Source organism: Burkholderia mycopellens, from assembly GCF_964265025.1.
Lineage (GTDB): Bacteria > Pseudomonadota > Gammaproteobacteria > Burkholderiales > Burkholderiaceae > Burkholderia.
Genome location: NZ_OZ183804.1, coordinates 798,546 through 911,304, shown reverse-complemented (window position 1 = coordinate 911,304; position 112,759 = coordinate 798,546). Strand labels below are relative to the sequence as shown.

101 protein-coding genes, 4 pseudogenes and 1 other annotated feature (2 of these 106 only partly in view) are annotated in these 112,759 nt (G+C 64.0%); of the genes and pseudogenes, 49 read left to right on the top strand and 56 right to left on the bottom strand.

The genetic code is table 11. From position 1 onward, the window contains the following. From ACPTTC_RS38070 to ACPTTC_RS38060, 3 genes are all read right to left on the bottom strand, one after another. On the bottom strand, nucleotides 1-507 hold the 5' portion of the coding sequence (locus tag ACPTTC_RS38070) for a flavin reductase family protein (RefSeq protein WP_423396408.1). 21 nt of this gene lie to the left of the window's left edge; 507 of the gene's 528 nt are visible here — the first part of the coding sequence; its start codon is at nucleotides 505-507; the stop codon falls past the left edge of the window. A 65-nt stretch (nucleotides 508-572) separates the two neighbouring features. After that, a complete protein-coding gene (locus tag ACPTTC_RS38065; protein ID WP_423396407.1) occupies nucleotides 573-1,799 on the bottom strand; it encodes an FAD-dependent monooxygenase in 1,227 nt (408 codons plus the stop codon). A gap of 40 nt (nucleotides 1,800-1,839) precedes the next feature. After that, nucleotides 1,840-2,886, bottom strand: a complete 1,047-nt coding sequence (locus tag ACPTTC_RS38060; protein WP_423396406.1) for an LLM class flavin-dependent oxidoreductase — start codon at nucleotides 2,884-2,886, stop codon at nucleotides 1,840-1,842. Nucleotides 2,887-3,170: 284 nt separating this feature from the next. Between ACPTTC_RS38060 and ACPTTC_RS38055 the strand changes: the two genes are divergently transcribed. The 4 genes from ACPTTC_RS38055 (at nucleotide 3,171) to ACPTTC_RS38040 (ending at nucleotide 7,339) form a co-directional block, all read left to right on the top strand. Beyond that, nucleotides 3,171-3,971 carry a 2-amino-3,7-dideoxy-D-threo-hept-6-ulosonate synthase gene (locus ACPTTC_RS38055; protein ID WP_226200383.1) on the top strand — a complete coding sequence of 267 codons (801 nt, stop codon included), beginning with the start codon at nucleotides 3,171-3,173 and terminating at the stop codon, nucleotides 3,969-3,971. Nucleotides 3,972-4,023: 52 nt separating this feature from the next. Next, on the top strand, nucleotides 4,024-5,088 hold the full coding sequence (locus tag ACPTTC_RS38050; protein WP_423396405.1) for a 3-dehydroquinate synthase II family protein: 1,065 nt from the start codon (nucleotides 4,024-4,026) through the stop codon (nucleotides 5,086-5,088). A 50-nt stretch (nucleotides 5,089-5,138) separates the two neighbouring features. After that, on the top strand, nucleotides 5,139-6,239 hold the full coding sequence (locus ACPTTC_RS38045; RefSeq protein ID WP_423396404.1) for a 3-dehydroquinate synthase II family protein: 1,101 nt from the start codon (nucleotides 5,139-5,141) through the stop codon (nucleotides 6,237-6,239). Between the two features lie 77 nt (nucleotides 6,240-6,316). Beyond that, the gene (locus ACPTTC_RS38040) at nucleotides 6,317-7,339 is read left to right on the top strand and encodes an acetylserotonin O-methyltransferase (protein WP_226200389.1); all 1,023 of its coding nucleotides are present in this window, start codon (nucleotides 6,317-6,319) and stop codon (nucleotides 7,337-7,339) included. A gap of 15 nt (nucleotides 7,340-7,354) precedes the next feature. On the opposite strand, the gene ACPTTC_RS38035 is transcribed toward ACPTTC_RS38040, so the two are convergent. Continuing rightward, nucleotides 7,355-8,062: a FadR/GntR family transcriptional regulator gene (locus ACPTTC_RS38035; RefSeq protein WP_423396403.1), complete on the bottom strand. Its 708-nt coding sequence runs from the start codon at nucleotides 8,060-8,062 to the stop codon at nucleotides 7,355-7,357. A gap of 302 nt (nucleotides 8,063-8,364) precedes the next feature. On the opposite strand from ACPTTC_RS38035, the gene ACPTTC_RS38030 reads away from it, so the two are divergent. Beyond that, nucleotides 8,365-10,590 (top strand): TonB-dependent siderophore receptor, encoded by a 2,226-nt coding sequence (locus tag ACPTTC_RS38030; RefSeq protein WP_423396402.1) that lies wholly within the window; start codon nucleotides 8,365-8,367, stop codon nucleotides 10,588-10,590. 151 nt (nucleotides 10,591-10,741) lie between these two features. Then, a complete protein-coding gene (locus ACPTTC_RS38025) occupies nucleotides 10,742-11,656 on the top strand; it encodes an alpha/beta hydrolase family protein (protein ID WP_423396401.1) in 915 nt (304 codons plus the stop codon). Nucleotides 11,657-11,777: 121 nt separating this feature from the next. On the opposite strand, the pseudogene ACPTTC_RS38020 reads toward ACPTTC_RS38025, so the two are convergent. Further along, nucleotides 11,778-12,154 (bottom strand): annotated as a pseudogene (locus ACPTTC_RS38020) (IS30 family transposase); the annotation flags it as partial. Between ACPTTC_RS38020 and ACPTTC_RS38015 the strand changes: the two are divergent. Next, the gene (locus tag ACPTTC_RS38015; RefSeq protein ID WP_423396400.1) at nucleotides 12,142-12,411 is read left to right on the top strand and encodes a DUF746 domain-containing protein; all 270 of its coding nucleotides are present in this window, start codon (nucleotides 12,142-12,144) and stop codon (nucleotides 12,409-12,411) included. The pseudogene ACPTTC_RS38020 and the gene ACPTTC_RS38015 overlap by 13 nt on opposite strands. Before the next feature lie 24 nt (nucleotides 12,412-12,435). On the opposite strand, the gene ACPTTC_RS38010 is transcribed toward ACPTTC_RS38015, so the two are convergent. The 5 genes from ACPTTC_RS38010 to tssC are packed head-to-tail and all read right to left on the bottom strand — an operon-like array spanning nucleotide 12,436 to nucleotide 16,630. Further along, nucleotides 12,436-12,702, bottom strand: coding sequence for a PAAR domain-containing protein (locus tag ACPTTC_RS38010; RefSeq protein WP_423396399.1), 267 nt, complete (start codon nucleotides 12,700-12,702; stop codon nucleotides 12,436-12,438). Between the two features lie 29 nt (nucleotides 12,703-12,731). Continuing rightward, a complete protein-coding gene (tssE, locus tag ACPTTC_RS38005; RefSeq protein WP_423396398.1) occupies nucleotides 12,732-13,163 on the bottom strand; it encodes a type VI secretion system baseplate subunit TssE in 432 nt (143 codons plus the stop codon). Nucleotides 13,164-13,175: 12 nt separating this feature from the next. Beyond that, nucleotides 13,176-13,838 carry a DotU/TssL family secretion system protein gene (locus ACPTTC_RS38000; RefSeq protein WP_423396397.1) on the bottom strand — a complete coding sequence of 221 codons (663 nt, stop codon included), beginning with the start codon at nucleotides 13,836-13,838 and terminating at the stop codon, nucleotides 13,176-13,178. Then, on the bottom strand, nucleotides 13,835-15,181 hold the full coding sequence (gene tssK / locus ACPTTC_RS37995) for a type VI secretion system baseplate subunit TssK (RefSeq protein ID WP_423396396.1): 1,347 nt from the start codon (nucleotides 15,179-15,181) through the stop codon (nucleotides 13,835-13,837). Before tssK ends, ACPTTC_RS38000 begins: the two co-directional genes overlap by 4 nt. A gap of 60 nt (nucleotides 15,182-15,241) precedes the next feature. Further along, nucleotides 15,242-16,630, bottom strand: coding sequence for a type VI secretion system contractile sheath large subunit (tssC, locus tag ACPTTC_RS37990; protein ID WP_423396395.1), 1,389 nt, complete (start codon nucleotides 16,628-16,630; stop codon nucleotides 15,242-15,244). A gap of 237 nt (nucleotides 16,631-16,867) precedes the next feature. Here tssC and ACPTTC_RS37985 point away from each other — a divergent pair, with 237 nt between their 5' ends. The 19 genes from ACPTTC_RS37985 to ACPTTC_RS37895 all read left to right on the top strand — a co-directional run bounded on the left by ACPTTC_RS37985 (nucleotide 16,868) and on the right by ACPTTC_RS37895 (nucleotide 42,018). Beyond that, complete coding sequence (locus tag ACPTTC_RS37985; RefSeq protein ID WP_423396394.1) at nucleotides 16,868-19,351, top strand: type VI secretion system Vgr family protein; 2,484 nt, start codon at nucleotides 16,868-16,870, stop codon at nucleotides 19,349-19,351. Between the two features lie 50 nt (nucleotides 19,352-19,401). After that, on the top strand, nucleotides 19,402-20,076 hold the full coding sequence (locus tag ACPTTC_RS37980) for a T6SS immunity protein Tli3 family protein (RefSeq protein WP_423396393.1): 675 nt from the start codon (nucleotides 19,402-19,404) through the stop codon (nucleotides 20,074-20,076). Between the two features lie 13 nt (nucleotides 20,077-20,089). After that, nucleotides 20,090-20,314: a hypothetical protein gene (locus ACPTTC_RS37975; RefSeq protein ID WP_423396392.1), complete on the top strand. Its 225-nt coding sequence runs from the start codon at nucleotides 20,090-20,092 to the stop codon at nucleotides 20,312-20,314. Continuing rightward, a complete protein-coding gene (locus ACPTTC_RS37970; protein WP_423396391.1) occupies nucleotides 20,311-21,033 on the top strand; it encodes a T6SS immunity protein Tli3 family protein in 723 nt (240 codons plus the stop codon). The genes ACPTTC_RS37975 and ACPTTC_RS37970 overlap by 4 nt, the downstream gene beginning before the upstream one ends. A 13-nt stretch (nucleotides 21,034-21,046) precedes the next feature. After that, nucleotides 21,047-21,271 carry a hypothetical protein gene (locus tag ACPTTC_RS37965; protein WP_423396390.1) on the top strand — a complete coding sequence of 75 codons (225 nt, stop codon included), beginning with the start codon at nucleotides 21,047-21,049 and terminating at the stop codon, nucleotides 21,269-21,271. After that, a complete protein-coding gene (locus ACPTTC_RS37960; RefSeq protein ID WP_423396389.1) occupies nucleotides 21,268-22,008 on the top strand; it encodes a T6SS immunity protein Tli3 family protein in 741 nt (246 codons plus the stop codon). Before ACPTTC_RS37965 ends, ACPTTC_RS37960 begins: the two co-directional genes overlap by 4 nt. Next, nucleotides 22,001-23,992 (top strand): T6SS effector phospholipase Tle3 domain-containing protein, encoded by a 1,992-nt coding sequence (locus tag ACPTTC_RS37955; RefSeq protein WP_423396388.1) that lies wholly within the window; start codon nucleotides 22,001-22,003, stop codon nucleotides 23,990-23,992. The genes ACPTTC_RS37960 and ACPTTC_RS37955 overlap by 8 nt, the downstream gene beginning before the upstream one ends. After that, complete coding sequence (locus ACPTTC_RS37950) at nucleotides 23,989-25,302, top strand: hypothetical protein (RefSeq protein ID WP_423396387.1); 1,314 nt, start codon at nucleotides 23,989-23,991, stop codon at nucleotides 25,300-25,302. The genes ACPTTC_RS37955 and ACPTTC_RS37950 overlap by 4 nt, the downstream gene beginning before the upstream one ends. Further along, nucleotides 25,302-28,838 (top strand): ImcF-related family protein, encoded by a 3,537-nt coding sequence (locus ACPTTC_RS37945; RefSeq protein ID WP_423396386.1) that lies wholly within the window; start codon nucleotides 25,302-25,304, stop codon nucleotides 28,836-28,838. Before ACPTTC_RS37950 ends, ACPTTC_RS37945 begins: the two co-directional genes overlap by 1 nt. Nucleotides 28,839-28,854: 16 nt before the next feature. Further along, nucleotides 28,855-30,669 (top strand): type VI secretion system baseplate subunit TssF, encoded by a 1,815-nt coding sequence (tssF, locus tag ACPTTC_RS37940; RefSeq protein ID WP_423396580.1) that lies wholly within the window; start codon nucleotides 28,855-28,857, stop codon nucleotides 30,667-30,669. A gap of 98 nt (nucleotides 30,670-30,767) precedes the next feature. Next, the gene (gene tssG, locus ACPTTC_RS37935) at nucleotides 30,768-31,748 is read left to right on the top strand and encodes a type VI secretion system baseplate subunit TssG (RefSeq protein WP_423396579.1); all 981 of its coding nucleotides are present in this window, start codon (nucleotides 30,768-30,770) and stop codon (nucleotides 31,746-31,748) included. Nucleotides 31,749-31,794: 46 nt separating this feature from the next. Next, entirely contained in the window at nucleotides 31,795-32,445 is a 651-nt protein-coding gene (gene tssJ / locus ACPTTC_RS37930; RefSeq protein ID WP_423396385.1) for a type VI secretion system lipoprotein TssJ, read from the top strand. A gap of 80 nt (nucleotides 32,446-32,525) precedes the next feature. Next, entirely contained in the window at nucleotides 32,526-33,224 is a 699-nt protein-coding gene (locus tag ACPTTC_RS37925) for a hypothetical protein (protein ID WP_423396384.1), read from the top strand. A 144-nt stretch (nucleotides 33,225-33,368) separates the two neighbouring features. Beyond that, nucleotides 33,369-33,647 carry a PAAR domain-containing protein gene (locus tag ACPTTC_RS37920; protein ID WP_175951966.1) on the top strand — a complete coding sequence of 93 codons (279 nt, stop codon included), beginning with the start codon at nucleotides 33,369-33,371 and terminating at the stop codon, nucleotides 33,645-33,647. A gap of 437 nt (nucleotides 33,648-34,084) precedes the next feature. Continuing rightward, nucleotides 34,085-35,875: an acyl-CoA dehydrogenase gene (locus ACPTTC_RS37915; RefSeq protein ID WP_423396383.1), complete on the top strand. Its 1,791-nt coding sequence runs from the start codon at nucleotides 34,085-34,087 to the stop codon at nucleotides 35,873-35,875. Nucleotides 35,876-35,911: 36 nt separating this feature from the next. Beyond that, entirely contained in the window at nucleotides 35,912-37,585 is a 1,674-nt protein-coding gene (locus tag ACPTTC_RS37910) for an electron transfer flavoprotein-ubiquinone oxidoreductase (protein ID WP_423396382.1), read from the top strand. Nucleotides 37,586-37,633: 48 nt separating this feature from the next. Then, nucleotides 37,634-38,827 carry a beta-ketothiolase BktB gene (bktB, locus tag ACPTTC_RS37905; RefSeq protein ID WP_175970644.1) on the top strand — a complete coding sequence of 398 codons (1,194 nt, stop codon included), beginning with the start codon at nucleotides 37,634-37,636 and terminating at the stop codon, nucleotides 38,825-38,827. Between the two features lie 38 nt (nucleotides 38,828-38,865). Next, complete coding sequence (locus ACPTTC_RS37900; RefSeq protein ID WP_089429495.1) at nucleotides 38,866-39,720, top strand: 3-hydroxybutyryl-CoA dehydrogenase; 855 nt, start codon at nucleotides 38,866-38,868, stop codon at nucleotides 39,718-39,720. Between the two features lie 360 nt (nucleotides 39,721-40,080). Continuing rightward, a complete protein-coding gene (locus ACPTTC_RS37895) occupies nucleotides 40,081-42,018 on the top strand; it encodes a collagenase (RefSeq protein ID WP_423396381.1) in 1,938 nt (645 codons plus the stop codon). Nucleotides 42,019-42,129: 111 nt separating this feature from the next. Here ACPTTC_RS37895 and ACPTTC_RS37890 read toward each other — a convergent pair whose 3' ends face one another. The 8 genes from ACPTTC_RS37890 to ACPTTC_RS37855 form a co-directional block, all read right to left on the bottom strand. Then, nucleotides 42,130-44,262, bottom strand: coding sequence for a class I SAM-dependent methyltransferase (locus ACPTTC_RS37890; protein ID WP_423396380.1), 2,133 nt, complete (start codon nucleotides 44,260-44,262; stop codon nucleotides 42,130-42,132). Between the two features lie 11 nt (nucleotides 44,263-44,273). Next, on the bottom strand, nucleotides 44,274-48,101 hold the full coding sequence (locus tag ACPTTC_RS37885) for an AMP-binding protein (RefSeq protein ID WP_423396379.1): 3,828 nt from the start codon (nucleotides 48,099-48,101) through the stop codon (nucleotides 44,274-44,276). A gap of 88 nt (nucleotides 48,102-48,189) precedes the next feature. Continuing rightward, a complete protein-coding gene (locus ACPTTC_RS37880; protein ID WP_423396378.1) occupies nucleotides 48,190-49,086 on the bottom strand; it encodes an MBL fold metallo-hydrolase in 897 nt (298 codons plus the stop codon). Between the two features lie 5 nt (nucleotides 49,087-49,091). Continuing rightward, nucleotides 49,092-50,090, bottom strand: a complete 999-nt coding sequence (locus ACPTTC_RS37875) for a ketoacyl-ACP synthase III (protein ID WP_423396377.1) — start codon at nucleotides 50,088-50,090, stop codon at nucleotides 49,092-49,094. After that, nucleotides 50,087-51,217, bottom strand: coding sequence for a 3-oxoacyl-ACP synthase III family protein (locus ACPTTC_RS37870; RefSeq protein ID WP_423396578.1), 1,131 nt, complete (start codon nucleotides 51,215-51,217; stop codon nucleotides 50,087-50,089). Before ACPTTC_RS37870 ends, ACPTTC_RS37875 begins: the two co-directional genes overlap by 4 nt. Beyond that, a complete protein-coding gene (locus ACPTTC_RS37865; RefSeq protein WP_423396376.1) occupies nucleotides 51,196-52,083 on the bottom strand; it encodes a hypothetical protein in 888 nt (295 codons plus the stop codon). The genes ACPTTC_RS37870 and ACPTTC_RS37865 overlap by 22 nt, the downstream gene beginning before the upstream one ends. Beyond that, a complete protein-coding gene (locus ACPTTC_RS37860) occupies nucleotides 52,080-53,735 on the bottom strand; it encodes an AMP-binding protein (protein ID WP_423396375.1) in 1,656 nt (551 codons plus the stop codon). The genes ACPTTC_RS37865 and ACPTTC_RS37860 overlap by 4 nt, the downstream gene beginning before the upstream one ends. A gap of 670 nt (nucleotides 53,736-54,405) precedes the next feature. Then, on the bottom strand, nucleotides 54,406-55,128 hold the full coding sequence (locus ACPTTC_RS37855) for a TetR family transcriptional regulator (protein ID WP_423396374.1): 723 nt from the start codon (nucleotides 55,126-55,128) through the stop codon (nucleotides 54,406-54,408). Between the two features lie 93 nt (nucleotides 55,129-55,221). Between ACPTTC_RS37855 and ACPTTC_RS37850 the strand changes: the two genes are divergently transcribed. Beyond that, a complete protein-coding gene (locus ACPTTC_RS37850; protein ID WP_423396373.1) occupies nucleotides 55,222-56,052 on the top strand; it encodes an NmrA family transcriptional regulator in 831 nt (276 codons plus the stop codon). Continuing rightward, nucleotides 56,049-56,534 (top strand): DUF1772 domain-containing protein, encoded by a 486-nt coding sequence (locus ACPTTC_RS37845; RefSeq protein ID WP_423396372.1) that lies wholly within the window; start codon nucleotides 56,049-56,051, stop codon nucleotides 56,532-56,534. Before ACPTTC_RS37850 ends, ACPTTC_RS37845 begins: the two co-directional genes overlap by 4 nt. A 9-nt stretch (nucleotides 56,535-56,543) precedes the next feature. On the opposite strand, the gene ACPTTC_RS37840 is transcribed toward ACPTTC_RS37845, so the two are convergent. Together ACPTTC_RS37840 and ACPTTC_RS37835 are read right to left on the bottom strand one after the other, a co-directional pair. Beyond that, nucleotides 56,544-57,605, bottom strand: a complete 1,062-nt coding sequence (locus ACPTTC_RS37840; protein ID WP_423396371.1) for a hypothetical protein — start codon at nucleotides 57,603-57,605, stop codon at nucleotides 56,544-56,546. Nucleotides 57,606-57,707: 102 nt separating this feature from the next. Continuing rightward, the gene (locus ACPTTC_RS37835) at nucleotides 57,708-58,508 is read right to left on the bottom strand and encodes an AraC family transcriptional regulator (protein WP_423396370.1); all 801 of its coding nucleotides are present in this window, start codon (nucleotides 58,506-58,508) and stop codon (nucleotides 57,708-57,710) included. Nucleotides 58,509-58,598: 90 nt separating this feature from the next. Here ACPTTC_RS37835 and ACPTTC_RS37830 point away from each other — a divergent pair, with 90 nt between their 5' ends. Together ACPTTC_RS37830 and ACPTTC_RS37825 are read left to right on the top strand one after the other, a co-directional pair. Next, complete coding sequence (locus ACPTTC_RS37830; RefSeq protein WP_423396369.1) at nucleotides 58,599-59,507, top strand: DMT family transporter; 909 nt, start codon at nucleotides 58,599-58,601, stop codon at nucleotides 59,505-59,507. Beyond that, nucleotides 59,504-60,481 carry an ATP-binding protein gene (locus ACPTTC_RS37825; protein ID WP_423396368.1) on the top strand — a complete coding sequence of 326 codons (978 nt, stop codon included), beginning with the start codon at nucleotides 59,504-59,506 and terminating at the stop codon, nucleotides 60,479-60,481. Before ACPTTC_RS37830 ends, ACPTTC_RS37825 begins: the two co-directional genes overlap by 4 nt. Before the next feature lie 8 nt (nucleotides 60,482-60,489). On the opposite strand, the gene ACPTTC_RS37820 is transcribed toward ACPTTC_RS37825, so the two are convergent. Beyond that, on the bottom strand, nucleotides 60,490-61,356 hold the full coding sequence (locus tag ACPTTC_RS37820) for a DUF2071 domain-containing protein (protein WP_423396367.1): 867 nt from the start codon (nucleotides 61,354-61,356) through the stop codon (nucleotides 60,490-60,492). Nucleotides 61,357-61,547: 191 nt separating this feature from the next. On the opposite strand from ACPTTC_RS37820, the gene ACPTTC_RS37815 reads away from it, so the two are divergent. Further along, entirely contained in the window at nucleotides 61,548-62,000 is a 453-nt protein-coding gene (locus ACPTTC_RS37815; RefSeq protein ID WP_423396366.1) for a hypothetical protein, read from the top strand. Between the two features lie 142 nt (nucleotides 62,001-62,142). On the opposite strand, the gene deoC is transcribed toward ACPTTC_RS37815, so the two are convergent. Then, on the bottom strand, nucleotides 62,143-62,823 hold the full coding sequence (gene deoC, locus ACPTTC_RS37810; protein ID WP_423396365.1) for a deoxyribose-phosphate aldolase: 681 nt from the start codon (nucleotides 62,821-62,823) through the stop codon (nucleotides 62,143-62,145). 146 nt (nucleotides 62,824-62,969) lie between these two features. Between deoC and deoR the strand changes: the two genes are divergently transcribed. Then, nucleotides 62,970-63,740 carry a DNA-binding transcriptional repressor DeoR gene (gene deoR / locus ACPTTC_RS37805; protein ID WP_175951984.1) on the top strand — a complete coding sequence of 257 codons (771 nt, stop codon included), beginning with the start codon at nucleotides 62,970-62,972 and terminating at the stop codon, nucleotides 63,738-63,740. A gap of 22 nt (nucleotides 63,741-63,762) precedes the next feature. On the opposite strand, the gene ACPTTC_RS37800 is transcribed toward deoR, so the two are convergent. From ACPTTC_RS37800 to ACPTTC_RS37770, 7 genes and pseudogenes are all read right to left on the bottom strand, one after another. Continuing rightward, nucleotides 63,763-64,815 (bottom strand): aldose 1-epimerase family protein, encoded by a 1,053-nt coding sequence (locus ACPTTC_RS37800; RefSeq protein ID WP_423396364.1) that lies wholly within the window; start codon nucleotides 64,813-64,815, stop codon nucleotides 63,763-63,765. A 2-nt stretch (nucleotides 64,816-64,817) separates the two neighbouring features. Beyond that, nucleotides 64,818-66,191: an L-fucose:H+ symporter permease gene (gene fucP / locus ACPTTC_RS37795; RefSeq protein WP_423396363.1), complete on the bottom strand. Its 1,374-nt coding sequence runs from the start codon at nucleotides 66,189-66,191 to the stop codon at nucleotides 64,818-64,820. Nucleotides 66,192-66,232: 41 nt separating this feature from the next. Continuing rightward, on the bottom strand, nucleotides 66,233-67,159 hold the full coding sequence (rbsK, locus tag ACPTTC_RS37790; protein ID WP_423396362.1) for a ribokinase: 927 nt from the start codon (nucleotides 67,157-67,159) through the stop codon (nucleotides 66,233-66,235). A gap of 405 nt (nucleotides 67,160-67,564) precedes the next feature. Next, nucleotides 67,565-67,822 carry a PAAR domain-containing protein gene (locus tag ACPTTC_RS37785; RefSeq protein WP_423396361.1) on the bottom strand — a complete coding sequence of 86 codons (258 nt, stop codon included), beginning with the start codon at nucleotides 67,820-67,822 and terminating at the stop codon, nucleotides 67,565-67,567. 100 nt (nucleotides 67,823-67,922) lie between these two features. Next, nucleotides 67,923-68,240, bottom strand: coding sequence for a hypothetical protein (locus ACPTTC_RS37780; protein WP_423396360.1), 318 nt, complete (start codon nucleotides 68,238-68,240; stop codon nucleotides 67,923-67,925). A 20-nt stretch (nucleotides 68,241-68,260) separates the two neighbouring features. Continuing rightward, the gene (locus ACPTTC_RS37775) at nucleotides 68,261-69,622 is read right to left on the bottom strand and encodes a virulence factor (protein WP_423396359.1); all 1,362 of its coding nucleotides are present in this window, start codon (nucleotides 69,620-69,622) and stop codon (nucleotides 68,261-68,263) included. Between the two features lie 50 nt (nucleotides 69,623-69,672). Next, nucleotides 69,673-70,527 (bottom strand): annotated as a pseudogene (locus ACPTTC_RS37770) (transposase). Beyond that, nucleotides 70,147-70,263, bottom strand: a sequence feature (AL1L pseudoknot). It overlaps the preceding pseudogene by 117 nt. Nucleotides 70,528-71,082: 555 nt before the next feature. On the opposite strand from ACPTTC_RS37770, the gene ACPTTC_RS37765 reads away from it, so the two are divergent. The 4 genes from ACPTTC_RS37765 (at nucleotide 71,083) to ACPTTC_RS37750 (ending at nucleotide 75,488) form a co-directional block, all read left to right on the top strand. Next, entirely contained in the window at nucleotides 71,083-71,508 is a 426-nt protein-coding gene (locus tag ACPTTC_RS37765) for a MarR family winged helix-turn-helix transcriptional regulator (protein ID WP_423396358.1), read from the top strand. Nucleotides 71,509-71,637: 129 nt separating this feature from the next. Then, nucleotides 71,638-73,239 (top strand): APC family permease, encoded by a 1,602-nt coding sequence (locus ACPTTC_RS37760; RefSeq protein WP_423396357.1) that lies wholly within the window; start codon nucleotides 71,638-71,640, stop codon nucleotides 73,237-73,239. Between the two features lie 31 nt (nucleotides 73,240-73,270). Further along, nucleotides 73,271-75,250, top strand: a complete 1,980-nt coding sequence (locus ACPTTC_RS37755; protein WP_423396356.1) for a chloride channel protein — start codon at nucleotides 73,271-73,273, stop codon at nucleotides 75,248-75,250. Beyond that, nucleotides 75,234-75,488, top strand: a complete 255-nt coding sequence (locus ACPTTC_RS37750; RefSeq protein WP_423396355.1) for a hypothetical protein — start codon at nucleotides 75,234-75,236, stop codon at nucleotides 75,486-75,488. Before ACPTTC_RS37755 ends, ACPTTC_RS37750 begins: the two co-directional genes overlap by 17 nt. A 72-nt stretch (nucleotides 75,489-75,560) precedes the next feature. Here ACPTTC_RS37750 and pal read toward each other — a convergent pair whose 3' ends face one another. Beyond that, complete coding sequence (pal, locus tag ACPTTC_RS37745; RefSeq protein WP_226200454.1) at nucleotides 75,561-76,064, bottom strand: peptidoglycan-associated lipoprotein Pal; 504 nt, start codon at nucleotides 76,062-76,064, stop codon at nucleotides 75,561-75,563. Nucleotides 76,065-76,535: 471 nt separating this feature from the next. Here pal and ACPTTC_RS37740 point away from each other — a divergent pair. Together ACPTTC_RS37740 and ACPTTC_RS37735 are read left to right on the top strand one after the other, a co-directional pair. Further along, nucleotides 76,536-76,712, top strand: a pseudogene (locus tag ACPTTC_RS37740) (MFS transporter); the annotation flags it as partial. A gap of 57 nt (nucleotides 76,713-76,769) precedes the next feature. Then, nucleotides 76,770-78,089: a chloride channel protein gene (locus ACPTTC_RS37735; protein ID WP_423396354.1), complete on the top strand. Its 1,320-nt coding sequence runs from the start codon at nucleotides 76,770-76,772 to the stop codon at nucleotides 78,087-78,089. Nucleotides 78,090-78,189: 100 nt separating this feature from the next. Here ACPTTC_RS37735 and petA read toward each other — a convergent pair whose 3' ends face one another. The 3 genes from petA to ACPTTC_RS37720 form a co-directional block, all read right to left on the bottom strand. Then, nucleotides 78,190-78,816, bottom strand: coding sequence for a ubiquinol-cytochrome c reductase iron-sulfur subunit (gene petA, locus ACPTTC_RS37730; RefSeq protein WP_423396353.1), 627 nt, complete (start codon nucleotides 78,814-78,816; stop codon nucleotides 78,190-78,192). Nucleotides 78,817-78,912: 96 nt separating this feature from the next. After that, entirely contained in the window at nucleotides 78,913-79,347 is a 435-nt protein-coding gene (locus ACPTTC_RS37725; RefSeq protein ID WP_423396352.1) for a carboxypeptidase regulatory-like domain-containing protein, read from the bottom strand. Nucleotides 79,348-79,397: 50 nt separating this feature from the next. Beyond that, nucleotides 79,398-80,864: a PDZ domain-containing protein gene (locus ACPTTC_RS37720; RefSeq protein ID WP_423396351.1), complete on the bottom strand. Its 1,467-nt coding sequence runs from the start codon at nucleotides 80,862-80,864 to the stop codon at nucleotides 79,398-79,400. Between the two features lie 382 nt (nucleotides 80,865-81,246). Between ACPTTC_RS37720 and ACPTTC_RS37715 the strand changes: the two genes are divergently transcribed. Beyond that, nucleotides 81,247-82,515 carry a cation:proton antiporter gene (locus ACPTTC_RS37715; protein ID WP_423396350.1) on the top strand — a complete coding sequence of 423 codons (1,269 nt, stop codon included), beginning with the start codon at nucleotides 81,247-81,249 and terminating at the stop codon, nucleotides 82,513-82,515. Here ACPTTC_RS37715 and ACPTTC_RS37710 read toward each other — a convergent pair. From ACPTTC_RS37710 to ACPTTC_RS37650, 13 genes and pseudogenes are all read right to left on the bottom strand, one after another. After that, complete coding sequence (locus tag ACPTTC_RS37710; protein ID WP_423396349.1) at nucleotides 82,510-83,367, bottom strand: F0F1 ATP synthase subunit gamma; 858 nt, start codon at nucleotides 83,365-83,367, stop codon at nucleotides 82,510-82,512. The genes ACPTTC_RS37715 and ACPTTC_RS37710 overlap by 6 nt on opposite strands. A 17-nt stretch (nucleotides 83,368-83,384) precedes the next feature. Further along, nucleotides 83,385-84,911: pseudogene (locus tag ACPTTC_RS37705) on the bottom strand (F0F1 ATP synthase subunit alpha); the annotation flags it as partial. Next, a complete protein-coding gene (locus ACPTTC_RS37700; protein ID WP_423396348.1) occupies nucleotides 84,889-85,641 on the bottom strand; it encodes a F0F1 ATP synthase subunit B in 753 nt (250 codons plus the stop codon). The gene ACPTTC_RS37700 and the pseudogene ACPTTC_RS37705, both read right to left, overlap by 23 nt. Before the next feature lie 9 nt (nucleotides 85,642-85,650). Further along, nucleotides 85,651-85,899 (bottom strand): F0F1 ATP synthase subunit C, encoded by a 249-nt coding sequence (locus ACPTTC_RS37695; protein WP_124496478.1) that lies wholly within the window; start codon nucleotides 85,897-85,899, stop codon nucleotides 85,651-85,653. Then, nucleotides 85,896-86,594: a F0F1 ATP synthase subunit A gene (locus ACPTTC_RS37690; protein WP_423396347.1), complete on the bottom strand. Its 699-nt coding sequence runs from the start codon at nucleotides 86,592-86,594 to the stop codon at nucleotides 85,896-85,898. The genes ACPTTC_RS37695 and ACPTTC_RS37690 overlap by 4 nt, the downstream gene beginning before the upstream one ends. Further along, entirely contained in the window at nucleotides 86,591-86,875 is a 285-nt protein-coding gene (locus ACPTTC_RS37685) for an ATP synthase subunit I (protein ID WP_423396346.1), read from the bottom strand. Before ACPTTC_RS37685 ends, ACPTTC_RS37690 begins: the two co-directional genes overlap by 4 nt. 3 nt (nucleotides 86,876-86,878) lie before the next feature. Beyond that, on the bottom strand, nucleotides 86,879-87,223 hold the full coding sequence (locus ACPTTC_RS37680; RefSeq protein WP_423396345.1) for an AtpZ/AtpI family protein: 345 nt from the start codon (nucleotides 87,221-87,223) through the stop codon (nucleotides 86,879-86,881). After that, nucleotides 87,213-87,677, bottom strand: a complete 465-nt coding sequence (locus ACPTTC_RS37675) for a F0F1 ATP synthase subunit epsilon (protein ID WP_423396344.1) — start codon at nucleotides 87,675-87,677, stop codon at nucleotides 87,213-87,215. Before ACPTTC_RS37675 ends, ACPTTC_RS37680 begins: the two co-directional genes overlap by 11 nt. Further along, nucleotides 87,674-89,104 (bottom strand): F0F1 ATP synthase subunit beta, encoded by a 1,431-nt coding sequence (gene atpD, locus ACPTTC_RS37670; RefSeq protein WP_423396343.1) that lies wholly within the window; start codon nucleotides 89,102-89,104, stop codon nucleotides 87,674-87,676. The genes ACPTTC_RS37675 and atpD overlap by 4 nt, the downstream gene beginning before the upstream one ends. Nucleotides 89,105-89,626: 522 nt before the next feature. After that, nucleotides 89,627-90,358, bottom strand: a complete 732-nt coding sequence (locus ACPTTC_RS37665; RefSeq protein WP_423396342.1) for an energy transducer TonB — start codon at nucleotides 90,356-90,358, stop codon at nucleotides 89,627-89,629. Then, nucleotides 90,351-90,749 carry an ExbD/TolR family protein gene (locus tag ACPTTC_RS37660; protein ID WP_423396341.1) on the bottom strand — a complete coding sequence of 133 codons (399 nt, stop codon included), beginning with the start codon at nucleotides 90,747-90,749 and terminating at the stop codon, nucleotides 90,351-90,353. The genes ACPTTC_RS37665 and ACPTTC_RS37660 overlap by 8 nt, the downstream gene beginning before the upstream one ends. Continuing rightward, the gene (locus ACPTTC_RS37655) at nucleotides 90,746-91,336 is read right to left on the bottom strand and encodes a MotA/TolQ/ExbB proton channel family protein (RefSeq protein WP_423396340.1); all 591 of its coding nucleotides are present in this window, start codon (nucleotides 91,334-91,336) and stop codon (nucleotides 90,746-90,748) included. The genes ACPTTC_RS37660 and ACPTTC_RS37655 overlap by 4 nt, the downstream gene beginning before the upstream one ends. A 27-nt stretch (nucleotides 91,337-91,363) precedes the next feature. Beyond that, complete coding sequence (locus ACPTTC_RS37650; RefSeq protein ID WP_423396339.1) at nucleotides 91,364-93,724, bottom strand: TonB-dependent receptor; 2,361 nt, start codon at nucleotides 93,722-93,724, stop codon at nucleotides 91,364-91,366. Nucleotides 93,725-94,144: 420 nt separating this feature from the next. Here ACPTTC_RS37650 and ACPTTC_RS37645 point away from each other — a divergent pair, with 420 nt between their 5' ends. The 3 genes from ACPTTC_RS37645 to ACPTTC_RS37635 all read left to right on the top strand — a co-directional run bounded on the left by ACPTTC_RS37645 (nucleotide 94,145) and on the right by ACPTTC_RS37635 (nucleotide 95,643). Next, on the top strand, nucleotides 94,145-94,492 hold the full coding sequence (locus ACPTTC_RS37645) for a hypothetical protein (protein WP_175952468.1): 348 nt from the start codon (nucleotides 94,145-94,147) through the stop codon (nucleotides 94,490-94,492). 211 nt (nucleotides 94,493-94,703) lie between these two features. Next, nucleotides 94,704-95,108 carry a CopD family protein gene (locus ACPTTC_RS37640; RefSeq protein ID WP_423396338.1) on the top strand — a complete coding sequence of 135 codons (405 nt, stop codon included), beginning with the start codon at nucleotides 94,704-94,706 and terminating at the stop codon, nucleotides 95,106-95,108. A 76-nt stretch (nucleotides 95,109-95,184) separates the two neighbouring features. Next, a complete protein-coding gene (locus tag ACPTTC_RS37635) occupies nucleotides 95,185-95,643 on the top strand; it encodes a copper chaperone PCu(A)C (protein ID WP_423396337.1) in 459 nt (152 codons plus the stop codon). A gap of 45 nt (nucleotides 95,644-95,688) precedes the next feature. Here ACPTTC_RS37635 and ACPTTC_RS37630 read toward each other — a convergent pair whose 3' ends face one another. The 5 genes from ACPTTC_RS37630 to ACPTTC_RS37610 form a co-directional block, all read right to left on the bottom strand. After that, nucleotides 95,689-96,084 carry a hypothetical protein gene (locus tag ACPTTC_RS37630; protein WP_423396336.1) on the bottom strand — a complete coding sequence of 132 codons (396 nt, stop codon included), beginning with the start codon at nucleotides 96,082-96,084 and terminating at the stop codon, nucleotides 95,689-95,691. 95 nt (nucleotides 96,085-96,179) lie between these two features. Then, nucleotides 96,180-98,348 carry a TonB-dependent receptor gene (locus tag ACPTTC_RS37625; protein WP_423396335.1) on the bottom strand — a complete coding sequence of 723 codons (2,169 nt, stop codon included), beginning with the start codon at nucleotides 98,346-98,348 and terminating at the stop codon, nucleotides 96,180-96,182. Between the two features lie 77 nt (nucleotides 98,349-98,425). Next, nucleotides 98,426-98,668, bottom strand: a complete 243-nt coding sequence (locus ACPTTC_RS37620; protein WP_423396334.1) for a copper uptake system-associated protein — start codon at nucleotides 98,666-98,668, stop codon at nucleotides 98,426-98,428. Continuing rightward, on the bottom strand, nucleotides 98,638-99,006 hold the full coding sequence (locus ACPTTC_RS37615; RefSeq protein WP_423396333.1) for a hypothetical protein: 369 nt from the start codon (nucleotides 99,004-99,006) through the stop codon (nucleotides 98,638-98,640). Before ACPTTC_RS37615 ends, ACPTTC_RS37620 begins: the two co-directional genes overlap by 31 nt. A gap of 249 nt (nucleotides 99,007-99,255) precedes the next feature. Then, the gene (locus ACPTTC_RS37610; protein WP_423396332.1) at nucleotides 99,256-99,741 is read right to left on the bottom strand and encodes a DUF2946 family protein; all 486 of its coding nucleotides are present in this window, start codon (nucleotides 99,739-99,741) and stop codon (nucleotides 99,256-99,258) included. A gap of 873 nt (nucleotides 99,742-100,614) precedes the next feature. Here ACPTTC_RS37610 and ACPTTC_RS37605 point away from each other — a divergent pair. Continuing rightward, nucleotides 100,615-101,199, top strand: coding sequence for a hypothetical protein (locus ACPTTC_RS37605; RefSeq protein WP_423396331.1), 585 nt, complete (start codon nucleotides 100,615-100,617; stop codon nucleotides 101,197-101,199). Nucleotides 101,200-101,360: 161 nt separating this feature from the next. Beyond that, the gene (locus ACPTTC_RS37600; protein ID WP_423396330.1) at nucleotides 101,361-103,406 is read left to right on the top strand and encodes a trypsin-like serine peptidase; all 2,046 of its coding nucleotides are present in this window, start codon (nucleotides 101,361-101,363) and stop codon (nucleotides 103,404-103,406) included. Nucleotides 103,407-103,774: 368 nt separating this feature from the next. On the opposite strand, the gene ACPTTC_RS37595 is transcribed toward ACPTTC_RS37600, so the two are convergent. From ACPTTC_RS37595 to ACPTTC_RS37585, 3 genes are all read right to left on the bottom strand, one after another. After that, the gene (locus ACPTTC_RS37595; RefSeq protein WP_423396329.1) at nucleotides 103,775-104,452 is read right to left on the bottom strand and encodes a hypothetical protein; all 678 of its coding nucleotides are present in this window, start codon (nucleotides 104,450-104,452) and stop codon (nucleotides 103,775-103,777) included. 52 nt (nucleotides 104,453-104,504) lie between these two features. Beyond that, the gene (locus ACPTTC_RS37590; RefSeq protein ID WP_423396328.1) at nucleotides 104,505-105,362 is read right to left on the bottom strand and encodes a PhzF family phenazine biosynthesis protein; all 858 of its coding nucleotides are present in this window, start codon (nucleotides 105,360-105,362) and stop codon (nucleotides 104,505-104,507) included. Between the two features lie 70 nt (nucleotides 105,363-105,432). Continuing rightward, nucleotides 105,433-106,251: a TrmB family transcriptional regulator gene (locus ACPTTC_RS37585; RefSeq protein ID WP_174957458.1), complete on the bottom strand. Its 819-nt coding sequence runs from the start codon at nucleotides 106,249-106,251 to the stop codon at nucleotides 105,433-105,435. 130 nt (nucleotides 106,252-106,381) lie between these two features. On the opposite strand from ACPTTC_RS37585, the gene ACPTTC_RS37580 reads away from it, so the two are divergent. From ACPTTC_RS37580 to ACPTTC_RS37570, 3 genes are all read left to right on the top strand, one after another. Further along, on the top strand, nucleotides 106,382-106,747 hold the full coding sequence (locus tag ACPTTC_RS37580) for a RidA family protein (protein ID WP_175034245.1): 366 nt from the start codon (nucleotides 106,382-106,384) through the stop codon (nucleotides 106,745-106,747). Then, on the top strand, nucleotides 106,744-107,949 hold the full coding sequence (locus ACPTTC_RS37575; RefSeq protein WP_423396327.1) for an MFS transporter: 1,206 nt from the start codon (nucleotides 106,744-106,746) through the stop codon (nucleotides 107,947-107,949). The genes ACPTTC_RS37580 and ACPTTC_RS37575 overlap by 4 nt, the downstream gene beginning before the upstream one ends. A 286-nt stretch (nucleotides 107,950-108,235) precedes the next feature. After that, the gene (locus ACPTTC_RS37570; protein WP_423396326.1) at nucleotides 108,236-108,904 is read left to right on the top strand and encodes an NUDIX hydrolase; all 669 of its coding nucleotides are present in this window, start codon (nucleotides 108,236-108,238) and stop codon (nucleotides 108,902-108,904) included. 43 nt (nucleotides 108,905-108,947) lie between these two features. On the opposite strand, the gene ACPTTC_RS37565 is transcribed toward ACPTTC_RS37570, so the two are convergent. Further along, entirely contained in the window at nucleotides 108,948-109,919 is a 972-nt protein-coding gene (locus tag ACPTTC_RS37565; protein ID WP_423396325.1) for an AraC family transcriptional regulator N-terminal domain-containing protein, read from the bottom strand. A 94-nt stretch (nucleotides 109,920-110,013) separates the two neighbouring features. Between ACPTTC_RS37565 and ACPTTC_RS37560 the strand changes: the two genes are divergently transcribed. Then, nucleotides 110,014-110,844: an oxidoreductase gene (locus ACPTTC_RS37560; protein ID WP_423396324.1), complete on the top strand. Its 831-nt coding sequence runs from the start codon at nucleotides 110,014-110,016 to the stop codon at nucleotides 110,842-110,844. A 159-nt stretch (nucleotides 110,845-111,003) separates the two neighbouring features. Beyond that, on the top strand, nucleotides 111,004-111,840 hold the full coding sequence (locus tag ACPTTC_RS37555; protein ID WP_175970620.1) for an alpha/beta fold hydrolase: 837 nt from the start codon (nucleotides 111,004-111,006) through the stop codon (nucleotides 111,838-111,840). 112 nt (nucleotides 111,841-111,952) lie between these two features. On the opposite strand, the gene ACPTTC_RS37550 is transcribed toward ACPTTC_RS37555, so the two are convergent. Continuing rightward, nucleotides 111,953-112,759 carry the 3' portion of a LysR substrate-binding domain-containing protein gene (locus ACPTTC_RS37550; RefSeq protein WP_423396323.1) on the bottom strand. Its footprint extends 114 nt past the window's final position, so only the last 807 of its 921 coding nucleotides appear in the window; the start codon falls outside the window, past its right edge; its stop codon occupies nucleotides 111,953-111,955.

Here is a 112,759-nt window from a genome sequence, read left to right as displayed (position 1 = left end):
GGGCGACAGCGAGCGGACGGCGGCGAATGCGCCGTTCACGTACATCAGCGGGTTCACGTCGTCGCACATCGCGACGCGCGTGACCCGTCCGACCAGGATCGAATGCGAGCCGACCTCGACCTGTTCGAGCGTGTCGCAGAAGAACGACGTCTGCGCGTTCTGGAGGTAGGGCAGGCCGGTCGCCGCGTCGGTGCGCCACGCGTCGTGCGCGAAACGCGCGTCGGAGCCCGTCGTGCTGCATGCGAGCGCGAGCGGCACGTGGCAGCTTCGCAGCGCGTTCACGCAGAAGCGCCGGTGGCCGGTGATCGACGCGTGAATGCTGGCGCGCCGGTTGATGCACACCAGCACGGTCGGCGGATCGAGCGCGACCGACGTGAACGAGCTGGCGGTCAGCGCGCACGGTGCGGCCGCGGCGCCGTCGCCACCGGTCGTGACGATCGTGACGGTGGCGGCTACGCCGCGCATCGCCTGTTTCAGTTGCTGCGCAATGTCCACGGTGTTCATCATGATGCGGTCCTGTCACGAGGGCCCCGGCGCCGCGCGGCGCGCGCCACACGGCGCCGGGGCGGGCGTCAAAGCTGGTACGCGTCGGCCCAGGTCCAGTGGTAGGACTTGAAGTCGGCGCGGCGCGACTTGAGCTCGGCGTCGCGCGCCTGTTGCTCGGGGCCGTCGGGCAGGTGGAACACGCCGCCGTTGCCGGCCGACGCAAGCTGGATCCGTGCGCTGCGGTCGATCCGCAAGCGCTGGTACTCGACCAGCGCGGCGCCGAGCGCCTCCTTCGCCGCGAGCCCCGTCACGCACCGGCCGAGCACGACCGCGTCCTCGAGCGCCTGCGCGGCGCCCTGCGACTGGTAGGGCAGCATCGGATGGCACGCGTCGCCGAGCAGGCACACGCTGTCCCACACCCAGCGCGTGAGCGGCTGGCGGTCGTGCAGCGACCAGCGGCTCAGGTCCGACGCGCAGCGGATCAGCCCGACGAGGCGCGGATCCCAGCCGTCGAGCTCGGCCTCGAGCGTCGCGCGGTCGCCCTTGCTGCTCCACGATTCGCGCGTGCTGCCGTCGCCCGGCACGATCACGACGAGGTTCAGCAGCCGGCGGTCGCGCACCCAGTAATGGATCGCGTGCCGACCGGGCCCGAGCCAGATCGTCACCTGCGGTTCCTTGACGATCTCGAACACGGGCGAGCGCGGATCGATCGCATCGACGTCGATCAGCGCGCGATACGCGTCGTCGCCGCTGTAGTGCGGCGCGTCGTCGCCGAGCAGCGCGTGGCGCAGCGTCGAATGAATGCCGTCGGCCGCGACGACGAGATCCGCGCGCCAGCGCGTGCCCGCCGCATCGACGAGCGTCGCGCCGTCCGGCCCGCACGCGTCGAGCCCGCGCACCGCGATGCCGCCGAGCACGGCGACGGGCGGGCCGGCTGTATACGGGTCGCGCACGGCGTCGAGCAGCGCGGCATGCAGGTCGGCGCGATGCGCGTTCCAGTAAGGCGCGTTGAAGGCGGCCTCGACGTCGTCGCCGAGCGGGAAGGCGCCGAGCAGGCTGCCGTCCTGCCAGCGGCGGCGGATCGTCGCGGTCGGCGCGACGGCGGCCAGCCGCTGCCGGTCGAGCACGCCGAGCGCGCGCAGCGCGCGCGTGGCGTTCGGCACGACCTGCAGCCCCGCGCCGACTTCACGGAACGCCCGGCTCTGCTCGAGGACGGTGACCCGATGGCCGGCACGGCGCAGCGCGAGCGCGGCGGCCAGGCCGCCGATGCCGGCGCCGACGACGATCGTGTCGAGTGACAGGGAGGGTGTCATGGGCGAGTTCGCGGTGGGTCCGGAAGGGATCGGCATGGCGTCATAGTCCCGGCAGCACGTCGCGGGCGAACACCTCCAGGTTGTTGCTCATCAGCTCGTACGGCTGCGCGCCATAGTCGATGTGCCACAGGATCGCGTCGAGCCCGAGATCGGCTTCCAGCGCGCGAATGCGCTGGCGCACGGTGTCGGGCGTGCCGAGCACGGCGGTCGCGTCGAGGTCGGCCGTGTCCATCCCGCCCATCTTGTTCTTCATCGCCTCGTTGTAGCCCTGGTAGGCAGACGACTGCACCTGGTCCCACGATTTCGCGGCTTCCGCGAAATGGCGCCAGTGATGGCGCAGGCGCGGCTCCGCGAGCGCCAGCGCGTGCGCGTCCGACGTGCCGATCATCAGCGGGATGCTGATCGCGACCTGCGGCCGGCGGCCGGTGTGGCCGTGATGGCGCTCGAACGTCTCGCGATAGAGCGCCACCATCTCCTGCGTCTTCGCGAGCGCGGCCTTGCGCGGCGGCGCAGCCATCAGCAGGTTGAAGCCGCGTTCGCCGATCCACTCGAAGCTGGACGGCGTGAGCAGCGCGGCGACCCAGACGGGCGGCCGCGGCTGCTGCGTCGGGCGCGGCAGCGACTGCGCATCGCGATAGCGGAAAAACGGCGTGTCCTCGCTGACCGATTCCTCGCCGAGCAGGCGCACCGTCGCGTCGATCGTCTGCTGGAAACGTGCCTTGCTCGAATCGAGATCGATGCCGAACGCATCGAATTCGTACGGCAGGAACGCGCGCGCGAAGCCCAGCTCGAGCCGCCCGTTCGAGATCGCGTCGAGCTGCGCGGCCTCGGCCGCGAGCTGGATCGGATGATGGAACGACGCCTGGATGCCGCCCGTCATCAGGCGGATCGACTTCGTCTGCGCGGCCGCGGCCGCGAGGAACATCAGCGGCGACGGGCTGTAGCCGCCGTACGGCTTCAGGTAGTGCTCGGTCATCTTCACGTACGTGTAGCCGAGCCGGTCCGCCAGCGCGCTGAGCTTCAGCGCGTGCGCATAGTAGTCGGCCGCCGGGCGGTCGGCCGGGCCGGTATCGGGCAAAAAGGACACGCCGAACTTCATAGACACCTCACAGGTTGATGTGCTGCCGTTGTCTGCAAAGGGGACCCGATGCCGCGTCGAATGCGTCCCCCGGTCGGGAAGCGGGATCGCTCGCAATGTACTTGCAAGGATGATCCAATCATAGGATGATTGGGTCTATGCAAGTCTTACACGATGCAAGATTTGCTGCAAGCGTTGCTCGGTTGTTGCTCCAGTTCCGCCCGCAAGCGGGCACTCCGGGGGCAGGCTGAAGTGCACGGGCCGGCCTCTCCATTTCCGGCGAGGAATCAAGGATGGACGCTCTTCTATCGGTTTCTGGCAAGGCGCTCAGGATGCGGCGGGTGGTGCGCGCCGCGTCGGGCAAGTGTCTGATGGTGCCGCTCGACCATTCGCTCGCGGACGGGCCGATCGCCCATCCGCAGCAGTTGCGGCAACTGGTCGGCGATATCGCCGCGCACGGCGGCGACGCGATCGTCGTGCATCGCGGCCGCGCGCGCTTCCTGTCGCCCGACGTGCTGAGCGATCTCGCGCTCGTCGTGCACCTGAACGGCTGCACGCGCTACGCGGAGGATGCGAACGCGAAGACGCTGTTCGCGAGCGTCGAGGATGCGCTGGCGAGCGGCGCGGACGCGGTCAGCGTGCACGTGAATCTCGGCTCGAAAACGGAAAGCCAGCAACTGCTCGACCTGAGCCGCATCGCGACCGAGTGCGCGCGCTGGTCGCTGCCGCTGCTCGCGATGATCTATCCGCGCGGCCCGGGCCTCGGCGATCGTCCGCAGACCGAACTGATTGCCCACGCGGCGAACGTCGCGGCGGATCTCGGCGCCGACATCGTCAAGCTGCCGTACAGCGGCGACGCCGCGAGCATGGCCGACATCATCGCCGGCTCGTCGCTGCCGGTGCTGGTCGCGGGCGGCGCGAAGCTGCCGGAAGACGAGTTCGTCGCGTTCACGTCGCGCGTGATGCACGCGGGGGCGCTCGGCATTGCAGCCGGCCGCAACGTGTTCGCCGCGCCGAAAGCCGCACCGCTGATCCGCCGCCTGTCCGATGCCGTGCACGGCGTCGAGCGCCGCGCCGCGCACCTGGCCGCCTGAGCCGGTGCGCCGGGCCGTCGCGCCCGGTTTCTTTCGATCATCGAGGGTTTCCATGTATCGCTATCCGTGGATCGACCTGCGCGCGTTCGGCGCGCAGGCAGGCGCCGTCGCGGCCGACGCAGCGAGGGCCGGCGCGTGCCGCTTCGTAGTGGCCGAGGCCGAGCGCGACACGTGCGCGCCCGGCGCGGTCGCGCAACTGGCCGTTTCGACGGCGGGCGTCGCGACGCTGGTCGACGACGCGCATGCGCCGCTCGCGGGCGTTCGCGTGAGGATCGACGGCGCGGCCGATTTCGACGCCGCGCGCATCGCGATCGCGCGGCACGCGCTCGTGCTGCTCGACTACGCGCTCGCGACCACCGTGCCGCTCGAGCGCCTGCTCGCGAGTGTCCGCGATGCCGCGTGCCGCATCGTCGTGTCGCTGGCCGATCCGCACGGCGCCGCCTACCTCGCGCGCAAGCATGCGCAGTCGCCGGTCGACATCGCGTTCGCGCCGCGCGATGCGGCCGCATTGCGCGGCGTGCTGGCTGCCTGCGGCGAGCTGCGCCCGCGCGAGCCGCTGAAGCTGAAAGCGTTCGAGGTGCAGCGTGTCGAGCCGCTCGGCGCCGGGCTGCATGCGGTGATCGACGGCTGTTCGCAGCTGGACGGCGAAGAGTGCGTGCTGGCCGGCGCGAGCGCGACCAGCATGCTGCTCGTCGTCGCGGCCGGCGCCGCGCACCCGCCTGGCCAGCCGCTCACGTTCGGCATCGACGCGGGCTCGGCCGAATCGTTCGTGTTCTGTGGCGGCGACCGCGCGCGCCAGCTTTCGCTGCTGCGTTCCGGCGAGCGGATCCTGACGGTCGGCGCGGCAGGCGACACGCGCGCGATCGTGGTCGGCCGCGTGCGGATCGAATCCGCGCCGCTCGTCGCGCTGCACACGCGCAGCGCATCCGGCGCGAACACGCGCGTCGTGATGCGCGGCGACCGTGCGGTGCAGTTCCGGACCGACGACGGCGCGCGCGTCGGTCTCGCCGATGTCGCGCCCGGTGTCCGGCTTGCCGGCTTCGAACCGGGCGCCGGCTGGGTGGATTGCCGGATGAGGGCCGCCGCGTCGCGTTTGGCCGTTTCCGTCAGCCGCTAGTTTCATCCTGTCATTCAACCTGCGTTATCCCCTTTCGAAGGAGATTGGCCTTGAAGAAGCTTTCCTGGATTGACCTGCGCAACATCGGCGAGCTCGCGGACGAGATCACCGAGGAAGCGCTGCATGTCGGCGTGTCCGCATTCGTCGTGAAGGATGCGCAGCAGGCTGGCCGGCTGCCGCCGAGCGCGCGCAAGGTCGCGGTCGTCGATCGGCAGCCGGCCGATGCCGCGCTGCTCGAGCAGGTGCAGATCGTCCTCGTGAAGGATGGCCTGCCGGTCGATTTCGCGGTGCCGGACGGCGTCGAGATCGGCGTGTTCATCGAGGTGACGGGCGAGGCGACGCTCACCCGTGCGTGCGAGCTGTCGACGTCCACGCCGTGGCTGCTCGTCGAGTTCCTGCAGGACCCGAGCAAGATCCCGCTCGAGATCCTGCTGGCGGCCGCCGATCAAGCGACGGGCGAGCTGATCACCGTCGTCGCCGACCTCGAGGATGCGGAGGTCACGCTGAACGTGCTGCAGCGCGGCCCCGAAGGCGTGCTGCTCACGCCGACGCAGGTCGGGCAGGCCACGCAACTCGTGTCGATCTGCAGCGACACGGTTGAGGATCTGCAGCTCGAGGAAATCGAGATCGTCGGGCTCACGCACCTGGGGCCGGGCGAACGCGTGTGCGTCGATACCTGCTCGCGCTTCGAGCAGGACGAGGGCATCCTCGTCGGCTCGTATTCGACCGGCATGATCCTCATCAGCAGCGAGACGCACCCGCTGCCGTACATGCCGACGCGCCCGTTCCGCGTGAACGCGGCCGCGCTTCATTCGTACGTCGTCGCGCCGGACAACCGCACGCGCTATCTCGCCGAGCTCGAATCGGGCGCGGAGATCCTCGCCGTCAACGTGCAGGGCAAGGCGCGCCGCGTCGTGGTCGGGCGCGCGAAGGTCGAGACGCGTCCGCTGCTGCTGATCGAGGCGAAGAATGCCGCCAATCGCGCGATCAACATCATCGCGCAGGACGACTGGCACGTGCGCGTGCTCGGGCCGAAGGGCAGCGTGCACAACATCACGGAGCTCAAACGCGGCGACCGCATCCTCGGCTACACGCTCGATGCGCAGCGCCACGTCGGCTACCCGATCCGGGAGTTCCTGCACGAGCAGTGATCCGCATGCTTCATTGACGATGCGATCGCCCGGTGCGTCACGCGCCGGCGCGGTCGATTAATGTTCAGGAGTACTTTATGGAAAATGCGGCAAAACAGGTGCTGGACACGCTGTTCGGACGCTGGCGCAGCCGGATCCTGTATGCGGGCACGCGGCTCGGCGTGTTCGATGCGGTCACGACGGACGCGCCGGTGTCGTCGGCCGCGCTCGCAGCGAAGCTCGACGTCGACGAGCCGCTGCTGTATCGGTTGCTGCGCGCGCTTGCGTCGCTTGGCCTGCTCGACGAGGACACGCGGCGCGGCTTCCGGGCCACCGCGTCGGGGGCGCTGCTGCATGCGGACGCCCCGAGCACGCTGCGCGATTTCGTGCTGCTGCAGGAAGGCCCCGAGCACTACGCGATCTGGGCGCACCTGCCCGACATGGTGCGCGAGGGACAGCAGAATGGCTTCATTCGCGAGTTCGGCGCGATGGCGTTCGACTATGCGAAGGACCACGAACGTTACCGCACCGATTTCAAGCGCGCGATGTCGAGCTTCTCGACCGTGCAGTCGGAACAGGTCGTCGATGCGCTGCGCGACGTCACCTTCGCGCCGGGCACGCATGCGTGCGACATCGGCGGCGGCCAGGGGCACATGCTGTGCAGCCTGCTGCGGCGTTTTCCGTCACTGACCGGCGTCGTGTTCGACCTGCCCGAAGTGATCGACGGCGATGCGGATGACTGGGCGCAGCGGATGGGCGTGAGCACACGCTGCAGCAAGGCGGGCGGCAACATGTTCGATGCGGTGCCGGCGGCCGACGTCTATCTGCTGAAGCTGATCCTGCATGACTGGAACGACGACGAGTGCGTGGCGATCCTCAAGCGGGCGCGCGAAAGCGCCCGGGACGGCGCGCGCGTGTTCGTGATCGAACGGGTCGTGCCGGCGCCGGGCGTCGCGCATTTCTCGAAGCTCTACGACATCCACATGATGTGCTGGGGCAGTGGCCGCGAGCGCACGCGCGACGAATACGACGCGTTGCTCGGCGCCGCCGGCTGGCGGCCCGCCGGGGTGCGCGCCGCGCCGGACGGGCAGATCGACGTGATCGAGGCCGTCGCGGCGTAGCGCGGGCCGGGCGCGTCAGGCGGCGGGCGGCTCGCGGGTCTCGAGCCAGGTCATCTGGGGTTTGAGGATCGCGAGCGTCGCGCGCACCGCCTTGTTCTCGTCGCGTTGTTCGATCGCGTCGAGCACCGCCTGGTGCGCCCGCATGTCCGGCTCGGGAATCTCGGCCTCGTCGAGTTCGACGAGGATGTCTTCGACGTTCGCGAGGATCGAGCCCGAGAAGTAGCGATACAGCGCTTCCAGCGCGTGATTGTGCGATGCGGCGGCCACGGCGATGTGAAACGCGCGGTCGCGCTCGACGAACTTCTTCACGTCGCGCGTCGCTTCGCGCTCGCCGCGTGCCTTCAGCAGCTTGCGCAGCGTCGCGAGATCCTCTTCGGTGCGCCGGCGCGCCGCGTAGCGCGCGCATTCCGTTTCGAGCATGCACTGCAGCTCGAGATGGTCGCTGCGCGCGGCGCGATCGACGTCGCGCATCGTCTCCGCCGGATCGACGTTGCGGCGCACATAGGTGCCGTCGCCCTGGCGCACTTCGAGCACGCCGGAATACGCGAGCGTGCGGACTGCCTCGCGCACCGTGTTGCGCCCGACCTCGAGCTGCTTCGCGAGATCGAGCTCGGTCGGAATGCGCTGACCGACGCGCCAGATGCCGGAAGTGATATTGGATTTGAGGATCTCGATCGCCGAATCGACGAGCGAGTGTCGGGTGGCCGGGGGCAGGCTTGACATTGCGTGTTTCGCTTGAAACTTGAGGGTGTCGCTATCCTATCATCCGATCATTCGTTTGGTCGTTCAGGATAACGATATTCAAACGTGACATTTTGTTAACGTCAGACGAATAAATCTTCGGCCGATCGATGCGCGCCGCACATTCGTCGATTGCGTCCACCGGCATTTACCCGCGCCGCGCCGGCGTAAATGATTCCCATTCGCTGTTCAGTCGAGGTCGCCGTTGCAAGAGCGGCCCGTCTTCCTACCCGAGGGCGCGGTGTATCCGCCGACGTCCGTCTCCGCTTTCCGGATAACCCGAGATGAATCGATCACACACCGGCCGCCGTGCGCGGCCAGGATTTCCGTTGCCGCGCGCGGCGTTGCGGCGCGTGCCGGGCTGGGCGGCCGCACTGGCCTGCACGGCCGCGGCGCAGGATGCGCCGGATGCGGGCGAGCCCGCGAATGCGCCGATGCTCGCGCCGATCGTCGTCGACGGGCGGCGCGAGACGGGCGTCGGCCCCGTGCAGGGCATCGCGGCCGACGTGTCGCGCGCGGGCACCAAGACCGACACGGCGATCGTCGAGGTGCCGCAGGGCCTGTCGGTCGTCACGCGCGAGCAGATGGACCGTCAGGACGTGCACAGCGTCGGCGACAGCCTGCGCTATACGCCGGGCGCCTATGCGGACTCGCGCCCCGGCGGCGTGCTCGAAAGCGTGTTCCTGCGCGGCTTCGGCGGGTTCGCGGCGGCGGCGATCAATCCACAGATGCTCGACGGCCTGCCGCTGCCCAAAGGCGTGAACTGGGCCGCGAGCGTCGTCGATCCGTGGACGCTCGAACGCATCGACGTGTTGCGCGGCCCGGCGTCGGTGCTGTACGGACAGGCGAGCCCCGGCGGCATCGTCGACATGGTCAGCAAGCGGCCGACGCGCGATGCGCAGCGCCTGCTTGCCGTGCAGACCGGCAACCGCGATCGCGGGCAGCTTGCATTCGATTTCAGCGGACCCGTGACGCAGGACGGCACGTGGCGCTACCGGATCGACGGCCTCGCACGCCGGGCCGACGAGCAGATCGATTATTCGCGACAGCAGCGGATCGTCGTCGCGCCGTCGCTGACGTGGCAGCCGAACGCCGATACGCGTTTCACGCTGCTGGGGTCGTTCCAGCGCGATCCGCATAACAAATTCGCGGGCTGGCTGCCGGCCCTCGGCACGCTTTGGCCGGATGCGGGAAGGCGGATTCCGACGCACTTTTTTCCGGGGCTGCCCGGTTTCGACACGTATGACCGCACGCAGGCGATGATCGGTTATGCGTTCGAGCATCGTTTCGATTCGACGTGGAAGGTCCGGCAGAACGTGCGCTATACGCATCTCGATGTCGACTTCGCGGGTGCGGCCGTCAACTTCATTGCGCCGTATCTGGCGCCGGGCGTGCTGAATCGTTCGCTGTCGTGGTCGCGCGAGCACGTGAACCATCTCGCGCTCGACAACCAGGCCGAGATGCGCGTGATGACGGGGCCGCTCGAGCATACGGTGCTGGCCGGGCTGTCGTATGAGCATGCGGTGGCGAACCTCGTCGGGTCGGGTTTCGGTGCGGCGCCGCCGCTCGATACGCGCGCGCCCGATTACGGGCAGCCGTATGCGGTGCCGCCGGTCGCGCAGCAGACGCGCCAGACGCCTGACCGGATCGGCGTCTATCTGCAGGATCAGGTGCGCTGGGATCGGTGGGTCTTTACGCTCGGCGGGCGCGAGGAGTGGTCGCGCACGACGACCGATGACCTGCTGCGATCCGCGAGCGTGCGGCAAAGCACGCGGGCGTTCACCGGGCGTGCGGGCGCGGTCTATCTGTTCGATAGCGGCTTCGCGCCGTACATGAGCTATTCGACGTCGTTTGAGCCGGCACTCGGCACGCGCCTCGATGGCCAGCCGTTCACGCCGACGAAGGCGAAGCAGTTCGAGGTCGGGCTGCGTTATCAGTCGCCGGATCGGCGGCAGAACGCGTCGATCGCGGCGTTCGATATTCGCCAGCGCAATGTGCTGACTGCGGATCCCGAGCATCCGTTCTTCAGTGTGCAGACGGGGGAGGTGCGATCGCGCGGGATCGAGCTGGAAGGGCGTGCGCGCGTGTGGAAGCAACTGGATGTGATTGCCGCGTATACGTATCTCGACACGACGGTGCAGGCCGATACGGATCCGACCGTCGTCGGCAAGCGCGTGGCGGCGGTGCCGCGGCATCTCGCGTCGCTGTGGCTGGATTATGCGGTGGAGCGGCCCGGGTTGCGCGGGTTGAGGGTGGGTGGAGGTATGCGTTATGTCGGGCGCAGCGCGGGCGACAACGTCAATACGTTCGATGTGCCGGCTGTCGTGCTGTTCGATCTCGGGCTGTCGTATGACCTTGGCGTTGAACGGCCCGCGTGGAAGGGGTGGCGCGTTGCAGCGCACGTGAACAACCTGTTCGACCGGACTTATGTGTCGTCGTGTTTTTCGGCGGGCGGGTGTTTCTATGGCTCGCGGTTGATGGTGACGGGGGAGGTGAGTTACCGGTGGTGATGGCGGGTGACGATCGCGATGCCGGTGCGGCGGGCTGTGCGCGTGCGACTGGCCCGGCCGCGCCGCCGCCCGGATACACTGATGCCTTCGCCGTATGTGTCGCGGCAGCGTGGGCCGTCGCGTCGGCTGCGGATTCGTGGAGAGATCACCCATGAGCATCGTCGTTCGTCGAAACCGGATCGCCATCCGCCTGTGTCGCGTGCTGATCTCGGGCGCGTTGGTCGCTTCCGTCGTCGGCTGCGCGGCGACGGCGGTCGAAGACACGTCCATCGCGCCGGATCTGCATGAAACCGTCGTCAAGATCCCGGTCGACGAAGGGGCGGGCACACGCGACATCGTTGCCACCACCTACATGCCGGACGGCCCGGGGCCTTTTCCGCTGATCGTGCTGAGCCACGGCAGCCCGCCCGATCCGCGCGACCGGCCGAAGGTGGGCCGCTACCGCGCGTTGCCGCAGATCCGGACGTTCGTGCAACTCGGTTTCGCGGTCATCGTGCCGATCCGCCGCGGGTACGGGGCGACGGGCGGGGTCGATGAAGAGGATGCGGGTTCGTGCAGGCATCCCGATTATCTTGGTGCCGGCCAGCAGGCCGCGCGCGATGTGTTGGCGGCGGTGCGGTATGGGCAGACGTTGCCGCAGGTGGATCGAAACCGCGTCGTGCTGGTTGGGCAATCGGCGGGCGGTTTTGCTTCGCTGGCGGCGGCCAGCTACGCGCCGCAGGGGGTAGTCGCGGTGGTGAACTTCTCGGGCGGGCGTGGGGGGAACCCGACGACTCATCCCGGGATGCCGTGCGATCCGAAGCAGATGGCGGACACGATCGGGCATTTTGCGAGTACGACGCGCGTGCCGGTGCTCTGGCATTACGTACAGAACGACAAGTATTTCGCGCCGGAGGTTGTGGCGACCTGGTTTGCCGCGTTTCAAGGGGCAGGTGGGCGCGGGCAGATGATTGTCGAGCCGCCGTTTGGCAAGAACGGGCACGGGATGTTTTCGGTCAAGGAGGCGATACCCATTTGGTTGCCGCACTTCGAGGCGTTTGTCGGGCCGCTGGTGGCGATGAAGTAGGAGGCGAATCGGGTCGAAGGGGGCACCGCCGGCCTTTTGCAACGCTCGTTGCCGATCCACGCGAGCCCCTCCGACTTTCCGGAAAACGGGCCACGCGTGTGCAGGGCGAATTCAACCGGCTAGATTGTTGAATAAACCTGAGATACTCGTCCAGAGCTTCGGCAGGTGTTTTCCAGCCGAGTGTTTTCCGGGGCCTGGTGTTCAGCGTATTAGCAACGGCTTGAATTTCTCGAGCGCTCCACCGGGACAGATCCGTGCCCTTCGGGAAGTATTGTCGTAGAAGACCGTTCGTGTTTTCGTTCGTGCCACGTTGCCATGGGCTGTTCGGGGGGCGAAGAAGACCTTCACACCAGACTCGATTGTGAAGCGAGCATGATCGGGCAGTTCCTTTCCCCGATCCCAGGTCAATGATCGCCACAACTGGGCAGGCATGCCCGTCACGGTTTTCTTGAGCGCGTTGGCCATCGTGACAGCCCCATACGCGAATGCCAGGCACGGGGCTCAATCGAGCAATGGAGCGTGAGGCCATGACCGCTGTGTTTCAGTGGCTCGCCGGTGACTGTTCGATAGCACATGCTGCGCGGCAAGTTGGCATGACGCCAGCTGCACTGACAGCTGGGATTCGGAGATTCCGTCAATGGCTGTTACTGCTCGATTCGTCCGGGAAGATGGAGCAGAAAGTGAGGTTGGGCAGATCCAAAGATCACTTGGCCGATCGGAATAGGGCCGCATGTGTGGAGCAGATCGTCGACTAGACAAGGTCGAATGTAGAGCGTCGCTTACTCGTCGTAGATGGACGAGCGGGCGATAACGCGATTCGTCCCGGGAGGACACTGACACATCACGACATCGTTGTTGCGTACGCCGCGTGTACTCGTTAGCCCCCAGCTCAACGCTGTACCGAATATCTGTCCGTTATGACCGCAGCGGGCGCATGAGGCGAGGCCCAAATGCGTTGCGAGCGGCACGCCGTCTTCGAGCATGGCCCCATCGCCGTCCAGAACGACGCCGCCCGTTGTGGTCATATTGCCCTTCAGGGCCATCATGATCCAGCTCATATAATCCTCACTGTCGTTCAGTATCGATCGAGTGCTGCCTGTAGCATGCGCAGCCGGGTTTTGCCGTCCGGCATGAAGTTCGTGCCGAAGCGTACGAGCCCTTCCCGATGCAAATGACAGGCCATTGTGAAGCTGATCAACATACCGGGCTCGGGGGCATGAATTTCGATTTCCACCCGCTTCAGACGCGGTTCGTAGGTGAGCAGGGTGGCCTCGATCGCGCGCTGAAGTTTGTGTGCCGAAGACGGCAGGTGCCGATAGATCTCCGACAGGTCGTCGAGCCCGTAGTCAGGAAGATGCGCGAGCGATCCGCGCCGGCTGTTCAGGATGCGCTCGATGTTGTCGCGAACGGAGAGGAAGACCTGCACCGCTGCGGCAAAGTCGTCCACTGCCGAACCGTCCGCGAAGTGCCCCGTGATCCGCTCGAATAAGCCAGGACCCACCCACATCGTCTGTCTCCCTTATCGCGCGAGCTGGGCAATCGAGGCAATGAACCATCGATCGACCGCAAACCAGACGACGCCGACCGCGACGCATGCGATCGCCACCCAGGCCAGTGGAGAAATGCGCAGCGGCCGAGTACTGCCACGATTCACCACGATCGGAGCAGGCACTACGCGGTTGTCTTCCGCGGCACTTGTGCGCCCCAGTCGTGCGTTGAGTTTGCGAATAAGCGATGCACGCGCGGTACTCCCGTCGACCGCAAACCGCCCGACGAATCCAAGCGATAGCACCGCGGCGAATATCGCGAGCAGCACCCCTGTCGGTTGAGGCTCGCGCAAACGGCCTTCGATACGCCGGATCAACTCGTCACCGGCATCGTTTCTCGAAAAATGCTCCTCCTGGAGCGGCCGCTTCTCCCAATTTTCGCGTGCAACTCCCGTGAGGTGCGTCAATGCCGCCTCGTCGAGCAGCGCGCACTGCGCATAGACGGCATCGCTGATTGCGTGATCCGCGATGCCGCGTGAACTCAGTTCCGAGCGCATGTGGGTGATCTGTGCGTTGCATTGATCGCGCAGCGCCTCGAACGATAGTTGCCCGCTGGCCAACGCGGTAACCGTGCGCGCCGTGTCGCGTAGCGCGACGGGAAGCAGCAGGGAATCGGCGAGGATCATCGTATTCATGACGGCAGCACTGCGTACAGTTCGAGCGATGCCTCGGGAATCGATGCCGGGACATAGATCTGGCACGCGTGCGCGTCGATCATCCGCTTGAACGCGGCGTCATTGCTGTCCAGCGCGAAATACTGGTTTTCGATCCGCACGGGAATCGCTGCCGGCAGTCGCGACATCGGCCGCAACACGATGCCCGGCAACGCGGAATTGACGATCTGTTCGACCTCGTCCGGGGCGCCTACCTTGCAGAGGCGTGGCAGATGCTCGATGAGGGCGTGAGCCGGCATCGCCGCCTGAACCGACAGATAGTATTCCGCGCCTTCGGTCAGCCGCTCGTCGTTGATTCGACCCAACCACGTGGTGGCGCGCACGCGCTCCAGCGTGATCGGCACGACTCGAGAAGGAATAACGGCATCGACCAGCGTGCGAATCAACGATTCGAGCTCGGCAAACATCGGCTCCGGTGCGTGGTGATCGTACAGCGGGATCGCCTGGAGCGACTCGGTTGTGGAGAACGTCAGCAACGAGCCGGCCAGACGGGCGAGTACTGCGTAGAGCCGTTCCGGATGCTGGTCCGGCGCCTGAACGAGGCGCGCGAGTTCGGGCCAGGTGCTGTTGACGCTGTGGAGCAGCCAGAACAGCGCCACGTCGGACACGGCGAAGTCGGCGATCTGGTCCGAACGCTCTTTGCGACGCACCGCAAGGCTGGCGCTCTTGGCAGACAGAATTTCAGAGATGCGCTGCGCACGATGCACGAGGCGATCGCTCGCCGACAGGAACAGGCATGGCGGGACGAATGTCGTGTCGGGTTCGAAGCGACCCTGCGGCGTGCGTACGAGTCGCGCGATCGGGCACGTCACGTAGTCTCCGGCCTGCTCGAAGTCGAACAGCAGCGCGACCATATTGCGCTCGACGCTGATTTCTTCCTGCCCGTCGCCGTTCAGATCGGCGACGGGCTTGTATTCGCGGGTCACGCGACGCGGGCGGGCAGGCTTTTCGCCGGGTTCGACACAGTTTCCGCCCTGGGCATCCATCAGCACCACGCCGGCGAGCACGGTCACGGTGTCGACCGTGGTGGGTACGTCGTCGAGACTGCGGGCCGCCGGCAGCCAGTCGGCCGTTTCGCTGTCGATCAGTGTCCCGTCCGGGAGGCGCAGCGCGAGTGCCGTGCACTGCAGGCGGTTGACGCTCAGCGCCTGATCGTCGAGTGCCACATCGACCGTGCCCCAGGCGTCGGGGCTCGCAATCCGCGCGACCCGGTCGTGAGCGTACTGTTCCCATAGCGCCTGCTGCTGGAAGTGCTGCGGCGTCATGAAAATCCCCTTGGCCCACAGCGGTCTGGTTATCTTCATCTTTTTCTAGATTGGTCTGGTATGAAAGTAGCGGTGTGGTTGTGCGCATCGAAATGCATGTCACTGCTTCGCTTTGGGCATCTGCGAAACCAGCGAGAGGTTGATATCGACACCTTCGATCTGAAAATGCGGGACGATGAACAGCTTGATGCGAAAGAAACCAGGGTTGTCTTCGATGTCCTCGACCGTCACCTTGGCCTCGCGCAGTGGGTGCGCGGCCTGAAGATCGTCGCCTGGGTCGGTCATTTCCGTGACAAGCGATTTGATCCAGGTGTTCAGCTCAAGCTCGAGCAATCGACTGTCCCGTGTCGTGCCGATGTTTTCGCGCTGGATCAGCTTCAGGTAATGCGCGATGCGCGACAGCAGGAAAATATACGGCAGACGCGCGTTGATCCGGCTATTCGCCGATGCGTCGCGTGCATCGTACGTTCGTGGTCGCTGGGCTGAATGTGCCGAGAAAAAACAAGTCTGGTCGTGATTGCCGGTGTAGGAGAGTGGGACTAATCCAATATCGGCAAATTCATTCTCGCGTGTTTCTGAAATCAACGCTTCGGTCGAAATTTTGCCGAGTTGTCCGGTGCCGAGATCGTATTGATGCACGGGGATATCGTCGATCAGGCCCCCCGCTTGCGGGCCGCGAATCTGCACGCACCACCCATTGCGCACGAAGCTGCGTACGATATTGACCGCGAAGGCGAATGCCGCGCTCGTCCATAGATAAGCGTTTCGGCCAGCTTCCCGCACGTTCTCTGTGTAATTGAAAGTGCGTACCGGTATCGTGTCGAACCCGTAGGGCAATCGGGCGAGGAACCGCGGCATGGTCAGTGCGACGTAGCGCGCATCCTCGGTCTCGCGAAAACCTTTCCATTTCAGGTATTCGGCCCGTTCGAACCAAATTGGGAGATCGCGGATGCCTGCAACAGCTTCCATCGAAGGTTTATCGAAGAAGGCTGGCGAGGCCGCGCCGATGAAGGGCATATGGGCGGCTGCGGCGACTTTTGAGATATTGCGCAACAGTGCGATATCCGGGGCGCGGTGGTCGAATTCGAATGCGGAGATAATCGCGGCGATAGGCTGACCGCCTGGCATATCGTACTCGCCGACGTATGTCAGCCGGAACAATCCGCTCTGGATGATATCGGGCGTGTCTTCGAAATCGTGATGGAGTGCTTCCTTTGACACGTCCAGCACTTCGATTTTGACGTTTTGACGAAAATCGGTGCGATCGACCAGGAATTGCAGACCCCGCCAGACCGATTCGAGCGCCTGAAAAGCTGAGTGGTGCAGGATGGCGTCGAGCTGGCGGCCAAGCTGTTCGTCCAGGTCTGCCAGACACCAATCAAGCAAATCCGGATCCACGCAAATAATCGCGTTCGACTGAGCGGCTGCAAGCGTATCTGAAGCTACGGCAGTGTCGGTGGATTGATTGTTTTGAAATCCTGCACTCATTGCGCATCGCATTTAGTCTGGCCGGACATCAGCGGATTGCGACATATAGCACGGAAAACATCTCAAAAACAGCGGTATACGTCAACAATCGCCTGGCTTCAACCAAATACAACAATTCACCTGAATAATGGAAGTGAGCTCTTCCGGAGTCAGGGTGTGTGTGGTTATTGTTTTTGATTCGGCTCTGCGCGCGATGGTGGTACATAGCAGTGCTATCTTGATATGGGGCTACAAGAAATGGCAGACCTGTTTGACGGTGCGAAACGATTCGTATCGAATCTGACTGCAATTCCGGGGCGTCAAGCGTATTACTTTGAGGTGCCGGGCACCGCTTCTGCGGCTGCGCTGTCTATCGTCTCCGTGCACGCCACCGAACGGATGGGGGAGCCCACCGAGGTGCGCGTGGTGCTCACGCATCCGCTGCCGCTCGTGCGCACCGACTACCTGAATCGCGACGCGGCCTGCACGATCGTTCCCGACGATGGCATGCTCCGGAAGTTCTCGGGCTTCATCGCGCGTTTCTCGACGCTGCAGACGACTGCGGACTTTACCAAGTACGAGATTGTGCTCAAGTCGCACTTTGCTCGTCTTGAGGCGGTGACTACCAATCGCATCTACCAACACCAGACCACCCCGCAGATCATCGAGGCAGTGCTGCGCAGCCACGGCCTGGAAGGTCATCAGTTCGCGTTCTGCCTGCGCCGCGAGTATCCGAAGCACCTGTTTCGCTTCCAGTACAAACTCGACGACCTGGCCTACGTGCAGATGCTGATGCAGAAGGCTGGGATCTACAGCTATATCGCCGAGACTGAACACGGTGATCAGGTGGTGTTTGCCGACGACGTCGACCATTACCTGTGGGACCCGCACCTGACGGTCCCGTATCGCGAAGTGGCCGGCCTTGAGGCGAGTGGCACCGAATCCGTGACAGCGCTCAGGACGCATGCCACTACGGTTCCGCAGTCGTTCCTGGTGGCGGACTATAACCCCGAGCAGGCGTGGGAGCGATTCAAGGACGAGGCGAACGTCGCGCCGCAAGATCCGACCACCTACGGCCAGCCGTATGTATACGGTACACACCATCTTGACCAGGACGGCGCGAAGTGGGAGGCGCAACTGCGCCACGAAGCAGCGATTGCGTGGCAGGTTGTCTATGAAGGCGAAAGCAATGTGCGGGCGCTTCAGCCGGGGCGTGTGCTGAACCTGGATACCGTACTGCCCGACGCACCGGATGGGCAGGTGATCGTCGAAGTGATCCATACGGGCGCACGGGACCGGGCCTATACGAATTCCTATCAAGCTATCCCGGCGAACCGGCGTTTCCGCCTGAAGCTCGACGAGGCAAAGTGGCCGAAGATCGCCGGGACGTTGAGTGCGCGGGTGACGTCACCAGACCAGTACAAATATGCGTATTTGAACGCGGCTGGCTATTACACCGTGCGATTTGACGTGGATTTCGCCGAATGGCCGGCGGGCGGAGAGAGCGTGCCATTGCGACTCGCTAAACCTTTCGCGGGCAAGCTGCAGACCGGTTTTCACTTTCCGGCGCTGGACAACGACGAGGCCGTGATCGCGTTTCGCGATGCAGATCCGGACAAGCCGGAGATCATCGGCTTCCACCACCACAGCCAGGCTCGGGACTTAGTGACGAGCGATCGCCGTTGGCAGTCCCGCAACATGATCCGGACGCAAGCGAACAACAAACTGCGGATGGAGGATTGGGCGGGGCAGGAGGGAGTCAAGCTTAGCACCGAGCATTCAGGGACGAGTCATCTCGATCTCGGCTATCTGGTTAATCAGAAGCTCGATTATAGAGGCGAAGGCTTCGAACTCCGTACTTCTGGTTACGGCGCAATCCGCGGGGGCAAAGGTTTGCTGATTTCCGCAGATGATCAGCCCAATGCGGAAGGCAAGCAACTCGATATGCAGGCGGCGTCGACGCAGTTGAAAGAGGCCTTGCAATTGATGCGAAGCCTCGAGAAAGCCGCGCAAGCTGCCCAGACGCAGGTCAACGCAGTCGAGCAACAGCGTCAGTTACTTTCTGAAAGATTGGACCGCCTCCAACGTGCCGTCCTGTTGGCGACGGCGCCGGCTGGCGTGGCTGTTACCAGTGGCGATCACCTGCAGTTGTCGGCGAAGACGAGTCTCACGGCAACTGCGCTCGAGAATGTCGATATGGGTGCAGGAAAGAACATTTCACTGTCTGCCGCAAACGCGGCATCGATCTTTGCGCAGAATGAAGGGGTCAAGGTCATCGCCGCGAAAAGCGACATTCAGGCCGTCGCACATTCCGGCCAAGTGCTGATGACGTCGGCTAAGGACATGAAACTCGTCAGCGTCGATGGGGAACTTCATGCGTTCTCGCGAAACGCGGTCGTCATCTCCTCCGGCGGCGCTTATATCAAGCTGTCGGGGGGCAATATCGAATTGGGGTGCCCGGGGTCGATTATTTTCAAACGCTCTGGCACCTCTGCTCAAGGACCTGCGAGCCTACATGAGTTGTATCCGCCGCTTTCCAATGCGGGACCTAATTCGCGCAAATTCATGCTCCACTATGACGGCCATCCGGAAGACGTTATCAGGGGGCAACGCTACCGCATCCATAAGGAAAACGGCGCGGTGATCGAAGGGGTGAGCAACGAGAAGGGGGAAACGAGCCTTGCGCAAAGCGAGATTGCCGAAGTCGTCCGAATTGAACTGCTTGGCAAGGGTAAATTGTGATCCAATTCATTAAAAGTCGTGCGCGAGACGGAAGCACAATCGCTGGAAGAATGCGATTTTCCCTGGCCGCGCTTGCGTTGTTGTTCTTTTTTGCCGCGTGCGCCAATACTGCCCAACCGGTCGCGGGGGCGTCTTCCAAGGCCGACTTCCATGAATATGAAGTCTATCGGATCGATGATAGCCGTTACATTACGATCCGTAGCAAGCATCCTTGCATCGGCGGGCAAATGGATGGGCAAATTTTTTACTATGACGCCCGTCAAAATGTTCGAACAATGGTTTCGTTCACGGGTGGGATGAATAATGGACTCTACCGTGGATATTACGCAATTCAATCCACCCCGAATTTTATTGCCATACCATCGTTTGCTTTCTCTGAAAGACGAGGCATGTTGTTGCGCATAAATTACTCTCATGACGGGGGGCGTACGTTTAAGTGGTTTTTGGCGGGATATGATGATCGGCCCGATTACTCGATTATTCAGAAAGGAAATTATCTATATTTGACGGTGTTTGATCAAAAATCCTCGAGTAATTACTCTGATCGACCTGGTGCCGTTTTGGATATTGACCAGGACATGGATCCGGAGACTTCGCACTATGACAACACGTCGGTGCCGATCGAAATATATGGCAAAACCGTCGTTCGTCATCAAATACCGCTAAGTATGAAGTCGCCGTCTGGGGCGACTCATTGGACGTGTCCGACAACGTCTAAAGATTAAATTTCGCCAAAAAATGAGGTATCCGCCGCTTGCCAACGCAGAACCTAATTCGCGCAAATTTGTACTTCACTGCGATGGCCATCCGGATGATGTTACAAAGGGCCAGCGCTACCGCATCCATGAGGAGAGCGGCACAGTGATTGAAGGCGGGAGCAATGACAAGGGTGAAACGGGCATTGCACAAAGTGAGATCGCAGAGGTGGTCAGAATTGAACTGCTTGGAAAGGAGAAGTCGTGATAAAACTCATTAAAGATCGTGTACGTTTCGGAGACTTAGTCATTGGGAAAATACGGACCATCCTGGCTGCGTTGGCGATGCCGTTTCTTTTGGTGGCATGTGCCAACTCCGTGCAGTCGACCGCGAGCGCACCGTCCAAGGCTGATTGGCACGAATATGTGGTTTATCGAATTGATGGAGATCGCTACATTAGTATTCTCAGCCCACAAAAATGTGATGGCTATCTAGATGGTGATGTCTACTATAACGACGTGCGGCGTGGCGTCCATACTTTCGTCTCATCCACCGGATCTATGGGAAATGGTCTATATGGTGGATATTATGCCGTTCGTTCAAGCCCAAAATACATTGCCATTCCTTCAAGATCGGAGTCGGAGAGGAGGGGAGGGTTGTTGCATATCAACTATTCCCATGATGGAGGGCGAACGTTTCAGTGGTTTTTACTGGGAAGCGATAGCAAAGATTATGCGTTGATTCAGGCTGAAAATTATTTGTATTTTACGCAATTTGATCGAAATAATCCGAGTGATTATTCGGATAGATCTGGTTTCGTTCTTGATATTAATCGAGAAATGGATCCTGAAATTTCGCACTATGATAATACGGCCATGCCTTTTTCGAGATACGGAAAGCCTATTGCCCGTCGCCAAATTCCGTTAAACATGAAGTCGCCGTCTGGGGCGACTCATTGGACGTGCCCGACAACGTCTAAAGATTAAATTTCGCCCAAAAATGAGGTATCCGCCGCTTGCCAACACAGAACCTAATTCGCGCAAATTTGTACTTCACTGCGATGGCCATCCGGATGATGTTACAAAGGGCCAGCGCTACCGCATCCATGAGGAGAGCGGCACAGTGATTGAAGGCGGGAGCAATGACAAGGGTGAAACGGGCATTGCACAAAGCGAGATGGCCGAGGTGGTCGGAATTGAACTGCTTGGAAAGGAGAAGCCGTGATAAAACTCATTAAAGATCGTGTGAATTTCGGAGGCTTAGTCATTGGGAAAATACGAGCCATCCTGGCTGCGTTGGCGATGCCGTTTCTTTTGGTGGCATGTGCCAACTCCGCGCAGTCGACCGCGAGCGCACCGTCCAAGGCTGATTGGCACGAATATGTGGTTTATCGAATTGATGGAGATCGCTACATTAGTATTCGCAGCCCACAAAAATGTGATGGCTACCTAGATGGAGATGTCTACTATAACGACATAGGGCGAGGCGTCCATACTTTCGTCTCATCCACTGGATCTATGGGGAATGGGCTATATGGTGGATATTATGCCGTTCGTTCAAGTGCAAAATACATTGCCATTCCATCTCTTTCATTTTCCGGGGTGAGGGGGGAGTTGATGCGTATTAATTATTCCCATGATGGGGGGCGAACGTTTCAGTGGTTTTTGGTGGGTAACGATGATCGTGATTATGCGGTAATTCAAAGTGAAAATGATCTTTATGTTACGAAAATTAATCACGATGATCCGAATAGCTACTCCGATCGATCTGATTTTGTTTTGAATATTAATCAGGATATGAATCCGGTTATTTCGCATTATAGTGATGCAGTTCCGGCCATGTACCATTATGGAAAGCCTGTTTCGCGCCGCCAAATTCCGTTAAACATGAAGTCACCGTCTGGGGCTACTCATTGGACGTGTCCGGTAACGCCTAAAGATCTAATTTCGCCCAATGAATAACTTTATTGTGAAAGAAATGAAACCCAGATTTGTGGCTGAGTCGGTATGTGTCCCGGGCGATGCTAATACGACATTGGTTCCAGCTCCGCGTCCAATGCCGTGTATTGTCATCTTTGTTCATGGTGTCAACTCAGAGGGTGAGTGGTTTGATGTGGCTGAGGCTGGTGTTGTGGCTGGTCTCAATGAGCGTCTCGGGCGAGTGGATTTAAGAAAAAATGAATCCTCCAGTGATGACTCGCGCCCTATGAAATCTTTGGATTTAAAAAACAGTCCAATTATTAGATTTTACTGGGGGTATCGAGCGCCTAAAGAGAAAACTGATGAAGGAACGTTCCCGTGGCGGATTCCGCTCAAAACTCGGGTTGCTGTGCCTTCAGCTAATAACAAACTTCCATACGCGTACCCGGCTTATTCATACCGGCCCGACTCGTATCATCCGCCGAAGCCCAATGTCAGGGGCAACACGTACTATTGGGGCGGTGGCCCTTTCCAGAACGGCACAACAGCGTTGAGCATGTCGTGGTATGACGGCTTTGATCCGAAGCTCTGGGGTGTCAACATCGGCAGTCCGGTCATTAATCCCGAACGCGATCGTCCGCTCAATGCCTGTCCTCCGCGCACCTACTACGTGAACGCGTCGAAACGGCTTGCGAAGCTGATCGATACCATTTACGCAAAACATCCTCACGATACGATCGCTGTTGTCAGCCACAGCCAAGGCACTATGATTGCCTCGCTTGCGATGTTTTACGTTAAAAAGGTCCCGGACACACTGCTCCTGTGCAACTCGCCATATCGTCTCAATGAGACTGCTATGGATGATGTCCAGATGGGTAGCAAGGCTCCTACGACGAAGGCGCGCGTCAAGACGTTCTTCAACATGCTCGATCGCTTTCAGCAATCCCAGGCTGATGCGAATGCCAAGGTAACCGCCGAGCAGCTCGAAGGTGTTGGCGGTTGGCTCAATACGGCCGAGGTTATGAAGTACTCCGATACTGGCACGACGTCAACGAACCCGCAACAGAACGGTCCAGCTAGCGATGCCCCGTTGGTGCTCGAAGATCCGGCTGATAGCAAGATCAAATGGAATCCGTCCATCCCGACCGAGGAACCTGTCCAGGGAGACAAGATTTCGAGCCATCACAACCATGGGCGCGTGTTCATTTACTTCTCGCCACATGATCGGGTGATGGGCTCGACACCGCTTCAAAGCATCGGCTGGAAAGGCATGGACAAGAACCTGCCTGATCCGGATCAGCCTCACTCGTTCGCAAAGGTTGACCCTTTCGCCAAGTACAAGGGCGTGCTCTATCAGCGCCAATTCATGCGCTCGTCTGAAGTGGGCGGTACACCCAACGCGGATACCCCTCGATACCCATCCAAGGGGGGAGGACCGTGGAATCCCAAACCTCCAAAAATCATGGGCATTAGTGACGAGCTGACTTCCATCGATCCAAAAGCGACGGTAAACGTCAACGCTCCTAAGGTCCCATGTCCGGTATCGGCAGACGATATGGATAAATTCGACGAGAACCACGAACTGGAAAACAATGTGAAGCTCGCGGACTCTGAAGATTACGAGTACTACAGGGAACTTTACCAGGACAAGCCGAAGTCTGTTCCCGAAGCGACCTCACCTTACGACGCCTCCAGCCAGACGCGTTCCCGGCCGCAGACGCCGGCAGAAGTGGATGAGGAATTCAAGGCGACGATCGCCACGCCGACCAATCACAGTACGATTCTGATGTACAAAAAAGGCATTCTTGTCGAACGCGTTCTTGCCTATGACCTGCCGATCGGGCGTGCCGACAGCTTTGCCGATCGTGCCTTCTGGAAGCAACTGCTCAAGATGGCCGATTGGCTTGAGGATGATCCGGAATACGAACAAGGCGGCGATTACCAAAACGCCGGTACTCCTCCGGACGGAGTCGACTGTGAAACAAATGGGGAAGCCCGTGAGCGGTCGATCTATGCCAAGTCTTGAACCCAACCATTTCGACGTATATGGCTATTGATGTCGACGCTCTTCCCCCGCGCATCGAAACGTATCCGCAGCCCCCTTCGCTGCCGCTATGGTCGATTATCTTCGTCGCCTGCGCCGTGGGGGGCAGCACTGTTGCGCTGCTGTTTTGGCCCAAACGGCTTCCCACCGGGACGCCCGTCTTCTGGATCGCTGCAGCGATTGTTCCGCTGATAGTGGCTGGCATCGTGACCCTTGTCCCGTTCCTTCGTTACGCGGGGAAAGTGCGCTCCATCAAGTCGTGGAATAGTCAGCGCGATCAAGTTGTCGTGGACGTATTTGACGAGGAAAGCCGGCCGGTTGCGGTGCTGGGCAGCATCTGCCGCTTTCCCGTGGAAGACGTACGCGGTCCGGTCTCAAAAGTTGCCGCGGGTGAAGTCGTTCTGATGCCTCAACAAACGCCGGACAAATCCGCCGCTGTCGCAGCGCGTTGGTTTCTCGCACCCGAATTTTCCATTGGGACCGAACCACGCGAATATGATGCCGATCGACAGCGTACCTTGTTGTTTGACCTCCTGCCCGCGATACTCGATGCGCTCAAGGCGCAGATCAACGCACTACCTGTTGGACTGCCACTGAAAGTTGCGCTTTTTGTCGATGCCCCGTCGTTCGATGAGGACATTCGCGAGCATTTTCAATGCTTCTGGCGCGACCGCGCATTACGTGCGTTCACGTTCGATGCCGAGCCGACCATGCCCGGTCTGATGTCGCTCGACCGATGGTTGGATAGGCCTGCCGGCGGTGATCGCGATTATGCGACGCTGCTGGTTAGCGCCCAACTGCACAATCTCGTGACTCAATCTCCGCCGACTGGCAGTAGCGAGGCCGCAATTGCTCTGCTAATGGTTCCGCACGACATTGAACAGCGTCATCGACTGACGGCCTCTGCACATATCCACCGCCCTAGACAGGGGACGATCGCCTCGCTCCAGCAATCGTTGTCGCTCGCATTGAAATGGGGCAAAACGAAACCGGGGGACATTCAACATCTGTGGTATGCCGGCTTCGACAAGATCGGACAACAGGCTTTGCTTTCCGCGATACGTACGGAAAAGATCGCCCTTGTGGAAGGTCAACAAGTGTCGGGTGAACACAATGTCGATCGCCTCGTCGGCGACGCGGGTATCGCGGCTGACTGGTTCGCACTGGCATGCGCAATCGACTTTGCGCAGTCGTTCGGTGGTCCGCAACTTGTGGCCAGACACAACGAAGCTCACAGTATCCTGGCGGTTGCTCGTCCGGTCCTACGTCCCTCTCTTCAAACCCGCCTCTAATGGACCGTAAATTCTGGCTTGATTTCCTATTCGTGGCGCTGATCGCTGCGCTTGCTACCTTGGTCCTGTGGATTCTCCGGGAGGTTGGGGTGGTCAGCCCCGCTGCCGTTCGGCAACTGTCGTGGCCGATACTGCCCATCTGTACGCTTCTGGCGCTCCTTTGCGTCTTCCTGATGTGGCATACCCGCCACGGCCCAGCAGATCGCCGTCTTGCGGCTTGGCCCGGCATTCGGCAAGGCGACGCAACTGTCGAAGCGACGGACAGGAAGGCCAGTTTTTCAGCTGGCCTATCCGAAGCGCTTCGTTCACGATTCGGCTTGCGTTGGCGTTATCGCTTGCCGTGGTTGCTCGTCACCGGCGACGACATGACCATTTGCGGGCTGTTGCCCGAGCTCAGGGAGCGCGGCTGGCTCCTCACGGACGACGCAGTACTGCTCTGGGGACGTGCTGGGCCGGATGGTCGCCCGGATGAAGTGTGGCTGAAGCAGATTCGTCGCCTTCGTCGCGCTCGCCCGCTCGATGCGATCCTGCTGACGCTCGACGAGTCGACACGGCTGCCCGACACAGTCCGTGGCACGAGCCCTTGGGGTATCTACCTTGCGCGTGTCACGCACCTGCTGCGCTGGTCCGCACCAGTGTTCGTTCTCGATCTTGCCGGCTCGGACTCTGTTCATCGTGCAGACACGGCCGTCACCGGCTGCGAGCTGTCGCAAGCTACCGATGCGCCGGCCATTGAGGCCGCGCTGCTCGAACTTCGCAACCGCTTGGCCGACCGCAGCGTCGACCAACTGGCGCGTAATAGTACCGACCGTTACGCTTCGGATCTGTCGACCCGGCTCGACACCCGGAGCGCGCCGCTGGCCCGATGGATCGCGAATCTCTCCGACTGGCAACGTCGCCCGCTGCCGGTGGCCGGAGCGTTCTTCGCACCGTGGCCGGCGGCCGGGACAGCGACCACGGGCACGGACAGTCTCCATTTCCCGTTATGGCAGTATCTGACCGACGCGGCCAAACGTACGCCGGGGCGCCGCGCGGCGACGCATCCGATCACCGTGCTTTCGATGATCGCGCTGGCGGCCGTCGGACTGTGGGGCGCCGGCATGCTTGTCTCCGGGCTGACGAACGCACGCGGCCTGGCGCTCACGAGCGACGCGCTCCGGACATTCAGCGGCGCCAACAGTTCGGCGACCCGTCTGAGAGCCTTGCTCGCGCTCCAGCAACGCATCGAGTTCTACGAAGCGCGCATCCAGCATCCGACGCTGTTTTCTCGCTTCGGCCTGAATCACGATCAGGACGTGCTTACCGCGTTGTGGGCGCCGTATGCGCGCGAAGCGCGTCCTCAACTGGTCGCGCCTGTTCAGCAGGACATCGAAGGCCAGTTGATCGACCTCACCCAGATGCCGACCGCCCACGTCGATGATCAGGTGAACCGCCTCGCGCGCGACGGTCACGCCGCGCTCAAGACGTACCTCATGATGGCGGATCCGCAGCGGGCCGATGCGGCCTTCATGACGCCGCAGCTCGTCCGTCACTGGAACGGCGGTATCGGACTGTCTCCGGGCGAAAAGCTCGACCTGTCTCGGCGGTTGCTGGCGTTCTATGCCCAGCATCTGGGAGCACACCCCGACTGGCGCATTACCCCGCGTGATGAACTCGTCGCGGGCGCTCGCCAGACGCTGCTCGCAGTGATCGGCGTCAAGAACTCGGAAGACGCGATCTATCAGGGCATCCTCGACTCCGTCACGCATAAATATCCAGATCAGACACTGGCGACCCTCACTGACGGGACCGATACGCGCGGGTTGTTGAAGACCACTGCCAGCGTGCCCGGTGCGTACACGCGTCAGGCTTGGGATGGTACGGTCGAGGCGGCGATCGACGACATGGCGAAACGTAACGGCGTAACCTCGGATTGGGTACTCGGCTCCACCGCCGCCAGTCGTAACGCGTCGACCTCGACACCCGAGGCGCTTCGAGCCTCCTTGCGCACGCGGTATTTCGCGGACTATGCAGACCGCTGGCAAACCTTCATGAACAGCACCACGTGCGAGCCGGCACGGACGTTGCCGGCTGCTGTCGCGCAGTTGAAGCTGATTGCCGATTCCCGGCAGTCGCCCGTGATCGCGCTGATGAAGTCGCTCGAGTATCAGGGCGGCGCCGGTGTCACAAAGACATCGCTGTCCGACACGCTGGTGAACAAAGCGCAGAACATCTTTGCGAGCAGCAACGACAGCGCCCCACAGCATGTCGCTCCCGATCCGGCCGGACCGTTGGGCATGTCGTTCGGCCCAGTATTGCGCCTGGTCAACTCGGGTAACGCGGCAACAGCAGGTGCCGCGAGTGATCTGAGCCTGCAGCGATTCACCGAGCGCATCACGATGCTGCGATTGAAGCTGCAGCAAATTGCTGACAGTCCGGATGCTGATAGCGAATCCCGGCAGGTCGCGCAATCACTCTTCCAAGGCAAGAGCTCGGAGCTGGCCGAGACGCTGGCCTATGCGCAGCTTGTCGCCGCCAGCCTTGGCGAGCAGTGGGCCGGGATGGGGCAGTCGCTGTTCGTGCAGCCGGTTGCGCAAGCCACGCAGGCGGTTCTTGAGCCTGCTCAGGCGAGCCTGAACGACGCGTGGCGCCAAACGGTTGTCGCCGCGTGGAACCGGTCGTTCGCCGGCCGCTATCCGTTCGCGAATACCAACAACGACGCGTCGTTGCCGGAGTTGTCGCGTTTTCTGCGTCCGCAGGGCGGCTTGGTTGGCACGTTCCTCGCCGCACAACTGGCGGGCGTGCTGACATTGCAGGGCGACCAGTGGGTGCCGGCATCGAGCGGCTCCGGGGCGAGTAGTGCGGCGCGGACCATTGATCCGGCTTTCCTCAACGCCATCAACATGCTGCAACGGATCGCCAATCACCTGCTGGCACAGGGTGAACCACAGTATGCGTTCGACCTCAAGCCCGTACCCAGCCTGGGTGTGACCGACACGCGTCTGACGGTCGACGGTCAAAAACTGCATTACTACAACCAGCAGGAAACCTGGCAGACGTTCACGTGGCCGTCGAACGAGCCGCAGAAGGCCGGCACGCGTCTCGAATGGCAGACCGAGCGGGCTGGCACGAGCCTGAATATGGAGTTCGGCGGCCGCTGGGCGCTGGTGCGCATGCTGGAGCGAGCACACGTGAGCCCGGTGGATACGGCCACTTACTTGATTACATTGCAAGCCGAGCCGCAGGCACCTCAATCGAAAGCAGTTGCCGCAAAGGTTGACGATAGCGATTCGTTAACAGCGCAGGCTCCACTGACATCCGCTCCGGCGTCGCTCACGTATCCGCTGACCTACCTGATGCGTACCGACGTGGGCAAGGGGCCGCTCGAGCTGCTGTCGCTGCGCGGGTTCGCGTTGCCGTCCAGGATTTTTGTGCCGAGAACGGCTACTCCGCGAGCGGGCGGGTCCGCCTCGCAGCCGCCGCCGCTGCCGCCGGGCGCACTCGCCGCGGCTCGACATGCATCCGTGCCTATCCCGGGTGGGCCGCTGCCGAAATGACACAACAGGACACACAATGACAAATCCGATCAAGGATAACGAGATCCTGCGCTATTACGAGGCGGAAATGCGCTATTTGCGCGAGGCCGGCCGCGAGTTTGCGCACGCCTTCCCCGATCGGGCGCGCGAGCTGGGGCTGGATCGCGGGGGCGAACGCGACCCCCACGTGGAACGACTGCTGGAAGGTTTCGCGTTCCTGATGGGGCGCCTGCGTCATAAGCTTGATGACGAACTGCCCGAGCTGACCGAAGGGCTCGTCAGCATGCTCTGGCCGCACTACCTGCGCATGATTCCGTCGCTGTCGATCCTCGAACTCACACCGGACAGGGGTGTCTTGCAAAAGCACGAGACGCTCGGAGCCGGGCTCGAGGTGACGTCCGGGCCGATTGCGACAGGCCATGAGGAGGGTGCTGCCACGTATGTTGAATGCGTCTACCGCACCACGCAGCCGATTGACCTGTATCCGATCACGCTCACAGAGGCGGGAGCATGGGCGCGTGAAGACGGTCGTTCCGTGATCCGGTTTCGCCTGGCGATCCAGCCGCAAGCTCAGCGCGAGCGACTGCGCGTGCCGCGCCTGCGTCTGTATCTCGACGCGGATCGACCGGTTGCCCTCGCACTGCATGCAGCGCTGACAGCGAAGCCGCTCGCGATGCAGGTGCGCGTCCCGGGTTTCCCGGAGGATCGTCCCGGCGCGCCCCAGGATATGCCGGGGCTGCGGATGGAGGCGGCCGGCTTCGCGGGCAACGAGCGCCTGTGGCCGAAAGCCGATAACGCGTTCGGCGGTTATCAGTTGCTGCTGGAGTATTTCACGTTCCCCGAGAAGTTCATGTTCGTCGACCTGCTCGGGCTCGACATCCAGGCGCTTCCCGTATTCGCTCCATACGTCGACGTTGAAATCGTGCTGGCAAGGCAGTGGCATGACGACATGCGCTTCAACGCGGAAAACGTGCGGTTGTACTGCACGCCGATCATCAACCTGTTTCCGGTCCAGGCCGATCCGGTCAAGGTCACGCAATTTGAAACCGAATACCGGGTGCGGGCGCGTGAGCAGCACGGCCCGCTGGTCGACATCTACTCGGTCGATGCGGTGCACGGTATCGAGCGCGGCCGGCGTTTCGAATATGTGCCATTCGCGGCGTTTCGCCATCGCGGCGGCATGCTGCGCCATGCGATGCCGGAGCGCTATTTCCATACGCGTGTGCGGCGCGCGCCGTCTGGACGGTTTGACACGTGGGTGGTACTCGGTGGCCATGCATGGGAAACCGAACACACGCTGCCGCAGGAAACGCTGTCGCTGGCGGTCACGGGCACCAACGGCATGCTGCCGCGCAAGGCGCTGCGGGATGCCAGCATCACGCGCATGCGGGCAGGGTTCACCAACATCGCTTCGGTGCGCAACCTGACTGCGCCGACACTGCCGGTATACCCGCCGACCGGAGACCGCTTCCAGTGGCGCGTTCTGTCGCATCTGGCGCCCAACTATCTGTCACTGCTCGATGCGGAAATCCTGCGCGGCTCGCTTGCCCTGTACGACTGGACCGACGGCGAATTGAACCGTCGCCGCATCGAAGCGATTACCGACGTGCGTCACCGTCAGTTGCAGAAACTCGTGAAGGGCGGGTTGATGCGCGGCGTCGAGATCGCGGTGACGGTCGACAGCACGCACTTCGCTGGCAACGGCGATCTTGAACTGTTCGGTGCGATGCTCAACCGGTTTCTTGGCCTGTACGCGACAGTCAACCTGTACACGAAGCTCGTCATCGTGTCGCAGCCGACTGGTCAGCGGCTCGAATGGCCCGATACCAAGGGTGAAGGAGCGCCGTTTTGAACGCACTCACGAAACCGTCCGAACGTAGTCTGACGAGTTTGCCGCCGACCCAGGCGGACCGGGCTTTGCTGCCGGCGCTGCTGGAGCAGGCGCACCGGATGAATTTCTATCGCTTCTGCGCGCTGATCGAGATGGCCGCGCCCGACGCTGCTCCGCTGGGGAGTACCGATTCACCCGTGACGGATCCGATTCGGTTCCGATCGCGGGCCCAATTGGGGTTTCCTGCGCGCGAAATCGACACGGTCGAATTCGATGCCGATAATCCGACTACGCAGGCCGCCGTGCGTACCACATTCCTCGGTTTGTACGGCGTCGATGCGCGCATGCCGGCGTACTTCGTGTACGAGGTCGCGCAAAACCGGGATGGCGCCGAGCCGCTGTCCGCGTTCCTGGACCTATTTCATCATCGTATTACGGCGCAGCTCTACCGGATCTGGCGCAAGTATAGGTATCCAGCCGGTTTTCGGCCTGATGGCTTCGATACCGTGTCGCGTGGCGTGCTCAGCTTTGTCGGCCTTGGGTTCCGGTCGCCGGAGACCCGAGCGCCGGACTGGGGGCTGCCCCCGGGTGTCGGTGCGCGCACGCTCCTGTCGATGCTCGGGCTGGCCGCACAGAAGACGCGCACGGCTGAAGGGCTCGCCGGCGTACTGAAACATGCGATACCGGACGCCGCCATCGACGTAGAGGAGTTTTATCCGGTCTGGCGTACCGTCAACGACTTCGAACCTGCCGCGCTTGGCGAGCAATGCTTGCTCGGACGCGGGTTCTACGATCGGGCGAACACCGTGCGTATCGTAATTACGCCGCACACGCGCGAAGCGGTCGCGGCGCTCGTGCCGGGACGACCGGCGTATCGACAGATCACCGCGTTGCTGCGCTTTTACCTCGGCTACGAGAGCGAAGCGTTGTTGGAGATGCAGGTGCATCCCGACCTGATGCCGGAACCACTGTTGATGCCCGGTCAGGCGAATCTGGGACTGACTACACAACTGGGCTCACCACCCAGGGCGCAGCACGGACGCCCGCGCGTGACATGGGTGCAATTGGGGCGCTGGAGCGGGGCGACAGGCGCTGCATGAGCCCGAAACACCATTTGGCAGGACAACGCGACGCAGGACACTGAACATGGACAAGCAGCAGATGAACCTTCTCAGGACACCGACGGGGAAAAGCCTGGTCGGGGTGGCGGCAGCCTTGGTCATCCTTTCAACCGCCGGTTGCGGCGTCGGGCAGGCCGTGAAGGACAGTACGGTGGACGCGGCGAAATGGGCGTTCACGACGCAGGTGAAGGCGATGAATCTCGATCTCGTCGCCCGGTCGTCCCTCAACGCTAATGCCGGAGGGCAGCCATTGTCGACGGTCGTGCGGCTCTATCAGTTGAAGGACGCGAAGACCTTCGAGCAGCTCGACTACACCCAGCTGCAAACCAACGACCTCGATGCGCTCAAGGCGGACCTGCTCGCGACCAAGGATGTGGTGCTGCGGCCAGGCGCGAGCGCCAGCGTGGTCGAGCCGATGAATCCAGACGCGCAGGTGGTCGGCGTCGTGGCGTTCTTCCGTGAGCCGGGGGATGGCGCGGTCTGGAAGCTGGCCGTGCCGAAGAAACAGTGGAAAAAGACGGATCCGGTGAAGATCGAAGTGCGCGACAACGCGCTGATCCTGGTTGACGCCAGGGATCAGCCTGTCACCCGATCCGCGCCCCAGCAGAGCGCACCTGCGGCGCCAGCGCCGAAGCCAAAAGCCTCGACGCTGTCGGGCACGCAGGATGAAGGCTGATCAATTGCGTTATCCGATCCCGATTGCGACCAGTGACACCTGATTTTGCGATGCCGATTTTTTGATTGACGAGAGCAACCATGGCGACATCGCCGAAACAGCAAGGTCGTTCGACGCTGACGATTGAGCATATGCATGCCATTGCGACCGCCCGCGGCGGACGCTGCCTGTCGTCGGATGATGTGAATGCTGCCACTCCGCTGTTGTTCGAGTGCGCAGCGGATCATCGCTGGTCAACCGCACCGGCGAACATCCGTGGCGGAAGGTGGTGCAGGCAGTGTTTTTGCGAACGCGTACGCGACACGATAGGCGATATGCGTGCGCTGGCGGCAAGCCGCGGCGGCGCGCGTCTTTCAACCTCCTGCGACAATCAGTTTCAGCGGTCGCGCTGGCGCGGTGCGAGCGGACACGAATGGGAGTCCCCCGCGATCTCCGCGAAGAAGCGCTGGTGCCAGCGCTGTTTTCGGGAACGTCGACGGCTGGGTATCGACAAGATGTGTGAAATTGCAGCGGAACGTGGGGGCACTGCCTTTTCGATCAGTACGTCTCGGCACAGCATTTTCTGGAGTGGCAATGTGGGCTGGGACACGTCTGGTCAACAAAACCCCTGGTTATATTGCGGGGGCACTGGTGTCCTCAATGTGCCAATCTGGCGCGTGGCACCCCTCTTCAAACCCGCCGAAAATATCTACTGGACAGGACATTTTCCACACCGCCGGATGCGATGCGGGACAAGTAGGTGGTCTGCGCGAAGGGTCTGCGGAAGTTTCCCGCAGTGAAGCATTGGACCACAAATGCTCGTCAGTCGGGCCACTCTGCTTCTTGTGTTGGCTATAGCGCTTGGCTCGAGATGGCTTGCATCTGCTACAGGCGTTTCTGAACCGCTGTTAAGTGCTTTATCGAAGAATGGGAGGAAGCTGGGAATGCTAAAAATGATGGCGCTGAAAGGCAATCTAACGACGACCGGCGGTCAAGTTCTGGATGGTGACGATTTGGATTTGGACAACGGACAGCCGTATACCTATCACATGGCGCGGGCGTCCTGCGGTCGCTGTGGTCAGATCGGTTCAATTTTCGGTACAGCGAACACATGGGGAGTGGGCGACACCCACGGTGTACTCGACGGCGACATCGTGATGTGCGCGTGCCCGCCCGGGGGAAATCGGGTCATTGCCCGCTCAACGCTCTACTACGCCGATTAGACGTGCCTGAATGTGCAGCGGGGAATTTGAGGGCGCCTTCTCCAAGCCGGATGTGATCGTTTCGACGCCGGGTGTTTCCCCGCTTCGCGCCTGAATTGCGCGCCGGTGCAGCGCACATGCCGCGGAACAAGGGAACCTGACGGTCCGAAAGGCTCTGCCCAATCTGGCCCCCTCGACCACCCCGTGTGGCATGCCGATTGCTCGCTCATTCCGCGAAACCGCCAAATCCATTCCTGCCCAAACCCCCATCCATCCGGCCTTTCCCCGCCCACCCCCCAAATCCCGTGGCCGATTTTGTCACCACATGGGCCGGATATGACAATAAGAATCGCCCGCCCTGGCATTACGATGCCTCACGTCGTCGCCCGGGCCTGAGCCGGTTTTCCCGCATCGAGCCCCATAGCGCCCCACATACCCGTCTGATTGGAACATCGACCATGAGCTATCACGCCCCCGTCAAGGACATGCTGTTCGTGCTGAAGGAACTGGCCGGCATCGACGCCGTTGCGCAGTTGCCTGGCTTCGAGGATGCCGGCTACGACACGGCGCAGGCCGTGCTCGACGAATCCGCGAAATTCTGCGGCGAGGTGCTGGCCCCGCTGAACGTCGAAGGCGACCGCAACCCGAGCAGCTGGAAGGACGGCGTCGTGACCGCGACGCCGGGCTTCGGCGAAGCGTTCCGCCAGTTCGTCGAAGGCGGCTGGCAGGGGCTGCAGCATCCGGCCGAATACGACGGCCAGGGGCTGCCGAAGCTGATCGCGACGCCGTGCATCGAGATGCTGAACGCATCGAACCTGTCGTTCGCGCTGTGTCCGCTGCTCACCGACGGCGCGATCGAGGCGCTGCTGACGGCCGGCACCGACGAGCAGAAGCAGCGCTACGTGCCGAAGCTGATCTCGGGCGAATGGACCGGCACGATGAACCTGACCGAGCCGCAGGCGGGCTCCGATCTCGCGCTGGTGCGCTCGCGCGCGGAGCCGCAGGGCGACGGCACGTACAAGGTGTTCGGCACGAAGATCTTCATCACGTGGGGCGAGCACGACATGGCGGACAACATCGTCCACCTGGTGCTGGCGCGCACGCCGAACGCGCCGGAAGGCGTGAAGGGCATCTCGCTGTTCATCGTGCCGAAGTTCATGGTCAACGACGACGGCTCGCTGGGCGCGCGCAACGACGTGCACTGCGTGTCGATCGAGCACAAGCTCGGGATCAAGGCGAGCCCGACGGCGGTGCTGCAATATGGCGACCACGGCGGCGCGATCGGCTACCTGGTCGGCGAGGAAAACCGCGGCCTCGAATACATGTTCATCATGATGAACGCGGCGCGTTTCGGCGTCGGGATGCAGGGGATCGGCGTGGCCGACCGCGCCTACCAGAAGGCGGCGGAATTCGCGAAGGAGCGCGTGCAGAGCCGCCCGGTGGACGGTTCGGCCAGGCAGTCGGTGACGATCATCCATCACCCGGACGTGCGCCGCATGCTCGGCACGATGCGCGCGCTGACCGAAGGCGCGCGGGCGCTGGCGTACGTGGCCGCCGCGCACAGCGACATTGCCCACCGCCATTCGGACGAGGCGACGCGTGCGCATCATCAGGCAATCTACGAGTATCTGGTGCCGGTGGTGAAGGGCTGGAGCACGGAGATGGTGAACGACGTGGCGAGCCTGGGCGTGCAGGTGCACGGCGGGATGGGTTTCATCGAGGAGACGGGCGCGGCGCAGTATTACCGCGATGCACGTATCCTGGCGATCTACGAAGGCACGACGGCGATCCAGGCGAACGACCTGGTGGGCCGCAAGACGATGCGCGACGGCGGCGCGGTGGCGAAGGCGCTGATCGCGGAGATCGGCGAGACGGTGGCGGCGCTGGGCAAGCTGGACGGCGCGGCGGCCGCGTCGGTGAAGGCGCAACTGGAGAAGGGCGCGAAGGCACTGTCGTCGGTGGTGGATTACGTGGTGGCGAACGTGAAGCAGGACCCGAACGCGGTGTTCGCGGGCAGCGTGCCGTACCTGAAGCTGGCGGGCGTGGTGCTGTGCGGGTGGCAGATGGGCCGCGCGCTGGTGGCGGCGCAGGCGAAGCGCGCGAGCGACCCGGCATTCTTCGATGCGAAGATCGCGATCGCGCAATGCTACGCGGAGCACGTGCTGGTGCAGGCCGGCGCGCTCGAAGCGTCGATCGTCGGCACGAAGGGCAACGAGGGCGTGCTCGCGTTGACGGAAGACCAGTTCTGATCGGCTGACGGTCGGGACGCAGGAGGAGACAGGATTTTGACCACACAGAGCTTGCTCGCGCAGTACGGCCCGCGCGAATCGATGGAATACGACGTCGTGATCGTCGGCGGCGGCCCCGCCGGGCTGTCGGCGGCGATCCGGCTCAAGCAGCTGGCTGCCGAGAAAGGCACCGAGATCGGCGTGTGCGTGCTCGAGAAAGGTTCCGAGATCGGCGCGCACATCCTGTCGGGCGCGGTGATGGATCCGCGCGCGATCACCGAGCTGTTCCCCGACTGGAAGGAACGCGGCGCGCCGCTCGACGTCGAGGTGACGGAAGACCGCTTCCTGTTCCTGTCCGAGAAAAGCGCGGTCACCACGCCGAACTGGGCGCTGCCCGCCAATTTCCAGAACCACGGCAACTACGTGATTTCGCTGGGCAACGTCACGCGCTGGCTGGGGGCGCAGGCCGAGGCGCTGGGCGTCGAGATCTTCCCAGGCTTCCCGGCCGCGGAGATCCTCTACAACGACGACGGTTCCGTGAAGGGCGTCGCGACCGGCAACATGGGCGTGGGCAAGGACGGCGAGCCGACCGAGAACTTCCAGCTCGGCATGGAGCTGCACGCGAAGTACACGCTGTTCGCCGAAGGCTGCCGCGGCCACCTCGGCCGCCAGCTGATCGCGAAGTTCAAGCTCGACGCGAACGCGGATCCGCAGGCGTACGGGATCGGCATCAAGGAGCTGTGGGAGATCGACCCGGCCAAGCACAAGCCGGGCCTCGTGATCCACACGGCCGGCTGGCCGCTGAAGTCGGATACCTACGGCGGCTCGTTCCTGTATCACATGGACAACAACCAGGTCGTGGTCGGCTTCGTGGTGGGCCTTGGCTACACGAACCCGTACCTGTCGCCGTTCGAGGAATTCCAGCGCTACAAGACGCACCCGTCGATCCGCGCGTTCCTGGAAGGCGGCAAGCGCGTGTCGTACGGCGCGCGCGCGATCACGGCCGGCGGGCTGCTGTCGCTGCCGAAGACGGTGTTCCCGGGCGGCGCGCTGATCGGCGACGACGCAGGCTTCCTGAACGCATCGCGGATCAAGGGCAGCCACGCGGCGATCAAGACCGGCATGCTGGCGGCCGACGCGGCGTTCGACGCGGTGCAGGCCGGCCGCCAGGGCGACGAGCTCAACGCGTACCCGGACGCTTTCAAGCAATCGTGGCTGTATACGGAGCTGTACCGCGCGCGCAACTTCAAGCAGTGGATGGCGAAGGGGCTGTACCTCGGCACGCTGATGGTGGGGCTCGAGCAGAAGGTGATGGGCGGCAACGTGCCGTGGACGCTGCACCACAAGCACGCGGACCACGAGATGCTGAAACCGGCGTCGCAATGCCAGCCGATCGAGTATCCGAAGCCGGACGGCAAGCTGACGTTCGACCGGCTGTCGTCGGTGTTCATCTCGAACACCAACCACGAGGAGAATCAGCCGGCGCACCTGACGCTGAAGGATGCGAACGTGCCGGTGAACGTGAACCTGCGTACCTACGCGGGGCCGGAGGGGCGCTTCTGCCCGGCGGCGGTGTACGAGTTCGTGAAGAACGACGACGGCAGCGACCGCCTGGTGATCAACGCGCAGAACTGCGTGCACTGCAAGACCTGCGACATCAAGGACCCGACGCAGAACATCGTGTGGGTCACGCCGGAAGGCGGTGGCGGGCCGAATTACCCGAACATGTAACGCAACGCATCCCCGCGCCTGCGGGCGCGAACGAACCGGAGTGAGACGATGAGCAATGCAGCGAAAGAAGTCGTGGTGGTAAGCGGTGTCCGTACCGCGATCGGTGATTTCGGCGGCAGCCTGAAGGATTTCTCGCCGACCGACCTCGGTGCGAAGGTGGTCGCAGAAGTGCTGTCGCGCGCGAACGTGCCGGGCGACGCGGTCGGGCATGTCGTGTTCGGCCACGTCGTGAACACCGAGCCGAAGGACATGTATCTCGCGCGCGTCGCGGCGATCAATGGCGGCGTGGCGCAGCACACGCCCGCGCTGACGGTGAACCGCCTGTGCGGTTCGGGCCTGCAGGCGATCGTGTCGGCCGCGCAGACGATCATGCTCGGCGACGCCGACGTCGCGATCGGCGGCGGCTCGGAAAGCATGAGCCGCGCACCGTACACCGTGCCGGCCGCGCGCTTCGGCCAGCGCATGGGCGACGGCAAGCTCGTCGACATGATGCTCGGCGCGCTGCACGACCCGTTCCAGACGATCCACATGGGTGTGACGGCCGAGAACGTCGCGGCGAAGTACGGCATCTCGCGCGACGCGCAGGATGCGCTGGCGCTCGAATCGCATCGTCGCGCGGCGCGCGCGATCGCGGAAGGGCGCTTCAAGGACCAGATCCTGCCGATTTCGATTCGCACGAAGAAGGGCGAGGTGGCGTTCGACACCGACGAGCACGTGCGTCACGACGCGAGCGCGGACGATTTCACGAAGCTGCGGCCGGTGTTCGCGAAGGAGAACGGCACCGTGACGGCGGGCAACGCATCGGGCATCAACGATGCGGCCGCGGCCGTGCTGATGATGAGCGCCGACGCCGCGCGCGCGCAGGGCGTGAAGCCGCTCGCCCGCCTCGTCGCGTACGCACACGCGGGCGTCGATCCGGCCTACATGGGGATCGGCCCCGTGCCGGCCACGCAGAAGGCGCTCGAACGCGCGGGCCTGAAGATCGGCGATCTCGACGTGATCGAGGCGAACGAGGCGTTCGCGGCCCAGGCGTGCGCGGTCACGCAGGAACTCGGCCTCGATCCGGCGAAGGTCAACCCGAACGGCTCGGGCATCTCGCTCGGTCACCCGATCGGCGCGACCGGTGCGCTGATCACGGTCAAGGCGCTGTACGAACTGAAGCGCATCGGCGGGCGTTACGCGCTCGTGACGATGTGTATCGGCGGCGGCCAGGGGATTGCGGCGATCTTCGAGAACATCTGATAATCGAACGCTGGGCACCCGAACACACAGGAAATTTCATGGCCATCGAAATTGTCGGCGTCGTGGGCGCCGGAACCATGGGCAACGGCATTGCGCAGACCGCCGCCGTTGCAGGACTCAATGTCGTGATGATCGACGTCAGCGACGCCGCGCTCGAGAAGGGCATCGCGACGCTGAAGGGCAGCCTCGAGCGGCTCGTGTCGAAGGACAAGCTCGACGCGGCCACGCGCGATGCGGCGCTGGCGCGCATCACGACGTCGACCGACTACGCGAAGCTTGCAGCGGCCGATATCGTGATCGAAGCCGCGACCGAGAACGTCGAGCTGAAGGGCCGCATCCTGAAGCAGATCGAGGCCGTCGCGCGGCCCGAAGCGATCATCGCGACCAACACGTCGTCGATCTCGATCACCGCGCTCGCGGCGCCGTTGGCCGACCCGGCGCGCTTCGTCGGCATGCACTTCTTCAACCCGGTGCCGCTGATGCCGCTCGTCGAGATCATCCGCGGGCTGCAGACGAGCGACGCGACCGCGTCGGCGGTGCGCGAGCTGACCGAGCGTTTCGACAAGTCGCCGATCGGCGTGCGCAATTCGCCGGGCTTCGTCGTGAACCGGATTCTCGTGCCGATGATCAACGAGGCGTTCTTCGTGCTGGCTGAAGGCATCGCGTCGGCCGAGGAGATCGACGCGGGGATGAAGCTCGGCGCGAACCACCCGATCGGGCCGCTCGCGCTGGCCGACCTCGTCGGCCTCGACGTGTGCCTCGCGGTGATGGACGTGTTCGTGAAGGACTTCGGCGATCCGAAGTATCGTGCATGCCCGCTGCTGCGCGAGATGGTGACGGCCGGAAGGCTCGGGCGCAAGACGGGGCGTGGGGTGTACGACTACAGCAAGTAAGCGGCGGGCTGGAAAGTCTTCAACGCGGGTGGCGAGTCGTGCCGGATGGTGTATTCATCCGGTGCGGTTCGCCACCCGCGTTTTTCATTCGATGGTGACGCCTGGCTTCAGTGCATGTTTGTCGCGAGGCTCGCCGAATACTGTCCGCCGGGCAGTGACGCATGCGCGTTGTCGCTCGACCGGATGTAGGCGGGCCGTGCCGGACGGTTGAATTGTTTCGTAAATCGATTTTAGTCGCTGAATAATAAAACTAATTAACACTGCATTCTTTCATGTCGATTAAATTGACGTTTCAATCTGTAATGTTATATCTTGGTTGCTCAAAAACAATCGAGAGAAAATAAAGTGGCAATAAACGACGTGCTTCAAAAAAGCCGCCGCTGGTCGGCCATCGTCGCGTGGTCGGTATTCGCCGGACTGGCCGGCACCGCGTCGGCCAATACCGAGCCGGGGCAGCCGACGCAACCGACGCAACCCAAGCAGGCGCGCATGCCTCGCGTGCCGCAGAATCTGCCCGTGTCGCCCGAGCAGGCGCAGTACAACCTGCCGCTCAGCGAGCAGGATCGTGCCGCGTTGACCAGGCCTTCGCCGCTCAAGCAGCCGGCCGCGCGCAGCAAGCGCAGCACGTCGGGCGCCGATTGCCGCGACATGTCGGTGATGGCCCAGTATCGCGGCGCGGCACTCGCCGATTACATCGCGAATCTTCCCGATTACGAATGCCATTACGGCCTGTTCTCGGTCGATAAAACCCAGGCCACACAGATCTTCAATGCCGAAAACGTGCACGCTGTTGCGGGTCGTTTCGTACAGGAAATCTATAAATACGACGCGAGCAATTTGATCCTGGTCAATTTGCTGATTTATCTGCGCGCCGCTTATTACCAATATGATGTATCGGGCATTGCGAACCCGATTCCGAATCTCGCGGCGTCGCTGCGCCCGTATATCAAGCAAAGCCTGGAGGGCGATGCGCTCTATCGCGACAATTCGCGTGCGCCGAGCACCGCGAACGAGCTGATGAAGCTCATCACGAACATGCGGGACGAAGCGTACTACCTGCCGACGCTGAAGAACCGCATCGCGTCCTACACCGTGAGCGCGGCGAATCCGCAGGCGGCGGCGCCGCTGCTGCAGCGCAGTGCGGCGGGCGGCTTCACCGGCTTGCTCACGGTGTTCTTCTACGCGCACCAGCGCAGCGGCGCGCAGCCGATGCTCGACAGCGACGCGACGCTCCCGGAGACGCTCAACCGCTTCGTCACCGCGAACCGCGCGAGCCTGTCGAACACGAGCGCCGCCTATCAGCTGGCCGACGCGGCGCGCGAAACGTTTCGCTTCCTCCGCTATCCGACGCAGAAGCCGCGCGTGAAGAAAATGATCCAGGACATGCTCGCGTCCACGAGCATGACGGGCGCGGACAGCGATCTCTGGCTCGCGGCGGCGGAAGCGGCCGACTACGGCGATCCGGGCAACTGCGCGGACTACGGCACCTGCGACTACAAGAAGCGGCTGGCCGACACGGTGCTCTCGAATCGCTACGCGTGCAACGCGGGCGTGCGCATTCTCGCGCAGGACATGACGATGCCGCAGTTGCGGTCGGTCTGCACGGCGGTCGCGCAGCAGGACGACTACTTCCACCGGATGATGAGGACCGGGCGCAAGCCGGTCGCGGGCGATCGCAACGACACGATTGAACTCGTCATTTTCGATGACTACGCGAACTATCGAAAATACGCGTCGGTGATCTACGGCATCAGCACCGACAACGGTGGCATGTATCTCGAGGGCGATCCGTCGGCACCCGGCAACCAGGCGCGCTTCATCGCGCACGAGGCATCCTGGCTGCGGCCCGAGTTCAAGGTGTGGAACCTCGAGCACGAGTTCACGCACTATCTCGACGGCCGCTACGACATGGCGGGCGACTTCTCGGTGAGCACCGCGAAGCCGACCGTATGGTGGATCGAAGGCGTCGCCGAGTATCTGTCGAGAAAGAACGACAACCAGGAATCGATCGACGCGGTGCGCACGAGCGCGTACCGGTTCTCGGACGTGCTCGGCACGCGTTACTCGTCGAGTGACTACGTCACGCGCGCGTACCGGTGGGGCTACATGGCGACGCGCTTCATGTTCGAGCGCCATCGCGCGGATGTCGACACGATCGTGGCGCGCTTCCGGGTGGGCGATTACGACGGCTACGCAAACTATGTCGCGTACATCGGCAATCGCTACGACACCGAGTTCGCGGACTGGGCGCGCAACGCGACGACGGCGGGCGAGCCGCCGGTGCCGGCGAAGCGCTGACCGGAACGGGCCGGCGCCGCGTGACCGGGCGCCGGCCACCGTGGCGCCCGACGCATCAAAGCAGGAAGCTGGAAGCGGCCTTCGAACGAAAATTCGAGCGCCGCCACCGCGCTAGCGATCCGTGCCGGTATCGGCAACATAGTTTGCGATACTGAAGAACCGATAATCGCTCAGCAGATCCGGCCCCGGGAACCCCTCCGGATGAATCCGCCCATAAATCGGGCTGTCGGGGCGCAGGCCGGCCAGGGTCAACGCGAGTGTGAATTCGTTGAACGGCGCCATGAACTGACGCGACACGAAATGCATGCCCCAGTTGAACACCGACGGAAGCTGCTCGGTGCGCAACCACGTGTCCGGCCCGCCCGGCGCACGCGCGCAAAGATTTTCCGCCCACGGACTGTGCCCTTCCACGATGAGAAAGCCATGCTTCGCGTGGCGCTTCCAGCGGGTCAGGAAATCGATGAGATCCGCAGCCGCCACGTAACCGGGAACGAGGCCTTCCGCATCGCTATACGCCACCTTGAACGCACGCTTGATCTGGTCGAGCGAGATCGGCAGATCGGCCTGATCCGATACCGTCAGCGCGCCTGCATAGTGCTGATCGACAACCGCGCGCAGGCGTGCTCGATCGACGGTGCGCAGATGGCGCTCGAGGATCGCCTCGGCGGCGTCCTTGCGACGGATGCTCAACCGTCGGTTGTGGACCAGGAACATGAAGGTATGCAACAAGTCGCTCAGTTGCGCTGGGCGCACGCTGCCGTCCGGCTGCGTGACGGTCAGGCCGCTTTCGGCCACGGCTTCGTCGTAGCGGTCGGGCCGGGAAATGTCGGCGGCGATCACGCGTACCTGCACGCCGGAGATGTCTCGCAGCGCAGACAGCGTGGCGGCTGCGCGGCCGCGCGCGGATTCGTTGTAGTCCGCGCCGATCACGAGCAGCGGATAGGCGTCGAGGTGCCGGCCGCGCCGCGTCGACGCAATGACGTACTGCGCCAGGCGCTTCAGCGCGCTGCCGTCGCCGCAGCCCATGTCGGCGATGCCGGATGGCTGGCGATCCAGCGGCGTCTCGTCGAACAACTTGCGCAGGATTTTCGTCGTGATTTCCTGTGACGCCGGCCCGGACCCGGCGCCGCTCGACGCATACACGTTCATCACGCGATCGATGTGGCCGTCGCTATCGATATCGAGCGGATCGGGGTTGCCGAACAGCAGTTCGTCGAGCAGCGCATACGAACGCAGATAGGACGCGGGCAACCCCGCGTAAGGGGCGGCAATCGGACGGTGAATCCGGCCCGACTCGGTGAGGCGCACCTTTTCCCGATCGATTTCCGCCATGCCGAACTTGCACATCAGCGCCCAGGCCGCGTGCAGCACGACAGGATCAGCCTGCGTCCAGGCGCCGACCGGGACGCCGTCGGGCTCGCTGTCGAGCTTGCCGAGGATGCCGGGCGCCGATTGCGAGTACTGGCCGTCCGGCTGCCTGTCGAACACCGGCATATCGAGTGCGACCCAGGTCGGGCCGAGCAACAGGCCGTCCATCGCCGTGCGCAGTTGCCCGTTCACCTGACGCTCCAGATCGGAGGCCGGGCGCGGCAGCTCCGGCCAACCCGCTACGCAGATCCGCGCGAGCTGGGCATACAGCATGCTGTCGCCGGCCGCCGCGCGCGTTCGATGACACAGGGCGTGCAGATGCTGGAGCACCGACGTGGCATTCGCCAGTTGCTCGAACAGCGGCCGGGTGCGCTCGACGCATGCCACGACATATTCGCCGGCCGGCGTGAGCGCATATTCGGCGTCTTCGTCGCCGCGATCGAGGGTCAGCCAGCCGGCCAGGCTCAACAGGTTGAAGGCGCCCCACAGAATCCCCAGGTTACGGGTCGGGTCGGGCTGGCGGGACGTCGCGAACGCGCGCATCGCGCGGGGCGCTCCGGCCTTCAGGCCGCGGAACGCGCCGGCAAACACCAGGCGCGCCAGCGTCGGCACCAGCACGATGCCGTTCGCCCAGTTGCAACTGCGCGTATAGGCCATCACGCGCTGAGCGTCGTGCCGGCCGATGCGCAGCGTGGCTGCATCTGTGTGTTGCTCGAGCTTGACCGGCAGTTCCATGTCGAGCACCTCGACGCCGATCGTGGTGCCGGCCGACAGGCCGAGCAAGGTACGGGTTTCGTCGGGATAGGCGCCGAGATAGTGTTCGAGCTGCCGGGCCAGTGCGGTGGAGGAATCACCAAGGTCGAATCGGGCGTGCATGTTGGACGGTCTCACAGGGTCGAAGGTTGGGCTGCAATGCGTGACGATGCATCCGGATCGGCGTGCGCCACGGCAACCGCCGGCGCGGCGCCGTGAGTTCGTGGCGCGAGATGGGCGGCCAGCGCGCGAATGGACGGGTAGTCCCAGACCGCGGACGGATCGACGGTGACGCGGAACGCCTCGCTGAGTACGAGCGTCATTTCGACGGCGAGGATCGAGTCGAAGCCGATCTCGGCGAACGTCGACTCGCGCGTCAATCGAAGCGTGCGGTGCTTGAGGCGCTCGCCCAGCCACGCGATGAGCCATTGTTCGACGGCGTGCACCTGCTGGCGATCGAGCAGGCTTGCCGGCTCGTTCACGATCGGGGCGGCGGCCGAACTGGCGTCTTCGCCGGCGGGCGCATCGGGCGCATCGGGCGCGCGGGAGACCGAATGCGCGCCGGTATCGGCGTCCAGCAACGGATCGATGCGTTGGCTTGCGCCCGGGATCGTTTGCTCGATCGAGCCGATCTCGAACCCGGTGCGCGCGGCCCAGTCGTTCAGTTCCGCCGTCGTGGGCAACGCGGATCGCAGGCCGACCTGCCGTTGCGCCGCCTCGATCGCGAGTTCGTACTGGCGCTGCGCCCAGCGCAGCGTGCCGTCGCCGATGCGCTGCTGCGCCGCCGCGCGTTCGATCACCGCCAGCAGCAATCCCCATTGCGCGATCGTGCCGAGCCAATAATTGACCCAGACGGCGGCGTGCGCGGCGCCGTCGAGTTTCGCCGCATTGGCGAGCCCGTCCTGCGCCAGCTGCGCGCCCAGCTCGCGCAGTTCCCTGGCCAGCGCACCGGCGCTCAGCGCACTCTCCAGATAGCGCAGCAGATCGTCGCTCCCGTTGAGCAGACGACTGCCCAGGTGAACCAGCAGCGTTTCGGTCGGCCCCTCGAAGATGCGGGTCAGGCGCGCGTCCCGGAAGATCTGCGGCGCCAGGTTGGTCTCGATATAACCCCGGCCACCCAGGAACTGCATCATCTCGTCAGCGGATTGCGACAGCAGCTCGGAGCCGAGAATCTTCGCAATCAGGAGGCAATCTTCAGGCGGCGCGATGCCGAGATCCAGTTCGGTGGACAGGTGCTCGACCAGCGCGTCGAGCCCGTCGATGCGGTCCCGCAGCTCGCCCAGGCGCAGGCGGCTCAGCGGGTTGTCCAGCAGGAGGCCGGTGCCGACCTGGCGCCGCGCGCCGTAGCGATGCATCAGCTGCGCACAGCGTTTCATTCCGCCCACGCTGACGGCAGCGATGCCAAGGCGCGCAACGTTCATCGCGTGCTGCGCCACGTGCATCCCCTGGCCGATGTCGCCGAGCCGGTATGCGTCGCTGATTCGCGCGCGATCCAGATGCAGCGAATTCTGGATCATGCCGCGCACGCCCATCGTCAGTTCCTCGGCGCCGATCCGCACGCCCGGCGTGCCGGGGCGCACCGCCAGGCCGACCATGCCGGCGCCGTCGGCCTGCTTCGCGAACACGTTGATGATCCCCGCCCAGGCGGATGAGCCGCTCCAGCACTTGTTCCCCGTGACCAGCCAGTCGCCGGACGCGATGCGCTGCGCGCGGGAGGCAATGGCGCGCACATGCGAGCCCGCGGCCGGCTCCGTGATCGCGAACGCGGCGAGCATCCGGCCGCTCGCGAGGCTCGGCAGCAGTTCCTCGCGCAAGGGCGGCTGCGCATGGTGCATGATCGGCAGGATCCCGAGCGTGTTGTTCAGGGCGACGAAGAAAGCCAGGGTCGAATCGATCGTGGCCAACTGCGCCATCACGCGCGACATGTCGCGCAGGCCGAGGCCGAGGCCGCCGTGCGAACGGTCGATCGGCATGCCGAGCAGGCCCCGATTCCCGAAATCGAGCACGATGTGCGGCGGAATGGTGCGACGCTCGTCGATGGTTCGCGAATCGATCCGCGTGCGGGCATAGTGCCTGAGCCAGTCGTTCAGTTCGTCGACGGTGGCGCTGTCGTCGCGCCGGCGATCGTTGGCCGCCGGCTTGTCGGCAACCGCTGCCGGGCGCGCGGGTTGCCGGCGGTCGGTCGCGGGCGGTTGTACGCCGCCCTCGACGTCCCACTGCGCGAGGATCGTCAGCGCGCCGTCGTGCAGTTGCGTGCGGCACGTGCTGCGGCGCACCTTGCCGCTCGACGTTTTCGGCACGCTGCCGGGCGACACCAGTACGATCGCGCTCGGGCCGATGTCGAGGCGATTCCAGATCGCCTGGCGAATCGCGTCGATGAGGCTGTCGAGATTGCCCTTGCGCTGCGTGCGCTCGACTTCCGCGACGACGATCAGACGTTCCGCGTCGACCTGGTCGTCCATGAAGGCCGCGCAGCCGTTCGGCACGAGTTCCGGCACGCCGACGATCAGCGCGTACTCGATGTCTTCCGAGTAGTAGTTGCGGCCGGCCAGGATCACCATGTCCTTGAGCCGGCCGGTGACGTAAAGTTCGTCATCCAGAATGAAGCCGAGATCGCCGGTGCGCATGAACACCTGGTCCCGCTGGCCCGCCAGACGGTGCTGGAAGGTCGAATGCGTCTGCTCGTCCAGATGCCAGTAGCCGGCGGCGACGCTCGGGCCGGCCACGCAGATTTCGCCGATGGTCCGATCGGCGCAACGCTCGTTCGTCTCGAGGTCGCGCACGATCACGTGTTGTTCGCCGTCGGTGCGGCCCACGCTGACCAGGACCCGTTCGCCCGGACGATCCAGCGGCTGCCGCGACACGCCCAGGAATGTGTCGCGCAGCACCACGGATTGCCGCTGGAGGGCAGCCTGGTCGACGCATAGCGTCCGGATCGGATACTGCTTCATGCGACCGGCGACGTACAGCGTGCCCTCCGCCAGCCCGTAGCACGGTCGAAAACTTCCGGCGTCGAAGCCCGCGGCGGCAAAGCGCTGCGCAAAATCCGACAGGGTGCTCGCGCGCACGGATTCCGCACCGTTATACGCGGTACGAACACACGACAGGTCGAGCGTCGCCAACTGTTCGTCGGAGATCCGCCGGCAGGCCATCCGGTAAGCAAAATCCGGCGCGCCCGTCAGGTCCGCACGGTACTGGCTGATCGCGCGCAACCACAGGTACGGATGCTGGATGAAGCGTTCCGGGGCCATCAGCACGCTCCGGAAGCCGCCGTAGAGCGACGTCAGTATCACGCCGATCAGGCCCATGTCGTGGTAGGGCGGCAGCCAGCTGACGATCGTGCTCTGCTCGTCATAGGCGAACCATTCGCGCATCAGCCCCAGGTTATGCATCAGGTTGCCGTGCGACACCATCACGCCCTTGGGGCTGCCGGTGGTGCCCGACGTGTATTGCAGGAAGGCGATCTGGGACGGCTGCACGCGGGCGGGCGAATGTACGGGATCCAGCGCCTGCGCGGCCCCGACGTCGAGCAGCGTGCTGCCGGATACGTCGGTATCGGCGAGCCAGGTCGCGCAGCGCGCGTGGTCCTCGGCCGAACACAGGATCGTGTCCGCGCCTGCGTTCTCGACGATGCCGGCAATCCGCACCATGTGCTGCCTGTTGCGCGGCGGGTAGGCGGGAACGGCGATGGCGCCCGCGTACAGGCACCCCATGAAGGCGCTGACATAGTCGAGCCCCGGCCGGCACAGCAGCAGGACCCGGTCGCCGATGTCGATCGCGTTCTGCCGCAGCAGCGCGGCCACCCGGCGCGCACGTGCGTCGAGTTCCGCGAAGGTCATCGATTCGGTCTGCTCCTGTTCGGGCGGGCCGCTCAGGAACACATAGGCGGTCTTGTCGCCGAGTGTGGCGGCCCGGTTCTGAAGCAATTCGCTAAGCGTGGTCGGCAAAATCGCAGTGGTCATGTTGTCGTCGGAAGAGGAATGAAAACAGCGAGCAGCGGCCTGACGCCGGGCGGCGCTCACGCGTTGCCGCGGCGGGAATCCGAGGAGGCTATTCGGCGCGATGGATCAGATCGATCATGTGCATCATGCTTTTGAGATGCAGGAAATGCGGCACCACCCGTTCGCTCCTGGCCGCATAACGTGCCGTCCAGTGGTGGGCCAGCGCGTGCGTGGCGGCGGCGTTGCCGCGAACCGCGCGTGCGTCGGCCTCACGCGCATCGAGGCATGCGCGCGCGTGCCGAACGGCCGATCGGGCGAGCTCGCCGGTGAGGATGCCGTGGTGTCCCAACGCGAGCCGCGGCGGCTGCAGTTGCTCGATGACCTGCAGCGAGTGCCGATAGGCAAACAGGTCCTGGAAGACCAGCGGCAGCCAGCTGGTGGCGCCGTGATACTCGCCGAGCGCATCCGACACGAAACCGATGTCCAGCTGCGGACAGTAGTAGCCGAACTGGCAACGGCTGTGGCCCGGCAGCGCGATCGTGCGAATCTGCATCCCGGCGCCGATGTCGAGCTGTGTGCCCGGATTGACCGGGTAGAACGGCAGGTCGGACAACTCGGTGAAATCGGCGTCGGCGGCGGGCTGCCACGACATCGACGCGTGCGTGTCGAGCTGACGAATGGTTCGGCAGGCCGACGGGCTCTGGAACGCATCGAACGCGTCGGGAGAACCGGATACATGGAGCCACGGCATGCGCGACTTGAGCGTCATCAGCAGGCTGCAATGGTCGTAATGCGAGTGGGTGATCAGCCAGTAGCGCAAATGCCGGATGCCGCCGAAGTCGCGCAGCAGCGCGTGAAGCTGCTGCCACACGAGTTCGGTCATGCCGCTCAGGCCGCCCTCGATCAGCGTCGCGGCCTCGTCGTTGACGATCACGTACAGCGGCACGTCAGCCGTGCCGATAAGGGCCAGCCGCGGCTCGATCCATCCCGTGGAAGCGTTCAGCATGCCGTTCAGCTCCGATAGAGCGCACAGGCCCACGTCGCGCCCGCGCCGTAGGTCACGAAGAGGTTGAGCTGCCCGACCGGCATGCGGCCTTGCTCGCGCGCGAGGGCGAGCGCGACCGGAAACGCCGCACTGGCCATGTTGCCCAGCTGCTCGACGGAAATCATGCACCGCTCGCGGGGCAGCCCGAGTTGCCCGATGACCGCGTCGAGGATGCGCAGGTTCGGCTGGTGCGGCACGACCAGGCCGATATCCGACAGCGTCAGCCGGTGCTTGTCGAGCATCTGCCGGCACGCGTCGACGATGCGCCGCGTGGCGTCTTCGAACATCGGCGCGCCTTTCATCCGGAAATGGTGCCGGCCGGCCGCGATGTCGTCTGCGTCGATGAAACGCGGGCGCCGCGCGCCGGGCGCTTCGGTGCTGAGCAGGTCGAACTGGGTGCCGTCGGCGCCGAGCGTCAGGTCGATCAGCCCGTGCGCCGGGTGGTCCGTCGCTTGCAGCAGCAGCGCGGCGGCGCCGTCGCTCAGCAGGATCGACAGATTGCGGCCCGCATTGCTGGTGTCGATTCGCCGCGACAGGGCCTCGGCGCAGATCAGCAGCACGTTGCGATACAGGCCGCTCGCGAGGAAATGGCGCGCGATCTCGATCCCGTAGAGCCCGCCGCTGCATTGCGCGCGGATATCGAAGCACGGAATCTCCCGCAATCCGAGCCGAGGCTGGATGTAGCACGCCTGCGACGGATCGTGATGATCCGGCGACAGCGTATTGACGATCAGCAGATCGACGTCGTGCGCCGTGACGCCGGCGTCGGCCATCGCCCGTTCCGCGGCCGGGCACGCGAGATCCGCCAGATGCTGGTCGGGGGCGAGATAGCGACGCGCCACGACGCCGGTTCGTTCGCGAATGAACGCGTCGCTGGTGTCGATCATGCCGGCGACTTCGTCGTTGCCGACGATCCGCTCCGGCAGCGCGTGGCCCATTCCGGCGATGACGAGTCTGGCGGTCATGTTTGCATCTCCTGCTCCGTCACGGCGGCGACGGCATCGCCCGCATCGGTCACGACGGTTTCGCCCCAGCGCCACAATTGCGCGCCGAAGCCCCAGCCTGCGCCGGCGCCGGCGATCACGACCAACGATCCCGGCCGGATCACGCCTTCCCGGATCGACTCGTACAGCGCATACGGCACGGCGGCCGACACGAGGCACGCGCAATCGGCCACGCGAATCACGTATTGGTCGGGCTTGAGCCCGAGCCGCTGTGCCCATGCGCGCACGAGCAGCGCCGACGGCTGATGGAACACCATCGCATCGACATCCGCGATGTCCGTACCGCTGCGGTGCAACAGCCGCTCGACGATATCGGGAATGGCCACGGGCATGAAGCGGGCGATCGCCTCCTGCGCTTCGGGCTTGAGCGTGAAATACACGCCGAACGGGTTGTCGGCGCCGGCTGCCGCGTCGTCGTCTGTCGCAGCCCGGGCGTGACGCCACTGCATCGTCACGAGGTCGTAGTGCGTTGCATCGCTGCGATACGCGGCATCCAGCCAATCGGCGCCGCCGGGATCGGCCGGCTCGGCGACGAGCACGGCCGCGGCCGCGCCATCGCCGAAGTTCGTCGACGATTTACTGGTGTAGTCGACCACGGCCGACATGCGCTCCGTCGAACACACCAGCGCACGCTTCACCCGTCCCTGCTTGATGAGGTTGGCGGCGATCTGCAGTTGCAGCACGAAGCTCGCGCATTCCATCTCGACGTCGGCGTCGAGCGCGCGCGTGGCGCCGAGCCGGTCGCGCAGCACACGCGCAAGCCGTGGTGCGAAGCGGCGCCGGCCGTCGGGCAGCGAGACGAACGGCGATGTCATGTTGAACAGCACCAGATCGAGTTCGGCGGCCTCCACGCCGGCACGGGCGAGCGCGTCGCGGGCCGTGCGCTCGGCCAGCGCCAGCTCGGATTCGCCGGCATCGGGATCGATCATGTAGCGCGACTCGATGCCCCAGAATTGCCACCATTCCGACGGAATGGGCTCGACGCCCGCGAACACGGGATCGTCGTTGGGTACCTGGCGTGCCGGCAGGCGGCAGGCGAGACTTGCGATTCGGACGTTGTGCACTGTCAGACCTCCATCATGCTGCAGGCGATGCGCGGCCGGAACGGATCCAGCGTCATCGCGACCACCGTACGTTCGTCGTCACGCAACGACATCGAATGTGCGACGCGGGACGAAAGCCACGCGGGCAACTGGAACGGGTTCGGGATGTCCGCCGAACCGGCGACGACATCGACGTGGAAATCGCGACCCGCGCCGATGGCGATCGATGGCCATCCGCTCAGCCACGATTCGCAAAACAGCGGGGTGGCGCGCCGGCCGATGCGGCTCTGCATGGCGTCGGCCAGCGCGCGCACCGCGGTGGCCGCATTGGCCGGTTCGGCGTCGAACCGGCCGGTTGCGGGATCGAACCGGCTCTCGAAGCGGGCCAGCGACAGGGCGCCGTTCACGCGCCGGGCGGGAAGGGCGTCGAGCGTCGCGAACGGCGGCGCGTCGAGGTCCGCGTAGCAGCTGGCATGGTCGCGGTCCTGGCCGGCAGGCGTCAGCACGATCGCTCCCGCGCCGTCGGCGAAACCGCTCGTGGCCACCTGTTCGACGTCCGCGAGCGCCTCCGCGCGAACGACGAGCGCGCGTCGATAGCCGAGCTGTTTGCAATGGCTGTGCGCGAGATCGAGTGCGAGCGTCCAGTCCGCGTCGAGCAGATCGAACACGGCCGCATGTCGCGCACGCAGGTCGCGCTGCACCGGATGCGCCAGCCGCGGCCCGGCGATCGCCGGCGCGTCCGCCATCCGGCTGGGAGAAATCGACAGGCTGACGATAAGGTCCAGTTCCGACGGCAGGCAACCGGCTTGCCGCAGTGCCTGCCTGGCTGCCTTGATCGCGTAATCGTTGGCGCAGGATTGCGCGGTGGTCGCCGGGTCCGGAATGGCCACCGAGGCTCCGAGAATTTTCATAGGGCGTGTTCGTTCTGGACTGTTTGATTCTGGGGGCGCGTCGCGCCATGACCCGCCTGCCGGAGTACGGCGCGGCGCAATTTGCCCGATTCGTTACGCGGCAAACCGCCGGCGTGATAGGTCACGCGATGCGGGCATTTGTACGGTGCGATCACGTTCTTGACGTGCTGCTGCAGTTGCGTCGTCAACGCCTCCGAGCCGCCGACGCCCGGTCGCAGCACCACATGCGCGCAGATGAGCGTGCCGCCCCATTCGTCGATCTGCCCGACGACGCCGCACTCGGCGATATCGGGATGGCGCAGCAGCACCTGCTCCACTTCGCCGGGAGACACCGTGTAGCCGGAGCTGATGATCATGTCGTCCGCGCGTGCCTGGTAGAACAGATAGCCGTCGTCGTCGAGGTAGGCGCTGTCGCCCGTCAGGTTCCAGCCGTGCTTGACGTAGTCGCGTTGCCGCGCGTCATTCAGGTAGCGGCACCCGGTCGGTCCCTGCACGGCCAGATAGCCGATTTCGTAGGGCGGCAGGCGTTGGCCGTGCTCGTCCACCACGGCCAGGCGGTAACCGGGCACCGCCTGGCCGATTGCGCCGTCCTTCGTGCCGGCGTCGCCGGTGGACGCGAAGATATGCAGCATCTCGGTCGACCCGATTCCGTCGATCAGGTGCAGGCCGGTGCGCGTGTGCCATGCGGCGCGCGTCCACGACGGGAGCGCCTCGCCCGCCGACACGCATTTGCGCAGGGACGATACGTCGTGCCCGTCGAGATGGTCGAGCATGGCCCGATAGGCCGCCGGCGCCGTAAACAGGATGCTGACCCGATGCCGGCCGACAGCGGCCAGCAGCCGTTCCGGGCTCGCTTTCTGCAACAGCACGACGCTCGCGCCGACACTGATCGGAAACAGCAGCAGCGCGCCGAGGCCGAACGTAAACGCGAGCGGCGGCGACCCGCAGAAGACGTCATCGGCGCCGGGCTTGAGCACATGCTGCGGAAAGCAGTGGCAGGCCGCCATCACGTCGCGATGAAAATGGACGGTGGCCTTCGGTTCCCCGGTCGTCCCCGACGTGAACGCGATGAGGCAAGGATCGTCCGCGCGCGTGCCGGCGGCCGCGAATGTTGCCGAATAGCCGCCGAGCCAGCCCGCGTGCGGATGCGTGTCGTTTGTCTCGTAGCGCCGGACGTCGCCGCGCCACTGCATGCGCGCCATCGCCGCGTCGAGCTCGGCGGACAGCCCGGCTTCGCAGATGACGTGCGTGACCCGGGCTCGCCCGATGATGGTCGACAGTTCTCCCGCGCGCAGCTTCGGCATCGTCGCGACGGCCACGCCGCCGGCCTTGACCACGCCGAACCACGCGGCGGCCAGCATCGGGTGATTGGTGCCGTGCAACAGCACCCGGTTGCCGGCTACCAGGCCCGCATCGTCGGCCAGCATGTTGGCGATCCGGTTGCTGGCATCGCGCAGTTCGCGATATGTCCATGTGATGCCCGACTCGGTCCTGATCGCAACGCGATCGCCCCAGCCCCGTTCCTCGACGGCGGTATCCAGCAGCGCGGCGGCGCAATTGAGAAACGGCGGAAACTGCAGCCCCGGCAACTCAAAGACAAACGTCGGCCAATCTTCGGCAGGGGGCAGGTTCGCGCGGCAAAAGTCGTCCATCGTCAGCGCTCGCAAGAGTGTGAGTTTGAAGTCCGCGATAGCGGTGCGGCGCGGGGCGGGCCATGGGGTCGGGCCTGTCCCGCGCAACCTGAATCGCGATGGCAAGGAGACGTGGTCGGGGCGACAGGCACAGGTCGCCGGGCGACGCACGGAGAACCCGGTCAATCACATGATGACTTGCCGGTTTTTGTGGATTTATTGCGTCTCATTTGATTTTATAAATAAGCAACAATAGGATTATTTAATTCAGATTTATTGTTTCCTGAAATTAATCGACCGATCGGGTTGGTTTAAAAAGGTGCCGCAATCTTAACGGAACAAAAATTGGAAAGTAAATGGTCGGGCGGGTCGGAAATTTGAATTATTTGTTGAAATCGATTCCATTAATCATCGGCATTTCATTGAATTGGCCGATTTTGGTTAACCATCTTGTGATTTGTTGACTTCGGTGAAATCGGGTTTTCGGCGCGCTGAATAAAGCATCGGGACGTTCACCAAGGCGAAACGAGCATCGCGTCACGAAATGAATGGCCCCGCGCGACAGGCGAAAGATCCGGGCTCTCGGGAGCAGCGGGCCTTGAGTGGAGATCTGGATGGAAAATCGGGGATTCGGGCGCCGGAGTCTCGGATTGCGCCCAAGTGAATTTGTGTAATTGTATTAACGAATATTTTAATTCTGGTGTGAAATCCGAATGTCCCGGTTCGAGGGGGCAAGCGCATCCTGGTTATCAAGCACCGATAAATCTTTCGGCAATGTCCGCTTGAACATCGCAAGGATCTGCCGCGCCGCCTTCGGCGGCAGCGTGATCGCATGGCGCACGGCCGCCGCGATCTGGATCATCATCAACTCGGCGAAGGCGCTGCGTTGCGAGCGGGTCGTGCCGGGCGCCACGTCGGCCAGCGCATCCGCGAACAACCCCGCCAGAAACGCCCCGTCCGCCCGGTCGAGCGCCTGCAGCGCGCGGTCGGCCTGCGTGGCCCGCCAGATGTCGCGCATCAGCGGCTCGTCGACGAACATCCGGTAGTAACTGTCGGTGATGCGGGCGAGCGTGGCGTGCAGATCGTCGAGCGTCTTCATCTTGGCGAGGTCGCGCCGCACGCAGACATGCCCGGCTTCGTTGTAGCGCTCCGCGAGCGTGCCGATCACGGCCGCCTTGTCCGGAAAGTACTGGTACAGCGAACCGAACGAGATGCCGGTGCGTTCGACGATGTCGCTCATCCGGAACGCGTCGCAGCCTTTCTCGATCATCACCTCCGACGCGCACGCGAGGATGCGCTCGAATCGCTCGCGGCTGCGCTGCTGCGTCGGCACCAGCCGCGCGCGCGCCGGCGTAGTCGCCGGGTCAGCCGCTGCTTCGGGCGCGTCGTTCTGCCCTGATTTTTGTCGGCCCATGCCGCCTCCGGAAAACTTGACGTTGCTAATGCGAGAGTCTATCGTGTTTTTGAAACGCGAGATATTCTCGTATTTCAATCAAAGGAGACGGTCATGTCGGCACTTCCCACCCTCATCGTCGGCGGTTCGGGCAAGACGGGCATCCGCGTCGATGCACGGCTGCGCGCGCGCGGCATCGCAACCCGGCCCGTATCGCGCACGTCGGCTGCCTGCTTCGACTGGACGGCGCCCGCGACGTGGCCCGCCGCGCTCGAAGGCGTATCGGCCGCGTACGTGACGTACCAGCCCGACCTGGCCGTCGAAGGCGCGGTGGATGCGATCACCGCATTCGCACGGCTCGCGCGGGAAAGCGGCGTCGAGCGCGTGGTGCTGCTGTCCGGGCGCGGCGAGCCCGGCGCGCAGGCCGCCGAGGCCGCGCTGCAGGCGTCGGGTGTGGAGTGGGGCGTGGTGCGCGCGAGCTGGTTCAACCAGAACTTCTCCGAGGGCTACCTGATCGACGGCGTGCTGGCCGGTGAAGTCGCGCTGCCGGCTGGCGCGGTGCGTGAGCCGTTCGCCGATGCGGACGACATCGCGGACGTCGCCGTGGCCGCGCTCACCGATGCGCGCTTCGCGAACCGCGTGATCGAGGTCACGGGCCCGCGCGCGCTGACGTTTGCCGAGGCGGTCGCCGAAATCGCGCGTGCCGCTGGCCGGCCGATCGTCTATCGCGAGATCCCGGCCGAAGCGTTCGTTGCCGGACTGCGCGAGGTTGGCGTGCCCGAGCCGGTCGTCGCGCTGCTCGACGATCTGTTCAGCGTGGTGCTCGACGGGCGCAACAGCGCGGTGACGCACGGCATCGAAGAAACGCTCGGGCGGCCGGCACGCGATTTCGCCGACTATGCGCGCGCGACGGCCGCGACCGGCGTGTGGGGCGCACGATCATGATCGCGTTCGCGACCGCCGCATTGCTGTGGGGCTCGGCCATCGGCTGCGGGTTGATGGCCGGCGTGTATTTCGCGTTCTCGACTTTCGTGATGACGTCGCTCGGACGGATCGCGCCGCAGGCCGGCGTGGCCGCGATGAACGCGATCAACGTCGACATCGTGCGTTCGCCGTTCATGCCGCTGTTTCTCGTCACGACGCTGATGGCACTCGCGCTGGTCGTGATCGCGCTGTTCGATCGCGAGCAGCCGGGCGCGACGGCGGCGGTCGCGGGCGGCATGCTGTACGTATTCGGCATGTTCGCGGTGACGATGGCGGTCAACGTGCCGCTCAACGATGCGCTCGCCGCGGCCGATTCGTCGACGCCACAAGGCGCGGCGCTGTGGGCGCGCTACGTGCACGACTGGACGAGGTGGAATCACGTGCGCATGGTGGCGTCGGCGGCCGCGTGCGTGCTTTTCATCGTGGGGATTGCGGCGCGGTGACGGCGCGCGTCAGGCGGTGGGTGAGGCCTGCCCGGGCAACCGGTATTCGGCGATCGTGCCGGCGTCGAATGCGATCAGCGAGCCGCGTACCGGATCGTGCCGCCGTGCGACGAAGCCCGGAAGCGTGCCGAGCGGCGCACCCGAGGCGATGCGCCAGATCGTCGTGCCGGCGGGCGTCGCGACATACAGCGATGCGCCATCGCTGAACAGGCCGCCGATCCGGTCGGGTTCGGTCGCCATCGGGATGCGCCGGTCGTTCGATTGAAGGGCTTCGGTCACATCCAGGATGCGCACGCCGGCGTCTTGCCCGGTTTCGGCGAATTCGTCCTCGTCCCAGTCCGCGAGCCCCCAGTACGCGATATGCCGGCTGTCGATCCAGCAGGCCGGCGTGTCCCAGTCGTCGCGCCGGGTCAGGCTGACCACCGATGCGCCGTCTTCGCTTTCGAAGGGATTGGCGTCGAGCCAGGCGGCGACCGACCATGCGCGCGGGATCGAAACGGGATGCCAGACCCATCCGTCATCGAACAGCCGGCTGCTGTCGGGGCTCGGCACGAGGCGGCCGTGGAAGTAGTCGAGGTAATGCACGGGCCGGTCGTTGTTCGTATACGGCGCGATGTCGCGCGCGGTCAGCGATGCGCCGGTGGCCGGGTTGGCCGCATCGAGCCGGTTCCAGGCGGTGCGGTGCACGAAGATCGTGCGATCGCGATGACGGAGGAAGCATGCGCTGAACGGGACGGTATGCGGATAGTAGTCGCCGCCGTCGAGCTGCATCGTCGGTGAGCCGGTGGCGACGTCGACGACGAGACCGCGCCGCCCGTAGTCGGTCACGATCGCCGCGTACCGGCCGTCAGGCGAAGCGTGCAGGCGATAGGCGGGCGTACCGAATGCGGTGTGACCCGTCGGTGGCGGGAGTGGCGGCAACGGCACCGAACACAGCGGCGTGCGGCGCCCCGTATCGAGATCGATGCCGTGCAGCGAACCGTCCATCGTCAACACGAGCAGATGGCCGTAGCCGGCCTGAACGGCGAAGGTATCGACGATCGGCGCGTGTTCCCACGTGAGCATATTCACGGGATGGGATTCGTGCGTCGATGCAGACAAACGGTGCGGGCTGGTCGGATGCATGGTCGCGATTCTATCGTCCACGATGCACGTGCCGCGCACGCGCACGCCCTACGCATAAAACGCCGACGGCGACACACCGAAATGCCGCTTGAACATCGCGGAGAACGCGCTCTGGCTGCTGTAGCCGTGATCCATCGCGACGGTCAGCACCTTCTCGCCGTGCGCGAGGCGCTTGAGCGCGAGCAGCAGCCGCGCCTGTTCGCGCCAGCGGCGGAAGCTGAGCCCCGTCTCGCGCCGGAACGCGCGATGGAGCGTGCGGACCGACAACCCGAGCAGGTCGGCCCATTCGGCGATCGTGCGCAGGTCGTCGGGCGCGGCGACGAGCGCGTCGCAGATCGTGCGCAGGCGCGGGTCGTGCGGCCACGGCAGGTACAGCGGCAGCAGCGGCGCGACCGTCACCTCGGCGAGCAGCAGGTGCATCAGGTGATCGTGGCGCGAGCCCGGCGCATAGTCGAGCGGGATGTCGACCGCGGCGAGGATCAGCTCGCGCAGCAGCGGATGCACTTCCACGACGCAGCTTCGCGCGGACAGGTGCTCGACCGCGCCCGGCTCGACGAAGACGGTGCGCATCTGCACGTCGCCGCTCATCTGCACCGTGTGGTCGAGACCGGCTTCGAGCCACACGCCGCGCGTCGGCGGCACGACCCACGACGCGCCTTCGGACTGCACGTGCATCACGCCCTCGATCGCATAGAGCAGCTGCGCGCGGCGATGCCGGTGCGGCGCGATCGACGTGCCGTGCGCGTACGTCGCCGCCATCGCCGATACGGGCATCGGCGTCGATTCGAAGCGCAGGTGAGCACCGGGCGGGGTGGACTCGAGTGTCCGATTGGCGACAAGTCGTGACATTTTGGCGTGAGACAGGCAGTTGGACGAGCGGGCACGATGGCGTTCCCCTCCACGCCACACCCCTGTCAGGATATTAATCCGTCAAATGCGATGAACAAGTCTCCTTTTCTGTTTCCTTTCTGCGCGATCGCGCTGTGGGCCGGCAACGTGGTCGTGTCGAAGCTGTCGGCGTCGACGATCGACCCGTCGGCGATCACCTTCTACCGGCTGCTGCTCGCCGTCGCGCTGATGAGCGTGTTCACGCTGCGCCCCGCGTGGCGCAACCGCGCGGCGCTCGTCGCGAACCTGCCGAAGCTCGCGGTGCTCGGCTTTCTCGCGATGGCGCTGTTCCAGAGCCTGTCCTACGAGGCCGCGAAAACGACCAGCGCCACCAACATGGCGATCATCACGGCGCTCGTGCCGCTGATGACGATGGCGCTCAGCTCGCTGCTGCTCGGCGATCCGCCGGGTGCCGGCATGGTCGGCGGCGGGGTGCTGTCGCTCGCGGGCGTCATCTACCTGATTGCAGAAGGGCATCCGACGACGATCGCCGCGCGCGGCGTGCAGGCGGGCGACCTGCTGATGCTGGCCGCGTCGGCCGCGTATGCGCTCTACGGCGTATTGCTCAAGCGCTGGCGCATCGGCGTGCTGCCGGCGTGGCAGTCGACCTACGTGCAGGCGCTCGCCGCGCTCGTGTTCATGGTGCCGATGCTGCTGCGGCTGCCCGCGCAGGCGGCGTGGCCCACGCGTGCGAGTGTGCCGCTGATCCTGTATGCCGGCGTGCTGGCGTCGGTGGTGCTGCCGTATCTGTGGATGCAGGGCGTGCGGCTGCTCGGCCCGAGCCGCTGCGCGATGTTCATGAACCTGCTGCCGGTGATGACGGCCGGCGGCGCAATCGTGCTGCTTGGCGAATCGCTGCGGCTTTATCACCTGGTCGGCGGCGGCGTCGCGCTGTTCGGCGTGGCGATCGCGCAGCGGTTCCCGTTTCAGGCGGGCGCGTCGCGGGGCGTCCGGCAATGAGCGGCGAGCGCGACATGCAGGACCTGATCGCCGCGCTGCCGGACGGGCGCGCACCCATTGCCGTGGCGTCGCTCGCGCGCCAGCTCGAACGGATCGCGGCCGCGCTCGAAGCGATGGCGCCCACCGGGCGGCCGGCGGCCGTCGATTTCGATACGGCCGTCGCGTTCCGCTGGCGCGGCTTCGGCGGCGGGCATCGGGCGGCGCCGCTCGAGCCGATCCCGTCGCCCGCGCTCGTCGCGTTCGACGCGCTGCGCAATGTCGGCCGGCAGGCGGCGATCGTCGAACGGAACACGCGGCAGTTCGTGCGCGGGTTCGCGGCCAATCACGTGTTGCTGACCGGCGCGCGCGGCACCGGCAAGTCGTCGATCGTGAAGGCGTGCCTGCACGCGTTCGCGGCGCACGGGTTGCGGCTGATCGAGGTCAGCAAGGAAGGGCTGAACGACCTGCCGGCGATCGTCGAGCTGGTGCGTGCGCGGCCCGAGCGCTACATCGTGTTTTGCGACGACCTGTCGTTCGAGGCGGGCGAGACCGGCTACAAGGGGCTGAAGACCGTGCTCGACGGATCGGTCGCGAGCGACCTGTCGAACGTGCTGGTGTACGCGACGTCCAATCGCCGCCACCTGATGCCCGAGCAGGCGAGCGACAACGCGAACGTGTCCCGCGCGGAGAATGGCGAGTTGCATCCCGGCGATGCGGTCGAGGAGCGGATCTCGCTGTCGGAGCGCTTCGGGATCTGGGTGACGTTCTACGGCTTCACGCAGGACGAATACCTGGCCGTCGTCGAGAGCCGTCTCGGCGCGGCAGGTTTCGATGCCGCGCGGATCCGCGCGGCGCGCGAGCCCGCGCTGCAGTGGGCGCTCGAACGCGGCGCGCGCTCGGGCCGCATCGCCGTGCAGTTTGCGCGTGATTATGCGGGGAGGCTTGGCGAAGAAGACGACGCGGATGCATACGAGACCGCGCGGCGGACGGGCTGAGCGCCGCGCTACAGCAGCCGCTCGGAGAGCACGCGGAACGCGACGTCGGGCACGACGAAGCACATCGGTTCGCCGGTGGCGCCGATGCGCGCGAGGAAGTCGCCGCCGCCCGCGGGCCCGACCGTCTTCAGCGGCCGGACCGCGTCGACGTCGATCGGCAGGTCGATCGACGCGTACGCAAGGCGGTCGCAGTCCGCGACATGGGCGACCGCCGCGTGCTGCAGCGACAGGGAGGCGACGGCATCGCGCCAGTCCTTGAAGAACGGCGCGAACGCGTCGGGCAGCGCTCGATCGTTCGATGCTTCGGCAGTGCAGTGGAAGTCGGGCGCGCTGCCGCCGCCGCCCGCCAGCCGCGTGTCGTAGCGTCCGTCGCGCACGGCATGCGTGAAGCGCCGCGCGAGATGCGACGGCAGTGCATCGCTGAAGAGGCGGCTGCCGAGCGCATAGAGCGGGTGGTCGAACACGTTCTTCACGAACAACACCGTGCGTTCGGCCGGCGTCCCGCCCGGCAGCGCATCGACGTAGAGCCGCCAGTTGCTCTGCAGCGGCGACGGAAACATGCGACGCAGCGGGCCTGCGACGCGCGGGCCGAAGTGCCGGTGCGCATAGGTGAGCGTCGTCAACAGCGTGCGGCCGTCGCGGTTCGCGAGCGTGACGCCGCGCGGCACCAGGTGCGCGACGGCCGCGACATCGACGACCCACGTGCAATACACGACGTTCTCGACGTCGCTCGCGAGCTGAAGGAACGGCAGCCGCGACAGCAGCGCGCGGCGCGCGCGCAGCAGCGGGCCGCTCGCGACGATCCGGTTGGCAAGCCGGCCGATCAGGCCGGCGGACGGGTAAACGAAGGCGTTGTCGTGGCGCATGAGCGGCATTGTGCCGGGGTTGCCGCGCGGGGGGAAGACGCGGGGTGGCGTCGCGCTGCCGAACCGGGCGCGGTGGCGGCCGCATCGATCGCGAGTAGAATTGCCGGCGCCGTGCCACGTGTCAGGTGCATCGGCATCGCAGGGCCGCGCATCGCGAGACGAATTCAAGAACCCACACACGTCCACGCCGGGAGGCAAACATGAATGATCTGGCGCAGCAATCCGAACCCGAGTTGATCGTGCGCGGCAGCCGTTTTGCGCTGCCGATGCTGGTGTTCGCGCTGGTCGTGATCGGCGGCGGCTGCATCTGGGCCGCCAGCGCGGATCCGTTTTTCAGCTTCACGACGTTCATCATGCCGTTCATCGGCGCGCTGGGCGGCCTCGGGTACATGTTCGTCATGACGCGCGCCGTGTTCTTCGCCGACACCTTCAAGGTACAACGGATCTCCGTGCCGTATCGCGATGTCGTCGAAGTGACGCGCGGCCCCTTCTCGCTGATCGTGCTTTATCGTGTCGCGACGCGGTCGGGCGGAAGCAAGGTACGCAAGGTCAGGCTGCCTTTCGTCGAAATGCGACTCGACGACCGGAAAAAATGCCTCGAGATCCTGCGCAGGCACGCGCCGGACGCATTCAAGACGGATATCGCCGCCTGAACGGCGGGCCGGGGCGGGGCGCGCCGTTCAGGCGGCCGATCCGCGGCGCCGGTTTCGCCGACGGTGCGGCGTTGTCCGGGCGCTGGTTCGGGCAACCGGCCTTCGCTTGCGGCGCGCGCGGGCGAAAGCCGGTGTTCACGCGTCAGTACCCGGCGTCGCTGCCACCCTGATCGGTCACGATTGCCACCCCCGAGCTCGTGCCGAGCCGCGTCGCGCCGGCCTCGAGCATCGCCAGCGCGGCCGCGCGGTCGCGCACGCCGCCCGATGCCTTCACGCCGAGCACGGGGCCGACCGTGCGGCGCATCAGCGCGACATCCGCGAGCGTCGCGCCGCCGTGGCCGAACCCCGTCGACGTCTTCACGAACGCGACGCCGAGATCGCGGCACATCTCGCACACGCGCACCTTCTCGTCGTCGGTCAGCAGCCCCGTTTCGAGGATCACCTTGAGCGGTACCGCGCCGCACGCGCGGTGCACGGCGTCGATGTCGGCCTTCACGTCGTCGGCGCGGCCGCTTTTCAGCGCGCCGACGTTGATCACCATGTCGATCTCGCCGGCGCCCGCCGCGATCGCGGCGGTTGCTTCAAATGCCTTGGCGGCCGACAGCCCCGCGCCGAGCGGAAAGCCGACCACGGCACAGACGAGCACGCCGGTGCCGGACAGCTCGCGCGCGGCGAGCGGCACGTTCGCCGAATTCACGCAGACCGAGTAAAAGCGATGCTCGGCCGCCTGGCGGCAGAGTTCGCGGATCTGCGCGTCGCTCGCGTCGGGCGCGAGCAGCGTGTGATCGATGGTTTGAGCGAGCTGGGCGTTGGAAAGCGGCATGTTTCAGGACTCCACGAAGCGTGTGCCGGACGGGCACACGTAAAGTTGATGTTTTCACATCGGTTTGTTACAAATACGACATTCCGGCCGGGCCTGTGCGCCCGGCACGACAAGCGACGGATGCGACGGGCACGCAGGATACTGGCATGGAAACGAAGAAAGGCGAACGGATCAAGACACTGATGAACGTGCTGCAAGGGCAGAACGCGATTCATCTGAGGGAAGTCGCCGAGTTGTTCGGCGTCTCCGAAATGACGATCCGCCGCGATCTTGCGGACAACCCGCACGGCTTGAGCCTGATCGGCGGTTACGTGACGCGCCACTTCGCCGCGCAGCGCAGCGATATCGGCGAGTATGTGGTCAGCGCCGAGAACAACCGGCAGACCGAAGAGAAGCGCCGCATCGGCAAGCTGGCCGCGCAGTTCGTGACGACCGGCGACACGATCTTCGTCGACTGCGGCTCGACCACGCCGTTCGTCGTCGACTTCATTCCGGACGACCTCGAATTCACGGCGGTCTGCAATTCGCTGAACGTGTTCGCGAAGCTGCAGCAGAAACCGCATTGCAGCGTGATCCTGTGCGGCGGCGCGTACCACCGCAAGAACATGGTGTTCGAGTCGGTCGCCGAGACGGGCATTCTCGACACGGTGCGCGTGTCGAAGGCGTTCATCTCCGCGGCCGGCGTGAGCGAACGCTGCGGCGTCACGTGCTTCAACTTCCACGAGGTCGACGCGAAGAAGAAGGTGATGGCGCGCGCGCAGAACCGCTTCCTGCTGGTCGACCACACGAAGTTCGACGAAGTGCGCGCGGCCTATTTCGCCGAACTGACCGACTTCAACTACGTGATCTCCGACGGGCAACTGAGCCGCCGCTACGAAACGGCGATCCGCGAACACGGGATCGCGCTCGTGACCTGACGCCGCACGGCCGCGCATCGCTTCACGCATTGCGCGCTTCCGCCGCGCTCAGGTAGCCGGTGACGACTTCGAAGCGGCGCGTCGCACCCGGCGCGAGCGTCGCCACATGGCCCTTGCGGCGTTCGGCTTCGTAACCTTCCGGCTCGCAGGTCGACGGGAGCGCAAACGCGGCGACCTGTTGGTCCGCGTTGTGCAGGATCCAGCGCGTCGCATGCGGGAATTGCGCGGGGCGGTATGCCGTGTGGAACGCGCCGCCATCCGGATGCTCGAGCAGGAAATGCGCGACGTCGTTGGCATCCGTTGCCACGTCGTTCATGAAGAACACGATCTCCGGGTCGTACAGCGCGGGCGCATCGAGCGTGTGAAGCCGTTCCGGTTCGCGCGCGAGCGTGGCCGTATAGTCGCGCCACGCGGCGGTCGGCTTCACGTGCGCGGGCACGCTGTCGCGCAGCCGCACCCCGCCGCGCGGCAGCGACTGCACAAAGCGGCCGCCCGGCACGTACGCATGGTTCAGGTGCGCCATGTACATCAGGTCCATCGGCGCGCCGCCGAGATTCGTGACGTCCATCGTGATCGTCATCCGCGCGTCGTGCTCGGCGAACCTTACCGACGGGCGCGCCAGATAGTGGTTGCCGAAACCCTGGACGTATTCGTATTCGCCGGTCACTTCGACGAACGCGCCGCGCGCATCCGCGCCGACGACGAGGCTCGCGCGATCCATCGGCGCGCACGGCATCTCGCCGTGCAGCGCATGCGTGTCGTCCGGCCCCGGGCAGCCGTTGCGCAGCAGCCCGCTGTGGAACATGAAGCAGCCGTACGTATCGATGATCGATGCCGCGCGCTTCGGCTGCCGGAACATGTGCTTCATCGTCAGGTCGCGGCCGTCGAACACGGCGGCCCAGATCATCTGGCCGAGATACGGCAGCACGACGAGGTGGCCGCGGCGGTTCTCGAGCTTCAGCGCCTCGACGCCGGACGGATACGCGAACGCGGTGACGGTGAGCCCGTCGGTGCGGTACAGCGTGTGCGGCGTGTCGCGGAAGTCGTCGCGCCGCAGGTCGATTTCACCTTGCATGCTCACGCTCCCGACGTGTTGCGGGGGGCGGCGTAGCGCGCGAGCGCGTTGCCGTCGGCGGCCGCGCCGGGCGTCGCGGCCGGCAGGTGGCGCAGGCAGTAGAAGCCGTAGTAGACGATCACGGCGAAGCACGCGAGCGGCACGACGAACGCGAGCTGCATGTTGCCGCCCGTGTGATCGGAAATCAGCCCCTGGATCAGCGGCACGACCGCGCCGCCGACGATGCTCATCACGAGGATCGAGCCGCCGTATTCGGTGTCCTTGCCGAGCCCGTCGATCGTGAGGCCGTAGATCGTCGGCCAGCACGGGCCGAGGAACACGCTCACGCCCACGGCCGCATAGACGGCCGTGATGTTGTGCACGCCGATCGTGTACGCGAGCAGCGCGATGCACAGGATGCCGTAGACGATCAGCACCTTGGCCGGGCCGACGCGCTTCATCACGAGCGTGGCGACCAGCTTGCCGACGAAGAACGCGAAGAACGTGGCAAGCAGGTAATGCGACGCACCGCGCTCCGTGAGGCCGCCGATCTGCATCGCCAGCCGGATCGTGAAGCTCCACACGCCGACCTGCGCGCCGACATACAGGAATTGCGCGACGACGCCCGCAACGAAACGCCGGTTGCCGAACAGGCGCGCAAGCGTGCCGCGCGCGTCGATCCGGTGCGTGGCCACGCTGGGGCCGTTGCCCTTGCAGGCCGGGTAGGGCGTGAGCGCGAACACGATGAACACGGCGACGAGCACGACGATCAGCCATTTGTACGGCTCGAGCGTGGCCTGGATCATCGCGAGCTGGTGCACGCGGGCTTCGGCCGCCGACATCGCCGCGAGCTGCGCGTGCGACGCATCGCCTTCCTTGAAGATCAGGAAGCTGCCCATGTAGACGCCGGCCATCGCGCCGAACGGGTAGAACGTCTGCGAGATGTTCAGCCGCCGCGTGCTGGTGTCGCGCGGGCCCATCAGCGTCGAATACGAGTTCGATGCGGTCTCGAGAAACGACAGGCCGGCCGCGATCACGAACAGCGCGACGAGGAACATCCCGTACTTCGCCATCGACGCGGCCGGGAAGAACAGCAGGCAACCGGTCGTGTAGAGCAGCAGGCCGACCAGGATCGTCGTCTTGTAGCTGAACTTCTTCACGACGGTCGCGGCCGGAATCGCGAGGAAGAAGTAGCCGAGATAAAACGCGGATTGCACGAACGCCGATTCGAAATCGGATAGAAAGAACGACTTCTTGAACTGCGCGATCAGCACGTCGTTCAGGTTCGCCGCGGTGCCCCACAGCGCGAACAGGCAGCACAGCAGCGTGAACGCGAAGAGCGGCGTGCGGTTCAGGTAATAGCCGTCGGGTGTGTGTTCGATTCTGGCTCGGCCCATGGGTGTCTCCTTCCCAATTGTCTCGTCGATGAAGGCGCCGTTCACATGCCGGCGTCGCGGAGGAAGCGTTCGAACGTCGCGGTGTCGGCGTACGACTTCTGCGTGCCGAGGCCCGTGACCGAATGCGCGGCGTACGCGGACGCGTAACGCATCGCGTCGAGCGCGTCGCGCGACGCGGCGTAGCAGCGCGCGAAGCAGCCGATATACGCGTCGCCCGCGCCGGTCGTGTCGCGCGCGTCGACCGGTACGCCCGGCACGTGCCGCACGCCGTCGCGCGATACCAGCAGCGAACCGTGGCTGCCGAGCGTGACGAGCACGTGCTTGAGCCCGCGTGCGACCAGCGCTTCGGCGGCGCGCGCCGCGGTGTCGCGCGAATCGACCGGCATGCCCGACACGATCGCGAGCTCGGTTTCGTTCGGCACGAAGAATTCGACGGTGCGGATCCGCTCGAAATCGAGATCGGCCACCGCGGGCGCGGGGTTCAGCAGCACGGGGATGCCGTGCCGCGCGCCGAATTCGATCGCGTGATAGACGGTGGCGAGCTCGATTTCGAGCTGCAGCACGATCAGTGCACATTCGGCGAGCTGCGGTGCGGCTGCATCGATGTCGGCCGGCGTCAGGTGGCGGTTCGCGCCCTTGACGATCAGGATGCTGTTGCTCGAATCGGGTTCGACGAAGATCGGCGCGACGCCGCTCGGCACGCCGGCGACCTTGCGCACGTGCGTGGTATCGATCCCTTCGCGCTCGAAGTTGCGGATCGTGTTGTCGGCGAAGACGTCGTCGCCGACCTTCGTGACCATCACGACGCGCGCGCCGAGGCGGGCGGCCGCGACGGCTTGGTTCGCTCCCTTGCCGCCGCAGCCGAGCGCGAAGTTCGGCGCTTCGAGCGTTTCGCCGCGGGCGGGCATGCGTGTGACATAAGTCACGAGGTCGACCATGTTGCTGCCGATGACGGCGATTGTCTCCATCTGCGTGTCTTCCTTGGTATGGGATGCGCCGCGTGCAGGGGCGGCGGCGTGCGAGATGTGATAATGGAATCACATAAAATGTGAAAATGCAATCACATGGTGTTTTGGGGGTGACACTTGGTGTGGGAGGTGGAGGTGCAATATGGGGGCGGAACGGTGTCGACGTGCAAAAAAGGTCGCACTGACGAGAAGGGGGGGAAATCCACTCAATGCGAGCAGGTTGAATGCCCTGACGTCGGTGCTCTCTCCGCGGGTGACAGAAGACGAGGGGCGGAGCACGGATGAGCGGGACGCCGAACGCGCAGAGGATTCAACACGGGCGCCGTTTGGGGCGACGACAGACTGACTGGAGCGAACACCGGGTCGTTGCGACCGGAACAGGCGGTCGGCGCTAGTGTGGTGAGCCTACGTGCGTCCGGACGTAGGGAGAGACGTGATCAGCACTGCACCGCATGAGGTTTTGTGGCCGTCGAACGATGCGAAGGACCCCTCGACGTTAAAGTCCGCATCACCTTCGACAATCACGCACTCGCCGTGGATCGGGCAGGTGCAGCGGTCGCCGACTCGAGCGACCGGCCGCCCCATGACTTCGCTGTTGGTCGCGCCTGACTCGACGCGCCCGCCGTGACTGTGTACGTCTCCAACCCGAATTACACCGCGCATGAACGCTCCTGCTCCTGGTTCGAGTCCGACGTAGACTCTGCCGCACCGTCACATCGATTTTCCATCGTGCCGACCATTCGCGTGCGGTCGCCATATCGCTTCATTTGCGTGCTCTCAATGCTTTGAACGCTTTGACCAAACCCACGATTACCAGGGTGAGTCCGATCACAACGATAAGAGCCGGCACAGAGAAAACGAAGTTTAATTGCGCATCGGTTTGAATATGCCACTGGTCAAATGCACCAATCGCCAGAAACACAATAAGAACAGAGAAAAGGCCTATCCCAGCGACGATTAACCCGATGCCCCACCCTAACAATTGCTGATGGCGCGAGGGTTTGTATGCCCCCAGTTCCATAACAGCCCTCACGACAAAAAAGGACGACGCGCGCAACGCGCATCGTCCATGTTGGTCCATGTCCCGTCTCTTTGGGCTACTTAGAAGCTGTATCCTTGTCCGGTCTGACTGTAATCGACATCGCGCCGCTTTCCCCACCAGGGCAGATAAGCACTACCCTCGCCAGCCGCGCGGAACCATGGCTTCTTTGGGTCAACCGGATTCAACCTCTCAGGAGGAACAACGACAACGGCCATCGGGTGTTCGGCATCGTTCGTTCCGGCCACGAGCGTATTACCGCCGAGATGGTTCGCGCGACCGATTGCCAGTGCCACATCGGTCAGCGCGGTACCGGCACCCATCTCGCCAAGCAGCGCCGGCGTGTTGAACGTCTGCTTCTTGAAGTCGTACTCGGGCAGCACCTCGGTCAACGTCTGTGACAACGCACCAAGCCGAGCAGACGCAATGTCGCTGCCCTTGCCCGCGTCGTGGATGACGTAGTGCAGATCGGCGGTTGCCACTCCAGAATTGTGGGCTGCCTGGTCGATGGTCGATTTCCAGGCCTCAACTGCGCGCGTCGTGCCAGCTTTTTTCTCGAAGTCGTTCACGTTGCCGACAGCTACGCGCCCGATCCATGCGAGCGGTTCACGCTCGGTCTTGAAGTCCGGTCCGGTGAGAACGAGCAGAACCATGTTCTCGTTCATCTGGTTGTCTTTCGGCGGGAAGCTCGGCGCATCCCAGTTCATCACCCATACGCTCTGGTCGGGGTGTGCTTGCAGATAGTCGAGTGCGCGATTGAGCGAAGTGAAGCCCGCGTTCGGACCACCGGGCGTGATGTGAACGTCTGGCGGAGTATCCTTGCTCCACAAATTTGGTGCATCCTGGTTGCCAATCTCAAACATCGACACGAACTGCTTGACCAAGTACTTTCGAGACTCCTCCGGATCAAGGCGTTTTTCCGGAATCGCAAACTCGATGTGGGTTCCAGCCAGCTCCCGCCATCCCTTTCGGTCTTTTGAGTGGACGTTGTAGAAATATACCGGGCTCATCACATAAATTTCGCCGAATAAAACGAGAAGTTGATCGATGTATTTCTCATAAAACCCATCAAACGTCTCGCGGCCATTATTGCCATAGGCTACGCCGGCGACCGGCTGCACGGTGGTGAAGCCTTTCGGATCCTCCTTGACCATGTCATCGTGCTCGTTGGGCTGAACGAGACCCATCGTCCAAAGCAGCTGCCATTCGGTCGGATAGTCGCGCCGTTGTAGCGGATTGAGCCATGCGAGCCCAACGACTTGCGCTCGAAACGGTTGATTAGGGACTGGTGCTGCCACGGCGACGCTAGCCCCTGTACCAACCGTGGTTGCCGCGGCTTTTTCTCCGCCAGATTTTCGAAGTCCCGCCCAGAGCGCCAACACAGCGACCACAACCAACAGCGGCAACACAATCAATCGTTTCATCCATTCCTCAACCGAGTGAATCGCTCCGGGAATCGTGGAGGCCCGTTGGTTTAATTTAATACCGGCACGTCAGCGGCATTTCTGAGTTGCCTGTCGTAGTTTGCCTCAGCCTCGACGGGCGGGATATAGCCGAGCGGTTCCATCAGTCGATGATGGTTGTACCAGGCCACCCATTCCAGCGTCGCCAGTTCGAGGGATTCCCTCGTTTTCCATGGGGCACGACGATGATTCAGTTCCGTCTTGTACAGGCTGTTGATCGTTTCAGCCAGTGCGTTATCGTAGCTGTCGCCACGACTGCCGACGGACGGCTCGATACCCGCTTCGGCCAAACGTTCGCTGTACATGCTGCGTGCGATCACGATACCTTTCCGGTTCATCTGCTTCCAGACCTTCGGTACGCCATAGACCTGCATGTTGGCCTGCCGGACACGCTTGATCTCCGGTTGCAGAATCTCATCACGTTTGGCGCGGACGCAGCGTTTGGACGGATCGCGAAGCTGCGCAGCATGGCGTCGGTAGCCCGACGGGGCAATCCGCAAGACCTTACAGATCGGCTCGACCCCGAAGGTGTTTCGATGCTGATCAATGAAGGCCTTCAGGACTTGAAACGGCGGTCGAGCTCCGCCTGGGCGAAAAACGCGCTCGCCAGCTTGAGAATCTCGTTGGTCCGGCGCAGTTCCTTAACCTCGCGCTCTAGCGCCTTGATACGCTCACGCTCGGCCGTGTTCACGCCATCGCTCGTCGCGTTTGACCCGATCCAGCAGCGTCTGCGGCGTACAGCCGATCATCGGTGCAATCGATTCGACTGCCGCCCACATCGACGGGTGTTCGCTACGCTGTTCGCGTACCAGACGCACTGCGCGCTCCCGCACTTCCGGGGAAAATATGCTTGCCTTCTTGTTCATGACTCGATTCCCTCAAGAATTCGAGCCTCCACAAAATCCGGTGCGGTCGGGGGAGCGTCGCGAAATGGCGCGACGAGAAAGACACTTGCGGCGGAAGATTGGCGGAATCCCGGATCGACCGGTCACCACCGAAATCGATCACCCGCCAACCTGGAGTGTGCGCCCCAACCGTCGGGGTGATACGTCACGCTGGGGATGTAGACCGGGGTGGACGTCGGATTGCTTGCCACCGGACGACTGACGTTGGGTGTGAGGCTTGGCCACGCCCAAGGGTTGCCCACATGCAGTATATTCCGCGCCGGGACAACGACGTGGCTGGCCGTTCCCGCACGTGAGCTTGTCGAATGGCCGGGCTGTACGACGACCAGGGCGACCAGCAGCGGTAGCGAAATGCCTTCCACTTCTCCTCACCGATTCAGGTTGATGGGGTCAATCCACACAGTGACCGGAGCAGCGACCGATGAAAGCACTTTGCACTACCCGTCACACGCGCCTATATTTTAGGTCACGTGATGACATGATTCCAGAAAACTCCCGGTGTTCCTGGAGTTCGTGATGGCAGCAAGCAATCGAAAGGCCGGCGCAAGCGCCACGAAACACGACCTCGAGCAGCTATCCGAATTTCGCTACCGGCTGCGGCGTTTTCTGCGTTTCTCGGAGGAAATCCTGCGTGCCGAGGGGCTGACGCCGTTGCAATACATGCTGATGTTGCACACCTGTGCGTTCCCGGACCGCTCGTGGGCGACAGTCGGCGAGATTGCCGAGCGGTTGCAGGCGTCCTCGCATGGCACGGTGGCGCTCGTCACCCGCTGTGAAGCGGCCGGGCTCGTCCGGCGCCAGACGAGCGAGCAGGATCGACGGCAAGTGGAGATCCATCTGACAGAAAAAGGGGCGGAATGCTTGCGCAAGGTTGCGGCTTTGCACAAGTCGGAAATTCAGGCGTTCGGCTGGGCTTTCCAGGACGTCACCGATATCAACTGAGCGCGCGACAGCGAGGCGCGCGCAACGGGTTCCCCGAACGGCCGACACACATCGGCCGTCACAAGAACCGGCAGGGTGGGAGAACGAACACACACGCAGCAGGGGGAGGTCGTTTGCAAGGAGTGGCATATGAGCACGACCTCGAGCCTCAATCTGGAAGGCAAGCTCCGGCGTGACGCCGGAATCATCGGGCTGTTGTTCGCCAGCACGACCAGCATGGTCGGTTCCGGCTGGTTGTTCGGCGCCTATCACGCATCGCGCATCGCCGGCCCGCTGAGCATCGGCAGCTGGGTACTCGGCGCGGTCATCATCATGCTGATCGCACTGTGTTTCGCCGAGCTCGCGGCGATGTTTCCGCGTAGCGGAGCGCTGGTGCACATGAGCCATGCGAGTCATGGCGTCGGACTGGGCCGCATCTGGTGCGGCCTCCTGTTCCTGGCGTACGTGCCGGTTCCGGCGGTCGAGGCGGAGGCGATCGTCACGTACGCGAACAACTATCTCCCGTGGTTCATCCAGCCCGGAAGCGCGGGCTTGCTGACGGCTGCCGGCTTCGTCGCCTGCGCCGGCCTGCTCGGCGTCATGGCATTGCTGAACCTGATGGTGATCCGCTGGCTGTTGGGCGTGAACTCGACCATCACGTGGTGGAAGATACTCGTGCCGCTTCTGACGATTGCAGGCTTGCTGGGTGCGAGTACGCACTGGGGAGTCATGCAGGCGGCGCCCGGCAGCTACCACGTGTCCGGCATGTTCACCGCGCTGCCGGCCGCCGGCATCGTCTTCAGCTATCTGGGCTTTCGAACGGCGATCGACCTGGGCGGCGAAAGCGCCAATCCGCATCGAAACATCCCGTTGGCCGTGATCGGCGCGGTACTGTTGGCCGCCGTCATCTACATCCTGTTGCAGGTCGCGTTCATCTACGCGCTTGCGCCGGCCGATCTTGCCGCCGGTTGGAACAACCTCAGCTTCAAGGGTGAAATGGGACCGTTCGCGGGGCTCGCAACGACCCTCGGCATGGGATGGATGGCCACGCTGCTTTACATCGACGCCTACGTCTCGCCAGGGGGAACCGGCCTGATGTACGTCACCGGCGGCTCGCGCATCCTGTTCGCAGCCGGCGAACTGGACGCTGGCCCACGCATGCTGACGCGGTTGAATGCCAACAAGATTCCCTGGGTTGCCGTACTGATCATGTGGGCGGTCGGCGTGCTGTTCCTGATGCCGTTCCCTGCGTGGCAGCAGATGGTGAGCTATATCACGTCGATCACCGTGCTCACGTACGGGCTGGGGCCGATCGCGCTACTCGTCCTGCGACGCAACGTGCCGGAACTGCAGCGGCCGTTCCGCATGAGCGGGGCCGGGTTGATCGCGCCGCTCGCATTCGTGTGCAGCAACCTCGTCATCTACTGGACCGGCTTCAAGACCAACAACTTCCTGTTCTCGCTGGTGGCGATCGGCTTCGTCCTCTACGCGCTTCACCATCATGTCGTGTTGCGCCGTAGCGCGCGAGACTTCGGCTGGCAGCACATCGCGTGGTTGCTCCCGTGGTTCGGCGGGCTGTGGCTGTTGTCGTGGCTGGGCGGTATCGGCGGCGGCCTGGGCGTCATCGGATTCGGCTGGGACATTCTGCTGGTCGCCGTCTGGAGCGTGGTGGTGCTTGCGCTGGCCATGCGCAGTGCGCTCGATGCCGGCGAGACGTCGGAGATGATGGGGCGCATGAACGAGACCAGTTGACGGATCGACACACTCGACACAGGCGGGCGTCATGACATCGGGATCGACAGGAGGAGAGGACAGCGCGGCCGGCGAACTCGCATCGCTTCGCGTGGAAACCGGTCGCGTCCAGCGTTCGTCACAAACGGAAGACGACGCGTCGCCGATCGACATGTATCGCCTGAGTTGCCTGGGGATCGTGGTCGGCGTCGTCACCGGAATCGGCGCCGTGGCATTTCGCGGCTTGATCGGCTTCGTGCATAACGCCTTTTTCCTCGGCCGATTGTCTGCCTCGTACAACGCGAGCGAGTTCACGCCGCCTTCCGTCTGGGGGGCGTTCGTCATACTGGTGCCGGTGGTCGGTGGCCTCGTCGTGACGTGGCTCGTCTGCACCTTTGCGCCGGAGGCGAAGGGGCACGGCGTGCCCGAGGTGATGGACGCGATCTACTTCAAGCGCGGGGTGATTCGCCCGGTGGTCGCGATCGTGAAATCGCTGGCATCCGCGTTCGCCATCGGCACCGGCGCGGCGGTAGGTAGAGAGGGGCCGATCATCCAGATCGGTTCGGCGCTCGGCTCGACGCTCGGGCAAGCGGTCAGGATGACCGCCGGCCAGCGCATCACGCTCGTGGCCGCGGGCGCGGGTGCCGGGATCGCCGCCACGTTCAATACGCCGATCGGGGGTGTCCTGTTCGCGACCGAACTGATGATGCCCGAAATCAGCGTGAACACGTTCCTTCCCGTCGCGCTGGCGACCGGCACGGCGACGTTCGTCGGACGGTTGTTCTTCGGCAGTGCGCCGGCGTTTCTGGTACCGGCCCAGCTCGGCGCGATTCCCGATCGTCCGGGCAGTGTGCTGACACTCCTGCTGTACGCGGCGCTCGGCATTGTCACGGGTACCGGTGCCGCACTGCTGACCCATGGACTGCATTTTGCGGAGGATGTCTTCGAGCGTATTCCGGGCCGCTATGCGCGTCACGCGCTGGGGATGTCGCTCGTCGGGGTCACGATCTACCTGCTGATGCACTTCGCCGGGCATTACTACGTCGAAGGTGTGGGATATGCAACGATTCAGGCGCTGCTTTACGGACAACTCGGCGGCTGCCTGTTCCTGATCACGCTGGCGCTTTGCAAGACCCTCGCGACATCGATCAGCCTGGGCTCGGGATCATCGGGCGGCGTGTTCTCGCCGTCGCTGTTCATCGGTGCGGCGTTGGGGGCGGCGTTTGCCGCATTCGTCCAGGCGGTGCTGCCCGCGGCACCCGTCAGCGCGCCTGCGTTCGCGATGGTCGGAATGGGGGCGATGGTGGGCGGCGGAACCGGCGCGGCGATGACAGCGGTCGCGATGATCTTCGAGATGACCCGCGACTACGACATCGTGCTGCCCATGATCATCGCCGTTGCGGTCAGCCTCGCGACCCGGCGCCTGCTTTGCCGCGAAAGCATCTATACGCTCAAGCTCGTGCGTCGCGGCCACGTGATTCCGAACGCCTTGCATGCCAACATGTTTCTCGTCCAGAACGCGGCGCAAGTGATGGAGACGGACGTGCTCGTGCAGGACGCCGAGGTACTGTTCCGCGACATTCTGGGCAATCTGGACGGCCCCCCGTTCCGCCACGTGGTCGTCACGCGATCGGGCCGGATCGAGGGCGTGCTTCGCATCAACACCGGATTGCGCCGGGCCATTTCGCACGATCATCTTTCGGTGACGCTCGGTGCGCTCGCTCAACGCAATTTCATTGTGGTCGCGCCGGGTGAAGCGGCATTCGATGTGATCAGCAAGCTGCGCCAGAAGCACGCGACCATGGCGGTGGTCGTGACCCGGCCCGAAGAAGAGGGCGCAATGGAGGTGGTCGGGGTCATTGCCAAGGAACACATCGCAGACGCGGTGGCGAGCAGCATCAGGATCTTTCCCGAGAATCGGCGCGAAACGGAGCGCAGCCGGCGGTCAGGGAAACAGCACGGTGACAGCCACGCGCCGACGCGGGCCGAAGCGCCTGCCGGCAAGGAGGGGCAGCATGAAACTCAGCGTTGAGCTGGCGGTTCTGCGTCGGCGCCTTGCGGTGGCCCTGCATCTTGATGAATGGAAGGAGGTGCTGGCCGGCAACCTGGAAGACGAGGCGAGCGACGATCGCGAGTGGGTCATCGTCTACAGAACGGCGAATGGATACTGTTGCCTTTACCGGGGGAAGCCGGTCGAGTTCGATGAACGCTCCGATGTGCAGTCATGGTCCGCCGAGATGGACGTCCGGACGTACTTCATGGGCTTGTGACCGCGATATTGGCGACGAACCGTTTCCGCCGGTCAATGCGTGGCGGGAGCGGGCTCCCGCCACGCTGGCGCGTCATCGATAAACGATATCCGCGCGACGATTCTGTGCCCACGATGCTTCGTCGTGGCCCAATGCAACCGGCTTTTCCTTGCCGAAGCTGACTGCCTCGATCTGCGAATCGGGCACGCCGAGCGTTTCAAGTGTGCGAAGCACGGCCTGCGACCGGCGCTCGCCCAACGCGAGGTTGTACTCGCTGGTGCCGCGTTCGTCGGTATTCCCCTGGATCAGGACGTGTCGCGCGGGATGAAGACGCAGATAGTCGGCGTGCGCCTGCAGCAGCGACTGGTATTCAGGCTTCACTTCATAGCTGTCGAAATCGAAATAGATACTGCGTTTCGCGAGCGGGCTGTTGGGGTTGTTCAATTCGTCAGCCATGGTCGACGGCGTCCCGATCGCCTGACCATTTGCGGCCTCCTGATTCATCATGCCGGCAGTGCTGGACGTCTTTGTCGCGGAATGGCACCCACCGAACAGGACAAGGGCCAACACCACCGCATATCGCATCAAGCCTTTCATCACGGGTCTCCCGAAGAGGGCGTTCGATCGAACGGAATGGGTCGCGGATCAACGGAACGGGGCGCGGCATCGCTGCGGGAAGCACAGTGAATCGAGCGGCTCCTTTTTGACGGGCGACGGAGTTCTGTAAATGAGCTGAAGGGTGAATCGTAAGATTTTCGGGTTCACCCGGATCGGGAAGATAATCTCCTTTACTAGAGTAGGAGAAATGTCACATCGTGACTAGTTGTCGTGTTACGATGCGGAAATTCTGCGAAATTGTGAATTCAGATGTGCTCCATCAGCTCACGTCACTCGACGTCCGGCCGTCCCGGTATGAAAGGCCGGGGCGAGCTTCTTGAACCCGGCTGCCCAGCTGGGTTTTTTTTGTCTGTTGCTGGATCTGTTCGGTAAATCGCGTCAACGATGTCCCAGTTGCCCACCGTGCCTTCCCGCATGACTGCGCCCGAATTGCGCGTGACCGCGTCGCTCGCGGCCACGGGCGTCGACAACACCACGCAGTCGATCGGCCTCGCGCTCGGCGGCATCGCGGGCGGCTGGCTGCTGAAGCAAGGTGGCCCGAACACGGTGTTTCTGGTGTGTGCCGACGTGGTTGCAGTATGGCTGGCGATCGCTTTCGGCATGAAGCTGCCGCCGCGGCGAACCTGAACGATCGGGGCATCGTTTGACAATGAACAAGACTGACGAGTGGGTAGGGGGAGACCGATGATCCGTATTTCCGCGCTCGCAGATCGACGCGCGTTGCTGCATGCGCGGCGTCTGTGGCTTCACTATGGCGTGTTCTGGCTGGGTGCGGTGGCTGTCGGCCTCGTAGCGGTGCTTTACGCGAAGCTGATCGATTTCGGCTACGCAGTGTTTCTGGACTACGCCGCCGAACATGCCTGGTTGCCGCTGATCGTCACGCCGACGATCGGTGCGGTGACGGTCTGGCTGACACGGCGATTCTTCGATGGTGCGGAGGGGAGCGGCATTCCGCAGGTGATTGCCATGCTGCATGCTCCAGGCAACACGGGGGCGCGGTTGCTCAAGGTCCGGATCCTGATCGGGAAGATACTTGTCTCGTTCCTGGCCATTCTCGGTGGGTTCACGATCGGTCGCGAAGGTCCGACGATTCACGTCGGCGCCGCACTCATGTTCAACCTGCGGAAGTTCTATCCCCAGCGGTTCCGTGCGATTCGCCCGGGCGTCCTCGAGCACCGGCTGGCCCTCGCGGGCGCGGCAGCGGGCCTTTCCGCCGCGTTCAATGCACCGCTCGCCGGCGTCGTGTTCGCGATCGAGGAACTCACGCGTAGTTTCGAACAAAGGACGAGCGGCGTGCTGATCACGGCGATCATCTTCGCCGGTATCGTGTCGCTCGGCATTCAGGGTAACTACGTTTATTTCGGCACGATCGATGTCGGCGCGCGCCTGCCTGAGTCGCTGGTGCTTGCGGTCGTCCTCATCGGCGTGATCGCCGGCGTCATGGGCGGAATCTTCTGCTGGCTGTTACTCAACACGCGACGCTGGATGCCGCGAGGGCTTCAGGATTTTCGTGCCGGCCAGCCCGTGCTGTTCGGCGCAGCGTGCGGGCTGGTTGTTGCAGTCGTCGGCGTGGCGACGCACGGCCATACGTTCGGCAGCGGATACGCGGAAGCCCGCGGCATGCTCGAAAGCCATGCGAACGTGAGCGTCCTGTACCCGGTGTTCAAGATGGTTTCGATGATTGGCTCGTACCTGCCTGGTGCGCCGGGTGGCTTGTTTGCACCGTCGCTCGCGATCGGTGCAGGGATCGGCAACACGCTGCATACGCTGTTCTCGGGCATGCAGCTGCAGATGCTGATCGCGCTTGGCATGGTCGGCTATCTTGCCGCGGTCACGCAGAGCCCGATCACCGCGTTCGTGATCGTCATCGAGATGATCAACGGCCACGCGCTGGTCATCTCGTTGATGGCCACGGCGCTGATCGCCAGCCGCGTGTCGCGATTCTTTGCTCCGCCGCTGTACGAAGCGTTGTCGACACGCTATTTTCCCGCTGACCACCGATGACCCCTGACGCCCCAGGCGTACCTGATGGGAAATGAGCCACCCTTACGCTTCAACCGTGGTCGTTGAGCGCGGAAATGGGCAGCTCCGCGGATTGTCGAGGCTATGCTGCGCCATGTTCGTCCTGACCGATCAGCAATTCGGTTGGTGACAGGAACATGTAGCGCGGAACGTCGAGGTTCTGCGGGGCCGGCTTGTCGCGGAATACACGTCCGGCCAGATCGTAGGTTGATCCGTGGCATGGACACAGGAAGCCACCTGGCCAGTTGTCGGGAAGGTTCGGCTGAGGCCCGGATTGAAACCTGGGGGTCGGTGTACAACCGAGATGCGTGCAAACGCCGACCACGACGAGAATGTTCCGATGCTCGGGCCGCGAGCGAAACGGGTTTTTGCAATAGTTCGGCAGCGGCATCGAGAACGTGTGGAGCGAGTCCGGATCAGCGACCAGTGGGGTCGCCTTGATGACGCTTGCGAGCATGGCCGGCGATCGGTTGACAATGAACACCGGTTTGCCTCGCCATGCAGCTGTCAACATCCCGCCCTCCGACAACTGACTGATGTCGACCTTGACCGGGGCGCCTGCCGCGAGCGCGCTGGCGGGCGGGGTCAGCGAATCCACAAACGGAATGACCGCTGCTATTGAGCCGACGCCACCCGCGACGGTTGTCGCGATGAGCCAACGACGGCGATTGACGTCGGGGCCCGTAGCCTCGATCGGCTTCTCGTCCATGTCCACTCCTTCAAGACAAAAGGCGCACGTGCCGTCACGGCGGCTGCCGTGACTGAAACGGTGGCCGAACAGGGTAGCGCGGCGCCTCGTGTCGATTCACATGGTCCAGACGAACACCGCATGCGCATGCGACGACGCCTGTATTGAGACGCTCCGACGCATGACTTTCCCGTGATACGTGGCCGTTACGGCATAGTGCCCGGCCGGCATCGATACGAGCAGAAAAGGTCCGGCAGTCACCGTCGAGAGCACGGTCTTGCCATGTGCGTCGACGATCTGCACCGGGATATCTGCCAAATATTCGTTCCCGCTGCGCGTGTGCCCCGCGAACTCAAGCGAGAGCGAATATTTGCCGATCTCCTGTTTGATCGCGGCTGATTGGTCACTTCCGATTCCTCCGGACAGGTAGGTAACCTTGCCCGAATTTTCGGGAGGTGGAAGCGACGTCTGCTCAGCGGCCAACCCGCTTCGGGCGAAAACCGCAATCGCCACGGCAGTGACGCCGAGTGCCATTCTGGATGAGGACTTCATGATTGCACTCCTGCAGTGCTCCGTGTCGACGTGTTTGCTCCGAATCGTCTTCAGCTCACACCCATGGAGACGAACATTCGCGCGCCGTTCCGGTCGACCAGGAGCGCTACGCTATGAGCGGAACGTACGATGTTCTTGAAGAACTGAGCTGTACTCGTCACCGGGGTGCTGTTGATCCTCAGAATGATGTCGCCCGGTTCGATTCCGGCGAGCGCAGCCGGCCCGCTACTTTGCTCGACGCGTACGCCACCCTGGACACCTGCAGCCCGCTTTTCGTTACCACTCAGATTGCGTACCCCCAGTCCGTACGTGCCGTAGGACGCGCGATTCGCCGTGTTGACGGGAAGGTCGTGGGAGTCCATCGACGATGGAACCACCGTCGCGTGATGGACAGCGCCATTGCGCCAGTAGCCGAGATCGATCGTGGCGCCAGGGCTCAGATCGGCCACTGCCGCCGGTAAATGTGTCGAATCCGGAACGGCCGCGCCGTTGATCCAAACGATGACGTCGCCTGCCCGCAAGCCTGCCTTTGCTGCAGGACCACCCGAGTCGACCGACGTGACGAGCGCGCCATTCGGCCGCGGCAACCCGAACGACCGGGCGAGCGGATCCGTCACGTTTTGCACTGCGACACCGATGTGCCCATGGGTGGCCTTGCCGTGCATCTTCAGCTGGCGTTCGACCTTCATGGCTTCGTCGATCGGTATCGCGAAGGCGAGACCTTGGTACGCGCGGCCGTCGTCCGGAAGCGGCGTTTCGATACCGACGACTTCACCGTTGAGGTTCAGGAGCGGACTGCCGCCATCGCCGGCGTTCTCCGTGAGATCGGTCTGGATCAATGGAGCGTAGGATTGGTCAGGAAGCAGACGGGAGGTATTGCTTACGATGCCTCTCACGATCGAGTTTCCGAGTCCGTATGGGGAACCCATCGATGCGACCCATTCGCCGGCTTTGAGCGTCGAGGGCGATCCGATTCTGGCAACCGGCAACCCTTTCGCGGGAATGTGAAGCAGCGCGACGCCGCTTGCCGGGTCGCTACCGACTACTCTGGCTCGATAGGTTCGCCCGTCGACGAGGGAGACGGTGATTCTAGAGGCACCGGCAATGTCGCTGGCATCTGTGAGGATGTCCCCGTCCGGCGAGATAATGAAGCCGCTGGCGTGTTGCCGTGTGAGGGCCCCGCGATCGTCGCCTGGTACGGGAGAGAATTCCCTGAAGAAGCGAAGGAACGGATCGTTTCCAACGCTTGGCGGAGGCCATAGTTGCTTCACACCTGAGGCAGTATCGAGTGGAGATGCGTTGACCGCTACGACGACAGGCCCGTCTACCCTCGCTATGTTCTCGAAGTCAGACACGATGCCCGGATAGGCCGCCATGTCTGAAGTTGTGGAGAGAGCGAGTGGAGGAGCCCGCGTTGTCTGCGACGGGGCAAGCGATGCCTTCGACATGCAACTTGCCGACAACGCTGCAATTGCGACACTGGCGACCGTGATACGCGTGAATCCGATGCTTGCCATGACTACGCTCCTGTCGCGCGGAGCCGAACCGGTTGGCGAAACCGTCGGTAGGGCAATTTCGTGACGCGACGATTCCACCGTAGGTCGCGAGAATTAAATTGTGCTTAAGAAGCCGGAATGAGTGTGGCCGATTGTCTTGGGGCGCGATGATTTTCGCGCCCGGGTATACCGCCCGGCTTCGGCCGATGTCACGATGGACACTAACCCTGACTGGCGCCCGATACGGGTGATGTATGCTCCTTCGCGCCGCGGTACGATCTGACGAATGCGTCAAATCTTGAACGCGATTCAACTCAGGGGATTCGTCGCCCGGTGCCCTGCGTAAGACATGCGGTCATGGGGTGGGGCGGCCAACTTTCAGCAGGACCTCGGATAGGTAAACATGACGTTTTTTCAAGCGCTGACTGCCTTGATTGTCCTGGCTGCACTAGGTAGCTACGTCAACCACCGCGCTTTTCGTTTGCCGCCGACTATCGGGGTGATGACGATCGCGCTCGTCGTGACCGTCCTGCTCGTCACGCTGGGAGAAATCGGGGAAATCGACGTCGCGCGGTATGCGCGACTGATCCCGGAGATCGACTTCAGCGAACTCCTGTTTCACGGCTTTCTGCCATTTCTGCTGTTCGCCGGCGCATTGCACGTCGACTTTGGTGACCTACGTCAGGTCAAGTGGACAGTCGGTGTGCTCTCGACCGTCGGCACACTGATTTCCACCGCCGTTGTGGGCGTCGCGTTCTGGTACGCGTCGTCGTGGGTGGGTGTTCGTATCAGCTTCATGTATGCATTGCTGTTCGGGGCGCTCATATCCCCCACTGATCCGATTGCCGTGATGAGCATCATCAAGAAGGCGGGTGCGCCGAAGGAGCTGGAAACCCGGATTACCGGGGAAAGTCTCTTTAACGACGGTGTGGGTGCGATCGTCTTTCTGACGCTACTGGGTATAGCGACCGGTGCTCATGATCCAGAGCCGGTCACCGTCGCATTTTCGTTTCTTCAACAGGCCGTTGGAGGCGCATTGGCGGGATGGTTGACCGGTTGGCTCGTGTTCCGCCTCGTCGGCAGCATCGACAATCACCACGTCGAGATCTTGCTATCCATCGCGCTCTGCATGGGATCGTATGCACTGGCGGAGGTTGCACGGGCATCGGGCCCTATCGCCGTGGTGGTGGCCGGACTGTTCGTTGGTAACAAAGGGGGAATGACGGCGGCGGCCGGACAGGCCGGCGATTATCTGGGCATATTCTGGGAGGTCGTCGATGAGATGATGAACAGCGTGCTCTTTCTTCTGATTGGCCTTGAAGTTGTTTCGGTCCATCAGACCGGACCGTATCTGATAGCGGGTCTCGTTGCCATCGTCTGTGTGCTCGTCGGGCGAGCGGTGAGCGTGGCCATTCCGCTCTGGGCAATCAATCTCCGTATCCGGTTTCCGAAAGGCACAACCACGCTGCTGATCTGGGGCGGCCTCCGCGGTGCCATCTCGATCGCGCTCGCGCTATTGCTTCCACATGGGCCGCAGCGTGAGTTGGTCGTGACCGTCACCTATGTCGTTGTTGTGTTCTCCGTGCTGACACAGGGAATGACGTTCGGATGGTTTCTCCGGAAGTTGACCGCGACCTCGAACCGGCAAAGGCAATCCCGTCGCGAATCATGACGCGACGCCCCCGTCGACGGTCGATAGTTCGACGATTTCGGCAGTGATTTGCTCCTGCCTCAAGCGGTGATAGTCCCGGCTCAGGTGTTGCGCGGTGTCGTCGATATTGCGTTTCGCCGCGATCATTGCGCGCATGCGCGCTTCGTTCTCCGCCGCGAACGACAGGATGATAGCCTCGCAAACCTGCGTGTAGACATATTCCTCGGCCAGTCTTTCCTGCAGTTGCGGTAGCGGGAGCGTGACAACCGGCGGAAAGGGGCGCGTGACCTGTTTGAATCGCTGGAAATCGAAGGGCAGCAGCGATGTCGTCTGGACGACCGCTTCGCTGATCGCTTGCGGTACACCGTGCACGAGCGTGACATGCGACGCGTTGCCGTGACGCAGGCGACGATACAGCGCATTGACAATCTTCTCTGCGAGCTCGGATGCGGCATCGGCGTGAACGATCATTTCCGATGACCAGGTCATCGGGAGACCGAGCTCGTCGGCCGCACTTCGTGCGCGATCGCCCACGATGAAATACTCGACGGATCCGGTTCCCGGCCGGTGGATTGCCTGAAGCACACGTTGATTGTAGGTGCCGACGAAGCCGTGTTCCGGGCCGATAACGATATAGACATGGGTGTCGTCCGGAAGCGGCAACCCCGAGCGCTCGGGTGGCTGTAGTACGGCAATGCTCATTGCATCAGCGATCGCAAGGCCGATCAGATCGGCGCATGCGCGGATTCCCGGCAGGCGCGCGAGCGCTTCTCGCGTGCGTGTCGCCGCGATGCCGCGCATCGCGCTCACCACGGATTCCAGTTCGCGGACCGTACCCAGTCGGTTCTGAACGTCGCCGAGCCGATTGCTCATCGGTCGCTCCGGAGTTCCGCCGATTGCGGGATGAGATCGCGGACGATGCGAACGAGTTCGGCGCGATCATCGGATGACACGTTGTGGCCGGCAACGAGCACGGGACCGAGCTTGGTCGCGATACCGGTCGAATCGAGGCGGGCGGGAAGAGCGACTCGCACCGCAGCGATCGCCGACGGTGCGCATGCATCGAATACGCCGTCGGCCAGTGCAAACAGCAATGCGATCTCGCCTACCGGGCGTAGCGGCGCGAATCGCGGTTGCGCAATCAATGCGCGAATGCGTTCCCCACGATCGATTTGCGCCTTGATTCGGGTATCGCTGAGCCCGCCGAAGCGCGTGAACATCTCGAGCTCGAGAAACTGCGCGTAATCGAGCCGCAATCGTCCCGACGCAGCTCTCAGTGCCGGCAGCTGGGCCTTGCCGCCGACCCGGCTGATGCTGAGCCCGACATCGATGGCGGGGCGCTGGTTGGCCGCGAACAGGTGGGCGTCGAGCACGATCTGCCCGTCGGTAATCGAGATCAGATTGGTTGGAATGTACGCCGCGAGATTCCCGGCATCGGTTTCCGCAATGGGCAGCGCGGTCAACGAGCCGCCGCCGCGCTCCGCGGAAAGCTTGGCGGCCCGCTCGAGCAGGCGGGCATGCAGGTAGAAGATATCGCCAGGATAGGCCTCTCGTCCGGGCGGATCTCGTGCCAGGAGTGCCAGCTCACGATGGGTTGCGGCGTGCTTCGTCAGATCGTCGATGACCACGAGTGCGTGCTGACCCCGGTCGCGGAAGTATTCCGCGATGCTGAACGCTGCGAACGGTGCGATCCATTGCAGACCGGGCGGATCGGCCGCCGATGCGACGACGAAGATACAGCGCTCCGGTGCGCCGTTCCGTCGAACCGCATCGATGACGCGTTCGACTGCGGTGGCCCGCTGGCCAATCGCCACGTACACGCAGATCACGTCGGAATGCTTCTGGTTGACGATCGCGTCGACCGCGATGGACGTCTTGCCCGTTGCCCGATCGCCGATGATCAGCTCGCGCTGTCCGCGGCCGATCGCGAAAAGCGCGTCGATCAAGAGGATGCCTGTTTCGACAGGTTGAGAGACCGCTGCGCGTTCGATGATCGACGGCGCGGCGCGTTCGATCGGAAGGGACGACGAACATTTCGGCGGTTGGCCGCGATCGAGCGGCCTCCCGAGCGGATCGACGACGCGCCCGAGCAGGTTCGAGCCCACCGGCACCTCGACGACGCGGCCGGTACCCGAGACGCGCGTGCCGGCCGCAACGCCGCTTTCGGCGTCGAGTAACACGCAACTGAGCGTGTCGACGTCCAGCTTGAGCGCGAATCCGAACTGCCCCCCGTCGAACCGCAGCAACTCGTTCAGGCGAACATGCGGAAGGCCGCTCACCCGTGCAATGCCGTCAGCGATGTGCTCGACGCGCCCGACCGACTCCGCCTGCGGTGCGAGATTCAGCGCCGCCAGCACGGTCCTGCCGTGCGCCAGCCATGCGTCGGCTGTGCCGTCACGCGTTTCGTTCGTCGCCATGGGAAATGAGGTCGCTTTTCAGGGATTCCAGACTATGTCGAAAGCTGTTTCGCACGATGACGTGCGGCGCGACGAGTTCGAGTCCCGCGATCAAGGCCGGATCGACGTCGGTGTGTATCGGCGTGTCGTGACCCAGCGCCGTTGCGAGCATCGAGCGACAGCGGGCCAGCTCGTCGTCGTGCAACGTACGCGGGGCGATCAGGCGCAGTATTTCGCCGTCGCGGCCGAGGCGTGCGCGGTCCTCCGCAGGCAGTGCCCGGACGGCTTCGGCGAGTGGCTCGATGAAGCCTTCCACCAGCGAGCCGGCCGGGAGTGTCGTGAGCAATCGGGCCGCGATGTCGATCGCAAACTGGCTGGCCCGCGCCGCATTGTCACGCAGTGCGTCTTTTTTCATCGCTTCGATTTCAGCCTCGGCGGCTTTTCTCAGCGCATCGGCCTCGGCATGTGCGTCGGCGAGCAGCGATGCCTTAAGGTGCTCGACCTCGACGGTGGCCGCACTCGATCGTTTCAGGCGAGTGGCCTCTTGCTCGGCAACATCTCTCGCCGCCTTGTCGCGATCCTGCTGCGCCGCGTCGCGAGCGTCCGATGCGTCCTGCAGAAGACGCGCGGCGGCTTGCTGACGATCGGCCATGATCCTGGCAACCGGCTTGAACAGAAAGCGCGACAGCAGCCAGATCAGGACGAGGACGTTGACCGTCTGGAAGCCGAGTGTCCACCAGTCGATTCGCATGGTCAATGCTTACTTGGTAAACGGATTGGCAAACAGAACGAGCAGGGCGACCACGAGACAGTAGATCGCCATGGTTTCGATCATCGCCAGGCCGACAAATAACGTTCGTGAAATCGTACCGGCCGATTCCGGTTGGCGCGCCAATGCATCCATCGCGGCAGCGACGGCGCGGCCCTCGGCCAGTGCCGGGCCGATTGCGCCGAAGGAAACGGCGATCGCAGCCGCGACGATGCTTGCCAGTTGAATCCAGTTGTTCATGATGCTCCTTGCGGTGGATGCGATGCGGGCGCGCCTTCGCCGCCGAGCGCGGCGCCGATGAAGACCGCCGCGAGTACCGTGAAGATGTATGCCTGAACCGCGCCTGTCAGCAGGTCGAGCGCCATGAGCGGAATCGGAACCAGCAGGCCCGCGAGCGACAGTACGATGCCGATCACGAACACGCCGCTCATGACGTTGCCGAACAGGCGCACGATCAGTGAAAAGGTACGGGTTATCTGCTCGACCAGATTGAGCGGAATCATGATCCAGGTCGGTTGTGCGAACGACGCGAGATACCGGGCGAGCCCGCGCTCGCGGATGCCGTAAAGCACCGTCGACACGAAGACGATGCCGGCGAGGGCGGCGTCGGTTTCAAGATGGGCGGTAGGGGGCTCGACACCCGGGATCACGCCGGACCAGTTGCACGTCAGGATGAACAGGAACAACGTTCCGAGCAACGCTCTGCAACGCGCGGGTTCAACTTGCATCGTGTCCTGCAACTGGCTGTCGAGTGTCGAGACGAACAACTCGGCCGCTGTCTGGAGTTTGCCGGGCGTCAGCGACAGTCGCCGGCGCATCGCGACCGCGGCGACGGCAATGAGCGCCATCAGCACCCAGGTGGTTGCCACCGGCGTCGAGACGGGTACCTCCCCGATGCGAAACAGCGGTTCGGTCATGAGCGGTGAATGCATCATGACGAACCTCCAGGCAACCGGATCATCACGCGGCGAGCGAGCATGATGCCGACGAGGCTGCTCAGCAACGCGCCGTATCCGATTTGCGCGAGGCCAAATAGCACTAGGGCGAGCGTACCGAAGCGCACGAGATGCATGATGATGGCGATGCTGATCGCATCCCGTGCATACCAGCGCACGTTGACGAGTAGCGACGCGAAAAAGGCAACGCCGACGATCCCGCCGGCCATTCCGCCGACGGCAGTCTGGACGGGAAGGGACCACGTCTGGATCGGTATCATGTTTCAGCTCCCTGGGCCCTGGCGATGCATCCAGCGCCATGCGGACCACAGACCGAACGCCGCGCCAAGCATCAGCAGTGGCGCGGAGAAGAACACGCCGGTATGAAAATGCCGGTCGAGCCAATGCCCTAGCCATAACGCCAGCAACGCCGGGATCACGATCATCCAGCCAAGCATGCCGATCTGCCCGAGTCGGGAGCCCAGTGTCGGCTCCGGCACGTCACGCGCCTGTCTGTCGCGCTGGACGGCGCGTTGAGCGGTCTGTTCGAGTACCGGCGCGTCGGGCTCGTGGGTTTTCGCCTCCGGGCCGGATCGGGCAGGCGCATCCTTTCGGGGTTCACCGCTCATGTCCGGCGCCCTCGTCGATACCGTCAGGGCAGGCTGCCGTATCCGGCGCACCGGGACGCAGATACTTCAGTATCTGCCGAATCGCTTGAGCATTGAGGCGCGTTTGCTCGACGCGCACTCTGCGCGCCGCATCGAGACGCGATTCTCGGGTTTCCCGCACGCGTGCTTGCAGTGTCTCGAGCGCATCGCCGAGTTCGCCGTCACGGCACGCGATACTGATGTCCGTGCCGTTGACGACCCGCAATACGCCGCTGCTTACCGCGCAAAACCGGCGCGTGCCGTCTGCCGTACGCCAACGCACGACACAGGGTGACAGCACGGTCAGAAAATCGGTATGCCCGGGCAGAACACCGAAACTGCCGGTCGCATCCTCCGCACGGAAGGCGACGACATCCGGTGTATCGACCAGCATCCCGGCCGGCGTCGCGATGGTCATGTGGAGAGCGGCGCTCATGTTGTTTCCCGCTCCCGCTCGCGGGCTTCGTCAAGCGTCCCGATCATGTACAGCGATTGTTCCCGCCACGCGTCGCATTCGCCGTCGAGTATGGCGCGGCATCCGGCAATGGTGTCGTCGATCGCGACGGAGCGGCCCGGCACACCCGTGAACGCTTCGGTGACGGCGAACGGCTGGGTCAGAAACCGCTGCAGACGGCGGGCCCGTCCGACGATCCGGCGGTCGTCCGTGCCCAGTTCCTCGATGCCTAGCAGCGAAATGACATCCTGCAGCTCGCGGTAATGCTCGATCGTACGCCGCACGTCGGTTGCGACCTGAACGTGTTCGGCGCCGACCACCAGCGGATCGAGCAGGATCGACGACGAGGTGATCGGATCGATCGCCGGATACATGCCTTCGGCGGCCATCGTGCGCGACAAGACGACCATGCTGTCGACGTGCGCGGCGATGGTCGTGACGGCGGGGTCCGTGAAATCGTCCGCCGGAACGTAGACCGCCTCGATCGCCGTGATCGAGACGCCGCCGACAGAAACAATACGCTCCTGCAACGCCGCCACTTCGCTCGCCAGAGTCGGCTGATAGCCGACGCGTGACGGGAGCCGCCCGAGCAAACCCGATACTTCGGCGCCGGCTTGGACGAAGCGGAATACGTTGTCCATCAGGAGCAGCACGTTCTGGCGCTGTTCGTCGCGAAAATATTCTGCAACCGTCAAGGCGGTCAGCGGAACGCGCCAGCGCGCCCCCGGGGGTTCGTTCATCTGACCGTACACGAGCACGGTCTTTGGCAGCACGCCGGAATGCTGCATGTCCACCAGCAGTTCATGGCCTTCTCGCGAGCGCTCCCCGACGCCGGCGAACACCGATATGCCCTGGTAGCGCTCGACCATCGCATGAATCAGCTCCATGACGAGGACGGTCTTGCCCACGCCGGCGCCGCCGAACATCGCCGCTTTGCCGCCCCGGGCGAGCGGGGCGAGAAGATCGACGACCTTGATGCCAGTCGCGAAGATGCCGGTTGCGCTGTCCTGTGAGGACAATGCCGGTGGCGGTTGATGAATGGGACGGCGCTGGACATCGACCGGAAGCGGTTCGCGCTGGTCGCCCGGCGTACCCATCACGTCGATCAGGCGTCCGAGTACGGCTTTGCCGACCGGAACCGCAATCGGCTGACAGGACGCTTGCGCCGACGCGCCTCTCGGCAATCCGTTGGTCGACTGCATCGCCAGTGCGCGGACCGTCCGGTCATCGAGGTGGGCCTGGACTTCCGCGACGATCGAACTCCCGCCATCGATTTCGATCGAGATCGCGGTATCCACCGGCGGCAGCATGCCGGACGGGAACGCGATATCGACCACTGCACCGCGGACTGCGACGACGCGTCCGGGAAGCTGTCGGCTGGATGCACTGGCGATCGATGCTGTGTTCATCGGTTTTAGTCGCGGTTGGGGGCGCCCGTGTACAGGCCCGTGCAGTACGGAGCCGAGTCGCGGGCAAAGGCCACGGCCAATATTTACTGCGACGCATCCTGCCGACGATTGATCGTGATCAAGGAGCTTGTCGGCGGGGCGGCTGGGAGGTGAGGGCGGGGACGGTCACGTCAGAATGGCGCTGGTTCTCGGTAATCCGTGTGGTGACAACCAGATTGATGCACATCAGGGGTTCTCCCGATTTTCGTGCACTTTGCCGCTGGAGGCCGGTCTGGCTGCGACAAGGGCTGGCGCTCAGCCCCAAAAGCAACGGTCCTTTGCCGAACCACTTGCCGGGTGCGCCCGTCGTCAGGCGCTCGGCATCCTCTCGGGGCGGCTCCGTTACCTGGTGGCGGCCGGAGCCGACAGGATTCACACTCGAATATCGACTGTCGGCCCGGATCGCCGCGACAACGCGCTGCGCATTGCCATTACTGCGAGGGTTTGCGCGTACCCCTGCTTCGCGCGGGTAACCCCAATCGCTCAATTCACATTGAAATGCACGCGCACGTCCTGTTGGCTCTCGACAGGATGCCCGTTTTCCATCGCGGGGAAAAAGCGCCATCGGCGCAGCGTCTCGAGCAGGATTTGATTGAGTCGAGGATTCTGCGTCGGTTTGACAAGATCGATATCGAACGTGCCGTCTGCGTGGACAAGAAAGCGCGCGACCGCCATCGCCTGATATCCCTGCTCGCGCAGATCGTCGGGTAGTTCGGGCAGCGGCTGCGAAATCAGACGTGCCTGCGCATTGCCCGCCGAGGCAGAATGAGTCGTGGCGGTGTCCGCTTTCGTCGCAGAGGCAGGCCGCGCATCGTCGAGTGCCGCATGCGCGGTGTGTGTCTCCGTTGACGCAACCGGTTGTTGCGTTGGCAGCGCGTCGTGCGATGAAGCCGGATCGAACCGCTTCGCGGCGGCAGCAGGCCGAACCGGCGCGAGCGCCTGCGCTGGCCGTAGCGGCACAGGCTTCGATACGGTGTGTTCGATGGGTGCCGCTTTCGATGCCGCATGCGTCGTGGGTGGCGCGCTTGGCGGCAGTTCGACCAGCTGCATCTGAATTGAATCCGGGGTGTGCGGAGCCGGTTCGTCGCCGGAGAATAGCCGCGTCGAACTCACGAGAAACGCACCCCAGATCACGCTGGCGAGCGCGATCGTTCCCGCGAACCGACGCCCGTCACGATCGGGCGCCGAACCTGATTCGAGCGCGTTCCTAGTCACGATGAACCGCGATGAGAAAATGCTCGGCCCCGGCCCGCCGGGCTTCCAGCATCACCTGCACGACGATGCCATGCGTTGCGCCGTCGTCCGCCGCGATCACAATATCGTGATTCCGGCCGAGCAGATGGGCGACGGTACCGTTCACGCGGTCGAGCGACACCGGTTGCTGATTGACGAAGATCTGGTTCGTCCGGCTTATCGCCAGCGTCAATGGCCGATCCGCCTGCAACTGCTGTGCGTGTCCACGCGGCAAATTGATCCCGACCGCGTCGAGACGCTGCATCGCGAGCGAGGTCAGCATGAATGTCGCGAGCAGGAAAAACATCACGTCGATCATTGGAATGATCTCGATACGGCCGCGCCTTGATGTGCGCGAGCGGCGCAGCTTCATGACGCCGTCCCCGCCTGTTCGCGCGCCAGCCGCATTTCGGCGAGCCGTTCGTTCGCGAACGATTCGAGATCGTCCATCAATCTGTCGACGCGTCGCGAAAAATAGTTGAATGCGAACAGCGACACGAGCGCGATGACGAGGCCGATCGCAGTCGCGACGAGCGCTTGCGCGATGCCGCCCGACACGCCGGCGGGGCTCACGAGCCCGTCGCCGCCAATCAGCCGGAACGAGCGCATCATCCCGACGATCGTGCCGAGCAGGCCGAGCAGCGGTGCGGCCGTGACGATCGTTTCGAGCAGCCAGAGGCCGCGGCTCATGTCGCGCTCGACCTGCTGCGCGGCGGCATCGAGCTTTGCTTCGACGTGCCAGAGCGGCGTTGTACCTTGATCGAAGATCGCGGCGAGTCGACGTGTCACGTGCCGCTCCGGCAGGGCGCGGGCAGCGCTGCCGCGCCCGCTCGTGAAGCGCCAGAACACGTATGCACGGTCGAGCGTGATCGCAAGTGCGATGATCGCGAGCGCGCTGAGCGGATAAACGACCCAGCCGCCGATGCGCAACGCATCCGTGAAACCTGCCCATTCATTCATCGTGTGTTACCTCGTGTGATCTGGAGCTCAGAAGTGTTTGGTCAGGCCGGCGTAGATCGCGCGCCGCGGTCCGAATTGCGGCGCGCCGACGCCGATGCCCGAGCCGTCCCGCAGTTCATAGACGCGGCCGAACGTATTGATGAGCGAGACGCGCGCGTCGAATTTGCCGACGATCGGTTCCTCGAAGTGCTCGAGCACGCCGAGATTGACCTGTGCGTACCATGGCAGGCGATCGGTATTCGCAAAGCCGCTCCGCAGGCCGCTTCCAACGATGCCGTCGGCGCTGAAGGTCGTCTTGCCGAGCGTATACGCACCGCCGAACGATGCCGTGATGCGCTGGTCGTGATCGAGATACACCCAATTGTTCGCGATGTAAGCGAGCTCGTCGGGACCGAAGTTGAATTGCGCGGACTCGATGTTCTTGCCCTGTGCGCGGCTATACGCGACGTTCATATACGCGGAAACGTTGCCCTGCTTGTAGCTCGACGTGAATTCGAGGCCGTATACGCGACCGTACTGGTAGTTGAACGGCGTGAAGATCAGTGCGGTGCCGAACTGGCCCTCGTCGAGCAGATCGGACACCTTCTTGTAGTACGCGTCGAGCCCGACCGTGAGCGCGGGTGTGAGCCGCTGCGTGATGCCGATGTCGAAATAGTGGCTGCGCTCGGGTTTCACGGGATCGTTCTGCGCGCTGGGGCTCTGGTTCGTCGTGCCATTGAAGGTGCCGATCGTCGAATCGGACACGAGTTCGAACGCCGGAGGCGTGAAATAACGCGCGTAGCCTGCGTGCAGCGTCGTCGATTCCGTTGGCTGATAGACAAGGCCGATACGCGGACTCAACTGCCCGGCCTGCACGTATTCGTTCATGCGATCGACACGCAGGCCGTAGTTCAGCGTCAGCTTTGGCGTGATCTTCCACTCGTCCTGCGCGTAGAGGCTATATAGGTAGCCCGACTTGTCGTTCGAATCAGAAATCGTGGTCGGCTGATCCGACAGCTGATTGCCGTTGGCGTCGACGGGAAATACGGCGACGTTGTTGTTGAAGACCGCGTGCTCGCGCTCGAACATCAGGCCGGCACGCAGTGTATGGCTGTCGTTCAGTCGATAGGTGAAGTCCGCCTGGGCACCGTTCGCGCGGTTGCTGTGGAAGTCGTCGGACGCGACGCCGTTGAAGATCAGATCGCCGACCGGATCGGGATTGAATTTCGTGCGTGTGTAGCGCGTGAAGAGCGCAACCTGATAGTCGAGCGCGCCGCCGTTCGTGCCTTGCAAGGCGAGCACGGCGAAGTTGTTCAGTTCCGCCTGCGTCTCGTTGAGCGCGGCCGAGTCGAATGTCGAGTTCCCGTTGAGCGTGAACGCGGGCGCGATGCCGGGGGTATTCGGGATCTCGAAGCGATTGCTCGTTGTGCCGAACATCAGGCTCGCGCGCGTGAATGGATTCAGCAGATACGACAGGTAGCCGAACGCGTTGCCTTGCCGCGTGTGGTCGTGCAGCGGATTTCCGTTCGATGTCGGCGCCTCGATGCCGAGATTGTTTTCGCCGAGCGTGCCGGAAAAGTAATAGCTGAGCGGGCCGTTCGAACCGAATACGTCGGCGCTCGTCTGGATCGTCTGATGACTGCCGCCGTAGACGTCGATCGTGCCGCCGTTGCCGGTGTCACCGGATTTCGTGCGAATGTCGACGACGCCGGCCGTCCGGTAGCCGTATTGCGCGGGCAGCGCGCCGGTGACGAGGTTCACCTGGTCGATGATCCGCGAGTCGAGCGACTGGCCGAAGCCGCTGATCGGCTCGGGAATGATGATGCCGTTCAGCCGGTATTGCAGATTCGCGTGATCGCCACGAACATGCAGTTGTCCGAACGAATCGTAGGCAACGCCCGGCGCTTGCAGCAGCACCTGATTGAGCGGCGTGTTCTCGCCTTGAGGCAGTGTCTCGATGTCGGCCCGCGAGAACCGGTAGACGCTGGCGCCGACTTCCGGAAGCAGCCCGTTGCGCGCGCGATCGAGCCGTTTCGCGTTCACCGTCACGTCCAGCGTGCCGGCGTCCTTGCCGAGCGTCACGTCGACCGGGGCGGGTGCCTTGCCTGCTGCGACTGTCGAGATGCTCGTGCCGGTCGTGTATCCGGGCGCGTCGACGACTGCCACATAGGTGCCGGGCGCGACATTGTCGAACCGGAAGTGGCCGTCGGCACCGGACTGCGCGTGCGCGACTGCGTGGCCGTCAGCATCCTGGAGCGTGATCCGGGCGTGTACGAGCGCGTGACCTTGCGTATCGGCGACGGTGCCGGCAAGGGTCGCGCCGGCATCGGCGGCGAAAGCTTCAGCCTGGAGGAACGCGGCGAACGCCAGGATGGCGGCCTGAGACAGTAGCAGGCGGTTGATTTTCATTGTGCGGTTCGGGATGTGGGTCGTTTTTTTTCCCGCGAGAGCACGCTGAAAGGCACGTCGAAATGATTTGAAACGTTATAACATATCATTTCTGGGGCGCCATTTCCCGTCTACGGGAAGCCTCTTGCCGGCGTGAGCGAACAGGACGTACGCGTCACGCCAAGATGGAGATGATATAACATTGCATTCGTCGTGCACAATGACCCTGTTTGTTGCAGGTCGGTGAGTTTCGCTCGACGCAGCCATGCCGACTGGCCCTCATGGTCGGCCGGGAGTATTGTTGGGAGGCGTGCCACGCGTTCCGGTTTCGCTTCCTGATGGCGCAGAGCCGGGCCAGGCTGGTTCCCCCGTCGAAGCCGCTTTCGATGGGGCATCGACAGGTGGTCATCGAATGTTCCCGTGCGGACAAAGGAGACAAGCATGAACCCATGCAACGAACCTCATCATGCTCACCATGACCATCAGCATGGCCCGGGCTGCGGACACACCGCAATCAAGCACGGCGACCACGTAGACTATCTGCACGATGGCCATTTACATCATCCGCATGGCGATCATGTCGACGAACACAAGGTCGAGGTCAGTGCAAACAATCCCGACCAGTGCACGCCGGGTTGCGGCGGCCATGAACCGGGCCACATCCACGGCCCCGGCTGTGGACACGAGCGGGTACCGCATGGCGATCACGTCGACTACCTGGTCAACGGCCATCTTCATCACCCGCATGGCGATCATTGCGACGACCACGGTCCGGTAGAACTCGCCTGAGCAGTATCGAAGCGCGGCGGGGAATCGGATTCCCCGCTGCCTTCCCGGACGCCGACAGGTGCGTCAGGCGTACCGGTATCGCCAAGGCTGAAGGCACGCTTTCCTTGCCCCCTGTTTGGCAGCGAATTGCCATTCATTGACGGAGTGTCGTCCGGATCGTGCCGGAGCGGGCAGTGGCCGCCTGTAGCGACGCTCCAAGTCAGGCTGCGCGATGGCACGGCGTACGAGCCAACGCAGATCGGCGCAGCAGACGGCTGCGTTTTGCTCGGCGCTCTCCCATCTCGCGACCGGTGCATTCGCTGTCGTGCTCGTCACGGGGCTCTACAACGTGCTGCAGGATACGGCGCACACCGGCGCGGCGCTGTTTGGCATAGCCTGGGGCCGCGTGCTCGCGGCGAAGCTCACGTGCGTCGCATTCGCGGCGTTGCTCGGCGGCTGGAACCGCCTGGTCGTATTGCCCGATCTGCGCTTGCGTGCCGAACGGCACGATACGGGTTATCCGGCCGCGCAACACCGCTTCGACAGGGCGCTTGCCGTCGAGGCCGTCGTCATGGTCGCGGTCCTGGCGCTTGCAGCGTTGCTGGGCCATACCGCGCCGACGGCGGGCGCGTCCTGACGATACGTTTGCCCACGGAACAAAGCTGGGGGAGGGGCCCCTTCGTTATCCAACCATTCATGACAGAGGATCGACGATGAATATCACGAAAGCAACGCTTGCTGCGCTCGCTTTCCTGTCCGTCGCCGCATTGTCGCCGGTCGTGCATGCGGCGCCCGCACAATCGGTCGCCGTCTCCGACTGCTGGATTCGCGGGATGCCCGGCAATTTGCCGTCGGGCGGCTTCTTCAACGTGAAGAACAGCAGCGGCAACCCGATCGACCTGACTGGCGTCGACAGCGATGCTTTCGGCATGGCGATGCTGCACCAGACGCAATCGAACGGCAGCACGTCGACCATGGTGATGGTCGACAAGGCGACGGTACCGGCCGGCGGCACGCTGTCGTTCGCGCCGGGCGGCTATCACGTGATGCTCGAGCAACCGACGCATCCACTGAAGGTCGGTACGACGCTGCCGCTCACCTTCACGTTCGGCGACGGCGAGAAAGTCACCGCGCAGTGCACGGTGAAGGCGCCGGGAACGATGGCGAAGTAAGCGCGGCAAACGAGCATGCCGGTGCCGATACGCACCGGCATGCTTCTACCATTTGAACGTCTGCCAGCGGTACGTATCGTCGAGCGACTCGATGACGAGCCGCTCGACCGGAACGGGTTTGACCGATCCGTACCATTCGAGCGGATCCGCGCCTTGACGCACGCCTGCTGCGACGAGCGCGTCGCGTGCCGTGTCCTCGATCCGCGCCCGCCGCCAGAGTGCCTGATCGTGAAGCAGCTTCGTCGCGTCGATCCCGAAGCGGACGAGTCCACCGCCGGCCTGGCGCGTTTGCCACATCGTCAATGTCACGCGATCACCGGTGCCCGGGTCGATCGCCCGTCCGTTGGCCGTTTTCTCCCAGTAGGGATTGCGTGAAAACCACGCGACAGGTTTCGCTTCCGGTGCCATGTCGAGCGCTTTCGGCATGATGACTTCGCTCATGATGATGGACTCGAAGTGCAACATGACCGTGTAGTGCCATGCCATCGTAACCATGCGGAAATTCCCTTTTTCGATTGAACGCATGCCGTGACGTTTCAGTAGCGCACGGTCAGCGACGCGAACGCGGCCCGGCCGGGCGCGGGCGAGTGCAGTGTCTGCGAGCCGTCGTACCAGACGTATTCGTTGAACCGGTTGAACAGGTTCGTCACCTGCAGCTCGACGGTTGCCCGCTTCGATACGCGATAGGCGGCTCGCGCGTTGACGGTCACCGCCGCGCCGAAGCGGCCGGTCGAGTTGGTTTGCTCGAGGTAGTACGCGCTCTGGGCATTGCCCCATGCCGACACGTCGAGTTCGGGCGTTGCCCGCCAGTCGATCCCGGCCGACAACAGATGGTTCGGCACGTGATCGACCTGCTTGCCGGCGCTCGCCGGGCTCGCAGGCCCCGGATCGACGATGCGCGCCATCTGGTACGTGTACCCGAACCACAGCCCGACATCCCGCGCCACCCGCAGGTTGGCCTGCAGATCGACCCCGTGGCGCTTCGTCTTGCCGAGATTGTCGTAGTCGCCGGTCGGGTCGTTCAGCTTGCGGCGCACCTCGTTGGTCGCGAGCTGTTCCCAGTAGGCAACGCGGCCGTCAAGCCAGTCCGCCGGCTGGAATTTCACGCCCAGTTCCCAGCCGTCGTTGATCGACGGCGCGAGATCGCCGGTGCGCGGCGGGATCTTGTACGCGCCGGCACCGACGCCGACCTGGAATGAACGACCGTAGTTGCCGTACACGCTGTAGCCGTGCCACGGCGTATAGACCGCGCTGATTTTCGGCTGGCCGATCACGCCATAGCCGTTCATGTTGTAGCGCGCGCCGCTCAGGTTGTTGGTGAGATGCCCGCTCAACACGTCGACGCGATAGGCCGGCACGATCTTCAGGGCTTCGACCGGCTTCACGACGGCCTGCACGTAAGCGCCCCAGGTGTCGTACGAGAACGCCTGATCGCGGGTTTGCGATGTGCGCGCGTGGTGGTCGGTGAGCCAGCGCCGGCTGACATCGTCCTGCCACTCGCCGCTCACGCCGGCCTCCAGCGCAAAATCGCGTAGCCCGTTCACGCGCGGACGGAACGTCAGGGTGCTCAGGAAGCCGAGATGTCGCTCGTCGGAAAAACGCTCCTGCTGGCTGGTCGCCGAAGAGAACGTGACCCAGCGGCGCTCGCGAAACGTGTTCAGGTATGCGATCGTCGACCACGACAGCCGATTCGTCAGATTCACGTCGGTGTACAGCGCGTACTGCCCCGTTTCGCGAGTTGCCTGATCGGTCGAGTTGAACGCATACGAGGTGCGCGGATTCGCGCGGGCGTCCGCACCGCTCAGGTAGCCCGGCTCGTCGGCCGACACGCGCGCGTAGCGTGCGGAGAAACCGACGCGTACGTCGGCTGTCGGGCTGTAGAACCACTTGCCGGCCACGCCAACCTTGTCCGATCCCGAGTGATCGCGATAGCCGTCCGACTGGCGGTAGCCGAACGCGTAGTTCTGCGAGAACGTGTCGGTTTCATGGCCGGCGACCGTTTCCGCATCGAACGTGTCGTAGCTGCCATAGCCGATCCGGCCGCGCGCGTAGGTGCCACCCGTGAGTGTCGCGATCGACGCGTTGCCGGCGATCGCGTGCAGCCCGTAGCGCGGGTCGTTGGTGCCGCGCACCGTCTCGAGCGAGTCGATTTCGAGCGGAAACACGGCATCCATGAACGGCATGTTGCCGTCGTTGCTGTTCGACGGCACGCCATCGATCAGCAGCTTGACCGCATTGATCTCGCCCTCGCCGTTGAAGCCGCGAAAAGACAGCTTGCCTGAAGTGGTGCCCTGGTTGAAATCAGTCAGCAGCACGCCCGGTAACTGGCCGAACAGCTCCCATGGACTGCGTGCGTTCTGGTTCTCCAGATGCTCGGCGTCGACGCGGTCGACCGAGGTCAGGATGTTCCTCGACGTCAATGCGCCGGTACGCGTGCCGCTTACGTCGATGGTGCCGAGTATGAAGGTAGAGTCGCCGGTCGCGGTCGCGGTCGCGGTCGCGGTCGCGGTCGCGGTCCCGGTCGTGGTCGTGGTCGTGGTCGGACCGGTTTTCGGTGCGGCGTGGGTGCGGCCGCCGCGCGTATCGACAGGCTCGCCGTCGTCGCGCTCGGCGTCAGGTTGTGCGGCGGGCTCGGCCTGCGCGGTCATCGCGATCGCGATGCATGCGGGAGCAAGCCACGCTTTCCGGGTGTGTCGGATGCTCATCAAAAAGCTCTGGTTCGGTTGATTGGAATCGGGAGGATTCCCGGCGTGCCGCGGCCACGGCACGCCGGGACGTGACGTCAATGCGGGGCGGCACCCGATGCGGACGACACGTCGGAAGGCATGCGGAATCGGTCGAAACGCGCGACCGTGACCGGACGCATCGGCCGCTCGGCATCCGCGAGACGGGACAGCAGCACGTGCACATCCGATGACGGCACGCCGGCATCCTTCAGCCACGCGGGATCCTTCAACGCAGCGCCGCCGCAGGCGACGATCGTCCAGTGGTCGTTCACGACGCGCAGCAGCGCACGGCCGGCCATGTCGCGCTGTGTCCAATCGGCGCGAACTTGCCGGCAAGGGCGACGGCCTCGGTCACGACATGCCTGTCGGGGCCGTCGTAGGTGCGGGAGAGCAGTTGCGCGATCTGCGTGGCGGCCGAGGGTGGGGCGTCGGCAGCGCATGCATTCGCGGTGGCCACGGCGAGCGCGATGCCGCATGCCATTCGTCCCGCGAACGACTGGATCCGAAAAAGTCGCTTCATGACGGAAGTGGGCAACGTGTTGAACAGGTCGGCATGGAAGTGCCGGCGCCAGAGCGTCCGGTAGCCGGCGCGGGCGGATTGGGCGGGCGAGAGGGCCCGCAAGGCGGTGGTCGACATGGTGTCAGTTCCTCGTGCTCGTCGATCGGTCTGGCCGGCTCGGGGCCGGCCGCCGTCGACGCGCGGCACACTCGCGTGCGCACGCCGGCGGAACGGACGACGACACGTCATGCGCGGACGGTCATGGCGCGCATGGCGACGTCGCCGGAGCGGCGGGCGCTGTCGGGTGATCGCTTGAATCGGATGATGTGAAACGAACGACGTGACGATCCGCGCACGTCGACGTACGCGGACCATCAGGCAAATCGATCAGCAGAACAGAGGAGGGGCGCGGCAGGGCGGGCGATCGTCGAATATTGACCGCACCACGCGAGGGAAGTCGAAATGAATCCGGAACCGTGGAGGTGCCGCGACGGGAAACAACAGAGCCAGTAGCGCGACCGACGCGAGCGCCGTGAACAGCGCCGCACCGAATGCGCAGAGGCCGTCGCCGCCGGCGGACGACGCTGCGTTGCCGGCATGGGCATCATGCTTCAGCGCGCCGGCGAGCACGAACGCATCGTTGGCCGGTGTGATCGGCGCATCCGCATCGAATCGGGCAGCGAGTGCAGCCACGTTGACAATCAGCGGGCCGCGGCCCGAACACAGCACCACCGAGCCTGCATCCGGACCATCCGGATCGAGCATTAGGGCGCTCGACATCAGCGCCCGGGACAGCAGCGTTACAAGGAGGAACCCCCACAGAAGCTGTCGCGCGACGCCTTGCCGGAGCAGGAAGCGGCGAAGTGCGTTCATGGCGCGCGATTGTACATGGGTTTATGGGCAGGGAAAGACTGCCGCGCCAATGGGCGGTATCGGTCGTTATTCGATTGGACCAGACGGAGACGAGGTCAAGAGCGCATACGGTCTCGTCCGCTTGTCATGCTGCCAAAGACATTGCGGCACATAACGCAGACTACGAATTAATTTGACGTAATTCGGTAACTTGAAAGGGCAGGGTGCTTGCCGGCCAGAAGCCGTCGGTGATCAACCCGCACAGCCGACAGTGGAGCGGCTGCTTCGCTCCAGAAGCTGTCAAAATCCCAACACATGCAACGCCGTGGAAAAGCAATGCAGGGGTCACTAGTCAAGCCGGCGGTCATTCCTCTCGACACGCTCAGGGAGCAGATCGCACAGGCCGTCGCCGCAGCCAAGGCCTATGAAGTTCCGGACGCCTGTGTGGGGTAATCATACTTTCCGTGCAATTTCTGGCGGTTCGGTTACGAAAGTCGTTGTCAGTCAATGCGTTGGCTACCGTCGCGGTGGCAGCAAGCACACAAAGCACAGAGCGTTGCCGGAAGCAATTCCGTGCTTGGCCACCGCCATTTTTTGCTCGAAAAGTACGATTACCCCTCGAACTGCTGCGCCAGTTCGGCCAGCGTGTGCTCGCCTTTAACCGCTGCCAGCGCCACCTTCGCTTTGAGCGCCGCTGAGTGCGTGCGTCCGGTTCTCTTCGTCATTTCCTTGGTTCCTTTACCAGCATTATCGCTGGCTCAGGCCTCGGCCAAACCACTTATCCGATTGTCCGAATTTGCGCGGCCACCTCTCTACGTCTAGGGGCGGCGTTCCCCCTACATCGCTTCCCGGAAACTCGGTAGTCTGTTTTCATCAGACAAGAACGAGCGAGCCATGAGAGCAATCCGTGCGGGCGACGATTTGAGCCACGAGCTGAACGGGGAAGAGGCACTTCTCGCGCGACTTTTCAGCGGTGACGCCTTCTTCGGGGGCAACCTGCGCGAGACCTCGGTTCTGTTTTGCCAGAGGCACCACGAACTCGTGTTGGACTACCTCCCGTTGATCCTGGCATCGCTTGCGAAATCGGCTGGATTCGAGACCATGTTCGACCTCGTCGCACGCGTCGGTGGAAGGCGCGTCTATCTGCCCGCCGCCCCCGCCCGGTTCTGCAGCCAGACAGGCGTAATCATTCCACACGCCGCTTACAAACCGTGGAGGCTACAAGCCGACGCCAACGGCCAGATAGAGGTTCCGTCAGCCTGGGGTGTCTATTTAGCCCTACGTCGCGCCGCAGTCAGCTACGCGATCGCACATGCATGGCCGCGCGACATGCTCCAGGCGACGTTCGGCATGTCCCGCCGGCAATTGCGATCCTATGCCTCATCCTCCGCACCCAATGCGGTCGATCGGGATCACGCCGCAGCGGGTAACTGCCAGGTTGGCACGCTTACTGAAGGAGGCGCGATGACACTACCTTGATCCATTTCCCAAGCCGCAGTACACCGAGCCCCATCTCACATCTCAAATGCATGGTGCTCATATACGGTCTTCCACATAGCGAGGTTGAAATGCCTGGACGCTTGAACAAATCCTGCGCAGCAGACGGCGTGATAGCTTATCAAGACACGGACGAGAGCAATATGTTTCATTACTTTCCCGCCCGTATCGATGCCATCGCCAATGAAACGTTGCTTGACTTCAGTGTCAAATACTGGGGAATCAATGCGAAGCCCTATTACATCGATGTCGGGAAAGGGAAATACGAGAGCATCGTCGGCGCTACAGTCAGCGGCCAGGCCGTGGCGGACATCACGAAAAAACAGCGCGATGCAATTACCAAGGAAATTCGCCGGGTCTTCCAGTTGAAGCCGAAAGACGAAGTTGTCCTGGTCCCGCTCGTTCTTCAGGAGGTTGAAGTTCAACCGATTCTAGCCGGCAACGTCGTCGAAAAGGGGGGCGGCAGCAGCGTCACTTTCCCGTCCAGATTTCAGATCGGCACGCAATTCGGTTTCAACATCGGGTCGGGCAATAGCCTCTTCAGCGAACTCGTGGCGAACGAGGGCAGTCTCGACCGTCAAAGCAGTCCAGACATCGGTGTGAACTTTTACGGTACGGCGGAGCTCAGGGCCGACAAATGGGTCGCCCGCATCGAGGCCGACCTCTCACAAGTGTGGAGCTACACAAGAAAGAAGGTGAGTGCGTCGCTGAAACTTGGGTGGCTGAATCTCGGAGGTGCGGATCTGGACAAAATTGTCCAGAGCCTGAGAAAAGAGAATATCGTCAAGATCACGTATATCGAAGGCGGCGGCGGAAAGGAGTTTGGGCGCGCATTGCTCGAATCAAGCAAGGCATTGTTTGAAGCCATCAACGCGCAGATCACGAGTGGTGAGGGTTTGTTCCGTTTCGAGCCGAATCCCAAGCCTCAAGAACCCCCTGCGGGTAAAGATTCGCTTGGAGGCGATCTGTTGCCGTGGAAAGTGAGCCTCAACATGTCGTTTGGCGAGAACACCTTCCAGCAATCTATCAAGTATGACCAGGAGATTACGTTTGAAGGCAATACGCTGGTGGCCTTCAACGGAAACATGTCGCTTGCGTTGCCTTGCAATGCGAGCACGACGAAATACTTCTCCGATCTCCAGCTGAAGCAAGACGGGTGTATCACAGCGCAAAAGAGTGATGGACTACAGTCCCGCATCGGGAAGGAGCTGGCGGCGAAGAACGAAAAGGTGCGGCAGTACTTCAACAACGTTGAACAGGGACGTTGGACACCGGATCAAATGGCGACCATGCTCGAGTTACTCAATCAGACAACGCTGACCGAACAGGTCAACGTTGTTCAGCAACCTGATGGCGTGGTCGTGCTCGAGCCGGTGCCGCTGGAACAAGCATCCGCAGCTTTTGACGCCCTCGTGGCGGGGCGGGTCGAGGCCCAATCCGAGCTGCTACCAGTGGTAGCTCGGATGAAGGTCGGGAAGGTCTTTCCACCCGATACCCGTAAGCGAGTTAACGACACAAAGACCGCCCCCTGGAATGCCATTGGCCAGCTTGTTGTGAAGTTTCCGTCGGGCAATTACGGTTACGGTACCGGCACTCTCCTCGGCGGTCGTCATGTGCTCACCGCGGCTCATGTTCTTTACATGGAGGACGAGGGCGGGCGCGCAGTCTCTGCTCGTTTCTATCCCGGCAAGAATGGCGTGCTCGATCCGTTTGGCGGTTACGACATGACGAGCTTCAATATCGACGACGAGTATCCACAGAAAAGCGAGTTTGCGGACTATGATTACGCACTCATCACGCTCAGCGGAGACGTTTCTCCCGGTTTTGCGAACTTTCGGCTTCGCAACGTTGGCGATGACGGGCTCGAGAATCTTGACGTCGTGATCTCAGGCTATCCCATGGACAAGCCGCTTGGTACGCTGTGGACGGCTTCCGGAAAGCTAACGGCGGTCACCGCCCGGACGCTACGCTATCGCATTTCTACGACGCCGGGCCAGAGCGGTAGCGCAGTTGCTTTCTTCGGCGGAGAGTCGTGGGATATCGTCGGGATTCATTCTGGCGATTCCGGTGACGCTAACGCAGCCTGTCGCGTAACGGACCGTGTAGTCCATGCGATACGAGAATGGATGAGCTACGACGTCGTTGAGATCGCCGAGGAGGGATGCGAGTGCGACGACCTTCCCGCTTAACGGCGAACGAGTGACCTGCTTCCGCATTTGTGCAATGCTTGTTCGGTGAAGGCTTGCGCCGCCGGCAGTCCGCCGGCGGCGTCGAAAGCACACGGCGCGCGAGTTTGCCTTCGTCGATGTCGAAAGCGGGGGAGAGCATGTTACGCACGTGACCTGAGCCGTTCATTGTGGCCAATTTGAGCGCAATACTCCAGACCAGCGCCAGGCACATTACCAACGCAACTGACCAGCCCTCAGCAAACCGGGCCAGTCAGTATCTAGTAGAGTTCGTTTTCGGAGAGGATCCCGAACGGTTCGGTGACTTGGACGTCAGTTCGCCCGATCCGGCGGCGGCAAGGCGTGCGGGTTCACGCAGGCGCGCCCGACGCTCACGCGTATGCGTCGATCAACGTATCGAGATTGCGCAGCGCGTGCGGTGTGAGCGGTGCGAATTCCGCCGATTGAAACAGCGGGGCCTGCGCGCGCAGATGTTCGAGCGCCTGCCTGCGGCCCGCGCGGAACGCCGCGGATGGCGCATCGGGATCCTGCGCCCATTCGAGAGCAATTGCGCGGTCGTATTCGCGCAGCCGGTCGGGCGCGGCCGCGAGGATCGCCAGATCGGCGTCGAGAAAAATCCGCCCGGCGCGCTGCAGGTCCGGGTCGGACGCGAACGTATCGGGCAGCCGGTGCGACTTCGTCGCGAGCACGAGATCGTGCGCAACGCACACGTGCGATGCGTGCGCATGCAACCAGGATTCGCCGCAGTGTGCGTTCGTGACCTGCACGAGCCATCGTGCGCTGCGTGCTTCGTTGTCCGCATAATCGGGCAGCGTCGTCGCGTACACGAAGTCGTGCGCCCATACCGCGAGCTCGATCGCCGGCCACAGCGGCTCCGCGCGATACGGCGCGAGATGCGCGAACAGCTCGGCCAGGTGCTCGAGCGTGTGGTAGTAGCGTTGCGGCTCGCCATACGCGTGCTCGATGAGCGGCCAGACGGCGGTCGTGCCGAAGCAGGCGTCGCAGGCGTCGTTCAGTGTGCGCGCAAGGTCGGGGGCGAGGTCGTTCATGGGCGGCAATCGGCTCGGGCTGGCGATGCGCGCAGCATAGCAAACGCGGCCGCTACACGTTGACGACGCCGCGCCCGAGTTCGATCACGCGCCCGCCGACGCGGATTTCACCGGCTGCGCTGACCGACAACCGCAGCAGGCAAGGCCGGCCGACGGCTTCACCCTGCGCGACCTGAAACTCGGCAGGCAGGTCGCGCTTCATCGCAAGCAGCCACCCGCCCAGGTTCGCGCACGCAGACCCCGTGCCCGGATCTTCCGAGACGCTGCCCTGCTTCACAAAGAAGTAGCGCGACACCACCGTCCCCGGGCGCTCGGCATCGAACGCGAACACATAGGCGGTCTTGCGGCCGAGGCTGCTGGTCGGCCAGATGTCGAGACATGCACTGTCGGGCTGCGCGCGGCGCACGGCGGCAGGATCCTTGAGCGCGACCAGCAACTGGTCGGCGCCGGTGTCGACCCAGATCGACGTGGCGAGCAGATCGTCTTCCATCAATCCCAGCACAGCCGCCATCCGGGCGCCGGGCAATGCGCACGGCGCCGTCTTCGGCATGCCTGCGTGCGGCGCGGTGAACGTCCACACGTCGTCGCGCGCGTTGACGTCGACCACGCCGGCCTTGAATTCGAGCGCGAGATCATTGCCCGTACCCAGCAGGTCGCGCACGACATGCGCGGTGCCGAGCGTCGGATGGCCCGCAAAGGCCATTTCATGGCCCGGCGTGAAGATGCGAACCCGCGCATGCGCGCGCTCCGACGGCAGCACGAAGGTCGTTTCGGACAGGTTGAACTGCACCGCGAGTGCCCGCATGGTCGCGTCGTCCATGCCGCGCGCATCTTCGAATACGCAAAGCGGGTTGCCGCCGAACGTGGATTCGGCGAAGACATTCAGCAGGCGGAAGGCATAGGAGGTCATGGGAGGATTACCGTACCTGGGGAGGGTGCGCGCGGCTCGATGCACCGGCAACCGTGCAGCGTCGCATGGGTCAGCTCGGCTTGTCGAGCGGCGCAAGCATCGCCTGCATGTCGGGATGCTTCAGGATTTTCCTGTACTCCGCCGGACTCATTGCGTCGATCAACACGCGCCCGCTCACGTCCGCCTTGATGTACTCGACCGCGAGCAGCGCGATGACCGGATTGGTCGTCAAGGTGGCGTGATCGGGTGAATGATCGCCGAATTCCGCCACCACTGCCTCGGTGTTGTCCGCCACCGCGACGGCGAGCCGGCGGCCGGACAGCCTGAGCCTCGCGCTGGCGCCGCATTTGGCCATGTCGTAGTGGCGCGGCCCGTTGAGCGTGCGATTGCCGTAAATCGCCACGTGTGTGTCGACGCCCCGCGCCGCGGCGGCCTCGAGCAGCGGCCCGAGATCGTCGATCTCTTCATCCCAGACACCCGCGAAGATCTGCGTTTTCGCATTGACGATGACGCGCGCGAATGCGCTGGCGATCGCTTCCCGCCCACTCAACGACCAGACGAGCCCCGGCTCTTGTTGAACCGGCAGCCGATCGAGCGCGCCCGCGGCCAGTTCGAGATCCGCATTGAAGCGCGTGCGCAAATCCTCGAGCAACGACCGGTGGGGCACGGCCGCATAGCGGACGGGTTCCGACCGGTTCACGAGCACCGCACCGCGCGTTTCCAGGCGACCCAGGGTTTCGTAGATCTTCGATGGCGGCATGCCGGCGCGCCGGCCGACTTCCGCGCCCGTCAGCGCGGCCTGCCCGACGAGGGCCGCGTAGGCCTGCGCCTCGTACTGGGTGAATCCAAGCCGGATCAACGACGTGATCAGTTCCGTGTTCTCGCTCATGTATATCGGCTCCTGCGCCCATGACGACCTGCATGGGACTTGATTAACTACTGGGGTAGTATACAATCGCTCGAAAGTACTACCCAAGTAGTAAGCGATGTTCGTCAACCTGACTGGAGGGATCTTCAAGATGCGTAAACGGATCAGCACCGGCTCCCCGTGGGAGCCCAAGGTCGGCTACTCGCGCGCCGTGGTCGTCGACAACACCATCTACATTTCGGGGACGGCCGGCAAAGGCGCGGACGTGTACGCGCAGACACGCGATGCGCTGGCGACGATCGACCGTGTGCTTGCGGACAGCGGGTTCTCGTTGTCGGACGTTGTCCAGAGCCGCTTGGTGGTGGCGGACTTCGACAACTGGGAAGCCGCGGCGCGCGCACATGGCGAAATCTACGGCGATATCCGGCCGGCGTTTTCGCTCGTGCATGCGCTTCCATTCGTCGATCCGGAGATCCTGGTGGAAGTCGAGGCGATCGCGGTCAGGGCCGCTGCGTGACCGTCGCCGGCAACCGCGTGCCGCTGTCGCGCACCGTGACGGTGGTGCTGGCACTGGCGGCCGGCGTGGCAATCGCGAACGGCTATGCGTTGCAGCCGTCGCTGTCGGCCATCGCGAGCGAGTTCGGCGTGGCTGCGTCGCGCATGGCGGCCCTCTCGTCCGTGACGATGCTCGGTTACCTGGTCGGTCTTGCATGGCTGGTGCCGCTGGTCGACCGGTTCAGTCCGCGCGTGCTGGTCTCGACGCAGATGGGGGCGCTCGCGTGGTTGCTGGCGTGCGCGTCGTGGTCGCCCGGGCCGCTCGCGCTCGACGCCTGCTTCTTGCTGGTGGGCGCGGCGACGACGGTGGCGGCGCAATGCAGCGCCGTCGCCGGCAAACATGCGGATCCGCAGCGGTGTGGCGTGGCGATGGGGGCCGTGTCGGCGGGCATTTCCGCCGGGATCCTGCTGAGCCGTTTCGTGGGCGGCGTGCTGTCGCAATGGTGCGGATGGCGCGGCGCATTGCTCGTGCTGGCCGGGTGCGTTGCGCTGGCCGCCATAGGCGCTGCCGCGCTGTTGCCCGGCGGCCGGCCGGAAGGGCTGCCCGGCCGCGCGAACGCGCTCGGTGCCGTTGCGCGGCTGCTGCGCGATAGCGCGCAATTGAGGCGCCGTACCTGCGCCGGCATGCTCTGGTTCTTCGCGTTCAACCTGGTCTGGGTGGGGCTCGCGCTTCGCCTGGCCGAGCCGCCGTATCGCCTCGGCGCCGCGGCGATCGGCGCGTACAGTCTCGCGGGCGTGCTGGGTCTCGGCGTGACGCGCGTGGCCGGAAAACTCGCCGATCGATTCGGCGATCGCGCGGTCATCCGGGGCGGGCTCTTCGTGGCGGCCGTGTCGGCCTTGCTGCTTGCCGTTGCGCTCGGTCGTCCCGGATGGCTGGGCGTGGGGCTGGCGATGTTCGATGCCGGTTGCTTTGCCGCGCAGGTCGCGAACCAGGCACGTGTGGTCGCGATTCAGCCGGCCCGGGCCGGGGCATTGAGCGCAGCGTACCTGACGCTTTACTACGCGGCCGGTGCCGGCGGTGCGGCGGCGGCAGGGTTGCTCAACGCGCGGGTCGGGTGGGGCGCGATGATGGTCGTGACAGCTGCGACAATCGCGGCGGCCGGGTTGATCGGTACCGCATCGACCCGCATCGACGCGCGGGGCGAGCCGACCTCCGCCGCTTGAGGGCGGACCCGACCTGCGTGCGCGCACGATCGAATCGGAACTTCATTTTTCGTGCATGATCGGCATGAACCGTTGATCGACGGCGATCCGGTTCCGGCATTCGACCCTCCGAACGTTGACGGATAGTTTCGCGCTGGAACAGGCATTCACGCTCCCGCGCGTGTCATGTGCGATCGCCTGCGAACACGGGCTCATCGGATTGACCACCACGACGCCGTGCCCATGCAACACGTGTCGGGCTCCGTGTGGTTCGGCGCGTGCCGGTTGCCGCACGCAGGAGGAAGACATGGAACCCGACGGAAGCGCCTCGAACGCCAGCGGCGGGCGGGTCGGCGCGCATGCGGAAACCGGCTCGCCGCAGGCGCTGCTGGACGCGATCGTCCGCGGCGTGGAACGCTGCGGCATCCCGGCCGGCACCGATTGGCCGACAGCGAAGCAACTCCTCGCGGACAACGACAGGCAGTGGAAATTCTCGGCGGTGCTGGTCGCGATCGTCGCGCGGCACGAGCCGACGATCCTGCTGACCAGGCGCGCGTCGGATCTCAGCGAATACTCGTCGCATGTGAGTTTCCCGGGCGGACGCCCGGCCGAGTCCGACCGCGATATCGGCGCGACGGCATTGCGCGAGGCGTTCGAGGAAATCCACCTCGCGCCGGGCGCGGTTCGCGTGGCCGGCAGCTTGCCGATCCACAAAACCAGAAAGCGCAATCACGCGATCTTCCCTGTGATCGGCATCGTGCCGGACACGGCGACATGGGAGGCGGCGCCCGCGGAAGTCGCGGAGATCTTCGAGTTTCCGTTCTCCGCGCTGCTGAATCCGGATCTGCCGCGGCAATACACGGACGGCGAACGCACGGGCGCATGGTACTGGGCGGAGCAGGCGCAGGACATCTGGGGCGTGACGGCCTTCATCCTGAATTCGCTCGCCGGGCTGGTGCGCGCCGCCGCGCGCTGACGGCATGCGTGACGGCATGCGTGACCGCAGGTGTCGACGCACCTCAATGCGACGACACGAACGCCGCATCCTCGAATGCCGCCGGAATGGCGAAGCTTGCGCGCATGCGCTGCGTTTCCTTCGCCGGCGTCAGGCCGAACAGGCGCTTGAATTCGCGGCTGAACTGCGACGGGCTCCCATAACCGACTGCATAGCCGGCTGCCTCGGCCGTCAGATCCTCGCGCACCATCAGCAAGCGCGCCTGATGCAGCCGCGTCGACTTCAGGTACTGCATCGGCGAGACCTGCGTGATCGCCTTGAAGTGGCTGTGAAAGCTCGGCACGCTCATGCCGGCTTCGTTGGCCAGTTGCGGCACGTCGAGCGGCTGCGCGTAATCGGCGTGGATCACGCGCAGTGACCGGCCGATCCGGCCGAACTGCCCGCGCATCGCCAGCGCGCTGCGCATCGCGCTGCCCTGCGCGCCGGTGAGCACGCGGAAATACAGCTCGCGCAGCAATGCCGGGCCGAGCACCGCGGCGTCGAGCGGCCGGTGCATCGCGTCGACGAAACGCAGCACCGACGCGTGCATCGTTGCATCCATCGGCGTCGACATCATGCTCCTGGGCGCCTGCACCGGCTCTGCCGTGCCTGCGCGGTCGATCTGCGCCGCGAGTTCGGCGGCCATCGTGAAATCGAGGTGCAGGTACAGCGCGAGCAGCGGGCGCTCGGGCGTGGCGTCGGTTTCCATGCTGAACGGCACCGGCACGGACACGGCCAGGTAGTGGTGTTCGTCGTACAGGTAGCATTCGCCGCCGAAGTAGCCGCGCTTGCGGCCCTGGCACACGATCACGATGCCCGGGTCGTACAGCACCGGCGTGCGCGACAGCGCGCGGTTCGAACGCAGGATGCGCACGCTCGGCAGCGCCGTCAGGTTGTAGCCTTCGTCGGGCGCCAGCGCGCGCAGCAGCGCCACCAGGCGCTTCCGGTCGCGCGTCGGCAGCGATGGGGCTCGGGCGGAGGCAGGGTTGGCGCTCATAGTTTTGTGCAAGAAAATCAGCGGAATCAGACTTATTCGACGTGGTTTGCCAGACTAGTATGCACGCTCCTATCGACATTCGGGAGAAGCTCACATGGCAAACGGCAATCTCATCCTCATCACCGGCGTCAGCAGCGGCTTGGGCCGCGCGCTCGCGCAGGAGGCGCTCGCGGCGGGTCACACGGTGGTCGGCACCGTGCGAGGCGCGCAGGCGGCGCGGGATTTCGACGCGCTGTCCGCGCGGGCATTCGCGCGGGTGCTCGACGTAACCGACTTCGATTGCATCGACGGCGTCGTCGCGGAAATCGAGGCGAACGTCGGCCCCGTCGACGTGCTGGTGAACAACGCCGGCTACGGGCACGAAGGGATCATGGAAGAAGCGCCGCTCGCGGAGCTGCGCCGGCAGTTCGACGTGAACGTGTTCGGCGCGGTCGCGATGATGAAGGCGGTCGTGCCGTACATGCGCGAGCGGCGGCGCGGCCGCATCCTGAACATCACGTCGATGGGCGGCCACATCACGATGCCGGGCATCGCTTACTACTGCGGCAGCAAGTTCGCGCTGGAAGGCATTTCCGAAGTCGCCGGCAAGGAGCTCGCGCCGTTCGGCATCGCCGTGACGGCCGTGGCGCCAGGATCGTTCCGCACCGACTGGGCCGGCCGCTCGATGCTGCGCACGCCACGCTCGATCGCGGACTACGACGCGATCTTCGACCCGATCCGCCAGGCGCGCGAGGAGAAGAGCGGCAAGCAGCCGGGCGATCCCGCGAAGGCGGCACGGGCGATGCTCGCGGCGATCGCGGCGGAACATCCGCCCACGCACCTGCTGCTCGGCAGCGATGCGCTGCGACTCGTGCGCGGCAAGCTGGCGGCGCTGGACGAGGAAATCCGGGCGTGGGAGGCCGTCACGCTGTCGACGGATGGTTGACGGGCGGCGGCGCACGATCGTTCGCCCGTCGCGGGGCCGTCCACGTTATCGAAAGTGTCGACGATCATTTGCATCGTCGCATCATCGTTTAACAAACCTGTCCGATAATGGCTGCCGGCCACTGCGCCGAGTTCATCCACCTTACAGGAGTCCATCGCGATGCCAACCGTCACAACGAAGGATCACGTCGAGATTTTCTACAAGGACTGGGGCCCGAAGGACGCGCAGCCCATCGTCTTCCATCATGGCTGGCCGTTGTCCGCGGACGACTGGGACGCGCAGATGCTGTTCTTCGTCCAGAAGGGCTATCGCGTCGTGGCGCACGACCGTCGTGGCCACGGCCGGTCGGCGCAGGTGTCGGACGGCCATGACATGGATCACTACGCGGCAGACGCGTTCGCGGTCGTCGAAGCGCTCGACCTGCGCAATGCGGTGCACATCGGTCACTCGACCGGCGGCGGCGAAGTGGCGCGCTATGTCGCGAAGCACGGCGAGCCGGCCGGCCGCGTCGCGAAGGCGGTGCTGGTCAGCGCGGTGCCGCCGCTGATGCTGAAAACCGAATCGAACCCCGAAGGCTTGCCGCTCGAGGTGTTCGACGGTTTCCGGAAAGCGCTCGCCGACAATCGCGCGCAGTTCTTCCTCGATGTGCCGAGCGGCCCGTTCTACGGGTTCAACCGCGAAGGCGCAACCGTGCATCAGGGCGTGATCCGCAACTGGTGGCGGCAGGGGATGGAAGGCAGCGCCAAAGCGCATTACGAAGGCATCAAGGCGTTTTCGGAAACGGACCAGACCGAAGACCTGAAGTCGATCTCCGTCCCGACGCTCGTGCTGCATGGCGAAGACGACCAGATCGTGCCGATCGCGGATGCCGCGCTGAAGTCGATCAAGCTGCTGAAGAACGGCACGCTGAAGACGTACCCGGGCTACTCGCACGGGATGCTGACGGTCAACGCGGACGTCCTCAACGCCGACCTGCTGGCTTTCGTGCAGGCGTAATGTCGTCGGCGCGGGCCTGCCTCGGCGGGCCTGCGCTGTCGTTGCGGGCCGGTGGCGCGAGGTTGCGCCAGTCGCGCCGTCGGCAACGCGGCGGGATCGCCGCCCGCAGCGGTCAACCCGGGCCGTTGAAGCGGATGCCCGGAAACGTCAGGCGCGGCATCCGGCTCTCCAGGAACGCGAGCAGTTCGCGTACCTGCGCGGCCTTGGCGGAGTCTTCCGGCCACACGAGATAGTACGCGTCGCCGGTATTGACGGCCGTCTTGAACGGCAGCACGAGCTGCTTTTCGTCGATGGCCGTCGCACACAGCGCGAGATCGCCGATCGAGAGGCCGTGGCCGGCGATGGCCGCCGCGATCCCCTGTTCGAGCATGTCGAACACCTGCCCGCGCGTGATGTCCACGTCGAGATCATGGCCGCTGCCCTTGAGCCAGCGGCGCCAGTCGCGCCGATCGGGCGACGGGTGGATCAGCTCGCACGCCGCCGGATTCGTGCGCGCAACCGTCGCGGTCGCCCGCGAGCACACCGGAATCAGCCATTCGTCGAACAGCTTCACGCACTGCGTGGCCTCGCCGAACCTGCCTGCGCCGAGCAGGATCGCGCAATCGTAGGATTCGCTGAAAAAATCGACGGTATCGACATCCATCCACACGCTCGCGATCTGCACCTCGAACGCCGGCCGCGTGTCGCGGAACGCGGCCAGCGCGTCGAGCAGCCAGCGCATCGTGAGCGTGGACGGCGCCTTGAGCTTCAGCACGTCGCGTTGCGACTGGAACAGCACGCACGCTTCCTCGATCTGCCGGAAGCCGCGCCGCAGGCCTGACGCGAGGATGTGTGCTTCCGCCGTCACGGTCATTTTCGGGCCGCGCCGGACGAACAGTTTCCGGCCGAAGTAGGACTCGAGTGTCCTGACGTGCTTGCT

Excerpts from the sequence above, each read along its gene's own strand:
- ACPTTC_RS38065 (WP_423396407.1), bottom strand. The coding sequence starts at position 1,799 with ATGACACCCTCCCTGTCACTCGACACGATCGTCGTCGGCGCCGGCATC.
- ACPTTC_RS38055 (WP_226200383.1), top strand. The coding sequence starts at position 3,171 with ATGGACGCTCTTCTATCGGTTTCTGGCAAGGCGCTCAGGATGCGGCGG.
- ACPTTC_RS38050 (WP_423396405.1), top strand. The coding sequence starts at position 4,024 with ATGTATCGCTATCCGTGGATCGACCTGCGCGCGTTCGGCGCGCAGGCA.
- ACPTTC_RS38040 (WP_226200389.1), top strand. The coding sequence starts at position 6,317 with ATGGAAAATGCGGCAAAACAGGTGCTGGACACGCTGTTCGGACGCTGG.
- ACPTTC_RS38035 (WP_423396403.1), bottom strand. The coding sequence starts at position 8,062 with ATGTCAAGCCTGCCCCCGGCCACCCGACACTCGCTCGTCGATTCGGCG.
- ACPTTC_RS38030 (WP_423396402.1), top strand. The coding sequence starts at position 8,365 with ATGAATCGATCACACACCGGCCGCCGTGCGCGGCCAGGATTTCCGTTG.
- ACPTTC_RS38025 (WP_423396401.1), top strand. The coding sequence starts at position 10,742 with ATGAGCATCGTCGTTCGTCGAAACCGGATCGCCATCCGCCTGTGTCGC.
- ACPTTC_RS38015 (WP_423396400.1), top strand. The coding sequence starts at position 12,142 with ATGCCAGGCACGGGGCTCAATCGAGCAATGGAGCGTGAGGCCATGACC.
- ACPTTC_RS38010 (WP_423396399.1), bottom strand. The coding sequence starts at position 12,702 with ATGATGGCCCTGAAGGGCAATATGACCACAACGGGCGGCGTCGTTCTG.
- tssE (WP_423396398.1), bottom strand. The coding sequence starts at position 13,163 with ATGTGGGTGGGTCCTGGCTTATTCGAGCGGATCACGGGGCACTTCGCG.
- ACPTTC_RS38000 (WP_423396397.1), bottom strand. The coding sequence starts at position 13,838 with ATGAATACGATGATCCTCGCCGATTCCCTGCTGCTTCCCGTCGCGCTA.
- tssK (WP_423396396.1), bottom strand. The coding sequence starts at position 15,181 with ATGAAGATAACCAGACCGCTGTGGGCCAAGGGGATTTTCATGACGCCG.
- tssC (WP_423396395.1), bottom strand. The coding sequence starts at position 16,630 with ATGAGTGCAGGATTTCAAAACAATCAATCCACCGACACTGCCGTAGCT.
- ACPTTC_RS37985 (WP_423396394.1), top strand. The coding sequence starts at position 16,868 with ATGGCAGACCTGTTTGACGGTGCGAAACGATTCGTATCGAATCTGACT.
- ACPTTC_RS37980 (WP_423396393.1), top strand. The coding sequence starts at position 19,402 with ATGCGATTTTCCCTGGCCGCGCTTGCGTTGTTGTTCTTTTTTGCCGCG.
- ACPTTC_RS37975 (WP_423396392.1), top strand. The coding sequence starts at position 20,090 with ATGAGGTATCCGCCGCTTGCCAACGCAGAACCTAATTCGCGCAAATTT.
- ACPTTC_RS37965 (WP_423396390.1), top strand. The coding sequence starts at position 21,047 with ATGAGGTATCCGCCGCTTGCCAACACAGAACCTAATTCGCGCAAATTT.
- ACPTTC_RS37955 (WP_423396388.1), top strand. The coding sequence starts at position 22,001 with ATGAATAACTTTATTGTGAAAGAAATGAAACCCAGATTTGTGGCTGAG.
- ACPTTC_RS37945 (WP_423396386.1), top strand. The coding sequence starts at position 25,302 with ATGGACCGTAAATTCTGGCTTGATTTCCTATTCGTGGCGCTGATCGCT.
- tssF (WP_423396580.1), top strand. The coding sequence starts at position 28,855 with ATGACAAATCCGATCAAGGATAACGAGATCCTGCGCTATTACGAGGCG.
- tssG (WP_423396579.1), top strand. The coding sequence starts at position 30,768 with ATGAATTTCTATCGCTTCTGCGCGCTGATCGAGATGGCCGCGCCCGAC.
- tssJ (WP_423396385.1), top strand. The coding sequence starts at position 31,795 with ATGGACAAGCAGCAGATGAACCTTCTCAGGACACCGACGGGGAAAAGC.
- ACPTTC_RS37925 (WP_423396384.1), top strand. The coding sequence starts at position 32,526 with ATGGCGACATCGCCGAAACAGCAAGGTCGTTCGACGCTGACGATTGAG.
- ACPTTC_RS37920 (WP_175951966.1), top strand. The coding sequence starts at position 33,369 with ATGCTAAAAATGATGGCGCTGAAAGGCAATCTAACGACGACCGGCGGT.
- ACPTTC_RS37915 (WP_423396383.1), top strand. The coding sequence starts at position 34,085 with ATGAGCTATCACGCCCCCGTCAAGGACATGCTGTTCGTGCTGAAGGAA.
- bktB (WP_175970644.1), top strand. The coding sequence starts at position 37,634 with ATGAGCAATGCAGCGAAAGAAGTCGTGGTGGTAAGCGGTGTCCGTACC.
- ACPTTC_RS37900 (WP_089429495.1), top strand. The coding sequence starts at position 38,866 with ATGGCCATCGAAATTGTCGGCGTCGTGGGCGCCGGAACCATGGGCAAC.
- ACPTTC_RS37890 (WP_423396380.1), bottom strand. The coding sequence starts at position 44,262 with ATGCACGCCCGATTCGACCTTGGTGATTCCTCCACCGCACTGGCCCGG.
- ACPTTC_RS37885 (WP_423396379.1), bottom strand. The coding sequence starts at position 48,101 with ATGACCACTGCGATTTTGCCGACCACGCTTAGCGAATTGCTTCAGAAC.
- ACPTTC_RS37880 (WP_423396378.1), bottom strand. The coding sequence starts at position 49,086 with ATGCTGAACGCTTCCACGGGATGGATCGAGCCGCGGCTGGCCCTTATC.
- ACPTTC_RS37875 (WP_423396377.1), bottom strand. The coding sequence starts at position 50,090 with ATGACCGCCAGACTCGTCATCGCCGGAATGGGCCACGCGCTGCCGGAG.
- ACPTTC_RS37865 (WP_423396376.1), bottom strand. The coding sequence starts at position 52,083 with ATGAAAATTCTCGGAGCCTCGGTGGCCATTCCGGACCCGGCGACCACC.
- ACPTTC_RS37860 (WP_423396375.1), bottom strand. The coding sequence starts at position 53,735 with ATGGACGACTTTTGCCGCGCGAACCTGCCCCCTGCCGAAGATTGGCCG.
- ACPTTC_RS37855 (WP_423396374.1), bottom strand. The coding sequence starts at position 55,128 with ATGGGCCGACAAAAATCAGGGCAGAACGACGCGCCCGAAGCAGCGGCT.
- ACPTTC_RS37850 (WP_423396373.1), top strand. The coding sequence starts at position 55,222 with ATGTCGGCACTTCCCACCCTCATCGTCGGCGGTTCGGGCAAGACGGGC.
- ACPTTC_RS37845 (WP_423396372.1), top strand. The coding sequence starts at position 56,049 with ATGATCGCGTTCGCGACCGCCGCATTGCTGTGGGGCTCGGCCATCGGC.
- ACPTTC_RS37835 (WP_423396370.1), bottom strand. The coding sequence starts at position 58,508 with ATGTCACGACTTGTCGCCAATCGGACACTCGAGTCCACCCCGCCCGGT.
- ACPTTC_RS37830 (WP_423396369.1), top strand. The coding sequence starts at position 58,599 with ATGAACAAGTCTCCTTTTCTGTTTCCTTTCTGCGCGATCGCGCTGTGG.
- ACPTTC_RS37825 (WP_423396368.1), top strand. The coding sequence starts at position 59,504 with ATGAGCGGCGAGCGCGACATGCAGGACCTGATCGCCGCGCTGCCGGAC.
- ACPTTC_RS37820 (WP_423396367.1), bottom strand. The coding sequence starts at position 61,356 with ATGCCGCTCATGCGCCACGACAACGCCTTCGTTTACCCGTCCGCCGGC.
- ACPTTC_RS37815 (WP_423396366.1), top strand. The coding sequence starts at position 61,548 with ATGAATGATCTGGCGCAGCAATCCGAACCCGAGTTGATCGTGCGCGGC.
- deoC (WP_423396365.1), bottom strand. The coding sequence starts at position 62,823 with ATGCCGCTTTCCAACGCCCAGCTCGCTCAAACCATCGATCACACGCTG.
- deoR (WP_175951984.1), top strand. The coding sequence starts at position 62,970 with ATGGAAACGAAGAAAGGCGAACGGATCAAGACACTGATGAACGTGCTG.
- ACPTTC_RS37800 (WP_423396364.1), bottom strand. The coding sequence starts at position 64,815 with ATGCAAGGTGAAATCGACCTGCGGCGCGACGACTTCCGCGACACGCCG.
- fucP (WP_423396363.1), bottom strand. The coding sequence starts at position 66,191 with ATGGGCCGAGCCAGAATCGAACACACACCCGACGGCTATTACCTGAAC.
- rbsK (WP_423396362.1), bottom strand. The coding sequence starts at position 67,159 with ATGGAGACAATCGCCGTCATCGGCAGCAACATGGTCGACCTCGTGACT.
- ACPTTC_RS37785 (WP_423396361.1), bottom strand. The coding sequence starts at position 67,822 with ATGCGCGGTGTAATTCGGGTTGGAGACGTACACAGTCACGGCGGGCGC.
- ACPTTC_RS37780 (WP_423396360.1), bottom strand. The coding sequence starts at position 68,240 with ATGGACCAACATGGACGATGCGCGTTGCGCGCGTCGTCCTTTTTTGTC.
- ACPTTC_RS37775 (WP_423396359.1), bottom strand. The coding sequence starts at position 69,622 with ATGAAACGATTGATTGTGTTGCCGCTGTTGGTTGTGGTCGCTGTGTTG.
- ACPTTC_RS37765 (WP_423396358.1), top strand. The coding sequence starts at position 71,083 with ATGGCAGCAAGCAATCGAAAGGCCGGCGCAAGCGCCACGAAACACGAC.
- ACPTTC_RS37760 (WP_423396357.1), top strand. The coding sequence starts at position 71,638 with ATGAGCACGACCTCGAGCCTCAATCTGGAAGGCAAGCTCCGGCGTGAC.
- ACPTTC_RS37755 (WP_423396356.1), top strand. The coding sequence starts at position 73,271 with ATGACATCGGGATCGACAGGAGGAGAGGACAGCGCGGCCGGCGAACTC.
- ACPTTC_RS37750 (WP_423396355.1), top strand. The coding sequence starts at position 75,234 with ATGAAACTCAGCGTTGAGCTGGCGGTTCTGCGTCGGCGCCTTGCGGTG.
- pal (WP_226200454.1), bottom strand. The coding sequence starts at position 76,064 with ATGAAAGGCTTGATGCGATATGCGGTGGTGTTGGCCCTTGTCCTGTTC.
- ACPTTC_RS37735 (WP_423396354.1), top strand. The coding sequence starts at position 76,770 with ATGATCCGTATTTCCGCGCTCGCAGATCGACGCGCGTTGCTGCATGCG.
- petA (WP_423396353.1), bottom strand. The coding sequence starts at position 78,816 with ATGGACGAGAAGCCGATCGAGGCTACGGGCCCCGACGTCAATCGCCGT.
- ACPTTC_RS37725 (WP_423396352.1), bottom strand. The coding sequence starts at position 79,347 with ATGAAGTCCTCATCCAGAATGGCACTCGGCGTCACTGCCGTGGCGATT.
- ACPTTC_RS37720 (WP_423396351.1), bottom strand. The coding sequence starts at position 80,864 with ATGGCAAGCATCGGATTCACGCGTATCACGGTCGCCAGTGTCGCAATT.
- ACPTTC_RS37715 (WP_423396350.1), top strand. The coding sequence starts at position 81,247 with ATGACGTTTTTTCAAGCGCTGACTGCCTTGATTGTCCTGGCTGCACTA.
- ACPTTC_RS37710 (WP_423396349.1), bottom strand. The coding sequence starts at position 83,367 with ATGAGCAATCGGCTCGGCGACGTTCAGAACCGACTGGGTACGGTCCGC.
- ACPTTC_RS37700 (WP_423396348.1), bottom strand. The coding sequence starts at position 85,641 with ATGCGAATCGACTGGTGGACACTCGGCTTCCAGACGGTCAACGTCCTC.
- ACPTTC_RS37695 (WP_124496478.1), bottom strand. The coding sequence starts at position 85,899 with ATGAACAACTGGATTCAACTGGCAAGCATCGTCGCGGCTGCGATCGCC.
- ACPTTC_RS37690 (WP_423396347.1), bottom strand. The coding sequence starts at position 86,594 with ATGATGCATTCACCGCTCATGACCGAACCGCTGTTTCGCATCGGGGAG.
- ACPTTC_RS37685 (WP_423396346.1), bottom strand. The coding sequence starts at position 86,875 with ATGATACCGATCCAGACGTGGTCCCTTCCCGTCCAGACTGCCGTCGGC.
- ACPTTC_RS37680 (WP_423396345.1), bottom strand. The coding sequence starts at position 87,223 with ATGAGCGGTGAACCCCGAAAGGATGCGCCTGCCCGATCCGGCCCGGAG.
- ACPTTC_RS37675 (WP_423396344.1), bottom strand. The coding sequence starts at position 87,677 with ATGAGCGCCGCTCTCCACATGACCATCGCGACGCCGGCCGGGATGCTG.
- atpD (WP_423396343.1), bottom strand. The coding sequence starts at position 89,104 with ATGAACACAGCATCGATCGCCAGTGCATCCAGCCGACAGCTTCCCGGA.
- ACPTTC_RS37660 (WP_423396341.1), bottom strand. The coding sequence starts at position 90,749 with ATGAAGCTGCGCCGCTCGCGCACATCAAGGCGCGGCCGTATCGAGATC.
- ACPTTC_RS37655 (WP_423396340.1), bottom strand. The coding sequence starts at position 91,336 with ATGAATGAATGGGCAGGTTTCACGGATGCGTTGCGCATCGGCGGCTGG.
- ACPTTC_RS37650 (WP_423396339.1), bottom strand. The coding sequence starts at position 93,724 with ATGAAAATCAACCGCCTGCTACTGTCTCAGGCCGCCATCCTGGCGTTC.
- ACPTTC_RS37645 (WP_175952468.1), top strand. The coding sequence starts at position 94,145 with ATGAACCCATGCAACGAACCTCATCATGCTCACCATGACCATCAGCAT.
- ACPTTC_RS37640 (WP_423396338.1), top strand. The coding sequence starts at position 94,704 with ATGGCACGGCGTACGAGCCAACGCAGATCGGCGCAGCAGACGGCTGCG.
- ACPTTC_RS37635 (WP_423396337.1), top strand. The coding sequence starts at position 95,185 with ATGAATATCACGAAAGCAACGCTTGCTGCGCTCGCTTTCCTGTCCGTC.
- ACPTTC_RS37630 (WP_423396336.1), bottom strand. The coding sequence starts at position 96,084 with ATGAGCGAAGTCATCATGCCGAAAGCGCTCGACATGGCACCGGAAGCG.
- ACPTTC_RS37625 (WP_423396335.1), bottom strand. The coding sequence starts at position 98,348 with ATGAGCATCCGACACACCCGGAAAGCGTGGCTTGCTCCCGCATGCATC.
- ACPTTC_RS37620 (WP_423396334.1), bottom strand. The coding sequence starts at position 98,668 with ATGGCCGGCCGTGCGCTGCTGCGCGTCGTGAACGACCACTGGACGATC.
- ACPTTC_RS37615 (WP_423396333.1), bottom strand. The coding sequence starts at position 99,006 with ATGTCGACCACCGCCTTGCGGGCCCTCTCGCCCGCCCAATCCGCCCGC.
- ACPTTC_RS37610 (WP_423396332.1), bottom strand. The coding sequence starts at position 99,741 with ATGAACGCACTTCGCCGCTTCCTGCTCCGGCAAGGCGTCGCGCGACAG.
- ACPTTC_RS37605 (WP_423396331.1), top strand. The coding sequence starts at position 100,615 with ATGAGAGCAATCCGTGCGGGCGACGATTTGAGCCACGAGCTGAACGGG.
- ACPTTC_RS37600 (WP_423396330.1), top strand. The coding sequence starts at position 101,361 with ATGTTTCATTACTTTCCCGCCCGTATCGATGCCATCGCCAATGAAACG.
- ACPTTC_RS37595 (WP_423396329.1), bottom strand. The coding sequence starts at position 104,452 with ATGAACGACCTCGCCCCCGACCTTGCGCGCACACTGAACGACGCCTGC.
- ACPTTC_RS37590 (WP_423396328.1), bottom strand. The coding sequence starts at position 105,362 with ATGACCTCCTATGCCTTCCGCCTGCTGAATGTCTTCGCCGAATCCACG.
- ACPTTC_RS37585 (WP_174957458.1), bottom strand. The coding sequence starts at position 106,251 with ATGAGCGAGAACACGGAACTGATCACGTCGTTGATCCGGCTTGGATTC.
- ACPTTC_RS37580 (WP_175034245.1), top strand. The coding sequence starts at position 106,382 with ATGCGTAAACGGATCAGCACCGGCTCCCCGTGGGAGCCCAAGGTCGGC.
- ACPTTC_RS37570 (WP_423396326.1), top strand. The coding sequence starts at position 108,236 with ATGGAACCCGACGGAAGCGCCTCGAACGCCAGCGGCGGGCGGGTCGGC.
- ACPTTC_RS37565 (WP_423396325.1), bottom strand. The coding sequence starts at position 109,919 with ATGAGCGCCAACCCTGCCTCCGCCCGAGCCCCATCGCTGCCGACGCGC.
- ACPTTC_RS37560 (WP_423396324.1), top strand. The coding sequence starts at position 110,014 with ATGGCAAACGGCAATCTCATCCTCATCACCGGCGTCAGCAGCGGCTTG.
- ACPTTC_RS37555 (WP_175970620.1), top strand. The coding sequence starts at position 111,004 with ATGCCAACCGTCACAACGAAGGATCACGTCGAGATTTTCTACAAGGAC.